99 protein-coding genes, 1 tRNA gene and 1 pseudogene (1 of these 101 cut by a window edge) are annotated in these 113,741 nt (G+C 64.3%); 39 read left to right on the top strand and 62 right to left on the bottom strand.

Annotated features, from left to right (window positions below; translation table 11 throughout):
• The 10 genes from ABIB66_RS07710 to murJ form a co-directional block, all read right to left on the bottom strand.
• On the bottom strand, positions 1-23 hold the beginning of the coding sequence (locus ABIB66_RS07710) for a PhoH family protein (protein ID WP_219678884.1). The gene continues 1,036 nt to the left of window position 1, outside the view; the window shows 23 of its 1,059 coding nt (coding positions 1-23); it begins with the start codon at positions 21-23; its stop codon lies beyond the left edge, outside the window.
• Positions 24-27: 4 nt separating this feature from the next.
• The gene (miaB, locus tag ABIB66_RS07705; protein WP_354205746.1) at positions 28-1,416 is read right to left on the bottom strand and encodes a tRNA (N6-isopentenyl adenosine(37)-C2)-methylthiotransferase MiaB; all 1,389 of its coding nucleotides are present in this window, start codon (positions 1,414-1,416) and stop codon (positions 28-30) included.
• A gap of 191 nt (positions 1,417-1,607) precedes the next feature.
• Positions 1,608-2,288: an HAD family hydrolase gene (locus ABIB66_RS07700; protein WP_354205748.1), complete on the bottom strand. Its 681-nt coding sequence runs from the start codon at positions 2,286-2,288 to the stop codon at positions 1,608-1,610.
• Positions 2,289-2,744 carry a Fur family transcriptional regulator gene (locus ABIB66_RS07695; RefSeq protein WP_275168750.1) on the bottom strand — a complete coding sequence of 152 codons (456 nt, stop codon included), beginning with the start codon at positions 2,742-2,744 and terminating at the stop codon, positions 2,289-2,291.
• Between the two features lie 38 nt (positions 2,745-2,782).
• Positions 2,783-3,268 carry a ribosomal protein S18-alanine N-acetyltransferase gene (gene rimI / locus ABIB66_RS07690; RefSeq protein WP_354205750.1) on the bottom strand — a complete coding sequence of 162 codons (486 nt, stop codon included), beginning with the start codon at positions 3,266-3,268 and terminating at the stop codon, positions 2,783-2,785.
• Positions 3,265-3,960 carry a tRNA (adenosine(37)-N6)-threonylcarbamoyltransferase complex dimerization subunit type 1 TsaB gene (tsaB, locus tag ABIB66_RS07685; RefSeq protein ID WP_354205752.1) on the bottom strand — a complete coding sequence of 232 codons (696 nt, stop codon included), beginning with the start codon at positions 3,958-3,960 and terminating at the stop codon, positions 3,265-3,267. Before tsaB ends, rimI begins: the two co-directional genes overlap by 4 nt.
• Positions 3,961-4,095: 135 nt before the next feature.
• Positions 4,096-4,665, bottom strand: coding sequence for a NifU family protein (locus ABIB66_RS07680; RefSeq protein ID WP_247404955.1), 570 nt, complete (start codon positions 4,663-4,665; stop codon positions 4,096-4,098).
• 173 nt (positions 4,666-4,838) lie between these two features.
• A complete protein-coding gene (locus ABIB66_RS07675) occupies positions 4,839-5,333 on the bottom strand; it encodes a universal stress protein (RefSeq protein WP_275168742.1) in 495 nt (164 codons plus the stop codon).
• A gap of 107 nt (positions 5,334-5,440) precedes the next feature.
• Positions 5,441-6,493, bottom strand: a complete 1,053-nt coding sequence (trpS, locus tag ABIB66_RS07670) for a tryptophan--tRNA ligase (protein WP_354205755.1) — start codon at positions 6,491-6,493, stop codon at positions 5,441-5,443.
• Between the two features lie 87 nt (positions 6,494-6,580).
• A complete protein-coding gene (gene murJ, locus ABIB66_RS07665; RefSeq protein ID WP_354205757.1) occupies positions 6,581-8,131 on the bottom strand; it encodes a murein biosynthesis integral membrane protein MurJ in 1,551 nt (516 codons plus the stop codon).
• Positions 8,132-8,256: 125 nt separating this feature from the next.
• On the opposite strand from murJ, the gene ABIB66_RS07660 reads away from it, so the two are divergent.
• Positions 8,257-9,258, top strand: coding sequence for an adenosine kinase (locus tag ABIB66_RS07660; protein ID WP_354254654.1), 1,002 nt, complete (start codon positions 8,257-8,259; stop codon positions 9,256-9,258).
• A gap of 116 nt (positions 9,259-9,374) precedes the next feature.
• Here ABIB66_RS07660 and ABIB66_RS07655 read toward each other — a convergent pair whose 3' ends face one another.
• On the bottom strand, positions 9,375-11,069 hold the full coding sequence (locus ABIB66_RS07655) for an AMP-binding protein (protein WP_354205761.1): 1,695 nt from the start codon (positions 11,067-11,069) through the stop codon (positions 9,375-9,377).
• 78 nt (positions 11,070-11,147) lie between these two features.
• Entirely contained in the window at positions 11,148-12,341 is a 1,194-nt protein-coding gene (locus ABIB66_RS07650; protein WP_354205763.1) for a serine hydrolase domain-containing protein, read from the bottom strand.
• Positions 12,342-12,689: 348 nt separating this feature from the next.
• Here ABIB66_RS07650 and ABIB66_RS07645 point away from each other — a divergent pair, with 348 nt between their 5' ends.
• Entirely contained in the window at positions 12,690-13,010 is a 321-nt protein-coding gene (locus ABIB66_RS07645; protein WP_007603877.1) for a hypothetical protein, read from the top strand.
• Positions 13,011-13,133: 123 nt separating this feature from the next.
• Positions 13,134-14,627 (top strand): NAD-dependent succinate-semialdehyde dehydrogenase, encoded by a 1,494-nt coding sequence (locus ABIB66_RS07640; protein WP_354205766.1) that lies wholly within the window; start codon positions 13,134-13,136, stop codon positions 14,625-14,627.
• 212 nt (positions 14,628-14,839) lie between these two features.
• Here the strand turns inward: ABIB66_RS07640 and ABIB66_RS07635 are convergent, their stop codons facing one another.
• From ABIB66_RS07635 to ABIB66_RS07625, 3 genes are all read right to left on the bottom strand, one after another.
• Positions 14,840-17,056 carry an SLC26A/SulP transporter family protein gene (locus tag ABIB66_RS07635; RefSeq protein WP_354254652.1) on the bottom strand — a complete coding sequence of 739 codons (2,217 nt, stop codon included), beginning with the start codon at positions 17,054-17,056 and terminating at the stop codon, positions 14,840-14,842.
• A 334-nt stretch (positions 17,057-17,390) separates the two neighbouring features.
• A complete protein-coding gene (locus ABIB66_RS07630) occupies positions 17,391-18,305 on the bottom strand; it encodes a phosphoribosylaminoimidazolesuccinocarboxamide synthase (RefSeq protein ID WP_354205770.1) in 915 nt (304 codons plus the stop codon).
• Between the two features lie 78 nt (positions 18,306-18,383).
• On the bottom strand, positions 18,384-19,301 hold the full coding sequence (locus tag ABIB66_RS07625; RefSeq protein WP_354205772.1) for a pirin family protein: 918 nt from the start codon (positions 19,299-19,301) through the stop codon (positions 18,384-18,386).
• Positions 19,302-19,593: 292 nt separating this feature from the next.
• On the opposite strand from ABIB66_RS07625, the gene ABIB66_RS07620 reads away from it, so the two are divergent.
• Both ABIB66_RS07620 and ABIB66_RS07615 read left to right on the top strand, forming a co-directional pair.
• Positions 19,594-20,655, top strand: a complete 1,062-nt coding sequence (locus tag ABIB66_RS07620) for a helix-turn-helix domain-containing protein (protein ID WP_354205774.1) — start codon at positions 19,594-19,596, stop codon at positions 20,653-20,655.
• 145 nt (positions 20,656-20,800) lie between these two features.
• A pseudogene (locus tag ABIB66_RS07615) lies at positions 20,801-22,227 on the top strand (serine hydrolase domain-containing protein).
• A gap of 188 nt (positions 22,228-22,415) precedes the next feature.
• Here the strand turns inward: ABIB66_RS07615 and ABIB66_RS07610 are convergent.
• Positions 22,416-23,783, bottom strand: coding sequence for an MmgE/PrpD family protein (locus tag ABIB66_RS07610; RefSeq protein WP_354254650.1), 1,368 nt, complete (start codon positions 23,781-23,783; stop codon positions 22,416-22,418).
• Between the two features lie 124 nt (positions 23,784-23,907).
• Here ABIB66_RS07610 and ABIB66_RS07605 point away from each other — a divergent pair, with 124 nt between their 5' ends.
• Positions 23,908-25,023: an FUSC family protein gene (locus tag ABIB66_RS07605; protein ID WP_354205780.1), complete on the top strand. Its 1,116-nt coding sequence runs from the start codon at positions 23,908-23,910 to the stop codon at positions 25,021-25,023.
• Between the two features lies 1 nt (position 25,024).
• Here ABIB66_RS07605 and ABIB66_RS07600 read toward each other — a convergent pair whose 3' ends face one another.
• The 14 genes from ABIB66_RS07600 to rpsT all read right to left on the bottom strand — a co-directional run bounded on the left by ABIB66_RS07600 (position 25,025) and on the right by rpsT (position 42,657).
• Positions 25,025-25,675, bottom strand: coding sequence for a 2-hydroxychromene-2-carboxylate isomerase (locus ABIB66_RS07600; protein ID WP_354205782.1), 651 nt, complete (start codon positions 25,673-25,675; stop codon positions 25,025-25,027).
• Positions 25,672-26,160, bottom strand: coding sequence for a DUF2867 domain-containing protein (locus ABIB66_RS07595; protein ID WP_354205784.1), 489 nt, complete (start codon positions 26,158-26,160; stop codon positions 25,672-25,674). The genes ABIB66_RS07600 and ABIB66_RS07595 overlap by 4 nt, the downstream gene beginning before the upstream one ends.
• Complete coding sequence (locus tag ABIB66_RS07590) at positions 26,160-27,551, bottom strand: MATE family efflux transporter (RefSeq protein WP_354205786.1); 1,392 nt, start codon at positions 27,549-27,551, stop codon at positions 26,160-26,162. The genes ABIB66_RS07595 and ABIB66_RS07590 overlap by 1 nt, the downstream gene beginning before the upstream one ends.
• A gap of 211 nt (positions 27,552-27,762) precedes the next feature.
• The gene (gene murA, locus ABIB66_RS07585; protein ID WP_275168717.1) at positions 27,763-29,058 is read right to left on the bottom strand and encodes a UDP-N-acetylglucosamine 1-carboxyvinyltransferase; all 1,296 of its coding nucleotides are present in this window, start codon (positions 29,056-29,058) and stop codon (positions 27,763-27,765) included.
• Positions 29,059-29,165: 107 nt separating this feature from the next.
• On the bottom strand, positions 29,166-29,633 hold the full coding sequence (yidI, locus tag ABIB66_RS07580) for an inner membrane protein YidI (protein ID WP_275168716.1): 468 nt from the start codon (positions 29,631-29,633) through the stop codon (positions 29,166-29,168).
• A gap of 252 nt (positions 29,634-29,885) precedes the next feature.
• The gene (gene gyrB / locus ABIB66_RS07575) at positions 29,886-32,321 is read right to left on the bottom strand and encodes a DNA topoisomerase (ATP-hydrolyzing) subunit B (RefSeq protein WP_275168715.1); all 2,436 of its coding nucleotides are present in this window, start codon (positions 32,319-32,321) and stop codon (positions 29,886-29,888) included.
• 281 nt (positions 32,322-32,602) lie between these two features.
• Positions 32,603-33,178 (bottom strand): hypothetical protein, encoded by a 576-nt coding sequence (locus ABIB66_RS07570; RefSeq protein ID WP_342761028.1) that lies wholly within the window; start codon positions 33,176-33,178, stop codon positions 32,603-32,605.
• 196 nt (positions 33,179-33,374) lie between these two features.
• On the bottom strand, positions 33,375-35,543 hold the full coding sequence (locus ABIB66_RS07565) for a hypothetical protein (RefSeq protein ID WP_354254648.1): 2,169 nt from the start codon (positions 35,541-35,543) through the stop codon (positions 33,375-33,377).
• A 125-nt stretch (positions 35,544-35,668) separates the two neighbouring features.
• Positions 35,669-36,406, bottom strand: coding sequence for a hypothetical protein (locus ABIB66_RS07560; protein ID WP_354205792.1), 738 nt, complete (start codon positions 36,404-36,406; stop codon positions 35,669-35,671).
• 136 nt (positions 36,407-36,542) lie between these two features.
• Positions 36,543-37,679 carry a DNA replication/repair protein RecF gene (gene recF / locus ABIB66_RS07555; RefSeq protein ID WP_354205794.1) on the bottom strand — a complete coding sequence of 379 codons (1,137 nt, stop codon included), beginning with the start codon at positions 37,677-37,679 and terminating at the stop codon, positions 36,543-36,545.
• 89 nt (positions 37,680-37,768) lie between these two features.
• Positions 37,769-38,134 carry an endonuclease domain-containing protein gene (locus ABIB66_RS07550; protein WP_275168705.1) on the bottom strand — a complete coding sequence of 122 codons (366 nt, stop codon included), beginning with the start codon at positions 38,132-38,134 and terminating at the stop codon, positions 37,769-37,771.
• 171 nt (positions 38,135-38,305) lie between these two features.
• Positions 38,306-39,424, bottom strand: a complete 1,119-nt coding sequence (gene dnaN / locus ABIB66_RS07545; RefSeq protein WP_007598262.1) for a DNA polymerase III subunit beta — start codon at positions 39,422-39,424, stop codon at positions 38,306-38,308.
• Positions 39,425-39,699: 275 nt separating this feature from the next.
• Positions 39,700-41,112, bottom strand: coding sequence for a chromosomal replication initiator protein DnaA (gene dnaA, locus ABIB66_RS07540; RefSeq protein WP_275169143.1), 1,413 nt, complete (start codon positions 41,110-41,112; stop codon positions 39,700-39,702).
• A gap of 1,278 nt (positions 41,113-42,390) precedes the next feature.
• Positions 42,391-42,657 (bottom strand): 30S ribosomal protein S20, encoded by a 267-nt coding sequence (gene rpsT / locus ABIB66_RS07535; RefSeq protein WP_007598259.1) that lies wholly within the window; start codon positions 42,655-42,657, stop codon positions 42,391-42,393.
• Positions 42,658-43,043: 386 nt separating this feature from the next.
• Here rpsT and ABIB66_RS07530 point away from each other — a divergent pair, with 386 nt between their 5' ends.
• The 3 genes from ABIB66_RS07530 (at position 43,044) to ABIB66_RS07520 (ending at position 45,218) form a co-directional block, all read left to right on the top strand.
• Positions 43,044-43,361: a hypothetical protein gene (locus ABIB66_RS07530; protein WP_007616084.1), complete on the top strand. Its 318-nt coding sequence runs from the start codon at positions 43,044-43,046 to the stop codon at positions 43,359-43,361.
• A gap of 176 nt (positions 43,362-43,537) precedes the next feature.
• Positions 43,538-44,194 carry a peptide-methionine (S)-S-oxide reductase MsrA gene (gene msrA / locus ABIB66_RS07525; RefSeq protein ID WP_354205797.1) on the top strand — a complete coding sequence of 219 codons (657 nt, stop codon included), beginning with the start codon at positions 43,538-43,540 and terminating at the stop codon, positions 44,192-44,194.
• A 277-nt stretch (positions 44,195-44,471) separates the two neighbouring features.
• The gene (locus ABIB66_RS07520; RefSeq protein WP_354064467.1) at positions 44,472-45,218 is read left to right on the top strand and encodes a polysaccharide biosynthesis/export family protein; all 747 of its coding nucleotides are present in this window, start codon (positions 44,472-44,474) and stop codon (positions 45,216-45,218) included.
• A gap of 100 nt (positions 45,219-45,318) precedes the next feature.
• On the opposite strand, the gene ABIB66_RS07515 is transcribed toward ABIB66_RS07520, so the two are convergent.
• The 4 genes from ABIB66_RS07515 to ABIB66_RS07500 all read right to left on the bottom strand — a co-directional run bounded on the left by ABIB66_RS07515 (position 45,319) and on the right by ABIB66_RS07500 (position 47,933).
• A complete protein-coding gene (locus tag ABIB66_RS07515) occupies positions 45,319-45,798 on the bottom strand; it encodes a hypothetical protein (protein WP_354205800.1) in 480 nt (159 codons plus the stop codon).
• A 134-nt stretch (positions 45,799-45,932) separates the two neighbouring features.
• The gene (locus ABIB66_RS07510) at positions 45,933-46,607 is read right to left on the bottom strand and encodes a dienelactone hydrolase family protein (RefSeq protein ID WP_354205802.1); all 675 of its coding nucleotides are present in this window, start codon (positions 46,605-46,607) and stop codon (positions 45,933-45,935) included.
• A gap of 205 nt (positions 46,608-46,812) precedes the next feature.
• Entirely contained in the window at positions 46,813-47,148 is a 336-nt protein-coding gene (locus ABIB66_RS07505) for a hypothetical protein (RefSeq protein WP_007598242.1), read from the bottom strand.
• 20 nt (positions 47,149-47,168) lie between these two features.
• Positions 47,169-47,933: an alpha/beta fold hydrolase gene (locus ABIB66_RS07500; protein WP_354205804.1), complete on the bottom strand. Its 765-nt coding sequence runs from the start codon at positions 47,931-47,933 to the stop codon at positions 47,169-47,171.
• Between the two features lie 306 nt (positions 47,934-48,239).
• On the opposite strand from ABIB66_RS07500, the gene ABIB66_RS07495 reads away from it, so the two are divergent.
• The 3 genes from ABIB66_RS07495 (at position 48,240) to ABIB66_RS07485 (ending at position 52,587) form a co-directional block, all read left to right on the top strand.
• Positions 48,240-48,731, top strand: a complete 492-nt coding sequence (locus ABIB66_RS07495) for a (2Fe-2S)-binding protein (protein ID WP_275168695.1) — start codon at positions 48,240-48,242, stop codon at positions 48,729-48,731.
• Positions 48,728-51,010 (top strand): xanthine dehydrogenase family protein molybdopterin-binding subunit, encoded by a 2,283-nt coding sequence (locus tag ABIB66_RS07490; RefSeq protein ID WP_354205807.1) that lies wholly within the window; start codon positions 48,728-48,730, stop codon positions 51,008-51,010. Before ABIB66_RS07495 ends, ABIB66_RS07490 begins: the two co-directional genes overlap by 4 nt.
• A gap of 482 nt (positions 51,011-51,492) precedes the next feature.
• Positions 51,493-52,587 (top strand): HD-GYP domain-containing protein, encoded by a 1,095-nt coding sequence (locus ABIB66_RS07485; protein ID WP_007616064.1) that lies wholly within the window; start codon positions 51,493-51,495, stop codon positions 52,585-52,587.
• A 108-nt stretch (positions 52,588-52,695) separates the two neighbouring features.
• Here the strand turns inward: ABIB66_RS07485 and ABIB66_RS07480 are convergent, their stop codons facing one another.
• Together ABIB66_RS07480 and ABIB66_RS07475 are read right to left on the bottom strand one after the other, a co-directional pair.
• Complete coding sequence (locus tag ABIB66_RS07480; RefSeq protein ID WP_354254646.1) at positions 52,696-54,276, bottom strand: ATP-dependent acyl-CoA ligase; 1,581 nt, start codon at positions 54,274-54,276, stop codon at positions 52,696-52,698.
• Positions 54,277-54,468: 192 nt separating this feature from the next.
• Positions 54,469-54,879, bottom strand: a complete 411-nt coding sequence (locus ABIB66_RS07475; protein WP_275168687.1) for a VOC family protein — start codon at positions 54,877-54,879, stop codon at positions 54,469-54,471.
• Positions 54,880-55,003: 124 nt separating this feature from the next.
• On the opposite strand from ABIB66_RS07475, the gene ABIB66_RS07470 reads away from it, so the two are divergent.
• Positions 55,004-55,978, top strand: a complete 975-nt coding sequence (locus tag ABIB66_RS07470; protein WP_027514642.1) for a Bug family tripartite tricarboxylate transporter substrate binding protein — start codon at positions 55,004-55,006, stop codon at positions 55,976-55,978.
• Positions 55,979-56,144: 166 nt separating this feature from the next.
• Complete coding sequence (locus tag ABIB66_RS07465; RefSeq protein WP_275168685.1) at positions 56,145-56,423, top strand: DUF3551 domain-containing protein; 279 nt, start codon at positions 56,145-56,147, stop codon at positions 56,421-56,423.
• Between the two features lie 72 nt (positions 56,424-56,495).
• On the opposite strand, the gene ABIB66_RS07460 is transcribed toward ABIB66_RS07465, so the two are convergent.
• Positions 56,496-57,740 (bottom strand): S1C family serine protease, encoded by a 1,245-nt coding sequence (locus ABIB66_RS07460; RefSeq protein ID WP_354254644.1) that lies wholly within the window; start codon positions 57,738-57,740, stop codon positions 56,496-56,498.
• A gap of 201 nt (positions 57,741-57,941) precedes the next feature.
• On the opposite strand from ABIB66_RS07460, the gene ABIB66_RS07455 reads away from it, so the two are divergent.
• The 5 genes from ABIB66_RS07455 to ABIB66_RS07435 all read left to right on the top strand — a co-directional run bounded on the left by ABIB66_RS07455 (position 57,942) and on the right by ABIB66_RS07435 (position 60,904).
• Positions 57,942-58,559, top strand: coding sequence for a hypothetical protein (locus ABIB66_RS07455; protein WP_354064488.1), 618 nt, complete (start codon positions 57,942-57,944; stop codon positions 58,557-58,559).
• Positions 58,546-58,920 (top strand): transcriptional regulator, encoded by a 375-nt coding sequence (locus ABIB66_RS07450; RefSeq protein WP_354064490.1) that lies wholly within the window; start codon positions 58,546-58,548, stop codon positions 58,918-58,920. Before ABIB66_RS07455 ends, ABIB66_RS07450 begins: the two co-directional genes overlap by 14 nt.
• Positions 58,921-58,952: 32 nt before the next feature.
• Positions 58,953-59,693 carry a di-trans,poly-cis-decaprenylcistransferase gene (locus ABIB66_RS07445; RefSeq protein ID WP_354064492.1) on the top strand — a complete coding sequence of 247 codons (741 nt, stop codon included), beginning with the start codon at positions 58,953-58,955 and terminating at the stop codon, positions 59,691-59,693.
• A 121-nt stretch (positions 59,694-59,814) separates the two neighbouring features.
• Positions 59,815-60,360, top strand: a complete 546-nt coding sequence (locus tag ABIB66_RS07440; protein ID WP_354205816.1) for a GNAT family N-acetyltransferase — start codon at positions 59,815-59,817, stop codon at positions 60,358-60,360.
• Positions 60,361-60,418: 58 nt separating this feature from the next.
• On the top strand, positions 60,419-60,904 hold the full coding sequence (locus ABIB66_RS07435; RefSeq protein ID WP_354205818.1) for a Crp/Fnr family transcriptional regulator: 486 nt from the start codon (positions 60,419-60,421) through the stop codon (positions 60,902-60,904).
• On the opposite strand, the gene ABIB66_RS07430 is transcribed toward ABIB66_RS07435, so the two are convergent.
• On the bottom strand, positions 60,843-61,670 hold the full coding sequence (locus ABIB66_RS07430; RefSeq protein ID WP_354205820.1) for a metallophosphoesterase family protein: 828 nt from the start codon (positions 61,668-61,670) through the stop codon (positions 60,843-60,845). The two genes, ABIB66_RS07435 and ABIB66_RS07430, sit on opposite strands and share 62 nt — an antisense overlap.
• Positions 61,671-61,889: 219 nt before the next feature.
• Between ABIB66_RS07430 and ABIB66_RS07425 the strand changes: the two genes are divergently transcribed.
• Both ABIB66_RS07425 and ABIB66_RS07420 read left to right on the top strand, forming a co-directional pair.
• The gene (locus tag ABIB66_RS07425; RefSeq protein WP_354254642.1) at positions 61,890-62,576 is read left to right on the top strand and encodes a DNA-3-methyladenine glycosylase I; all 687 of its coding nucleotides are present in this window, start codon (positions 61,890-61,892) and stop codon (positions 62,574-62,576) included.
• Between the two features lie 213 nt (positions 62,577-62,789).
• Complete coding sequence (locus ABIB66_RS07420; protein ID WP_007598221.1) at positions 62,790-63,083, top strand: hypothetical protein; 294 nt, start codon at positions 62,790-62,792, stop codon at positions 63,081-63,083.
• A 112-nt stretch (positions 63,084-63,195) separates the two neighbouring features.
• Here the strand turns inward: ABIB66_RS07420 and dinB are convergent, their stop codons facing one another.
• Positions 63,196-64,296, bottom strand: coding sequence for a DNA polymerase IV (gene dinB, locus ABIB66_RS07415; RefSeq protein WP_354254640.1), 1,101 nt, complete (start codon positions 64,294-64,296; stop codon positions 63,196-63,198).
• 122 nt (positions 64,297-64,418) lie between these two features.
• Here dinB and ABIB66_RS07410 point away from each other — a divergent pair, with 122 nt between their 5' ends.
• Positions 64,419-64,628, top strand: a complete 210-nt coding sequence (locus tag ABIB66_RS07410; RefSeq protein ID WP_275168672.1) for a hypothetical protein — start codon at positions 64,419-64,421, stop codon at positions 64,626-64,628.
• A gap of 50 nt (positions 64,629-64,678) precedes the next feature.
• Here the strand turns inward: ABIB66_RS07410 and ABIB66_RS07405 are convergent.
• The 9 genes from ABIB66_RS07405 to ABIB66_RS07365 form a co-directional block, all read right to left on the bottom strand.
• Positions 64,679-64,755, bottom strand: a tRNA-Arg gene (locus ABIB66_RS07405).
• 262 nt (positions 64,756-65,017) lie between these two features.
• The gene (locus ABIB66_RS07400) at positions 65,018-68,128 is read right to left on the bottom strand and encodes a bifunctional diguanylate cyclase/phosphodiesterase (protein ID WP_354254638.1); all 3,111 of its coding nucleotides are present in this window, start codon (positions 68,126-68,128) and stop codon (positions 65,018-65,020) included.
• Positions 68,129-68,264: 136 nt separating this feature from the next.
• Complete coding sequence (locus tag ABIB66_RS07395) at positions 68,265-69,350, bottom strand: branched-chain amino acid ABC transporter permease (RefSeq protein WP_354205847.1); 1,086 nt, start codon at positions 69,348-69,350, stop codon at positions 68,265-68,267.
• Positions 69,347-70,357 (bottom strand): branched-chain amino acid ABC transporter permease, encoded by a 1,011-nt coding sequence (locus ABIB66_RS07390; protein ID WP_027566072.1) that lies wholly within the window; start codon positions 70,355-70,357, stop codon positions 69,347-69,349. The genes ABIB66_RS07395 and ABIB66_RS07390 overlap by 4 nt, the downstream gene beginning before the upstream one ends.
• Entirely contained in the window at positions 70,354-71,076 is a 723-nt protein-coding gene (locus ABIB66_RS07385; RefSeq protein WP_275168666.1) for an ABC transporter ATP-binding protein, read from the bottom strand. Before ABIB66_RS07385 ends, ABIB66_RS07390 begins: the two co-directional genes overlap by 4 nt.
• Positions 71,073-71,849 carry an ABC transporter ATP-binding protein gene (locus ABIB66_RS07380; protein ID WP_354254636.1) on the bottom strand — a complete coding sequence of 259 codons (777 nt, stop codon included), beginning with the start codon at positions 71,847-71,849 and terminating at the stop codon, positions 71,073-71,075. Before ABIB66_RS07380 ends, ABIB66_RS07385 begins: the two co-directional genes overlap by 4 nt.
• Positions 71,850-72,013: 164 nt before the next feature.
• A complete protein-coding gene (locus ABIB66_RS07375; RefSeq protein ID WP_354205851.1) occupies positions 72,014-73,198 on the bottom strand; it encodes a substrate-binding domain-containing protein in 1,185 nt (394 codons plus the stop codon).
• 220 nt (positions 73,199-73,418) lie between these two features.
• Complete coding sequence (locus tag ABIB66_RS07370) at positions 73,419-75,155, bottom strand: putative bifunctional diguanylate cyclase/phosphodiesterase (protein WP_354254634.1); 1,737 nt, start codon at positions 75,153-75,155, stop codon at positions 73,419-73,421.
• Between the two features lie 208 nt (positions 75,156-75,363).
• Positions 75,364-76,329 carry a sensor histidine kinase gene (locus ABIB66_RS07365; protein ID WP_275168660.1) on the bottom strand — a complete coding sequence of 322 codons (966 nt, stop codon included), beginning with the start codon at positions 76,327-76,329 and terminating at the stop codon, positions 75,364-75,366.
• Between the two features lie 195 nt (positions 76,330-76,524).
• Between ABIB66_RS07365 and ABIB66_RS07360 the strand changes: the two genes are divergently transcribed.
• Positions 76,525-77,364: an SDR family NAD(P)-dependent oxidoreductase gene (locus ABIB66_RS07360; protein ID WP_354205854.1), complete on the top strand. Its 840-nt coding sequence runs from the start codon at positions 76,525-76,527 to the stop codon at positions 77,362-77,364.
• A 117-nt stretch (positions 77,365-77,481) separates the two neighbouring features.
• Here ABIB66_RS07360 and ABIB66_RS07355 read toward each other — a convergent pair whose 3' ends face one another.
• Complete coding sequence (locus ABIB66_RS07355; RefSeq protein ID WP_354205856.1) at positions 77,482-78,858, bottom strand: cytochrome P450; 1,377 nt, start codon at positions 78,856-78,858, stop codon at positions 77,482-77,484.
• Between the two features lie 63 nt (positions 78,859-78,921).
• The gene (locus ABIB66_RS07350) at positions 78,922-80,157 is read right to left on the bottom strand and encodes an LLM class flavin-dependent oxidoreductase (RefSeq protein WP_354205858.1); all 1,236 of its coding nucleotides are present in this window, start codon (positions 80,155-80,157) and stop codon (positions 78,922-78,924) included.
• A gap of 553 nt (positions 80,158-80,710) precedes the next feature.
• Here ABIB66_RS07350 and ABIB66_RS07345 point away from each other — a divergent pair.
• Positions 80,711-81,877 carry an extracellular catalytic domain type 1 short-chain-length polyhydroxyalkanoate depolymerase gene (locus tag ABIB66_RS07345; RefSeq protein ID WP_354205860.1) on the top strand — a complete coding sequence of 389 codons (1,167 nt, stop codon included), beginning with the start codon at positions 80,711-80,713 and terminating at the stop codon, positions 81,875-81,877.
• Between the two features lies 1 nt (position 81,878).
• Here the strand turns inward: ABIB66_RS07345 and ABIB66_RS07340 are convergent, their stop codons facing one another.
• Entirely contained in the window at positions 81,879-82,181 is a 303-nt protein-coding gene (locus ABIB66_RS07340) for a hypothetical protein (RefSeq protein ID WP_354205862.1), read from the bottom strand.
• Between the two features lie 132 nt (positions 82,182-82,313).
• Here ABIB66_RS07340 and ABIB66_RS07335 point away from each other — a divergent pair, with 132 nt between their 5' ends.
• Complete coding sequence (locus tag ABIB66_RS07335; protein WP_354205864.1) at positions 82,314-82,694, top strand: winged helix-turn-helix transcriptional regulator; 381 nt, start codon at positions 82,314-82,316, stop codon at positions 82,692-82,694.
• Positions 82,695-82,697: 3 nt separating this feature from the next.
• Here ABIB66_RS07335 and ABIB66_RS07330 read toward each other — a convergent pair whose 3' ends face one another.
• On the bottom strand, positions 82,698-83,378 hold the full coding sequence (locus ABIB66_RS07330; RefSeq protein WP_354064534.1) for an MBL fold metallo-hydrolase: 681 nt from the start codon (positions 83,376-83,378) through the stop codon (positions 82,698-82,700).
• A gap of 172 nt (positions 83,379-83,550) precedes the next feature.
• Between ABIB66_RS07330 and ABIB66_RS07325 the strand changes: the two genes are divergently transcribed.
• Positions 83,551-85,149: an alpha-amylase family glycosyl hydrolase gene (locus ABIB66_RS07325; protein ID WP_354205867.1), complete on the top strand. Its 1,599-nt coding sequence runs from the start codon at positions 83,551-83,553 to the stop codon at positions 85,147-85,149.
• Positions 85,150-85,311: 162 nt separating this feature from the next.
• On the opposite strand, the gene ABIB66_RS07320 is transcribed toward ABIB66_RS07325, so the two are convergent.
• Positions 85,312-87,009 (bottom strand): alpha-amylase family protein, encoded by a 1,698-nt coding sequence (locus ABIB66_RS07320; RefSeq protein ID WP_354205869.1) that lies wholly within the window; start codon positions 87,007-87,009, stop codon positions 85,312-85,314.
• A 277-nt stretch (positions 87,010-87,286) separates the two neighbouring features.
• On the opposite strand from ABIB66_RS07320, the gene ABIB66_RS07315 reads away from it, so the two are divergent.
• Positions 87,287-87,775: an MmcB family DNA repair protein gene (locus tag ABIB66_RS07315; RefSeq protein WP_354206428.1), complete on the top strand. Its 489-nt coding sequence runs from the start codon at positions 87,287-87,289 to the stop codon at positions 87,773-87,775.
• Between the two features lie 156 nt (positions 87,776-87,931).
• On the opposite strand, the gene ABIB66_RS07310 is transcribed toward ABIB66_RS07315, so the two are convergent.
• The gene (locus tag ABIB66_RS07310; RefSeq protein ID WP_007598178.1) at positions 87,932-88,486 is read right to left on the bottom strand and encodes an ActR/PrrA/RegA family redox response regulator transcription factor; all 555 of its coding nucleotides are present in this window, start codon (positions 88,484-88,486) and stop codon (positions 87,932-87,934) included.
• A gap of 103 nt (positions 88,487-88,589) precedes the next feature.
• Positions 88,590-89,900 carry an ActS/PrrB/RegB family redox-sensitive histidine kinase gene (locus tag ABIB66_RS07305; protein WP_354064539.1) on the bottom strand — a complete coding sequence of 437 codons (1,311 nt, stop codon included), beginning with the start codon at positions 89,898-89,900 and terminating at the stop codon, positions 88,590-88,592.
• Positions 89,901-90,005: 105 nt separating this feature from the next.
• Between ABIB66_RS07305 and ABIB66_RS07300 the strand changes: the two genes are divergently transcribed.
• The 4 genes from ABIB66_RS07300 to ABIB66_RS07285 all read left to right on the top strand — a co-directional run bounded on the left by ABIB66_RS07300 (position 90,006) and on the right by ABIB66_RS07285 (position 94,244).
• Positions 90,006-90,809 (top strand): ABC transporter ATP-binding protein, encoded by an 804-nt coding sequence (locus ABIB66_RS07300; protein WP_354205872.1) that lies wholly within the window; start codon positions 90,006-90,008, stop codon positions 90,807-90,809.
• Between the two features lie 109 nt (positions 90,810-90,918).
• On the top strand, positions 90,919-91,737 hold the full coding sequence (locus ABIB66_RS07295) for an ABC transporter permease (RefSeq protein ID WP_354205874.1): 819 nt from the start codon (positions 90,919-90,921) through the stop codon (positions 91,735-91,737).
• Positions 91,738-91,858: 121 nt separating this feature from the next.
• Positions 91,859-93,187, top strand: a complete 1,329-nt coding sequence (locus ABIB66_RS07290; protein WP_275168641.1) for a polyhydroxyalkanoate depolymerase — start codon at positions 91,859-91,861, stop codon at positions 93,185-93,187.
• A gap of 217 nt (positions 93,188-93,404) precedes the next feature.
• Positions 93,405-94,244, top strand: coding sequence for a M48 family metallopeptidase (locus ABIB66_RS07285; RefSeq protein ID WP_354205876.1), 840 nt, complete (start codon positions 93,405-93,407; stop codon positions 94,242-94,244).
• A gap of 255 nt (positions 94,245-94,499) precedes the next feature.
• On the opposite strand, the gene ABIB66_RS07280 is transcribed toward ABIB66_RS07285, so the two are convergent.
• On the bottom strand, positions 94,500-96,713 hold the full coding sequence (locus ABIB66_RS07280; protein ID WP_354254632.1) for a transglycosylase domain-containing protein: 2,214 nt from the start codon (positions 96,711-96,713) through the stop codon (positions 94,500-94,502).
• A 167-nt stretch (positions 96,714-96,880) separates the two neighbouring features.
• Between ABIB66_RS07280 and ABIB66_RS07275 the strand changes: the two genes are divergently transcribed.
• The gene (locus tag ABIB66_RS07275) at positions 96,881-97,306 is read left to right on the top strand and encodes a DUF1330 domain-containing protein (protein ID WP_354205880.1); all 426 of its coding nucleotides are present in this window, start codon (positions 96,881-96,883) and stop codon (positions 97,304-97,306) included.
• Positions 97,307-97,424: 118 nt separating this feature from the next.
• Here the strand turns inward: ABIB66_RS07275 and ABIB66_RS07270 are convergent, their stop codons facing one another.
• The 3 genes from ABIB66_RS07270 to ABIB66_RS07260 all read right to left on the bottom strand — a co-directional run bounded on the left by ABIB66_RS07270 (position 97,425) and on the right by ABIB66_RS07260 (position 100,685).
• The gene (locus tag ABIB66_RS07270) at positions 97,425-98,651 is read right to left on the bottom strand and encodes an ABC transporter substrate-binding protein (protein ID WP_354205882.1); all 1,227 of its coding nucleotides are present in this window, start codon (positions 98,649-98,651) and stop codon (positions 97,425-97,427) included.
• A 229-nt stretch (positions 98,652-98,880) separates the two neighbouring features.
• The gene (locus tag ABIB66_RS07265; RefSeq protein WP_275168634.1) at positions 98,881-100,107 is read right to left on the bottom strand and encodes an ABC transporter substrate-binding protein; all 1,227 of its coding nucleotides are present in this window, start codon (positions 100,105-100,107) and stop codon (positions 98,881-98,883) included.
• A gap of 134 nt (positions 100,108-100,241) precedes the next feature.
• A complete protein-coding gene (locus ABIB66_RS07260) occupies positions 100,242-100,685 on the bottom strand; it encodes a DUF1304 domain-containing protein (RefSeq protein WP_354205885.1) in 444 nt (147 codons plus the stop codon).
• Between the two features lie 9 nt (positions 100,686-100,694).
• Here ABIB66_RS07260 and ABIB66_RS07255 point away from each other — a divergent pair, with 9 nt between their 5' ends.
• Positions 100,695-101,225 (top strand): methylated-DNA--[protein]-cysteine S-methyltransferase, encoded by a 531-nt coding sequence (locus tag ABIB66_RS07255; protein ID WP_354205887.1) that lies wholly within the window; start codon positions 100,695-100,697, stop codon positions 101,223-101,225.
• 9 nt (positions 101,226-101,234) lie between these two features.
• Here ABIB66_RS07255 and ABIB66_RS07250 read toward each other — a convergent pair whose 3' ends face one another.
• Together ABIB66_RS07250 and ABIB66_RS07245 are read right to left on the bottom strand one after the other, a co-directional pair.
• The gene (locus ABIB66_RS07250; protein ID WP_354205889.1) at positions 101,235-101,420 is read right to left on the bottom strand and encodes a hypothetical protein; all 186 of its coding nucleotides are present in this window, start codon (positions 101,418-101,420) and stop codon (positions 101,235-101,237) included.
• Positions 101,421-101,455: 35 nt separating this feature from the next.
• On the bottom strand, positions 101,456-104,245 hold the full coding sequence (locus ABIB66_RS07245) for a [protein-PII] uridylyltransferase (RefSeq protein WP_354254630.1): 2,790 nt from the start codon (positions 104,243-104,245) through the stop codon (positions 101,456-101,458).
• Positions 104,246-104,432: 187 nt separating this feature from the next.
• On the opposite strand from ABIB66_RS07245, the gene ABIB66_RS07240 reads away from it, so the two are divergent.
• The 6 genes from ABIB66_RS07240 to ABIB66_RS07215 all read left to right on the top strand — a co-directional run bounded on the left by ABIB66_RS07240 (position 104,433) and on the right by ABIB66_RS07215 (position 110,875).
• Positions 104,433-105,404, top strand: a complete 972-nt coding sequence (locus tag ABIB66_RS07240) for an aliphatic sulfonate ABC transporter substrate-binding protein (protein ID WP_354205893.1) — start codon at positions 104,433-104,435, stop codon at positions 105,402-105,404.
• 229 nt (positions 105,405-105,633) lie between these two features.
• Positions 105,634-106,479: an ABC transporter permease gene (locus tag ABIB66_RS07235; protein WP_354205895.1), complete on the top strand. Its 846-nt coding sequence runs from the start codon at positions 105,634-105,636 to the stop codon at positions 106,477-106,479.
• A gap of 4 nt (positions 106,480-106,483) precedes the next feature.
• Entirely contained in the window at positions 106,484-107,269 is a 786-nt protein-coding gene (locus ABIB66_RS07230) for an ABC transporter ATP-binding protein (protein WP_354205897.1), read from the top strand.
• 69 nt (positions 107,270-107,338) lie between these two features.
• Positions 107,339-107,848, top strand: a complete 510-nt coding sequence (locus ABIB66_RS07225) for an OsmC family protein (protein WP_027566043.1) — start codon at positions 107,339-107,341, stop codon at positions 107,846-107,848.
• A gap of 180 nt (positions 107,849-108,028) precedes the next feature.
• Entirely contained in the window at positions 108,029-108,829 is an 801-nt protein-coding gene (locus tag ABIB66_RS07220) for a hypothetical protein (RefSeq protein WP_354205900.1), read from the top strand.
• 369 nt (positions 108,830-109,198) lie between these two features.
• Positions 109,199-110,875 carry a methyl-accepting chemotaxis protein gene (locus ABIB66_RS07215; protein WP_354205902.1) on the top strand — a complete coding sequence of 559 codons (1,677 nt, stop codon included), beginning with the start codon at positions 109,199-109,201 and terminating at the stop codon, positions 110,873-110,875.
• A gap of 33 nt (positions 110,876-110,908) precedes the next feature.
• Here the strand turns inward: ABIB66_RS07215 and mutS are convergent, their stop codons facing one another.
• The gene (mutS, locus tag ABIB66_RS07210; protein WP_354205904.1) at positions 110,909-113,647 is read right to left on the bottom strand and encodes a DNA mismatch repair protein MutS; all 2,739 of its coding nucleotides are present in this window, start codon (positions 113,645-113,647) and stop codon (positions 110,909-110,911) included.
• Positions 113,648-113,741: the final 94 nt, after the last annotated feature.

Here is a 113,741-nt window from a genome sequence, read left to right as displayed (position 1 = left end):
GAATCCGATGCGCTTTTGGGCAAGGGTTCAGGCTCCAGTGGCGATGGGCGATAAAGCGGGCTCGTGCGCCATGGCGAGCTCACCGAGGAAGCTGTAGCGTTCGAGGCTGTCGATCCGGACCGGCAGGATTTGTCCGATGATGTCGGGCGAGGCCATCACATGCGCGGGCTGGAGGAAGGCGGTGCGGCCGACGATCTGGCCGTCCTTGCGGGCCGGACGCTCGAACAGCACATCGACCGTTGAGCCAATCGCAGCCTTGTTGAAGGCCGATTGCTGGCTGTCGATCAGTTCCTGGAGCCGCTCCAATCGCTGGTCCATCTCGGAGGGGGACACCGTCTCCTGCATGTCCGCGGCCGGCGTTCCCGGCCGGGCGGAGTATTTGAACGAATACGCCGCAGCGTAGCCGATTTGCGTGACAAGCGCGAGGGTGGCGAGAAAATCTTGCTCGCTCTCGTCCGGGAAGCCGACGATAAAATCTGATGAGAAAGCAATGTCTTGGCGTGCGGACCGGAAACGGTCGACGACACGCCGATAATCATCGGCGGTATGTTTCCGGTTCATGGCGGCCAGAATCCGGTCCGAGCCCGACTGCACCGGCAGGTGCACGAACGGCATCAAGGCATCGAGATCGCGATGGGCTGCAATCAAACTGTCGTCGACATCGCGCGGATGGCTGGTCGAATAGCGCAGCCGCGCGACGCCCGGAAGCGCCGCGAGGTGCTCCAGCAGCCTGCCGAGCGGCCAGCTTTTTCCGTCCGGCCCCTCGCCGTGATAGGCGTTGACGTTCTGTCCGATCAACGTGAGCTCGCGCACGCCGTTCTCAGTGAGCCGCTTCACATCGTCGACGATCTTTGCCACCGGCCGCGAGACTTCCGAGCCACGCGTGTAAGGCACGACGCAGAAGGTGCAGAACTTGTCGCAGCCTTCCTGCACTGTGACGAAAGCGGAAATGCCGCGGGCGCGGATCGCGCCGGGCTTGGGCTGGGCGAGGAAGCCGAACTTGTCCTGGGCAGGGAATTCGGTCTCGATGGCGCGGCCCTCATGGCCGGCGCGCTTCAACAGCTGCGGCAAATGATGATAGCTCTGCGGTCCCACCACGACGTCGACCGCGGGTGCACGGCGCACGATCTCCTCGCCCTCGGCCTGTGCCACGCAGCCTGCGACCGCGATCTGCATGGTGCGCCCGTCGCGCGCGGCGGCGTCCTTGGCGACGCGCAGGCGGCCGAGCTCCGAATAGACCTTTTCCGAGGCCTTCTCGCGGATATGGCAGGTGTTGAGGATGACGAGGTCGGCGTCATCAGCGCTGGCCGTCTCCACGAATCCTTCCGGGGCCAGCGTGTCCACCATGCGCTGGGCATCGTAGACGTTCATCTGGCAGCCATATGATTTGATGTGCAGCTTGCGCGGCGGCGTCATGGAATCCGGAATTGAGGTGGGAGGACTGCCCTCAGATATAGGCTGGAGCCGCGAAAATCCAGCGATTGGGGGTCTTTTCGGTCGTCATTCCGGGGCGCGACGCAGTCGCGAACCCGGAATCCAGAGGTTTTGGCACGAGATTCCGGGTTCGATGCTGGCGCATCGCCCGGAATGACGCCGAGAGGCGGGATTCAGCCCGCCAGGGTATCCGCCGCGACCCGCCGGACCAGTTCCGGCAATTGCCGCATATCGTCGAACGTCAATCCGGCCCCGGCGGCCCGTAGTCTTTCAGCGTGGCCCGGCGGGCAATGGCTGCCACCGTGAAAGCCCAGCACGGTCATCCCGGCGGCATGCGCGCCGGTCACCCCGGGGACGCTGTCCTCGATCACGAGGCACCGCTCCGGCGCGACATTCATCTGCGCGGCGGCGAAGAGAAAGAGATCGGGCGCGGGCTTGCCGCGCGCGACCTGGCTCGCGGAAAAGATGTTGGGAGCAAGCAAATCGTAGAGACCGGCGCAGGTCAGGCCGTGGTGGATCTTCTCCGGCGTGCCGCTCGACGCAACGCATTTGGGCAAATCGATTGCGCCAATCGCTGCGGCCACATGGGTGATCGGCTGCAAATCGCTGGCATAGAATTGCAGCGTCGCCGCATTCACTTGGCTCTCGAGATCATCGGGAAGATTGCGGCCAATCTCCTGCTCGACCATTCGCCGTGCATCTTTCTCGGATACGCCGAGAAAGCGGACCAGCACCTGTTCCGATGTGATCGGATAGCCGTGCCTGGACAGCACATCCGCATGCGCGCGACAGGAGATCACCTCGCTGTCCACGAGCACGCCGTCGCAATCGAAGATGACGAGATCGACGGGCACTTAATTCGTGGGTTTGTCGTCGTCGAGCGGGACGCAATAGAGTTCGAGCCGATGATCGACCAGCTTGTAACCGAGCTTGCGGGCGATCTCTGCCTGGAGCTTCTCGATCTCCTCGGAGGTGAACTCGATCACCTTGCCGTCGCGCAGGTTGATGAGGTGGTCGTGATGGCTGTCGCGCATCTGCTCATAGCGCGCGCGCCCTTCGCGGAAATCATGGCGCTCGATGATGCCTGCATCCTCGAACAGTTTGACGGTACGATACACGGTCGAGATCGAGATCTTGTCGTCGACGGCGACACAGCGGCGGTACAGTTCCTCGACATCGGGATGATCGACCGCCTCCGCGAGCACGCGGGCGATGACACGGCGCTGCTCGGTCATGCGCATGCCGGTGGCGGCACAGCGCGCCTCGATGCCGGACGCCTTGGAAGCGGGGGAAGGTTTAAGACCAGTCATGTGATGTCCGCCTGACGGGGCGCTTTCTGCCATCAATGTTACGACAAGTCACGTCGCATCAGAAGTGCGTTCAATTGTTCCCCGTTCGGCTGCTTATAGTAGCGTTCGCGGCGTCCGACCACCATGAATCCGGCTCGATCGTAGAGCCGCCGCGCCGGCTGGTTATTTTCCTCGACCTCGAGAAATATTGTGCGCACGCCGCGCCCTGCCAGGTGGCCGAGATGGGTCATCAGCAGCGTGCGAGAGAGGCCGCGGCCGCGATGGGCCTGGTCGACCGCAATCGAGAGGATCTCCGCTTCGTCCGCGCCGATCCGCGACACCGCGAAGCCCACGGTGTTGCGGCCGACGCGCAACCGGTGCACCAGCGTGTTGCGCTCGCTGAGCATGCTCTCGAACTCGCCTTCGCCCCAACCGCGTGCGAAGGAGGCGCCGTGGAGCTGCGCGAGCCGTGCGACGTCACGTGCGAGAGCCGGCTCGACGACGGCCGTGCCGCCGCGCCACCATTCCGAGAACCATCTCATCATGAGCTTGCGGCTTGTGCTGCAAGCGGCAGTTGTGCGGACGGCTTTGCGTCGGGCGCCCGCAGATAGAACGGCCGCGCCGGATTTGTCGCGGGATCGGCCGCGGCGCCAAGCCATGCGACCCAGCCGATGTCGGGCGCGGGCTGCGCGTCGACCGCGATCGGCTGCGGCATATCTTTCGGCCAGCGCTCGGCGAGGATCTTCGCGGCATTGCCGACCAGATGCGGCGCGCCGAATTGCGAAGCCGCGATCGCCTCGTCGATGGGAGCGACGCCCGGCCGTACCAGCTGGCTGCCGTCACCGGCCACGATCTGGAAATAGACGTGGTCGTGCCGCGCGTCGATCGCCGAGATCACCGGCGCCGCCCCGCTTTGGCCGACGACGGCGGCGGCATAGGCCGACAAGGTGGTCAGGCCGACGGCGGGCCGCTTCGCGGCAAGCGCAAGGCCGCGGGCCGCCGAAATGCCGACGCGCAGGCCGGTGAAACTTCCGGGGCCCATGGTGACCGCGATGCGATCAAGCGCGGTGAAGGCGAGATTGGCTGATAGCATCACGCGCGCGATCATCGGCATCAGCGCTTCGGCGTGGCCGCGCTTCATCAGAAGCTGCTCCTGCGCGAGGAGCTGGCCGGAATCGGTGTCGAGAACGGCAACCGCGCACGCTTCCAGCGCGGTATCGATGGCGAGGATCAGCATGGAACGATCATAGCATCATCCCGGTGGTCATGGCCGGGCTTGACCCGGCCATCCACGACTTTGCGCCCCAAGAACGTGGATGCCCGGGACAAGCCCGGGCATGACGGAGTCCAATTGATGGGTCGCGCGTGCAATTTACATCGGCCGCACTTCGACCACGTCGGGGACGAAGTGCTTGAGCAGGTTCTGGATGCCGTGCTGGAGCGTTGCGGTCGATGACGGGCAGCCGGCACAGGAGCCCTTCATGTTGAGATAGACGATGCCGTCCTTGAAGCCGCGGAAAGTGATGTCGCCGCCGTCATTGGCGACCGCCGGCCGCACGCGGGTCTCGATCAGATCCTTGATCATGTCGACCGTCTCGGCATCGGCCTCGTCGAAGAATTCGTCCTCGTCATCGAGATCGACATCGCTCGCGGCCGCACCGTCGGCGAGCAGCGGCGCGCCGGACATGTAGTGCTCCATGATGGCGCCGAGGATCGCGGGCTTGAGCTGTTGCCATTCACCGTCCGCCTTGGTCACGGTGATGAAGTCCGATCCGTAGAACACGCCGGTGACGCCGGGGACTTCGAACAGCTTTTCGGCGAGCGGCGAGCGCGCGGCCGATTCGCGGTTGGCAAATTCCATCGGTCCGCCGTCGACCACGACGCGGCCGGGAATGAACTTCAGCGTGGCGGGATTGGGAGTGGCTTCGGTTTGAATGAACATGGTTTTCTCCAGACGTCGCCGGTTCAAGGCCGGCGCGTGCTCTATCCACTAGCAGATGGCGACGGCGAACGCACGGTCAAGGGGTAAGCTGGCCGTTCACCTGTTATATCAGCGGGTTAGGGTGCCCGCTTCTCCCTCTGCCGGCCAACGAGGCGAGACGAACGAGCAACCGTCTAGGACAGCGAATCCACGCTTTGGTCGCTTAGTGCGCCGGAAATGACCGTCACCGGCACCGGGAACGTGCCCAGCGCGTGCGCGAGCAGGTTGACCAACGGCCCCGGGCCCTCCGCGCCGGGGTTCGCGGCGAGCACCAGCATGGCGATGTCGGGGTCCTCGTCGATCACCGCCAGCAGCTGTTCCATGGCGCCGCCTTCGCGGATCACCCGTTCCGGCGTGATCGCGGCGATGCCGTTGGCGCGGCCGGCGGCACGGTCGAGCGCGGCTTCTGCCGCCTCTTGCGCTTCAGCGCGCATGATGTCGGCGACCCCCAGCCATTCCTGGCTCTGCTGTTCGGGCTCGATGATGCGGAGCATCACCACGCCGCCGCCGGCGCGGATCGCCCAGCGGCTGGCATAGTAGACCGCGCGATCCCATTCGGCGGTGTCGTCGACGATGACGAGGCATTTGGGCTTGTGACCCGGCTCGAAGCAAAGTCGCTTGCTGGTCATGCATGTCCCGGAATGTGCACGGCTGACATGCTGCCACACTCCGTCGTGCTTGGGGAGAGCAGAAGCGGCCGGCGCGGTGGCGTCGGCCGCGTTTGCGCGAACGCGCCTTAGCGCGGGCGAATGAAGCCGACGATGTCCTTCGAGAGCTTCATGGTCTCGTCGGCGATCGCGCGGGCCCGGTCGGCGCCGTCGTTCAGGATCGCGTCGATATGGCCGGGGTCGGCGACGAGGCGCTTCATCTCGCCGGCGATCGGCGCGAGTTTGGTGACGCACAGCTCCACCAGCGCATTCTTGAAGCTGGAGAACTGGCCGCCGCCGAAATCCCTGAGCACGTCGGCCTTGGAGCGGCCCGAGAGGGCTGCGTAGATGCCGACGAGATTGTCGGCCTCGGGGCGCGCTTCCAGACCCTTCTCCTCGGTCGGCAGCGGCTCGGGGTCCGTCTTGGCCTTGCGCACCTTCTGCGCGATGGTGTCGGCGTCGTCGGTCAAATTGATGCGCGAATTATCGGACGCGTCCGACTTCGACATCTTCTTGGTGCCGTCGCGCAAGCTCATCACGCGCGTCGCCGGGCCCGTGATCAGGGGCTCCGGCAGCGGGAAGAACAGACCGTCATTGGCGCCGAGGTTGCGGATCGAGTCGCCGAAGTCGTTGTTGAACTTCTGCGCGATGTCGCGCGAGAGCTCGAGATGCTGCTTCTGGTCCTCGCCGACCGGCACGTGGGTGGCGCGGTAGAGCAGAATGTCGGCCGCCATCAGCACGGGATAGTCGAACAGCCCGACGGATGCGTTCTCGCGGTCCTTGCCGGCCTTCTCCTTGAACTGGGTCATGCGACCCAGCCAGCCCATGCGCGCGACGCAGTTGAAGATCCAGGCGAGCTCGGCATGGCCCGAGACCTGGCTCTGGTTGAACACGATGTGCTTCTTGGGATCGATGCCGCTGGCGATGAACGCCGCGGTCACCTCGCGGGTGTTGCGCGCGAGCTCGACCGGTCCGCCCCAGACGTCCACGCCCTGCGTGATCGCGTGCATGTCGACGACGCAATAGATGCAGTTGTGGGTTTCCTGCATCTTCACGAAGTTGACGATCGCGCCTAGATAATTGCCGAGGTGCAGATTGCCCGTCGGCTGGACGCCCGAAAAAACCCGTTCAACGAATGGCATGGTTAGCTGTCCTAGCAAGCTTTCCTGGAGACAATCGGGCGTCGTTTCCAACAGCGGCGCTGCCTCGTCAAGGGTATTTCGCTAACCTCAGGCGCCGGGATCGGGCCGGGCGGGGCGCTTCAAGGCACCGGCCGCCTCGCGCCAGGACGCGACGCCGAGGATTTGCAGGAGCAAGCCATAGACGACGATTCCGGCGCCGATCTGTGAGCCCAGCGCAATGAAGCGGATGAGCCCATGGGCCTCCGAAGGCAAGAGGCCCGCGGTCAGCCAGAGCAGGGCGCCCATGGCGAGCGCGGCGAGCACGATTCGCGGCAGCCGTTTGCGGGCGGCGGCATCGACCGAGAAGCCGAATTCACTGCTGCCTTTCCGGAGCAGCGAGATCGCACTGCTCCAGGCGCCGGCGGCAATGCTGGCGGCGATCCCGCTTGCGCCGAGGAAGTGACTGAGCAGGATCGCGAGCGCGACCGCGACTACGAACCCCTTCGCTGTCGCCAGCAGCGGCGTCATGGTGTCGCTACGGGCAAAATAGGCCGGGGACAGCGCCTTGATCAGCACGTGAGCCGGCAGTCCCAGCGCCAGCCACATCAGGGCGTGCGCCGTGGCCGCGCTGTCCTCCGCGCCAAAGGCACCGTGTTCGAACAGCAGCCGCACGATCGGCTCGGCGAGTACGATCAGGCCGAACGTCGCCGGCAGCGCCAGCCCGGTCGCGAGTTCCAGTGCGCGCGATTCCGCATGCGCAACCGCATTACGATCGCCGCTCCTCACCGCGCGCGTCAGCTCCGGCACCAGCACCGTACCCATGGCGACCCCGACAATGCCAAGCGGCAGCTCGATCAGACGGTTGGCGAAATAGAGCCAGGAGACCGCGGCGGGCGTGGCGGAGGCGATGATCGCGCCGGCCACCATCAGCCATTGCGGGCCGGAGCTTGCGATCATGCCCGGGATCGCCTTGGCGAAGAAGCCGCGCATGTCCTTGTCGAAGCTCACGCGCAGCGGTGTCGCCAGACGCGCGCTTCGCTGCGACAGCAGCATCAGGAGCTGCAACAGGCCGGCGATGCCGACTGTAGCCGCCAGCATCCACGCAGCGACGGTTGCATCGGCGTGCCACAGCAGGAGTGCTGCGATGGCGGCGATCAGGGCGATGTTGAACAGCAGCGGCGAGAACGCGGTGAGTGCAAAGCGACCCTGCGCGTTGAGCAGGCCCATCAGCACCGTGACGGGTCCCGCGAAGGCGAGATAAGGCAGCATCAGCCGCGCATTCTGGACGGCGAGCTCGAGCGATGCGCTGCCGACGAAGCCCGGCGCGATGATCATGATGATCAGCGGCATCAAAAGTGCAATCACGATCGAGATTGCGATCAGGCCCGCGCTGACCGTACCGAGCACGCGTCCCGCGAACGCCGCCGCAGCCGCCTCGCCATTGCTGTCACGAACGCGCAGCCAGGCCGGGATCAACGCCGCATTCAGCGCCCCCTCGCTGAGCAGGCGCCGCACCACATTGACGAGCTGAAATGCCGCCAGAAACGCGTCCGCCACGGCGCCGGTGCCGAGCAGCGCCGCGATCAGGGAATCGCGTGCAAAGCCCAGCAGCCGTGAAGCCAGTGTCCCCGTCGAGACGGTCAGGAAGGAGCGGATCATCGGAACTGCATAATACCGTTGCTTGCCCGCGAAGGGCCGGTCGTGATAGGCCGCGAGCCAGATTTCAGACCGACAGGAAGCGGATTTCCGCGGGTATCGCAATCCGCCAAACAGGATCAAGGTGAATGGCTGACGTGAAATATGACGTTCTCGGCATCGGCAACGCGCTGTTCGACGTGCTGGTCAAGACCGATGAAGCCTTCTTGGGCAAGCACGGCATGACCAAGGGCAGCATGTCCCTGATCGACGAGGCGCGGGCCGCCGCCATCTACAAGGACATGGGCCCGGCGACGGAAGTTTCCGGCGGTTCGGCTGCAAACACCATCGTCGGCATCGGCAGCCTCGGGGCGCGCGCCGCCTATGTCGGCAAGGTCAAGGACGACCAGATCGGGAAGCTCTACGTCCACGACATCCGCGCGGCCGGCGTGGCCTTCAACACGCCCGCGGCGAAGGACGGCCCTGCGACCGGCTGCTCCTACATCCTGGTGACGGATGACGGCGAGCGCACCATGAACACCTATCTCGGTGCCGCGCAGGATTTGTCGCCCACCGACATCGACCCGGCCGAGATCGCCGCGGCCGGCATCGTCTACCTCGAGGGCTATCTCTGGGACCCCAAGAACGCCAAGGACGCCTTCGTCAAGGCGGCCAAGATCGCCCATGATGCCAAGCGCAAGGTGGCGCTGACATTGTCGGATTCCTTCTGCGTCGATCGTTACCGCGACGAGTTCCTGGGACTGATGCGCAACGGCACCGTCGATATCGTGTTCGCCAACGAGTCCGAGCTGCATTCGCTCTACCAGACCTCGGATTTCGACACCGCGCTCAAGCAGCTGCGCAATGACGTCAATCTCGGCGTGGTCACCCGCAGCGAGAAGGGTTGCGTGGTGGTGACGCCAACTGACGCAGTCGCAGCGCCGGCGTCTCCGATCGCGAAACTCGTGGACACCACCGGCGCCGGCGACCTCTTTGCTGCCGGCTTCCTGTACGGTCTGGCGCGCAACCTGCCTTACAAGCAATGTGGCGAACTCGGCGCGCTCGCAGCCGCCGAAGTGATCCAGCACGTCGGCGCGCGTCCGCAGGTGTCGCTGAAGGAGCTCGCCGGGCAGCGCGGCCTGACCGTGTAACGCGGACTCTCTCCCCCATCATTGCGAGGAGCGCAGCGACGAAGCAATCCAGACTGCCTCTGCGGAAAGATTCTGGATTGCTTCGCTGCGCTCGCAATGACGATTGGGTTGGCAACCTACGCAGTCTTTGCGGCTTTCAGCCCAAGCCGTTGCTCCACGTCATCGCGCATCAGGAATTTCTGGATCTTTCCGGTCACGGTCATCGGAAACTCGTCGACGAATTCCACGTAACGCGGGATCTTGTTGTGGGCGATCTGGCCATCGCAGAAGGCGCGCACCTCTTCCAGCGTCAGCGTTTCGCCGGACCTGACCCGGATCCAGGCGCAGAGCTCCTCGCCGTAGCGGGTATCCGCAACGCCAAAGATCTGCACGTCCTGAATCTTGGGATGGCGGTAGAGAAATTCCTCGATCTCGCGTGGATAGAGGTTCTCGCCGCCGCGGATCACCATGTCCTTGATGCGGCCGACGATGTTGCAATAACCCTGGTCGTCGATGATGGCGATGTCGCCGGTATGCATCCAGCCGTTGGCGTCGAGCACGTCCGCGGTCTTCTCGGTCTCCTCCCAGTAGCCCAGCATCACGCTGTAGCCGCGGGTGCAGAGCTCGCCCCGTTCGCCGCGCTTGACGATCTTGCCGTCGAGATCGACGACCTTGACCTCGACATGCGGATGGATTCGCCCGACCGTCGAGACGCGGCGATCGAGCGGATCGTCGACGGCGCTCTGGAAGCTGACCGGGCTCGTCTCGGTCATGCCATAGGCGATCGTGACCTCGCCCATGTTCATCTCGCTATTGACGCGCTTCATCACCTCGATCGGGCAGGGTGCACCGGCCATGATGCCGGTGCGCAGCGATGTCAGATCGAAGCTTGAGAATTCGCCGTGATCGAGTTCGGCAATGAACATCGTCGGCACACCGTACAGCGCGGTGCATTTTTCCTGCTCGATCGTCCGCAGTGTCGCGAGCGGATCAAACCCCTCGCCGGGATAGACCATGGTTGCGCCGAGCGTGACGGAGGCGAGATTGCCCATCACCATGCCGAAGCAATGATAGAGTGGCACCGGAATGCAGATGCGGTCCGCTTCGGTCAGGCGCATGGCGCGGCCGACGAAATAGCCGTTGTTGAGAATGTTGTGGTGGGTCAGCGTCACGCCCTTGGGCGATCCCGTCGTTCCGCTGGTGAACTGGATGTTGACGGCATCGTCGAATTGCAGGGCGGCACTGAGCGCGGCGAGCTGCTCGCGGTGCAGGGTTCCACCCATGCCGGCGACCTCGTCGAACGGGATCGTGCCCGGGCAGGCGGGGCCGCCGATCTGGATCACGATGCGCAGGGCCGGCAACCGCGCCGCCTGCAATTGCCCAGGCTTTGCGCTCGCAAGCTCCGGCAACAGCGTGTTGAGCATGTCCATGTAGTTGCTGGTCTTGAACGCCGTCGCGGTGACGATGGCACTACATCCGACCTTGTGCAGCGCGAATTCCAGCTCGCTTAGCCGGTAGGCCGGATTGATCGTCACCAGGATGAGACCCGCCTTGGCGGCGGCGAACTGGGTCAACGCCCATTCCGGCCGGTTCAGCGACCAGATGCCGATCCGTTCGCCGCGTTCGAGGCCGAGTGCGACAAATCCGGCGGCGAGCGCGTCGACCCGCTCGGCGAACTCCTTCCATGTCCATCTCACGCCGTGGCTGGGCGAGACCAGCGCCTCGCGATCGCCCCAGCGTCGCGCGGCCCGATCGAGGCTGCGCCCGATCGTGTCGCCGAGCAGCGGCGTGTCGGAGATGCCGCAAACGTAACTGTCGGCTTTGTCTGCCAAGATCATGTCCTCCAGCCAGAGGCGTGGACGGCCGGGACAACAAGCCCGGCCGTGACGCGTCGTGAGAGTTTGGCCGCCTTACGCCGCCTTCTGCCCGCTGCCGGCATCAAGCCCGGCATAGACGCCGCGCTCGAAGCCGGCAAAAGCCTCGAGACACTTTGCGTCGGCGAATGGCAGCAGCTGCATCAGGATCACGCCGGTGACGTCGCGCGCCGGGTCGATCCAGTAATAGGTGTTGGCGAGGCCCGCCCAGGCGAGGCTGCCCGCGCTGCGGCCCTCGGCGGTCTTGGCGGTGTTGATCATGAAGCTGAGGCCCCACTTCTTCACCTGTTCCGGGTAGAGATCGACGTCATTGGTGTACATCGGCGCTGCCGTGGTCATCTTGCCCATGGCGAGGTCGCCGATGTGGTTCTGCCCCATCGTCGCGACGGTCTCGGCCTTCAGCACCTGATTGCCGTTGCCGCGGCCCTTGTTCAGGATCATCTGGGTGAACCTGATGTAGTCGGCTGCGGTCGAATAGAGGCCGCCGCCACCCATGTGGAATTCGGGCTCCTGCTCGAGCTCGAACGGGATCGCGGCGAGTTGGCCATCCTCGCCGCGCGCATGCATGCCGACCAGGCGCTTGCGCATGTCGTCGGTGATCTTGAAAGCGGTATCGCTCATGCCGAGCGGTGCGAACAGATTGTCGCGCAGATAGGCATCGAGGCGCTTGCCGCTGACGGCTTCCACCGCCTTGCCGACGAAATCGATATTAGTGCCGTATTCCCAGCGCGTGCCGGGGTCGGTCATGATCGGCGTCTTCAACGCCGCGTTCTGGCAGGTGGTGATGGCGGGGATGCCGTTCTTGTCCAGATAGACCGCGAGATCGCCGTTCCACATGTTGTAGCAGAAGCCTGCCGTGTGGGTCATGAGTTGGCGCAGCGTGATCGGCCCCTTGGCCGGCCGCAGCTTGGCCTCGCCCTTGGCATCGAAACCTTCGAGCACCTGCGGCTTGGCGAGATCGGGCAACACGTCGCCGATCGGCGCATCCAGCGACAGCTTGCCTCGCTCGACGAGCTGCATCGCGCCCGCCGATGTCACCGCCTTCGTCATCGATGCGATCCAGAACACGCTGTCGGCGGTCATCGCATCCGGCTTGGACAGGTCGCGCTTGCCGAACGCGCCCTGATACAGCACGTCGGTACCGCTGGCAGCAATGGCAACGACGCCCGGAATCTCCCTGGCTTCGCTCTTCTGGCGCAGAATCTGGTCGATCTCAGCTTTGCCTTGCATACGCGTTTCCTCCGGTTTGATTATTGTTGGAAGCGATCGATTGTCCTCCCGCGTGCGCCGCGCGGCAAGCACATCCACATACCTGCCGCGGTCGCGATGTCGTGACTTGACGGTCCGTCACCCACGCAGGACGACAATAGACCGAACCGCAACACGCAGTCACAATCTTCGGTGGATGGCCGCAACGAGCCGTGACCTTGGATGGGCCTGGGCGAAATGTTTCGAAAGTTTTCGAGCACTTGAAACATTTTGTGAGTTGTGGCGTTCAGCACCGGGCCCAATCGCGGGCCAACGTTAAGACTTGATGCAAATTTGGCGGCCGCCCACCGGCCGCGAGGGGGACCTCAGATGATTTCGACCTGGAGTGAATGGAAGCGCTATCCCCGTCCCGGACGGGGCGAGAACCTGGAAGCGCCGATCGCGCCCGGTATCTACGAGGTCCGCATCGCCGGCACCGGCGCGCTCTATTCGTTCGGCGCGGTCGACAATCTGGCGCAGGCGCTTGCATTGCTGCCGGTCGGTTCAAAGTCCTGGTTCGGCCGCCGCAACGCCTCCGACGTCCCCGATCTCGAATACCGGACCTGCGCGACCTCTTCGAAGGCGGACGCCAAGGCCGCCGCCGAGCGCATGATCGGGCGGCGCGAGACCTATCTGAGCGGCGCGGCGTAAGGACGCGCCGCTCCCAGCCTGGCTCCCAGCAGATGTGCGTTGCGGGACGGTGCATTGCGCGCCGCTTTTCCCTATATTCCGGCCGAACCGGAACAGCCCGCAAAAGCCTTTGGGAGTAACGCCATGACCCCGACCGCCACCGCTCGTGCCCAGCACGCCACGTCCAATCTGCGCGACCGATTGAAGGACCCGTCGCTTCTGAAGGAGGCCTGCTACATCGACGGCGCCTGGGTCGGCTCGCCGGTCTTCGCCGTCAACAATCCCGCGACCGGCGTCGAGCTTGCAAAGGTTCCGCAGCTCTCCGTAGATGATGCCACTAGGGCGGTCGAAGCGGCCGAACGCGCGTTCCCGGCCTGGGCCAAGCACACCGCCAAGCAGCGCTCCAATATTTTGCGCAAATGGTTCGAGCTGATCATCGCCAATCGCGAGGACCTCGCGCTGATCCTCACCTCCGAGCAGGGCAAGCCGCTCGCCGAAGCGCTCGGCGAGGTCGACATCGGCGCCGCCTATATCGAGTTTTTCGCCGAGCAAGCCCGCCGCGTCTATGGCGAGACCATCCCGACCCAGCGGCCCGATGCGCGCCTGCTTGCGATCAAGCAGCCGATCGGTGTCTGCGGCGCCATCACACCGTGGAATTTCCCGAACTCGATGATCACCCGAAAGGTCTCGCCGGCGCTGGCCGCGGGCTGCACCGTGGTGCTGAAGCCCGCCAACGAGACGCCACTCTCGGCTTTGGCGCTGGCCGTGCTCGCCGAGAAGGCCGGCATCCCCAAGGGCGTGCTCAACATCATCACCGGCGATGCAGCGCCGATCGGCAAGGTGCTGTGCGAGCATCCGGCCGTGCGTTTCGTCGGCTTTACCGGCTCGACCGCGGTCGGCAAAATTCTCTACCGGCAGGCCTCTGTTGGTGTGAAGCGGCTCGGCCTCGAGCTCGGCGGCAACGCGCCGTTCGTGGTGTTCGACGACGCCGATATCGATGCGGCGGTCGAAGGCGCAATTGTCTCGAAATACCGCAACATGGGCCAGACCTGTGTCTGCGCCAACCGCCTCTACGCCCAGGACAAGATCTACGACGAGTTCGTGCAGAAGCTGTCGAAGAAGGTCGCGGCGATGAAGATCGGCGATGGCACGGAAACCGGCGTCACGCAGGGTCCGCTGATCAATTTGAAAGCGGTCGACAAGGTCGAGCGCCACATCGCCGATGCCGTCAAGCGCGGCGCCAAGGTCGTCACCGGCGGCAAGCGCAGCGAACTCGGGCGCTCGTTCTTCGAGCCGACGGTGCTCTCCGACGTCAAGCCGGACTCGCTGGTGGCGCAGGAGGAAACCTTCGGCCCGCTCGCACCGGTGATCCGCTTCAAGGACGAGGCCGACGTCATCGCGATGTGCAACGCCTCGCCGTTCGGTCTCGCCTCCTACTTCTACTCCCGCGATCTCGGCCGCGTCTGGCGAGTCGCCGAAGCGCTGGAATCCGGCATGGTCGGCGTCAACACCGGCCTGATCACCACCGAAGTCGCCCCCTTCGGCGGCGTCAAGGAGAGCGGCCTCGGCCGCGAAGGCTCGCATCACGGCATGGAAGAATATGTCGAGATCAAATACGTGATGATGGCGGGGGTGTAGGGCTCGCCATCATTCGCGGATGTGATGAACGCAATGCCCCCTCCAGGGTCGTCCTGGCGAAAGCCAGGACCCGTTACCCCAGCGAGGCGTTTGGCGAAGATTGGTGGTCCGGTACTTCCACCGCCTGCGAGAGATAGATTCCGCGGTATGGGTCCTGGCTTTCGCCAGGACGACATCCAATGTGTGGTGCGCTAATTACTCAACGGCGTTCGCTACCGCCTCAACACCGCAATCGTGCGATTCGCAAAGGTCAGCCGCTCCGCCATCACGGACACGAAATAGGTCAGCAGCTTGTGGCTGAGCGCGGGATCCTCGGTCTTGATGGCGTCGAACTGGTGCGTATTCAGCACGTAGAGCACGCTGTCGACTTCGGCCTGGATGGTGGCGCTACGCGGTGTCCGTGACACCAGCCCCATCTCGCCGATCGTGGTGTAACGGCCGAGGCTGCGCACGCGCGTGGTGCGGTCGTCGTCGGCCGGAATCATGATGCCGACGCGCCCGTCGAGAATGAAATGCATGGAATCGGCGGGATCGCCGGCCTGCACGATGACCTCGCCGGCTTCGACCTCGATGCGCTGGCAGCGGCGGATCAGCTCGTCGGCGCCATCCTCGCTGCCGAGCATTCGCGTGAACCAGTCGCGCAGGCTGGCTTCTTCCTGCGCCAGCTCCTGATGCTGCGAGATGAGCTCGTTTTCGCACCATTCCAGCGCGTGATCGAGCTCGGGAATGATGGTGACGCCCTCGCCGACGAAGTCGCTGGAGCGCAGCACCTTCTCGGCCGCAGCCGACAGATGCACCAGGATCAGCTCGACGCCCAGTTCGCCAGCGCTGCGCTTGATCTGGGCAAAGCTATACGCGGCCGATGAATCGACGCCGGTGACGAGCTTGAAGTCGAACAGCAGATAGCGGCATTCGGGGCGTTCCTGCAGCAGCCGCTTGACGTGCTGATAGAGCCGGTTGGCCGAGCCGAAGAACAGATAGCTCTGGAGATTGAGGCCTTGGATCTTGCCGCCATGGGCCAGCAGCACGTCCTGGTCGTCGCGCGAGCGGTCGAGCGAGGAGCGGTACTCCGAGCCGTCGAAACTGTATTTGATCGACTCGACCCGCGCGGCGCTGAACGCAAACGTCGCGCAGCCGATGATGACGCCGATCAGGATGCCCGGAACGAAACCCCAGGCGACGATGATCGCGATGATGGCGATCAGCGACAGATATTCCAGCTTCGACAGCCGCTTGCGCGACTCGATGATCCATTTGTGCAACTGGTCGGCGCCGAGATAGAGCAACAAGCCGCCGAGCACGAATTTGGGGATGAAGCCGAGCAGCTCGGGCGCGACAGCGAGCATCAGAAGTGACAGCGCCGCGACGGTGAGGCCGGACAGACGCCCGCGGCCGCCGCTGGAAAAATTCAGCATCGAGCGGCTGGTGGAGCTGCAGCCTGGGTAGCCGCCCAGCATGCCGGTCAGGATGTTGGCGGCGCCGGTGACGTTCAGCTCACACTCCAGATTGGCTTCGCGATGCGTGGCCACCTCGATGCCGGTGGTGTTGAACAGCGTGCTCGAGGCCGTGACGAAGATGACGGCGACGACATTGCCAAGCAGGTCCGGGATGGCAAACCAGGGATACCGTGCGAGATCGTCGGTATGCCAGGGCAGCATGAAGGCCGCTTGCGGCGGGGGCTGAAAGGTCCAGCCCAATGTGCGCGCGTCATCGAAGGAAACGCCGGTGACCCAGAACGCCAGATGCGCGGTGAGCATGCCCGCGACCAGGATGATCGGCAGTCCGAACGGGCTGCGCGAGCGGTGCCAGGTGAGATACAGCACCAGCGCCATCACGCAGGCGGCACCGAGCTCCAGCAAGATGGTGCGGTTGGCGAAGTGCGACAGTGTCGCGAATTGCAGCGGATGGTCGGTGATCACCCGGACCGCACCCATGACGATGAGAAGTCCGGTTGCGCCGAGGAAGCCGCCGACCACGGGATAAGGCACGTAGCGGATGGCGCGGCCAAGCCGCGTCAGGCCTAGTCCACACAGCACCAATCCTGTCAGCATGGTCGACAGGCCGAGCGTGATCAGGATCGGCGACAGCAACGGTGCCGACAGGTTCGCCGTCTCGATGCGTTCGACCACCGAGGCGGCCAGGATACCCGTCACCGCGGCGGTCGAGCTGTCGGGGGCTGCAATCGCGAAGGGCAGGGAGCTGCCGAGCCCGATGACGGCCGCAAGCACCGCGGAGCTGACGAAAGTTGCCGTGATGCCGTAGGACAGATAGGGCGACAGCGGCCCCGCGAAGATCAGCAGCGAGTAGGACAGTCCGAACGTGACGGTCAAGACGCTGGCGGCGCTCCCGCCCAATATATCGTTCAGCGCGCGCTTGAGGGCCGGATTAAGTCCGGTCGACGGAGTGAAGCCAATTGCTGGATCTGTCACGCCGTGACACTCGCTCGTGAATATTCCCCTCCGAGAGGTAGACGACTCGGACGGTAGCGCAACAAGTTTCTTTCAAATGTGGAGTACCCGACAGTTTCGGGAGCATTCGGTGAGGATGCGGTCCACGGCGTGCGAACGGCTAATCATGCGCAGCAGGCGGATGGAGAGTCACCGAGCAGGCACACATACTCGGTGTCGTCCCGGCGAAGGCCGGGACCCATACCCCCAGGGAGATGTGTGGCGAAGATCGATTGTTCGGGATTAGAACCGTCAGCGATCGATAGACCTCGCGGTATGGGTCCCGGCCTTCGCCGGGACGACGATAGCGCCTGCGCTAGATCTTCAGCTCGCTTCCCGTCACGCGGCGATACGCTTCCAGATACCGCTTGCTGGTTGCGTCCACCACGCTTGCCGGCAAAGGCGGCGGCGGGGCGTCGCCGTTCCAGCGGCCCGCGCGGCGTTCGACGTCGAGATAGTCCCGCAAGGGCTGCTTGTCGAAGCTCGCCTGCGGCTGGCCCGGCTTGTAGGCGTCGACGGCCCAGAAGCGCGAGGAGTCCGGCGTCATGACTTCGTCGATCAGGATGATGCGGCCGTCCTTGTCACGGCCGAATTCGAACTTGGTGTCGGCGATGATGATGCCCTGCTCGCGGGCGAGTTCCTCGCCGAGCGTGTAGATCGCGCGGGTCATGCTCTCGAGCGTGTAGGCCGTCTCGTCGCCGACGACCTCGCGCATCTTCGCGATGGTGATGTTCTCGTCATGGCCGGTCTCGGCCTTGGTCGCCGGGCTGAAGATCGAAGGCTCCAGCTTCTCGCTCTCGACGAGGCCCGCCTTCAGCTTTTCGCCGGCCAGCGTGCCGCTTGCTGCATATTCCTTCCAGGCCGAGCCCGAGAGATAGCCGCGGATCACGCATTCGATCGGAAACACCGTGGTCCGGCGGCAGAGCATGGCGCGGCCGAGAATTTCGGCGCGATGCGGTTTCAAGGCCGGCACGGCGGCGATGATCTCGTCGGTGTCGGCGCTGATCATGTGATGCGGCACCACGCCTTCGAGCTCGTTGAACCAGAACGCGCTGATTTGCGTCAGCACCGCGCCCTTCATCGGGATGGTCTCGCCCATCACGACGTCGAAGGCGCTGATGCGGTCGGTGGTGACGAGCAGCAGGCGGTCGTCATCGACGGCGTAGATATCGCGCACCTTGCCGCGCCCGATCTTGGGCAGCGGCAGGTCGCTGGAGAGCATGGCGGTCATCGGCAGAACTTTCGGAGCAAGGCCTTGCGACAGGAAAATCCGGCCGCACCTGATCGCGCGACCGGAAACCGGGATAGCCTATTCCGGCAGCGGAATGAACTCATGTTCCTGCGGAACTGCCGCGAAGCGGCCGGTTTTCCAGTCCTGCTTGGCCTGCTCGATCCGCTCCTTGCTGGAGGACACGAAATTCCACCAGATGTGGCGCGGGCCCTCCAGGGCGTCGCCGCCCAGAAACATCATCCGCGTGGCTTTGAGCGCGTTCACCGTGATGCGGTCGCCCGGACGGAAGATCAGCAGCCGCGGCCCCTCGTAGCGCTCGTTCGCGATCTCGACCTCGCCGTCGACGACGTAGATGGCGCGCTCCTCATGATCAGGATCGAGCGGCACGGTCGCGCCCGCGACCGCCGTGACCTCGGTATAGAACCATGGCGAAACCATCGACACAGGCGAGGTGATGCCGAAAGCCGAGCCCGCGATCACCTTCGCGGTGAAGTCGCGTTCGGAGACCATCGGCAGGTCCCCCGCGCCGTAGTGCTGGAACGACGGGGCGATCTCTTCCGATCCGGCCGGCAGCGCGATCCAGCTTTGCAGGCCCAGCATTTTCTGCCCCGAGGCGCGTTGTACATCCGGCGTGCGCTCGGAATGTGCGATGCCGCGGCCGGCTGTCATCAAGTTCATCGCGCCGGGCTGGATTTCCTGGATGTTGCCCTCACTGTCGCGATGCATGATCGCGCCGTCAAAGAGATAGGTGACCGTGGCAAGCCCGATATGTGGATGCGGCCGGACGTCCATGCCCTTGCCGGAGACGAATTGCACAGGCCCGAAATGGTCGAAGAAGATGAAGGGACCGACCATCTGCCGCTTGCCGTGCGGCAATGCGCGCCGCACCGCGAAGCCATCGCCGAGATCGCGCGTGCGCGGCACGATGACGAGATCGAGCGCATCGCAGGACATGGGATCGCCGAGCACGGGATCGTTCGAGGGTTGCCAACTCATGATGGACTCCTTTTGGCTTTCTTGGTCCCGACGCTAGCAGAAATTTACACCGCCGTCGCGACAAAGCCGGGTTCAGACGTTGTGACGGCAGCAGTGCCGCATGCACGACTGTCATCGTCCGCGAAAGCGGGCGATCCAGTACGCCGCGGCCCATCAGCTCGATTACAACCCTCTCGGAGTACTGGATCGTCCGGTCAAGCCGGACGATGACAGCTGTGGTGCGGATGGTGCTTGAAAAAATCAACCCGACGGACGATGTTCGGCTCGCCCATACCGATGGCCACAGCATCTGATGACATCAGCCGCCCTTGAACTCGCATTCCGCGCCGCTTCTGTGGCGTTGCTATTAGTGCTGGCGGCATCGCTTGTCAGCGATTTCCGCAATGTGCTGGCAGCCCGGCTCGGTGCGGCCTTGGCACTCGGCTCGGCCGCGCATGCCGCGAGCTATTCCGTCGGCATATCGCCGCTGGTCCCGACATGGCATGCGCCGCTGATCGCGGTGTCGACCGGCAATATCGTGGTGTTCTGGCTGTTCACGCGCGCTCTGTTCGACGACGAGTTTTGCCTGCGCAGGTGGCACGGATTGACCTGGGGGTTGGTGACAGCGTTCAGCTTCGTCAGCTGTCTCTGGATCGCGCCCGGCGGACATGTCCGGCTCGCCGTCACCGCGGTGAACCTGATCGTGCTCGGCTTCATTGCGCTCGCGATCATGCAGACGATCGGCTCATGGTCGGCCGATCTGGTCGAGCGCCGCCGCCGTGTTCGCATCTTCATCGTCTGTGCTGCCGCGCTCTATGGCGGACTGAACGCGCTGCTCCAGATCCTCGTGGTCGGCAGCGACGTCGGCGATGTCGCCAACACCGTCAATACCGGCGTGCTCGCCAGCATCGTCGCGGCCATCGCCTATGCGATCATGCGCGTGGACGGCGCCGACCTGTTTCCAGCCGCCACGGACGCTGCGCCGGCGATCGCGGCGAGCCAGCCTGTTGGCGAGGACGCCGCCGACCAAAAGCTCATCGACGCCCTGATGCGGCTGATGGCGGACGAGCGGATCTATCGCCAGGAGAACATCAGCATCGGCGTGCTGGCGGGCCGGCTGAAAATTCCCGAATACCGGCTGCGGCGGCTGATCAACCAGAGGCTCGGCTACCGCAATTTCAATGTGTTCCTGAACAACCACCGGATCGAGGAGGCCAAGGCCGCGCTGGCCGATCCCGCCCAAGCCGAGGTCCCCGTCATCACCATCGCGATGGATTCCGGCTTCCAGTCGCTCGGCCCCTTCAACCGCGCCTTCAAGGCCGTGACCGGCGTGACGCCGACGGAATATCGGCGGCTCAAGGTGAATGCTGTCTAATCTTTAGTGTACTGAAATATCTAGGTTATTTTGGAATCGGCGAGCGTCTCGCGGTTTTCAGCTATGCCGTTTTCCAGCTCCGGCGAGCGGGCATCGCGTGAATGCCGTCTCGTCTCCGGCACACGCCTCAAGCCGGAGCAAGCCCGTGACCCGCCGCCGCAAGATTGTCCTTCTCACCACCACCGTCGCCTTTGCCGGCCTCGCGCTCGGCGCGGTTCGCGCCCATGACGTGCCCAAGGTCGCCACCGGCTTCATCGCCGACGTGCTCTGCTCGGAGACGTTTGTCTCCGGCCTCGATGTCAGGCGTAATTTGACCGAGACCATTGATGCGATGCCGGGTGCCGGTTTGCTCACCTGGGCGATGGGCTATCAGGTCGATCGCGCGCGCAAGGACGTTACGGTGACGCTGTTCGGCATTGGCCGCAGCCATGCCGTCTATCGCGAGGGCCTCGGCTGCACGCTCGAGCACGGCACTGGTATCGCCGACGTCAGGCTGCCGCCTGATGACCGGCAGCCGGTGTTGCTGCCCGAGATTGCCGGCCCCGCGGTCGTGCCGCCGCAAAGCCCGGAGTTGTCAGCCGCGCTCGATCGTGCCTTCGCCGAGCCGACGTCGCCGCCATTCCGCCGCACCCGCGCGATCGTCGTCATGAAATCGGGCCGCATCATCGCGGAGCGCTATGCGGACGGCATCGGACCGGAGACGCCGCTGCTCGGCTTCTCCATGACGAAGTCCGTGATCTCGGCTCTCACCGGCATCCTCGTGCGCCAGGGCAGACTGAAGCTCGACGGGCCCGCACCGGTCGCCGCCTGGACAAATCGGGACGATCCGCGTCACGCCATCACCGTCGATCAATTGCTACGCCACACCGCGGGCCTGGCGCTCGGCAGCTCGCTTCAGGCCTCGCTCGGCTCCGCCTTCGAGCCGGTCAATCGCATGAAATTCATCGAAGGCGACATGGTCACCTATGCCGCGAGCATGCCGCTTGCGACCGCGCCGGGCACCGTGTGGAATTATCACGACGGCAACACCATCATGCTCGCGCATCTGATTTGCAACGCTGCCGGCGGCAATCCCGAAGGAGCGCTTGCCTTCGCGCGCCGCGAATTGTTCGCGCCGCTCGGCATGCGCCACGTCACGCTCCAGCTCGACGGCGCCGGCACGATCAAGGGGTCGAGCGAGATGCTCGCATCCGCGCGCGACTGGGCGCGCTTCGGGCAGCTTTATCTCAACGACGGCGTCGCCGGCGGCAGGCGCATCCTGCCCGAGGGCTGGGTGAATTACTCGGCGTCGGCGACGCCCAATGCCTGGGTCGGTATCGGCGCCGGCTTCTGGACCAACCAGGGCGACAGTTTTGGCGCGACCTTCCGCGTCAAGCACGGCTGGCCGCGCGATGCCTTCTTCGCCAAGGGCACGATCGGGCAATACACGATCGTGATTCCGTCGGAGCGTCTGGTGATCGTGCGTTTAGGCCGTTCCCCGAACGCACCGCCGGAAGCGGACGGTGTGTTCGATCTGGTGCGCGACGTGGTTGCGGCTACGCGCGAAAGGGAAAGTTGGCGCGGGTGAATTGAGGTGCTCTCTTCCCTTCTCCCCTTGTGGGAGAAGGTGGCGCGAAGCGCCGGATGAGGGGTATGCTTCTGCGAATGCAATTGTGAGAGGTGTGCTCGCGGAGAGAACCCCTCACCCGTCTCGCCGCTGCGCGGCGAGCCACCCTCTCCCACAAGGGGCGAGGGTGCACCGCTCGTGTAGCGCAATTCTACTAACGCCCCAGCTCCGTCGCCTTCGCCACGCGATCGAACCGCTCCAGCGTCATGATCGCGTCCGCGAATTTCTCCGCGCGCGCATTCAACACCGGGCGGGCGAGCGTCAAGAACTTCTGCTGCATCGCCTGCGCATCCGGGAACGAGGTTGGCTCTCCCGATGGATCGGCGTAGAGGCGCTCATGCACGCCGTCGTCGGTGGTGATACTCACGCGCGCGCCAAAGGGATGGCTGCGGCCGATTTCGAGCCGATCGTCCTGCACCACGTCGAACTTGTCAGCGAGCGCGTCGATGGCGGCGTCACCCAGGCGGTTGTAGTCGTCCCAGCCAAATGAGCCCTGGTCGAGCGCGAGCGCGCCGGTGAAGAACATCGAGAACTGACCGCCGACGATCGAGGTCGGGTGGCGCTTGGTCGCGGCGTCGCCGGTCAAGGTGATGCCGTTGCGATGCAGTCCGATCTCGACGCGCTTGACCTGATCGGGCGTCAGATTGTGCTCGCGCCGCATCGCGATCAGCGCGTCGATCGCGGCGTGGGTATAGCGGCAGCTCGGATACGGTTTCACGCCGATCTTCATGGTTTCGTAAGTCTTGCCGAGCTCGGCGACCGCCTTGTCGGGATGCGCATCGTCGGTGTAGCCGGTGAGCAGGCCGTGCTTGCCCTCGACCGATTCCGTCGCGCCGACGAAATCGTTGCGCGCCAGCGTCGCGGCGATCACGCCATTCATCGCGGCGGCGCCGACCTGGTAGCGCTTGTTCCAGGCGCCGTTGACCAGGAATTGCAGCGAGCCCGCGGCTTGGCTGCCGGCGACGCCGAAGGCGGCGATGAGCTGTTGCTCGGACAGGCCAAACAGTTTGCCGGCGGCCGCTGCTGCGCCATAGGTGCCGGCGGTGGCGGTGGGGTGAAAGCCGCGGGCATAATGCGAGGTCGGGTCGAGCGCGTTGCCGAGCCGGCAGCAGACCTCATAGCCCGCAACGATCGCGGTCAGCACGTCGCGGCCCGACGCGCCGACCATCTCGCCGATGGCGAAGGCGGCCGGAACCACCGGCGCGCTCGGATGCAACGAGGAGTCCGCATGGGTGTCGTCGAAGTCGAGGGAATGGCCGAGCGCGCCGTTGAGCAGCGCCGCGACTGCCGGCGTCCAGGTCTTGCTGTCGCCGAACACGGTGGATTCGCCTTTGGTGTCGAGCGCGAGCGCCTCCAGCATCTTCAGGATCGAGGGGGTCGATTCCGCTTCGCTGCGGGCCCGGATCGCGCTGCCAAGGAAGTCCAGCGTCAGCACTTTTGCGCGATCCAGCACTTCCGCCGGAATATCCTGGAATTTCAGGTTGGCGACATAGGCGGCGAGCGTTGCGGTTTCGTGAGCCATCGTGTTTCCTCGTTTTGGCGCGCAAGTTAGGCGGGCTGATTTGGCCTTTCAAGCGGCCTCGGGGCCGCGGGCATCAGCTATGCTTTTGGCTGGCTTTACCAGAGTTGGACCGGGATACGCGACCATGGCATTCGCAGGAGAGCTGTTCGACCGGGTCTGGTCGCGAAAGACCCAATTGGGGTTGGCGATCCGGGTCACGGTGGCGGCCACCGGCGCCTACGCGCTCGCCACCGCGCTGCATCTCTTGTTGCCGCTCTGGGCCGTCCTCACCTCCATCATCGTGACCCAGATGAGCGTCGGGCGCTCGCTGAAGGCGACGCGCGACTACATGCTCGGCACCATCGGCGGCGCCATCTATGGCGGCGCTATCGCGATCCTGATCCCCTATTCCGGCGAACTGGGACTGCTGGGTCTACTGGTGCTGGCCGTGGCGCCGCTTGCCTTTGTCGCATCCATTTATCCAAATCTGAGCTCTGCAACGGTGACGGCCGTGATCGTGCTCGTGCTTCCGTCGATGCATCATGCCGATCCCATGGCCTCGGCGATCGATCGCGTCAGCGAAGTCGCGGTCGGCGCCATCACTGGGTTGCTGGTCTCCTTCCTGGTGCTGCCATCGCGCGCGGTGCGGCAAATCCGCGCCAGCGCGGCGAAGCTGCTCGAACTGATCGCGGAGGCCTTCACCGAATTGCTCGCGGGCCTGACGCGCGGCCGGGACAACGACGCGCTGCATCGGATTCAGGACGGTATCGGCACCGCGATGGTCGGCATGAATACCATCGGCGCCGAAGCCGAGCGCGAGCGCTCTGCGCGATTGTCGAGCGGGCCGGACACCGGCCCGTTGTTGCGCACGATCTTGCGGCTGCGCCATGACGTCGTGATGATCGGCCGCTCGACCGTGGTGCCGTTGCCGGCCGAGGTGCAGACGCGGCTTGCCGCGCCGCTGACGGAAGTCTCTACCGTGATAGCGCGCTTCCTGGGTTCGGCCGCCGCGGCCTTGCGCGAAGGCGCCGGCGCTCCGCCGATCCACCCTGTGCATGTCGCGCTCCAGCATTATGCCGAGGCGGTCGCCGCCGTGCGCCAGGACGGCCTGATCCGGGGCCAGCCCAGCGATACCGCCGAGCGCTTCTTCGCGCTCGGGTTTTCCCTGGAGCAGATGCACCAGAATCTCTGCGATCTCGATCGCGTCGTCGGCGAATGGTCGGAGGCCGCGGCCGACAAGCCCGCGCGCGTGGCGGAGTGAGCTAACGCCGAATCAAGCCCTTGCCTTCCATGCGCCAGACCAGCAAATCGATGCGGTCCTGGCCGAAGAACGGCTCGTTGTCGAACACGAAGGTCGGTACGCCCCAATGGCCGGAGCCGGCATGGTCCTTCTCGTTCTCCGTGATCACCTGCTCGTAGCGATCCGGGTCTGCGGTGATCGCGGCATCCATTTCGGCGAGATCAAAGCCTGCCTTGTCGGCGGCGCGCGCGAGATGATCGCCCTCATTCCAGCCCGCCACCGAGCCGTCCCACAGCACGCGGGCGATCGCATCAGTGAATGCGAGCGAGCGTCCCTCGAGCTGCGCCATGGCACCAAGCCGGGTCAGGCGGTGGATGTAGGGCTGCTCCGCCGCGACGTCGAACGTCACCTTGTCCTGCACGATCGGATCCGGCCTCGGAAAGCGGAACGGAATGCCCTCGTGCTGCGCCACGCGCGTGCTGTCGAGCACCACATAGCGAATGAAGTTCGGACTGGCCTTCTTGAAAAACCCGGGCACACGGACTGCCAGCGGATAGACCGGCCGCAAATTCACCGCCAGATCGTAGTCTTCGACGAGCTTTAGCGTCTTGGGGAGCGCCAGATAGCTGAACGGGCTGCGAAAGGAGTAGAAGAGGTCGACCGAGAGCGTCATCGCGCCGGCTCTGCGATCCGGCTCATCATGCCGCGGACCACGAGCTTGTGGAAGGGCATAATAACCGCAAGGTAGGTGCGGCCGAGCAGATTATGCGTCCGCACCAGGGTAGTCGAGGTGACCTGCCGTCCCGTCGCTTCGCCTGTCACATCGACCACGAGCCGAAAATCGAGGTGGGAATCGTCGAAGCCGGCGACCAGCCGTTCCGGCGTTTCGCTGAGCACCGGAAACGGGCCGATCAAACCGCCCGGCGCCGGCGCGCCCTCGCCCGATGTCTTCAGACCGAATGGCGCCACCAGAATATTGCGCAGGCGCATCAGTGCATCGATCCAGCGCAGTCTGTGCAACACCATCCTGGTGCAGGCCTCGCGGGCATTCACCGGTGCTGTGCCGATCTCCACGCGAAAGGCGTCGATGAAATGCGCACCGGCAAGCAGCGTGCCGGCATCGACATTGGGAGTGACTTCGCGGACGGTTCCGTTCATCACGCCAGTTTGCGCGTCAGCATCCGGAAGCGCAAGATCAGAAGCCCGGCATAGACGAACGATCCGATCGACAATCCGATCCAGACACCGACCGCGCCGAGATCGGCGTGAAAGGCAAGCCACCAGGCGATCGGAAAGCCCACGCACCAATAGCCGATCGCGGCGAATACCAATGTCATCCTGGTGTCATTGATGCCGCGCAGCGCGCCGCCCATGATGGTCTGGATAGCATCGGCGATGAAGAAGGTCGCGCCGACCAGCAGCAGCTTCGCTGTCAGCTCGACGCTCGCCATGCTCGCCTCGCCGCTGCCGAAGAACAGCCGTCCGAGCTGATAGCGGCCGAAGATGATCGCGACGGTCAGGGCCGAGACGAACGCGATCCCGATCATGGCCGCGACGAGACCTGCGCGCTTCACCGCTGTCGGGTCACCGCGGCCGAAGGCATGGCCGACCCGCACGGTGGCCGCCATGCCGATGCCGAGCGGGACCATGAACAGCACGGCGGTGACCTGGAGCGCGATCTGATGCGCCGCGAGCGCCGTGGTCGAGATCAACCCCATCAGCAGCGCCGCCGAAGAGAACAGGCCGTATTCCAGCAGCAGCGAGAACGAGATCGGGGCGCCGATCGCGATCAGTTTTCGCATCAGAGGCCAGTCGATCCGCCAGAAATGGGCAAGCGGACGATAGTCCGCGAACGGCGTGCGCAGGCCCGCAATGGCGAGCGTGGCGACGAACGTGCCGAGATTGACCAGCGTTGTCGCAAGCCCCGCGCCGAACAGGCCGAGCTCCGGCAGGCCGAACAGGCCATGGATCAGGACGTAGACCAGCGCGGCATTGACGGGGATCGCCGCGAGCGTGATCCACAGCGGGGCCTGCGGCCGGTTCACCGCGCTCATCATGCTGCGTAGCGCGATGAAGCCGAGCGCCGGCGCGATGCCCCAAGCCAGCCCGTTTAGATAGCGCTGGGCGAGCGCGGCCGAGTGCGGCGCCTGACCGAGTGCGACCAGGATGTGCTCGCCATAGAGCGGCGAGGCCATCATCGGCAGCGAGATCAGCAACGCGACCCACAAGCCGACGCGCAACGAGCGGCGGATACGTCTGACATCGCCGGCGCCAAAGGCCTGCGCGACGAGCGGCGACACCGCAGCCATCAATCCGAGCCCGAACGTGAAGCTGACGAAATAGACCGTATGCGCCAGCGCTGCCGCGGCGACGGCGCTCTCGCCGAGCCGCCCGATCAGCGCGAGATCGGTCGTGATCATCGCGATCTGCCCGAGCTGCGTCAGCATCATCGGCACGGCCAGCCGCAGCGTCTCGACGAATTCGTCGGCGAGAGGATTTAGCGGCACGCCGGCTTGCGGCTGCGTACGGGGTTGGATGGTGTCGAGCATGGCCGGGTCAATAGCACAGCCGGGCGACGAAAACATGGCTTCCGCTTCTTCCCCTCTCCCCTTGCGGGAGAGGGTGGCTTGCCGCGTAGCGGCGAGACGGGTGAGGGGTTGTCTCCGCGAGTCCATCTCTTGCGATGTGAATTTGCGGAGAGAACCCCTCATCCGGCGCTTCGCGCCACCTTCTCCCGCAAGGGGAGAAGGAAAAAGCGCCTCAGCCCTTCCGTTCGGGCACGCGCCTGATCTTCGCGCCGAGCGCATTCAGCCGTTCGTCGATGCGTTCGTAGCCGCGCTCGATCTGGTCGGCGTTGTTGATCGTGGAGGTGCCCTCGGCGCAGACGGCCGCGAGTAGCATGGCCATGCCGGCGCGAATGTCGGGTGAGGTCATCGTCGCGCCGTGCAGCCGGCTGGGGCCTGCGATGATGGCGCGATGCGGGTCGCACAGCACGATGCGCGCGCCCATCGCGATCAGCTTGTCGACGAAGAACATCCGCGATTCGAACATCTTCTCGAACATCAGGATCACGCCCTCGCATTGCGTGGCGGTGACGATCGCGATCGACATCAGATCGGCCGGGAAGGCCGGCCAGGGCTGGTCTTCCAGCTTCGGCACGTGGCCGCCAAAATCGTCCTGGATCTTCAGCGTCTGGTTCGAGGGCACGATGAGATCGTCGCCCTCGATGCGGCAGACGATGCCGAGCCGCTCGAACCCCATCCGGATCGAGCGCAGATGCTCGACGCCCGCGCGCGTGATGCGAAGCGGCGAACGCGTCACGGCCGCAAGCCCGATCAGCGAGCCGACCTCGATATGGTCGGGCTGGATCCGGTAGGTCGCACCGCCCAGCGTCGCCGGACCGTGCACGATCATGGTGTTGGTGCCGATGCCCTCGATCCCAGCGCCGAGCGCGACCAGGAAATTGGCGAGGTCCTGCACATGCGGCTCGGACGCGGCGTTGCGCAAATACGTGGTGCCTTCGGCGGCGACGGCCGCGACCAGCGCGTTCTCGGTCGCGGTCACGCTGGGCTCGTCCAGGAACACGTCGGCGCCGGTCAGTTTCGAAGCGCGGAATTCGAGTCGGTCGGTCGCGGTGACCTTAGCCCCCAATTGCTCGAGCGCCAGCACATGCGTGTCGAGCCTTCGGCGGCCGATGACGTCGCCGCCGGGCGGCGGCAGCATCACTTCACCGCAGCGGGCGAGCAGGGGACCGGCGAGCAGGATCGAGGCGCGGATGCGGACGCACAGCTCAGGATCGAGATCGGCGGCGCGGATGCTCTTGGCGTGAATATGAAGCGTGTTGCGAGCCGTCCATTCCGCCGCCGCGCCGACCGAGCGGATCAGTTCGACCAGCGTCTCGGTGTCGCGGATCCGCGGCACGTTTTCCAGCGTCACCGGATGCTCGGTGAGCAGGGCTGCGGCGATGATCGGCAGCGCCGAATTCTTGTTGCCGGACGGCTCGATCGAGCCCGAGAGCCGGTGACCGCCCTCGACGATGTACTGGATGGGCGCCACGGGGTTCTCGCTGTCCTGTTGGTGGGGCGGGTTTCGAGGCGGAAACTACAGAGAATTGAGCGCGGTAGCAATTGCGCCGGCCGCGGCTCGAGCCTGCCCGAAGGGCCTTAAAACAGCCCGATGATATTCGCCACCACATAGAGGATCGCGATCAGAATCAGCGCGCCGATCACGACAAAGGAGATTTCGATCGCGACGGCGCCGGTGCCGAGCGTGGCCGCCACGGCCGCGAGGAGCCGTTCCTCCCGAAAAATGAGCGCAAGGACCGAGAGCAGGATCGCGAGCAGGCCGAGCGAGATCGCGGTGACCGAGGAGGCTTCGCTCCAGCTTCGTCCAGCCGATTTCTCGACCTTCGGAGCCTGATACTCCATGCCCTTCATCCGCGCGATCACGCGGTCCTTGATGCGGTGTCCGGTGTCGACGATGACCTGATCCGCCGGTGGTGGCGGAAACACGAGCGGCACCACCCAATGCGGCAACACCGCCGCCATCAGCGCCAGCATGCCGACAATGCTGCCGATGATGCCCAGACGGCGAGATGGCACAGCGGAACTGGTTGCTACGGAGCTGGTCATGGCGTGGCGCTTCCCGGCCGGAACAGGTCTCGCGGGTTCATGCCACTTCGTCGCGATCGCGGGTGGTGAGGTTCAGGGGGAGCCGAGCACAAGCTCCTGACGGCTCGGCCTCGTGGTTCGAGACGCGCCGCAGGCGGCGCTCCTCACCATGAGGGTTTAGAGTTTCGCGCGAAGCGAGACCTCATCCTGAGGAGCCCGCCAAAGCGGGCGCGCGAAGGATGGGCCGCAACAAGATCGCCGGTACGACCGATCTCAGATATCGATCGTCGCGCTCAGCGAATGTTCCTGGATGAAGTCGCGGCGCGGTTCGACCACGTCGCCCATCAGCTTGGTGAAGATGTCGTCGGCCTCGTCGACCTCCTTGACCTTCACCTGGAGCAGCGATCGCGCATTGATATCCAGCGTCGTTTCCCAGAGCTGTTCCGGGTTCATCTCGCCCAGACCTTTGTAGCGCTGCAGCGTGACGCCCTTGCGGCCGGCGTCGGTGACGGCCTCGAACAGATCGACCGGCCCGTAGACCATATGCTCGACGTCCTTGCGCCGCAGCTTGCCGGGGCGGGCATAAACGTCCTGGAGCTTCACCGTGTACTCGTCGAGCTTGCGGGCTTCGACCGAGCCCAGGAAGGCATCGTCGATGAGGGCGACTTCCTTGACGCCGCGCACCGTGCGCTCGAACTGGAAACCCTGGCCTTCCGCATATTGACCGATCCAGCCGCGCTCGACCTCGTCGGCGAGTGTGTCGAGCCGGGCGGCGATGTATTGCGCGGCGGCGGCTGCTTTCTCCGGATCGCCGTAGATCGCCTTGTTGAGCACGCCGGTGATGGCGGCCTGCTCGATCACCTTGCGATTATAGCGGGTGTGCAGGCTGCGCAGGATACCGCGGACGGCGCGGGCGTCGTCGACTAGCGAGCGCAGGTCGCGGCCGGTGCGATCGCCGCCGCTGCCGGGAATATAGAGGCAATCGTCTAGCCCGGTGTCGATCAGATAATCTTCCAGCGCCCGCTCGTCCTTCAAATATTGCTCGGACTTGCCGCGGTTGACCTTATAGAGCGGCGGCTGGGCGATGTAGAGGTAGCCGCCGTCGATGATCTCGCGCATTTGCCGGTAGAAGAAAGTGAGCAGCAGCGTGCGGATGTGGGCGCCGTCGACGTCGGCGTCCGTCATCACGATGATCTTGTGATAGCGCAGCTTCTCGATCGAGAACTCGTCGCTGATGCCGGTGCCGAGCGCGGTGATCAGCGTGCCGATCTGCTCGCTGCCCAGCATCTTGTCGGGACGCACGCGTTCGACATTGAGGATCTTGCCGCGCAACGGCAGCACAGCCTGGAATTCGCGGTTGCGGCCCTGCTTGGCGCTGCCACCTGCCGAGTCACCCTCGACGATGAAGAGCTCGGATTTCGCCGGGTCCTTCTCCTGGCAATCGGCAAGCTTGCCGGGCAGCGAGGAGACCGAGAGCGGGCTCTTGCGCGTCAGCTCGCGCGCCTTTCGCGCGGCTTCGCGGGCGGCTGCCGCCTGGATCACCTTGCCGACGATCATCTTGGCTTCGGAAGGATGCTCCTCGAACCAGGCCTGCAGCGCCTCGTTGAGCACGTTCTCGACCACGGGGCGCACTTCCGAGGACACCAGCTTGTCCTTGGTCTGCGACGAGAATTTAGGGTCCGGCACCTTCACCGAAAGAACGGCGGTGAGGCCTTCGCGGCAATCGTCGCCGGTGAGCGCGATCTTTTCCTTTTTCGCGTTGGCCTCCGCATAGCCGTTGACCTGGCGCGTCAGCGCACCGCGGAAGCCGGCGAGATGGGTCCCGCCGTCGCGCTGCGGGATGTTGTTGGTGAAGCACAGCACGTTCTCGTGGTAGCTGTCGTTCCACCACAACGCGGCCTCGACGCCGATGCCGTTGGCTTCCGCGCGCACCATGATCGGCGCCGGCACGATCGCCTTCTTGTTGCGGTCGAGATATTTGACGAATTCCTCGACGCCGCCGGAATAGTGCATCTCCTCGCGCTTCTCGACGGCGTGACGCATGTCGGAGAGGGCGATGTTGACGCCGGAGTTGAGGAAGGCGAGCTCGCGCAGCCGGTGCTCCAGCGTGGCGAAATCATACTCGATGTTCTTGAAGGTTTCGGTCGAGGCCTGGAACGTCACCTCGGTGCCGCGCCTGCCGGGCGCGTCGCCGACCACCTTGAGCGGCGCGACCGCATCGCCATGGGCGAATTCGATGTAGTGTTCCTTGTTGTCGCGCCAGATGCGCAAGCCGAGCTTGCTCGACAGCGCGTTGACGACGGAGACGCCGACGCCGTGCAGGCCGCCGGAAACCTTGTAGGAATTCTGGTCGAACTTACCGCCGGCATGGAGCTGGGTCATGATGACCTCGGCTGCCGAGATGCCTTCGCCCTTGTGGATGTCGACGGGAATGCCGCGGCCGTCGTCGCGCACGGTGACGGAATTGTCGGCATTGAGTACGACGTCCACGCGCGTAGCATGACCCGCGAGCGCCTCGTCGATCGCGTTGTCCACGACCTCGTAGACCATGTGATGCAGGCCCGAGCCGTCATCGGTGTCGCCGATATACATGCCGGGGCGCTTGCGAACGGCGTCGAGACCCTTCAGCACGCGGATCGATTCCGCCCCGTAATCGCTCGGATTTGAGGGTTCGTTTTCGGCAGGCGTCTGCCGAGCAGGTTCTGTCATGAGAGGCCTTCGAGATGTCGCCCGAATCAGCGGCGCAAAAGGCGCTGATATGCAGGCTATTTGTGCCACGAAAGACGGATTGCGCCTAGCGCAAAGTATCTCCCGGCAAGTCTTTGATGAGATAGGGTTTTTGAGCCTATTTTCAAGCCTCACGATGGCCGATTCCGGCCGCTGCAAAAAGCCTGATTCTAGGCCCTGTTTTTAGCCCTCAGAGACGTGGATTTTGCGGGGCGGAGAAGCGATCTGAGAGGGCCGTGGCGCCCCGGAACCGGCCAGCGGGTTCAGTAGATCTGATCCGGCTTCTGATCGTCGTCATCCCACCTGAGGGACCAAGCTTCGCCCGCAGCCAGGGTGATGGTGTCGGTACGCGACAGATGGCCGGACACGCGCAGCTCGTAGGAATAGGTGCCAGGCGGCAGATCCAGCGTTTGTGGGTGATTTGCGCCGCCCGCGATCTTGACGGTCCTATCGTTGATCGTGAGCGAAGCCACGTCAGGTACAAGATAGCCGAATATCAGCCGCGCTTGTCCGGCTATCGGTAGGAAGTTGGCCTTGGCCGCGGCCTCGGTATTCCGCTGCACAAGCTCGACCGTGGTCTCGTCCTTGGCACGGGCCAGCTTCAGGGTGGCCGGCCCCTTTGGGGAGACGAAGGCGAGTTGAGCGTGATCGGCGGCGACCATCGTGCCGTGCGGCTTTTCCTCCCAGCCGCGCTTTGCGAGCTCCGTGCGGTAGAAGGCCAGCACATCGCTGAGCTCGGCTTGCACATGGGTTTCGTATCCGACACGCAGCGGGACTTCAATGCCGGTCGCACGGGTGGTTTTGGAGGCGAAGAAGTTGTGTTGCTTCGGCACCGGCATGTCGGCGCCGGGATCCGCCGGTGTGAGTGCGGCCGAAGTTTGCGGCCATGGATGTGGTATCCATCCGCCCGCGCTTGCGGCGGCCAGACCGCCTGCGAGAAGCACGACGCCGCACAGCGGCAGCAAGCGGCGTGCCGGCCCTCTCATCATGCGCCTTACGGTCGCCATCTCCGTTCTCCGCATCAGCGCCCCTGGCTCAATACATCTGCAGCGGCAGCACGTCTCCGCTTGGTCCCACCAGGAGGCCCCAGGCATCGCCGGCGGCTACGGTGAGCGTCTCGGTGCGAGCAGGACGTCCGGGCAGGCGCAGCGCGTACTGGTACTTGCCGGGCGGCAGATCGAGCATCGGGCCTTTTGGCGACTGCGGACCGCCGGCGCCGGCCGCGATCTTCACGGTCTGATTGTTGATCGTCAGCGATGCTTCCTTCGGCCCCATATTGCCGAGCATCAATCTCGCCTGTCCCGCCTTCGGCATGATGTCGGCCTTGGCCGCGGCCTGCGGATTTCGCTGCATCAGGCTGACCGTCGTCTCGTCCCTGGCGCGGCCGAGCTTCAGCACGGCCGGTCCCTCCGGCGAGGTGAACGCGAGCTCAGCCCGCTCGGCCGTCACGATCGCGCCGTCGGTCTTTTCCTGCCAACCCCGCTTGGTCAGCTCCGCGCGATAGAACGCGAGGACCTCGCCAAGCTCGGCGGGGACGCTGGCTTCGAGCTCGGTCCGGAACGACTGGTCGCTGCCGGGGAATTTCGTGGAGCTTAATCCGGTCGAACTGCGCTGTGTCGGCACCGGCAGGGCGGAATCGGAATCGGGCGTGAGCGGCTCCCTCGATTTGGTCTGGACCGCCTTAGCCTGCGTCGATTTGGCCTCGACGGGCTTCGCCGCGGCGACGACCAGACCGGAGCCGTTGGCGCTGACGTTCACCTTCGGCCCCATCTGCATCACGGTCATCGAAATCGACTTGCCGCTCTTGGAGAATTCCATCATCGCCATGTTGGGCTGGTTGATGACGGAGGGCTGCTCTTTCCAGCCCGCTGGCTTGAGCGATGCGCGATAGAACGCGGTGAGCGCCTTCACGCTCGAGGTCGAGGAGAATTCGAGCCTGCCGTCCTCGCCCTCGAAGTTCACGCCTTCGGCGTTTTCGGGCAGCGGCACCGGAGTCTTGCTGTCGGCGAGCGCATTCAGCGGCGCGTCAGACAATGCGGCCGCCTGCACCTTGCGCCTTGCTTCGTCGGCGGTGATCAGCTGCTTGGCCGCACCTAACGCGTCCCCAAGGAACTTTTCGTCCGCCTCTTTCTTCGCCTTTGCACGGGCGGCAAGCGCGGATCCCTTCACCTGCACGGTGAGGCTGACCATGGTGAAATCGTATTTGCGGCCGAGCCGCAGCACGCCGGTTTCCTCCGCCGAAGAGATCTTGATCGCGACCTCGTCGCCGGGCGCGAGTGGCGCGCTGCCGTCCTCCTGCCAGCCGCGCGCGGCAAGCTCGCGGTGATAGAAGGCGAGCACGGCGGGCAGCTCGGCCATCGCGGCGGCCGACATCTCGCGCTTGTCGGAGCTTGCGCTGCCGAGGCCCCTGGCCGTCTTGGTCGGGCTCGGCCGCGGCAGGCCGGCCAGATCGCTATCGGCCTTGAGCTCGCTGGGTAGGGCGAAGGGCGCGACCCGGATATGGACATTGGTGCGGCCATCGTCGCGGCGCGTCAGCGTCAGCATTACAGGCTTCTGCTGATAGAAGCCGGTCTCCTTGCTATCGGCGTGCGCGTAGAACGCGCGCAGGCCGTTGGGAGCGGTTTCATCCAGGCTGGTCGTCCAGCGCGCAGCGGTTTCCGGCGTGAGCTTCTGCCAGCCGATCGCAGCCATCTGGCTGGCATAGAAACCCGACGTTGCATCGAGCGGCGTCGGCGCGACGCAGCCGAGATAGGGTCGGGTCCCGTCGAACACGATGTCGCTTGCGCCTTCCGGAAACGGCACGTTCCCGTAGATCCGGTCGGTCGTGTAGTAAACCACGGACTGGTCGGGCCGGCCGGGCGCCTGCGTGAAATGAACGGAAAGGCCCTGTCGTCCCTTCCTGAACTTCAGCAGGGTGCTTTTCTCCTCAAGCGGCATCACATAGGACACCCAGCCGTTGGCGCTCAGGAGCTTTTGGATCGCGGGCAGTGTCACGGCCTGCGGCGTCGGTACGCGATATTCGACGCGATAGGGATCGGGGCGCGAGGTGTCTTCCACCGCACCTTCGAGCTGCGGCAGCGCGTGGACGTCGACGACGCCCTCGTCGGCGCCGGCTGCGATCGAGCAGCTCGCCATCAGGAAGAGACCGCATGCAAGCAGCCGCCATCGTGCCGGGACTTGCATCCCGCGCGGGATCATCGCCATCGTTACGTCTCCAGGATGCGGCGCGTCGCCTGGGCGCGCGCGATTGCAACGGCTGCGACACCGTCGGCGAGCCTCAGACGAGAAGTCGCGGCAGGAACCGGGCAGGTTCAAACATCCCGGACCAGTCAATACAGCTGGAGCGGCGACCATGCCTCGCCGTCGCGCCCGACGGTGAGCTCCCAGGCGTCGCCGGCCGCGACGGTGAGGATGTGGGTCCGAGCCGGACGGCCGGGCACGCCCAGGTCGTAGGAATATTTGCCGGGCGCCAGATCCAGCGAGACGGCGTCAGCGCCGGCGGCGCGCTTGATGGTCCGCGCGTTGATCCCGAGCACGGCTTCCGTCTCGCCGATGTTGCTGAACACCAGCTTCGCCTGGCCCGGTTCGGGTATGACATTCGCCCGGGTTGCAGTATCCGAGTTCTTCTGGACGAGATGGACCAAGGTGCTGCTGTCCTTGCGGCCGAGCTCCAGCATGGCCGGCCCGAGCGGAGAGACGAACGCGAGTTGCACGTGATCGGCGGAGACGACGGCGCCATCGAGCTGCTCCTGCCAGCCGAGCTTTGCGAGCTCCCTGCGGTAGAAGGCGAGAACGTCGCTGAGCCCGGCGGGCACGGTGGCTTCGAGCTTGACGCGAAGCGGCGCTTCGACGCCCCGCATCAGGGTGGTGTGGATCCCTCTAAAGCTGTAGCGGGTCGGTGCGGGCAGCCTGGCATCGGGATCCGGCGTGAGTTCGGCCGAAAACAGCGGCTGCGGCATCCAGGCGCCGGCGCTCGCCGCGAGCATGCACGTCGCGAGCAAGACGATGCCGCACGCAAACGCCCACCATCGTGCCGAAGCCTGCGCCCCGGACCTTGCCGTCCGCATCTCACTCTCCAGGGGTCTCGCGCGTCCAGGGTATCGCGCGTGATGTCATTGCGCGATTGCAAAACGGCTGCGACACCGTCGCCGCCGCCTCCGGCAACTAGTCGCGGCGGAAATGGGGCTGGTTCAACGGCGGCGACTAGCGCCGGGCCGATACCTGTCCGCTTTCGACGTCAAAGATCTCGCCCCCAGCGCCGATCTCGGCGAAGGCGGCGGGGTCTGCGCCGGTCAACCACACCTGCGCGCCGAGTTTGCGCAACTCGTCGAACAGCGCCGCGCGCCTATTAGGATCGAGATGCGCGACGACCTCGTCGAGCAGCAGCAGCGGCACGATGCCGGTCATCTCGGCGACCAGGCTCGCATGCGCCAGCACCAGCCCGATCAGCAGCGCCTTCTGCTCGCCGGTCGAGGCATCGCGCGCCGGCATGCTTTTCGGCGCGTAGATCACCTGCAGATCGGTGAGATGCGGACCATCCGTGGTGCGGCCGGCGATGGCGTCACGCGGACGGTTGTCGCGCAGGATCTGGCGGTAGCGGTCCTCGACCGAGGTCGCGGTCTCCGTCAGCAGCGCGTTCTCCATCCAGCCGTCGAGCGCGATCTGCGCCGAGGGGAAGGCGGAGGCCTGCGCGCGCGCGTTCAGCATGCCGGTGAGACGCGCCGCGGTCTGGCCGCGGGTTGCGGCGACCGCGACCGCGAGCTCCGCGGTCTCGCGCTCGATCGCGTCACACCAATGGTCGTCGTAATTGCGCGTCTCGAGCAGGCGGTTGCGCGAGCGCAGGGAGCGTTCGAGCGCGGAGATGCGGCTGGAATGGTCGCTGTCGATGGCAAGCACCAGGCGGTCGAAGAAGCGCCGCCGCTCGGATGCCGCTCCCATGAATAGCCCGTCCATCGCCGGCGTCAGCCACACCATGCGGATGTGGTCGCCGAACGACGCCGCCGAATTGACCGGTTCGCGGTCGATCCGGCAGCGCCGGCTGACCGGGCTATCTGCGCGCGGCGGATCGATGCCGGTGCCGAGCGTGGCGAGGCCCAGCGCGCCCTCGACCTGTGCCGACACCGCCCAGGAGCCGTCGCCCTGGTTGTCGGCGACGTCGTCCAGCGTCGCGCGCCGCAGGCCGCGTCCCGGCGACAGGAACGAGATCGCCTCGATGCAATTGGTCTTGCCCGCTCCGTTCGGCCCGACCAGCGCCACCAAGTCAGCCGCCGCCTCGAGCCCCGCCGCCCGGTAATTACGAAAATGCGTCAGCGTCAGGCGATGAATGCGGGAGGGGGTCATCAGGTCTTCGTCATGGCCGCGATTCTTCCCCTCTCCCCTTGTGGGAGAGGGTGGCGCCTCACGAAGTGAGGCGACGGGTGAGGGGTATGTTACCGCAGGGCGAGCTTTGCAAGAACGTCGTCCAATACAGAGGTGGGCCGCTGCAACACGTCATTGTTCCAGTAGCGCGCGATGACAAAGCCTTCAGCGGAGAGAGCCGCATCACGCGCTGCATCGCTTCGTGACTCTGCGTGCTGACTGCCGTCGATCTCGATCACGAGGCGCTTCTCGAAGCAGACGAAGTCGAGAATGTAGCTTTTGAACGGAACTTGTCGGCGAAGCTTGTAGGCGGACAATCGACGATCCCTGAGCAGGCGCCACATTGCGGCTTCCGCATCCGTCGGCTCATGCCGCATGTTCTTCGCGAATTGGCGGAGACGCTTGGGGACCGGCCGATGGGATGGCTCCTGCGGCACTAACCCCTCACCCGACTGAGTTGGCATCTGCCAGCCGAGCAGCCCTCTCCCACAAGGGGAGAGGGCGCAGCAACGGGCATCGCGCTTGTTTCGAGAAGAGTAGCTGCCGCTTCACGAAGCGAAGCCGGGTGAGGGGTTGCCTCCACATAGATGGTATCGCGAGAGGACTCCTCACACCCGCATCGGCATCAGCACGTACAGCGCGCTCTTGTCGTCGCGGTCTTGCACCAGGGTGGGCGAGCCGGGGTCGGCGAGCCGGAGCGTTGCGACGTCGCCTTCGATCTGGGCGGCGATGTCGAGTAGGTAGCGGGAGTTGAAGCCGATATCGAGGGCGTCGGAAGCGTATTCGACTTCGAGCTCTTCGGTCGCGCTGCCGGAATCCGGATTGGTCACCGACAGCACCAGCTTGCCCGGCGACAGCGAGAGTTTCACGGCGCGCCCACGCTCGCTGGAAATCGTCGAGACGCGGTCGACCGCGTTCTCGAAATCCTTCTTGTCGACGACGAGTTCCTTGTCGTTGCCTTGGGGGATGACGCGGCCGTAATCGGGGAAGGTGCCGTCGATCAGCTTCGAGGTCAGCACCACATTGCCGATGGTGAAGCGGATCTTGGCCTGCGACAGCTCGATCGTGACCTCGGCCTCGTTGTCCTCGATCAGGCGCTGCACCTCGCCGACGGTCTTGCGCGGCACGATCACGCCGGGCATGCCCTCGGCGCCCTTGGGCTGGACCAGGTCGAGCTGGGCGAGGCGGTGGCCGTCGGTGGCGACGCCGCGCAAAGTGGCGGCTTTGGCCGAGCCTGCGGCATGCAGATAGATGCCGTTAAGATAATAGCGGGTCTCCTCCGTGGAGATCGCGAACTGGGTGCGGTCGATCAGCCGCTTGACGTCCTTGGCGGCGAGGCTGAACGAATGCGACATGTCGCCAGCGGCGAGATCCGGAAAATCGTTCTCCGGCAGGGTCTGCAGCGTGAAGCGGGAGCGGCCGGCGCGGATCGCCAGCACGGCGCGGTCGCCGTCGGCCTCGAGCACGATCTGCGAACCGTCCGGCAGCTTGCGCACGATATCGTAGAACATGTGCGCCGGCACGGTGGTGGAGCCCGCGGTCGCGGTTTCCGCCGCGAGCGTTTCGGTGACCTCGAGGTCGAGGTCGGTCGCCTTCAGCGACAATTTCGCGTTCTCGGCCCTAACAAGCACGTTGCCGAGGATCGGAATCGTGTTGCGGCGCTCGACCACGCGGTGGACGTGGCCCAGCGACTTCAGGAGTTGCGCGCGTTCGACCGTAACCTTCATTGCACTACTCGCCCGATCCCCAAGGAAACACAAATCTGGAAAAGCCGGGCGGCGGGACGCGCGCCACGGCACCGAAGACCCCGGAAGGCCGGATCATCCAGCCGATATGACCAAAGCCGTCAGGGTCGCGCAAGGTGGCGCGGATGGCCCCCGGATTCAAGGGATCGGGAGGCAGTTCCCCACGATTTACCGATGTTTCCGCAACGCGCTGAACGCCTCGCCGGGCATGACGACCTCCGATGCAGCTTGGGATGGGGCCGGAAGCAAATAGGCGTTTATTCCTGAAGCTGGCGCTTGAGCGATTCGACCTCGTCCGACAGCGCCGTGTCCTTGGAAACCAGGGCCTCGATCTTGCGCACGGCGTGCAGCACCGTGGTGTGGTCGCGCCCGCCGAAGCGGCGGCCGATTTCCGGCAGCGATCGCAGGGTCAGCGTCTTGGCGAGATACATCGCCACCTGGCGCGGACGGACCACGTTGGCGGTCCGGCGCGAGGACAAGAGGTCGGAGCGGCTGACATTATACTGCCGTGCCACCACGCGCTGGATGTCCTCGATCTTGATCCGCTTCGGCTCCTGCGGCCGGATCAGGTCGCGCACCTCGTGCTCCGCCATCTCCAGCGTCACCGGCCGGCTGTTGAGCTTCGAATGTGCGAGCAGGCGGTTGATCGCGCCTTCGAGATCGCGGCCGTTGTGGGTGATGGCGCGGGCCAGATAGGTCAGCACCTCCTCCGGCACCTCGAAGGTCGCATGATGGGCGCGGGCCGCGGCGACGCGCGACTTGAGAATGCCGTGTCGCAGCTCCTCGCCGAGCGAGGCCATCTCGACCACGAGGCCGCCGGCCAGCCGCGAGCGCACGCGGTCGTCGAGGCTTTCGAGATCGGACGGCGGACGGTCGGCCGCGATCACGACCTGGCGGCCGGCATCGATCAGCGCGTTCAGCGTGTGGCAGAACTCGGCCTGGGTCGACTTGCCCTGCAGGAACTGGAGATCGTCGATCACGAGCACGTCGATGCCGCGCAACGCTTCCTTGAAGGCGAGCGCCGTCTGCGTCTTCAGCGCGGCGACGAAGCCGTACATGAATTTCTCGGCGGTGAGATAAAGCACCTTGCGCTCGTTGCCGGAATTGCCGGCCCAGGTCACCGCCTGCAGGAGATGCGTCTTGCCGAGGCCGACACCCGCATGGATATAGAGCGGATTGAACATGACGGGATCGCCGCGACGACCCTCGGCGACCTGACGCGCAGCCGCATGCGCCAGCGTGTTGGAGCGACCGACGACGAAGCTCGCAAATGTCAGGCGCGGATCGAGCGGCGAGCCGCCGAGCGCATCATGATTGGCCGAGACCGGCGCGGTCGCGGTCGAACGCAGCTCCGGCGCAGGCGAGCGGCGCGTTTCGATCGGCGCGGGCGCTTCCTTCTGCTGAACCACGGGGCGCACGGCCGAGCGCACGGTGAGATCGATGCGATGCACTTCGGGCATCTCGGCCTGCCAGCACGACAGCACGCGCTCGGCATAATGGGCCTGGATCCAGCTCTTCAGGAAGCGGGTCGGCACCGACAGACGCACGCTCTCGTCCTGGACGCCTTCCAGATCCATGCGCGCAAACCAGCTCGTATAGACGTCCTCGCCAACGTTCGAGCGCAGCCGACTCTTCACGCGTGACCAGCGATCCTGTTCCGGGGTTGTCATCATTTGAGAACTTTTCTTGAGAGATAAGGTTGCGTGGTGAGCGCCATGCAGAGTTCCTGCCAGGGATGCCTGCCCAGGGATATTTGCAATGGCGGGACCTCAAGCGATTTCACCTGCAGGCATGGCTCGACCGTTCGGCGGAAACGCCGCGTCCGATCAGCAATGTCTAGAGATGGAGGGGTCGCGAGGTCAGCGCGTACTCGGCGCTCCGTGACACTCGGGAGGCTTGGTGTCCGACGGATCTAAAACGGCATCGCTGGAAGTCGAAATGCTGGAAGTCGAAATGTGTTTCAATACCGCGTTGAGTTCGTAAGACATGATACCTCCCCGTCCTGCCGTAATTGCTCACGACAAGGTCCTGCGTGTCTAAACGACACCCGCGTCTTAGTCGGATGCCTGCCCGTGTACTCGTCGTCCGCTCGGCTTCGCCATCATGCCTGTCGGGGCAGCTTTCAAGATGTCTCTTAAGCGCAAGAGATAGATCCCGCTTGGAGACATTCAGACAAAGAGCTACCGTCCCACATTGCTGTGGGTTTTGATCCGACAATCGCTTGTTGAAGCGCCGCCTACGTGCACATCGCCGCCGATTTGCACGCTCGCCCCGTTTCCGATACCGCGCTGGTCTCAAGATCGTGGGCGCCGCTGACCTCTTAAGGAATACACTATGCGGAAAGACTCGCAACGGAATTGATTCACACTTGAGGCATCAAAAATCTTGATCTGCGTTAACGCCACGCAGACTTGTGCACAGGCTTCAGAGCAAGTTTTTGGAATCGTGCTCAGAATCGAAGACGCCACGTTTGATGTGACAATTCTCCGCCACCGCCAAAAATTTTTTACAAAAGCGTCACGCGCGCGACGCGCGGGTGAATTTTCCAAATGCTTGGCGTCACTATGTCGATAAGTTGTTAGCGAGCCATCGTTTTTTGAGTCTCGTTTCACAGGGTAACTCCATCGCGTGACGCGATCCGGGGAAACTACGGTGTGCAGAACTCGCAGGCACACGAATTCAACTTGCGCCCGCCTCGCAGGGGCTTTTTGCACCGCGGTGGAAGTTTCCGCTGTTGCAAAACCATTCGCAGGTAAAACTACGGACGCATCATGGTGCAAACGCCGCAATCCTCCGATCGAAGGTCGTTCGAGGCGTGACTGCTTGCGTGACTATGACGGGCAACAAAAAAGCCCGGCGCGATGCCGGGCTGTTTGACGGGTGTGATGTGCGATGTGATCGCCCGATCGAATGACTCGACCGGACGGCGTGCCAGAACGCTCGCGAGTTTACTTGGCGAGCTTGGCGATCTGCGCGGTGAGCCGCGAGACTTTGCGGCTGGCATTGTTCTTGTGAATGATGTTTCGCTGCGCGGCGCGCATCAAAGCGGGCTCGGCATTCGCCAGCGCCGTCACGGCAGCGGCGCGGTCGCCGGTCTTGATGGCTTCTTCGACGTTACGCACGGCACCGCGCATCTGGGTGCGGCGCGACTTGTTGACGGCGGTGCGGCGGGCGATCTTGCGCGTCGCTTTCTTGGCGGAAGTGGTATTGGCCATGGTCTCAATGTCCTTTGCGGGTACCGGTCGCGTCTTGGTCGGGTAGCGCCGGCTTGCTTGACCGCGTAATCGACGCTCGGATTTAAGGTGTTCGGTTGCTAGGCCGTTCCCGGAACATGAGCGACAGCCTTTCGGCCGTCTCTGAGGCCCAAAGAGCCTGCATCTGCTCAAAGAACAGCGGCGGCAGGATTGCGCCCGCCGCCAGTTGGCGCCCTTATAGAGAGGGTCTTGGGCACCGTCAACGCTTTCCCGGGCTGGACAAGCAGCCCCTTAGGGCGCGGATGAGTGCCGTAACGCCCTGAAGAGGTTGAATTTCTGCCGTCTCCCTTGTATTGGCTGGCGGCGTTCCGAGGGTCGTCCGATCGGACGACCATAGAGGGTGAGGCATGATCCGCGGCTTTTTCCGACTGATTGGGCTGTTGCTGCTCGCCGGCGGGTTCATCTTCATGGTCTACGACGGCGCCCGCTGGGTGGCCGACCAGACCCTGCGGTTCACTCGCTTCGGCCAGTTCTGGAACGACATCAATCAGGCCAGCCAGACGGCATTCCGGACCTGGGTCGAGGCCAAGGCGCCCTGGCTCTGGACCTCGGTGATCCGCCTGGTGCTGGATCAGCCGGTTTTCGCCGTCCTCGGCATTCTCGGCATCCTCCTGATGATCCTGTTCCGCCCGCGCAAGCCGCTGATCGGCTATTCCCGGGATTGAGCTTTCAATCCGCGCGACTCGAACCGGCGCGCGGGCGGCGTAACAGGGCTGCCCCTTTGCGCGTAAAGACCTATATTCCCAACTGATCACGAGCACGCCGCCTGAGCGCTTGGCTCATCGCCTTGGCTCAATAGCTTGTCCCAGGCGACCGACAGCTCGTTCTTGGAGATCCGTCCATGCTGTTCATGCGCAAGACCACCGCATTGCCGAGCGCCACGGAAGCGCTGCCGGGCCGTGCGCAAGCCATTCCGACCGCGACCATCCATTTTGTCAACGGCGCGAAGTTGCAGCCGCCTTATCCCGCCGGTCTCGAGCAGGCGGTGTTTGGGCTCGGCTGCTTCTGGGGCGCCGAGCGCAAGTTCTGGGAGCTCGGCGACGGCGTCTACGCCACCGCCGTCGGCTATGCCGGCGGCCACACGCCGAACCCGACTTATGAAGAGACCTGCTCGGGCCGCACCGGTCACACCGAAGTGGTGCTGGTCGTGTTCGATCCGACCAAGGTGTCGTACGAGAAGCTGTTGAAGACGTTCTGGGAGAGCCACAACCCGACGCAGGGCATGCGTCAGGGCAACGACGTCGGCACGCAGTATCGAAGCGCGATCTACACCTATTCAGACGCGCAGAAGAAAGCGGCCGATCAATCGAAGGCGCTCTATCAGAAGGCGCTTGCTGCAAAAGGTCTCGGCACCATCACCACCGAGATCGCACCCGCCGGCGAATTCTACTTTGCCGAGGACTATCATCAGCAATATCTGGCCAAGAATCCCGCCGGCTATTGCGGCCTGGGCGGCACCGGCGTCTCCTGCCCGATCGGAGTGGGCGTGAGCGCGTAAGTCTAACCACGAACTCGCTGCACCTCTCCCGCTTGCGGGAGAGGTCGATGCGCCTCGGGTGATGCGAAGCATCGTCCCGAGCGCGGCGGGTGAGGGCTCTTTCCTCTAGGGAACTGTCTCGTCGTGGAGGCACCCTCTCCCCAACCCTCTCCCGCAAGCGGGAGAGGGAGCGCACTGCACCCCTAGCCGCATCGCTGTGCTCATCCCGCCCCCTCAACGCTTTATTAACCATAACCGGTGCATCACTGGATCTGTCTCGTTTCGAGGGATAGGTCCGGTGCCGGTTGCACGCGCGTTTCGATGGTCGATTTCGGCAGTGTCTCTGGCAGCGTCCGCCGCGCTTGCCCTTGGCGGCTGCATGCAGACCGCCGGCCCCGTCGCGGTGATGCAGCCGCGCGCCGATCTCGACTCCATGGCCTATGGCCAGCCCTATTACGCGCCACAGCCGGTCGCGGTCGCCGACGGTGGCGGCGCCATCGGGGCGTTGCGCAATTCCTTTGCCTCTTCGCCTGCACCCATGCCGGTCGGTTATGCCGCACCGATGGCGGCGCCGGTCCGCTACGATTCCTCCTACCATCTCGACGCCGGCGACAGGCTGCGCGTCGTGGTCTATGGCCAGGAAGGTCTCACCAACAGCTACGCGATCGACGCCGGCGGCTCCATCACGATGCCGCTGATCGGCGGCGTGCCGGCACGCGGCCGCACTCCGGCGGGACTTGCGGGCGAGATCGCCGCGCGCCTGCGCAATGGCTACATCCGCGAACCTTCGGTCGCCGTCGAGATCGAGGCCTATCGCCCGTTCTTCATTCTCGGCGAAGTCTCCGCGCCCGGCCAGTATCCCTACGTGCCGAACATGACGGTCGAAAGCGCCGTCGCGATCGCCGGCGGCTTCTCGCCCCGCGCCAAGCGCGACGTGGTCACCGTCACGCATACCGAAGCCGGCGGAGCCATGCGCGCCGTGGTGCCGCTCGGCACCCCCTTGAGCCCCGGCGACACCGTGTTCGTCGGCGAGCGCTGGTTCTAGAGCGTTTTCGAGCGAAGTGGATACCGGTTCGCGTTAAGAAAACGCGTCAAAAATGAATCTAGAGCTTCGGCTCTGATGCAATCAGAACCGAAGCTCTAGCTCACCTTCTGAAATCCAGCCGCCCGTTCGGAAAACATCCGTCGATGCGCGCGGCATCGACCACGCGCCCGATCCATGGCCGCGTGATCGCGGGATTGGTTAGGTTGATGTATTTCCCCACCAGGCGCGCGCCCTCGCGCGCAGCATCGATCAGCCCGTGCCGTCGGCCGTGATCCCAATCGAAGCGCAGATAGATGCGTCCGCCTGCGACCCGCACCTCCGCGCGCCCGTCTTTCCACGTCTCCGGCGTATCGCCGGCGATGGTCGGATCGGCGCCGCCATTCCAGCGGCTGGCCCACGGGCCTTCCAGAGGATCGGACAGCGCCTGAATGTCTGCCCAATGCGCCGCGTTGTCGTCGGCCGCATCGCCCGAAAGTAAGGCGGTTGCGGCATAGTCCATGACGTCGCGATCATCAGGCGCGGGCACGTCCATGGTGCCGAACGGATTGCGGATGACGATGTTCGTATTGGCCTGCTGCATGACGATCTCCCGGCGTACGATGGCTTGATCAGCCAGCTCTATCGCCGGGCAGCAGGATGCAGCCACCCGATTCCTGCTCGCCATTGCGCGCCTGCGCCTGTCGGCGCATCCCGGAATGACAGCGAAGCCGCGCGCTACGATTTCAAATGCCTGGCGAAAAATTCCATGCTGCGCGGCCAGGCGATGTCGGCGCTCGCCTTGTCGTAGCTCGCCCGCTCATCGCAATGGAAGCCGTGCTGGGCGCCCGGATAGACGAAGACCTCGACGTCCGGCCGCTTCGTCTTGATGGTCTCGACGTCGGTCAGGGGAATGCCGGCATCCTTCTCGCCAAAATGCAGCTGCGTCGGCGCTTTTGGTGTCTCGTCAGCAAAGCGCACGACGGCGCCGCCGTAATAGCCGATAGCGGCATTCAGGCCCGACAGCCGCGTCGCCGCGACAAAGGCGACGCTACCGCCCAGGCAAAAGCCGATGATGCCAACCGGACCGACGCTCTTCACCGCATCGATCGCCGCCTGCGTATCGCGCAGCATCGCGTCCCAATCCGGACTGGCGACGAACTTGCGCGCTTCCGCGATCTCGTCAGGCGTGTAGCCGGACTGGAAGCCCGGCGAGGTCCGGTCGAAGATCGACGGCGCGATCGCGACATAGCCTTCCCCGGCGAGGCGATCGCAGACCGAGCGGATGTGATGGTTGACCCCGAAAATTTCCTGGATCACCACCACCGCGCCCTTCGCCGTGCCCGCGGGGTCAGCGCGATAGGCACTGAGCTGGAAATTATCGGAGGCCGTCAGCTTGATGTCTTGTCCCACGCGGGTTGTCCTTTTTGGGTTAGTCTTCGATTGCGGGTTCCGCTCGTTCCACAAACTCGTCATGCCCGGGCTCGTCCCGGGCATCCACGTTCTTGGTGAGGCAGGAAAGACCGTGGATGGCCGGGACAAGCCCGGCCATGACGATGTGGCAGCTTCAACGCATGATGGCGCAGAGAGGATTGCTCTGCGTCATGAAAAGCCACTCTCACTCCCACATCCAGTTCTCGCCGTAATCCTCCTTCCATCCCGCCAACCGGCCATGACGAAACTGCAGGAACAGGCGGTGACGGTTGGAGATCAGTCCGCTGCCGCCGATATTGCGAAGCGCGAGATAGATCTCGTTGCCGGGGCGGCCCCTCACATATTGCAGGGGTTGGCCGAGGGCGCGCGCGGTTTGCCCGGCATCCATGCCGAAGGCGAGCGGGGTGTTGTTCGACAAGGTCGCGACGAAGGGCAGGCGGGGCGGTGTCCCGCCGAATTGCTCGGCCTGCGCGGATACTGACAGCAACACCGCGCCCGCAGCCAACATCGCTCGCTTCATTGCCAGTGTTCCTGTCCGATCTATTCCGGCAAGTTCTTCAGGAAAGGCAGCACCGCGTCAACAAAAGCCTGCGGCTGATCGATGTTGACGGCGTGCCCGGCGGCGGGGATCACGGCCTTTTGTGCGCCGGGAATTTTCGCGGCCATATAGTCGGACGCGGCGAGAAACGGCGTGTCGTCGGCGCCGACCACGATCAGGCTGGGCACCTTGATCTCCGGTAGCAGCTCGATCACCTTCGCATCGCGCTGGGTCAGCATGCCGCGTGCGGCGAGCGCCAATCCCCTGGCACTGCGATGGTTCGCGGTGGCGCGCTCGCGCGTCGCCGCCTTCAGCACGTCGAGCCCTTCGCGATCGAGCTTGTCGGCAGTGGCGAGCGCCCGCGCATTCCAGGCCTCGCGTGCGTCATCTTTCTTGAAGCCCGGGCCGGTGTCGATAATCAGCAGCGCGCGGACGCGCTTTGGATGCGCGCGAGCGAAGGCGAGCGACATGTAGCCGCCGAGCGACAGTCCGCCGATGATGGCGCGCTCAGTGCCGACCGCATCGAGGATCGCCGCCATGTCGCCGACCGTGAGCGCTTCGCTGTAAGCGGCGGCATCGGCGGGATAGTCAGACTGGCCGTGACCGCGCATGTCCCACAAGATCAGCTTGTGATCCCTGGCAAGCGCCTCGACCTGCCCATGCCACATCGCCGAGGTCGAGGAGTAGCCGTGGGTGAGCAGCAGCGGCGGACCTTCGCCATGAACCTCGTAGTAGATTCCGACGCCGTCCCGATCGATCCCAGGCATTGCTTCCACCTTGTCATCTTGTTTCTTCGCTCATCCTAACGCGGTCGGTTACTCGGAGGAAACCGCCGTGACGCGATGGCCTGCATGCTTGGTGTGCACTCTGTTGCGTTCAGCCGCTGCATCACCGCCGGTCTCGCAACGCACAAGAAGCGCGCGCCGCGTTTGTTTCGATCGATTCCAAATTGCATTTGCCTCCGCGCCTGAACGCGATCATTCTTGCGGGCAAGGCTGGCGCCGGCCCGGTGGGCGTCCGCTACTCAAGTTGCCGCCGTAAGCGGCTTCATGCACCGGCAGGGGAAGACGCCTATGCCAACTCTCACCATCAACGGGCGGAGTCTGTCCGTGGATGCGGCGAATGACACGCCGCTCCTCTGGGCGATCCGCGAGCAATTGCAGATGACCGGCACCAAGTTCGGCTGCGGTGCCGGCCTGTGCGGGGCCTGCACCGTGCACGTCAACGGCGAAGCCGTGCGTTCGTGCCAGACCATGATCAGCGATGTCGCCGGCAAGAAGATCACCACCATCGAAGGCCTCGCTGCCAAGGGCGACCATCCCTTGCAGAAGGCATGGATCGCCGAGCAGGTTCCGCAATGCGGCTACTGCCAATCCGGGCAGATCATGCAGGCGGCATCGCTGCTGGCGAAGAATCCGAACCCGACCAAGGAAGAGGTCGTGGCGCATATGGACGGCAATCTCTGCCGTTGCATGACCTATTCGCGGATCCAGAAGGCAATCATGCGCGCCGCAACCGAGATGCGCACCGCATCCGCCTCCGGCAACGAGCGGAGGCCCACATGAATAAGCACATCAAGACCGTCACAGCCGAAACGACTGATCTTAGCCGCCGCTCCTTCCTGGTCGGCACCGCCGCCACCGGCCTCGTGCTCGGCTATGCCGGCGTGCCTGGCATCGGTGAGGCGCTTGCCGCGCCTTCGGCCTTCGAGCCGAGCGTGTGGTATGCGATCGCGCCCGATGGTCTCGTCACCGTCACCTGCGGCAAGGCCGACATGGGACAGCACATCGCCTCCACCATGGCGCAGATCGTCGCCGAAGAGTTAGGAGCCAAATGGAGCGACATGCGCGTTCAGCTTGCCTCCAACGATCCGAAGTTCAATGACCCCGTGTTGGGCGCACAGATCACCGGCGGCAGCTGGTCGACCATGATGAACTTCGACGCCATGAGCCGGGCTGGCGCAGCCGGGCGGATGGCGTTGAGCGAAGGTGCGGCTGCCGCGATGGGCGTGCCGGCGTCGGAACTCGTGGTGCGCGATTCCATGATCTCGCATCCGAAGTCGAAGAAGCAGATGTCGTTCGCCGATGTCGTCAAGAGCGGCAAGGCGACCAAAACCTTTACGCCGGACGAGCTCAAGGCGATCAAGCTGAAGACGCCGGATCAATACACCATGATCGGCGTGTCGGTGCCGCAGCTCGACATTCCCTCCAAGACCAACGGCACGGCCAAATACGGCATCGACGTAATGCTGCCGGGCATGGCCTATGGCGCGGTGGTGACGCCGCCGGTGCGCTTCGGCGCCACGGTGAAATCGGTCGACGACAGCGCCGCCAAGAAGGTGCCGGGCTTCATCAAGGCCGTCACCCTCGACGACAAGACCGGAACAACCTCGGGCTGGGTCGTCGCGGTCGCCAGCACCTATGCCAACGCCAAGAAGGCGGCGCAGACGCTCAAGATCGCCTATGACGGCGGCCCGAACGCGAAAGTGTCGAGCCAGTCGCTGCTCGACGAGGCCAAGCGGCTTCAGAAGCTGGAGGATTCCGGGCAATTCTTCGTCAAGGACGGCGATCCCGCGGCGGCGTTCGGCACGGCGACCAAGGTGCTGGAGGCGGAGTACACCACCAGCATCAACATCCACGCGCCGATGGAGCCGATGAACGCGACTGCGGAGTTCAAGGGCGACATCCTGCACATCTATTCCGGCAACCAGTTCGCGACGCGCTCCGGCGCGATCGCGGCAGGTGCGGCCGGGATCGATCCGAAGTTCGTCGTCATGCACCAGATGTGGCTCGGCGGCGGCTTTGGCCGCAGGCTCGATGCCGACATGATGATTCCGGCGGTGCAGGCGGCGAAGGCCATCGGCAAGCCGGTGAAGGTGATCTACACGCGCGAGAACGACATGACGATGGATTTCTCGCGTCCGCTCACCTATCAAAAAGTAAAGGCGGGCGTGGACGGCGACGGCAAGCTCGTCGCGCTCAGCCACGACGTGGTTTCGGCCTGGCCGACGGCTCGCTGGGGAATCCCCGATTTCCTGACGCCCTCGGTGGACAAGAAGGGTCCGCTCGATTCCTTCACGGTGAACGGGGCCGACTTCTTCTACACCGTGCCCAACCATCATGTGCGCGCGATCAAGAACGAGATGGCGCACAACGCCACGCCGTCTGGCCAGCTCCGCTCGGTGGCACCGGGCTGGACCTTCTGGGCGGTCGAAAGCATGATCGACGAGATCGCGGCTGCGGCGGGCAAGGACCCCGCGCAGTTCCGCATCTCGCTGCTCGACGGCGCCGGCAAGAACGACGGCGGCGCGCAGCGGCTCCGCAATACGCTGCTCGCCGCAATGGGCCTTGCCGGCTACGGCAGCAAGAAGCTGCCGAAGGGTGAAGGCATGGGCGTGGCCTGCGTCTCGTCGCAGGAACGCGCGACCGCAAGCTGGACGGCCTGCGTTGCCCATGTCGCTGTGGCGTCGTCGGGCGAGGTGACCGTGAAGAAGCTCACGGTCGCAACCGACGTCGGCACGCAGGTGCATCCCGACAACATCCGCGCTCAGGTCGAGGGTGCGGCGCTGTGGGGCCTGTCGCTGGCGATGTACGAGAAGGCGACCCTGAAGGACGGTGGCATCGAGCAGACCAATTTCGACAGCTACACGCCCTTGCGCATGAGCCAGGTGCCCGAGGTTGCGATCGCCGTGATCGCCAATGGCGAGAAGGCCACCGGCGTCGGCGAACCCGCGGTGACGGTGATCGCACCCGCGATCGGCAACGCCATCTTCAACGCCTCAGGCGCCCGCGTCCGGGCCCTGCCGATAACGGCCGAAGCCGTGAAGGGCGCAATGAAGGCGTAAGGCCGGTTGCGATTGTGACCTGACATGATCCGCCGGGGGGCAGCCTCCGGCGGATTCGTTTGAGCGTGATACACCGCATCCGCATATTCGCTGTCATGCTCCGCGACCCGGCTACGCCAAGGCTTCGCCGGGGTTCAGGTCCAGGGACGCCGAAGCTTTAGCGAAGGCGGCAAGCGGGGCATCCAGTACGCCGCGGCTTCTCGGTTCTAGTCGCGCCGTCTCGGCGTACTGGATCGCCCGGTCGGGCCGGGCGATGACGGCGGTGGGCGGGACGACCGTGCCCAAAATTTCCCTTTGTTATCAATGACCATTCTACTGTGCATGGGGTTGTTTTCGAGGTTTTGATTAGAGGCCACGGGAACCGAACTCCGTAAAATTGTCCACGATTCCGCAGGGTTCCATTGAGCACGCCTCTTAAGGGCCGGAGAACCTGATCCGGCTTAGGCTTTGGCCCGAAACACGCCCGTGCTCTTGGGGAAGCCATGAACGCCTCAGCCAAACCAGCCGCCAAACGCCGGCTTCTGCTCGCCTCCGACCGGAGCGACGAGAGCACCGAGCTCGCCAGCATCCTCAAGGCGGTCGGCGACGTTGCCACGGTGACGACGCAGGAGCTCCCCGAGCAGCCCTCGCGCGATCTCTCCGGCCTCGTGGTCGACATCAATTTGCGCTCGCCCGAGAGCGTGCAGCGGGTGCGCAACAAGCTGCGCGGCGACGCCTATCGCGCGATGCCTCGTCTGTTCGTGCTTGCGGACGCCCTGCATCACGGCACCATGCAAGCCTGGGCGCTGGGCGCCACCGACACCATCTCGCGGCCGCTTCAGCCCGAGGACATCCTGCAGCGCATCCGTGCGGCCTTCCCCGACACCGCCGTCTATGACGCGACCGATCGCGGCAAGACGCTCAACCGCGGCGTCGAGGCCGCGCACGCGGTGCTGAAGAAGATGTTCGAGAAGCTGCCGCTCGGCGTGCCCCTGACCTTCGACGATGTCATCGCCGCCGAGAGCAAGATCCTGAAGGCGATCAAGCACTCCTCGCTGCGCGAGTGGCTCACCACGGTGGGCTGCCACCATGTCGGCAGCTACCGCCACTGCCTGTTCGTGACCGGATTTGCGGTCTCCTTCGCCCAGCATCTCGGCATGCGCGAGGACGACCAGCGCCGGCTGACCCGTGCCGCGCTGCTGCACGACGTCGGCAAGGCCTTCGTCCCCTCCGCGTTGCTCGACAAGCCGGGCAAGCTCACCGACGAGGAGATGGCCGAAATCCGCCAGCATCCGCGCCGCGGCTATGACGCGCTCGCAGCGCAAGGCGGCTTCCCGCCGGAGATGCTGGACGTCGTGCTGCATCACCACGAATTCCTCGACGGCTCCGGCTATCCCAACAATCTCTCGTCGAACCAGATCAGCGATATCGTGCGGGTCACGACGATCGTAGACATCTACGCGGCACTCGTGGAGAAGCGCGCCTATCGCATGCCCTTCACCCACGCGCGAGCGTTTGCGATGATGGAAGGCATGGGCGGCAAGCTGGACCAGCAGCTGTTGCAGGCGTTCCGCCCGGTGGCGCTGGGATCGTTCTGAACTCGGTGTCGTAGCCGTAGGGTGGGTTAGCGTAACCCACCATGCTTCCGCATTTGCCGGACGAACTTGGTGGGTTACGCCTTCGGCTAACCCACCCTACTTTACGCCTCACCCCACCATCTTCCTCAACTCCGCCTTCGCCACCTTCTCCAGCGTCGAGCGCGGCATGTCGTCGACGAAACGGATCTCGCGCGGCACCTTGAAGTCGGCGAGGCCGGCGCGGCAGGCGGCCATCACCGCCTCGTGCAGATCGGGCCGCGCACCCGCGACGCCGCCCTGCGGAATGATGAAGACGACCGGCACCTCGTCCAGCATCGGGTGCGTCTTCGCCACCACGGCGGCCTCGCGCACGCCGGGGACGACTGCGACCACCTGCTCGATCTCGGACGCGGCGACGTTCTCGCCGCCGACCTTGAGCATGTCCTTGCTGCGGTCCCCGAAGCGGATGTAGCCGTTCTCCAGCCGCACCACGCGATCACCGGTGAGAAAGAAGCCGTGCTCGTCGAAGCTTTCGCGGGTCGCCTTCTCATTGTGCAGATATTCGGCGAACAGCGACAGGCCGACGATGCCCTTGATCGAGAGGTTGCCGGTGTCGCCGACCTCGGTCGGCCTGCCGTCGTCGTCGGTGATGCGGATCTGATATTCGCTCGCGGCGCGGCCGATCGACATCGGAATGTTGGGCTGGTCGATCTCGCCGACGATGCCGTGGGTGATGGTCTCGGTCATGCCCCACCAGCCGATCATCTTGACGCCGAAGGCGGCGAAGGCCGGCGGTTCGTTGATCGCGGTGCCCCACAGACGGAATTTGTGATCGCGCGGGATTTCCTGCTCGAGCAGCGCCTTCATGCAGAACGGGATCGTCGAGGTCCAGGTCGAGCCGTGCTCGCGCGCGGCGCGCCAGAACCGGCTGGCGGAAAAGCGCGGCTGGATCACGCAGGTGGCACCGACCCAAAGCGTCGCCAGCATCGAATAGGCCAGCGCGTTCGTATGGAACAGCGGCAGATAGGTCTGATGCACGTCGCTTGCGTGCAGGTCCTCGTGCGCGGCGTTGATCTTGGCGCCCCACAGCGCGTTGGCGTGGGTCCACAGCACCGCCTTGGGGCGCGATGTCGTGCCCGAGGTATATTGCACGCTGCACGGCGCGAGCGGATCGGTCGCGCGCCTGGGACGGTCGGCACTGTCGGCGAACAACTCCTCAAAGCTGTCGCTGCGCGAAACCGGTTTTGCGGGCGCCGCGCCCGAATCATGCGAGGTCACCGCCATCCAGCGGATGTTGCGGCAGTTCTGTGCGACGATCTCGGCATAGGCCGGCTGCGTGATCGCGGCGACCGCGCCGCAATGATCGGCAAAATAGTCGAGCTCGGCCGGTGCCGAGCGTGTGTTGGTGGTCACCGCGATCGCGCCCAACTCGACACACGCGAACCAGGCCAGCAGCGCCTCGATGCAATTGTCGAGGTGAATGAGCACATACTCGCCCGGCTTGACGCCGCGCTTCGCCAGTCCCGCCGCGAGCGCCCCGACCCGCTCGTGAAACTCGCCATAGCTCCAGCGCCGCGCGGGCGCGTCGAACGGCGCCCAGATCAGGAATGGATGCGAGCTGCGCACCTCAGCCCGCATCTTCAGCAGCCAGGGCACGTCGAGCCCGTCGAACGGGCCCACGATTCCGGCGGCGGTTTGTTGAACTGGCATGGCTCCTCCCGTGCAGCCTGCATCTTGCCGGCGGCTGCGTTTTCTTTATTGCGTCTTCCTGCTCTCTCCGCCGTCATTGCGAGCGTAGCGAAGCAATCCAGAATCCCTCCCCGGAGACAGTCTGGATTGCTTCGTCGCAAGGGCTCCTCACAATGACGGTGCGTGGGGCGGGCGACTTGGCCTTACCGGCCGTCAGTCCTCATAAGACGAAATCTCGATCAGGCTGCCATCCGGATCCCTGCAATAGACCGAGCGCAGGGTGCCGCGGGCGCCCTGCTTGGGAACCGGGCCCTCTTCGATCGCGACGCCATGTGCCTTCAAATGCGCCACCACCTCGTCGGGGCTGGCGGAGGTGAGGAAGCACAGATCCTCGCTGCCGGCGGTCTGGTGGTCCGCGGTGAACCACTCCACCTTGTCGGCATCGCGAGGCCGGACGTTGATCTTCTGGTTACCGAATTGTAGCGAAGTCCGCGGCGCTTTGCCGCCGCCGGGGTCGAACACCTTGACTTCCATGCCGAGAATCTTGCCGTACCACGCGGCGGTCACTGCGACGTCCGCGACGTTGATCACGAGATGATCGAGGGCTTCGACCTTGACCGCCATGCCTTATCCTTTCGTCGCGATGCGCCCCGTGCACTTTCCGCCTGCGGCAAGCTTTGTTACAAGCGCGCCGACGCCATTTTCAAGCTATCTGGCTTCAAGAACAACACTTGGGAGAACCCTTGAGATGATCACTCGCCGTACCGCGCTGAGCCTGCTCGCCGCCAGTCCGCTTGCAGCCAGCCCGCTGTCGAAGGCGCTTGCCGCCGACTACCCGACCCACCCGGTGAAATGGGTGGTCGGTTATCCGCCGGGCGGGGCCACCGACATCCTGGCGCGGCTGATCGGTCAGCGGCTGTCGGAGAAGTTCGGCCAGCAATTCGTGATCGAGAACAAGCCGGGTGCCGGCAACAATATCGCCACCGAATCGGTCGTCAACGCCGAGCCCGACGGCTACACGCTGCAACTGGTCAATCCGGCCAACTACATCAACGCCTCGCTCTACACCAATCTGAAGTTCAACTTCGTGCGCGACATCGCGCCGGTCGCCTCGTTCCAGCGCGTGCCGAACGTGATGACCGTCAACAAGGACGTGCCGGCCAAGACCGTCGCCGAATTCATCGAATACGTGAAGGCGAATCCCGGCAAGGTCAACATGGCCTCCTCCGGCAACGGCACCTCGGTGCATCTGTCCGGCGAGATGTTCATGGCGCTGACGGGCTGCAAGATGCAGCACGTGCCCTATCGCGGCGCCGCGCCCGCGATCACCGACATGCTCGGCGGCCAGGTGCAGGTGATCTTCGACAACATGCCCTCGATCATCCAGCACATCCGGTCCGGGGCGCTCCGCGCCATCGGCGTCACCACGGCGGAGCGCTCGCCGCAGCTGCCCGACGTGCCGGCGATCGGCGAGACGGTGAAGGGCTACGAGGCGAGCGCGCTGTTCGGCATGGGGGCGCCGAAGAACACGCCCAAGGAGATCATCGCCAAGCTCAACAGCGAGATCAACACGCTCATAAAGGAGCCGGACATGGCCAAGCGCCTGGTCGAACTCGGCGGCGAGCCGCGGGCGCAGACGCCCGAGGCGTTCGGCGAGGAGATCAAGGCCGAGACCGAGAAATGGAAGAAGGTCGTCGAGTTCGCCGGCCTCAAGGTCGAGTAGCGATCTTGTGATGTCCGTGATCGAAGCCCTGCCCGTTCGGCAGGGCTTTTTTCTTGCGTATCAAGGTTTCTTGCACGCCAACGCCGTCGATCTGGAATAAAACGGCGTGACGAAACCTGATGCTATATGGCGCGTATCTCGCGCTGTGAGGATAGGAGTTGGGATCATGCGCAAGACGCAATTGGCACTGCTGGGCCTCGGCGCCACACTCCTTGCCGGCTTCTCCGCCGTCACGCCCGCAGCGGCGCGCGACTATCCCTGGTGTGCCCAGGGCGGTGAGTATGACTATCCGGGCGAATGCTCCTACAGCACCTATGAACAATGTCAGGCTAGCGTGTCCGGCCGACTGCTGTACTGCGATCGCAATCCCCGCTTTGCCTACAGCCAGGTTTCGCCGGCGCAACCGCGGCCGCACCGGCGACCGCGGCCCGTCGCGCCGTACTAGCGAGCTGGCTGATTTCAGCCCGGACAGAGCGCTTCGTATAGGCCCAACCGCTCCATCCGGCCTGCGTTGCGGCTACCGCTTCGCGTCGGCCTGCTCGATCCCGTTGCACGAGATCAGCATCGTATAGGGCCGCGCGTTGCCCGCGATGTCGGTGGTCTTGATCTCGCCCTTCGGCTCGGCAGTCTGGTAGGGCACCACGGAGTTGTCGAGGAAATCGCGCAGCGCGCCGGTCTTGATCGCGAAATTGATGTTCTCGGGGATGTTGCCGGTCGCGGCCGCGACCCGTAATCCGTCCAGCTTTCCCGTAACGACGCCGACGATCTGCCCGGTCGTGTCGAACAGCGGGCCGCCGCTATTGCCGGGCTGCACCGGCGCACCGATTTGCAGGAAACGCGAATCGTTCCGCATGCCGCTGAGCGAGCTGACGATGCCGGTCGTCACGGTGAAGTCCGAAGTCAGCAGCCCATGGAAGGGAAAGCCGATCGCGACGACGGAATCGCCGGAGCGGATCGAGCGGTCGCGGATCCGGGCGAACTCCTTGAACGTGGTCGTCGACGGCGCCTGCAGCAACGCGAGGTCGTTGTTGGCGTCGCTCGACACCACGCGCAACACCATTCCGGCTTCACCCGTGAGATTGCCCTTGATGTCGCCGACGCAGCCATTGATCACATGGTTATTGGTGACGACGTGCCCGCTGGCACTCACGACAAAGCCGGTACCGCTTTTGGCTCTGGCGGGCTTGCTCGCCGACGGGGATGCCTGTTTGTCGGGCGCGGCCTGCGGCTTTGCCGCAACCTTCGTAAAGTCTCCAGCCCTGCTCAGCCCGTCGGCTTTGACCTTGGTGACGCAATTGGCCAACGCCGCGATCACGGGCCCGGCTGAGGTCAGGTCGAAGTTCAGGACGGTGCGGCCGCTCGTCGCCACCATCAGGCTCGCCTTCTGAAACGTTCGTACCACGTTGGCAGGCATGACGGAGCTGAGCATGTTCGTCTGGTTGGCCGTGGCGAACAGTCTGGCCTGCTCCTGTCCGTCAAAGATGACGTCGATCGCGGCGTTCTCGCCCTTGGTGAAGCGGTAGCTGGGACTCGCAAAGCTCAATATCCACGAGCCCCCAGAATTCTGGCCGACGACGAGGATGACGCCGTTGGCATAAGGCGCCGTCGCGGCACAATGCGAGAAGGCTCCCGTTTCGTCATTGCTGAACGCGCCGCCGACCCAGTTGCCGATTTTTACGCTGCCGAATGGCCCGGCCGCGTGCGCTGCGGTAACGACGCCAAGCTGCAATAAAGACGCAACGATGAATGACTTAAGCCACATACTTTCCCCCAGAGCGCATTCGCGCGCATCTTATCTGTGGCAGGAGGTGACGCGCAACCGGCAGTTGTCCGGCGAGGGACCAGTGTTGAGAGGCGACGTTCGGGCTTGCCTTTACTTTGCGATCCGATATACTTTGCAATACAAAGTAACGGGGCCGATATTCCCGGCAAGCATGGGCGGAGCGAGGTTTTGGCGTTGCCAATGCGCGATCTCGACAAGGCACTGGCCGACATCGTGGCGATCCGCAGCCAGATTGCGGCCGGCACGGCATTCCGCGGCTACGGCCCGGCGACGATGGCCGCGACCGGCGCGGTCGCGCTTCTCACCGCGATCCTGCAATTCTGGTTGCTCGATGATCCCACCGGCGAGCCGCTCGGTTTCTTCTTCGGGTGGTTCATAGCCGCCGCGCTCTCCGGCCTGATCATCGGCGTCGAGATGCGCGCACGTTCGCGCCGCCATCATTCAGGCCTCGCCGATGCAATGATCCACCAGGCAGTCGAGCAGTTCCTGCCCGCAGGCGTTGCCGGTGTGCTGCTTGCAGTGGTGATGTGGAAGTTCGCGGGCGAAACGCTGTGGCTGCTGCCCGGCCTGTGGCAGATCCTGGTGTCGCTCGGCATTTTCGCCTCCGTCCGCTCGCTGCCACGCACCGTTGCGCTCGCCGGCGCCTGGTACTTCATGTCCGGCTTCGCGGTGGTCGTGCTCGCGAGCCAAACCCACACGCTGTCGCCATGGACCATGGGCCTGCCTTTCTTGATCGGGCAGTCGGTGATGGCAGGCATTCTTTATTTCGCATCCGGAGACCATGATGTCGAAGACTGACAGCGCACCCTTCTCTTATGAAGGACTGGACCGCGTGATCCACGAAAAGGCGAGGCTCGGACTTCTGACCTCGCTGATGGCGCATCCGAAGGGTCTGGCGTTCGCCGATCTCAAGCAGCTCTGCGGCCTCACCGACGGCAATCTCAGCCGGCATCTCGCCGTGCTCCAGGAAGCCGGCCTCGTCGAGGTGACCAAGGGCTATGAGGGCAATCGCCCGCACACGACCTGCCGCCTGACCAAGGCCGGCCGCCGCCGCTTCCTCGATTATCTCGCCGTGCTCGAACGCCTGGTGCGCGACGCCGCCAAGGCCGCCGGCCGCGAGACGGCGCCGTTCGGCCGTCTCGGTATCGTCTCGACCTGATCCTCTTCCCTTTTTTGACCGGAGACTTTGCAATGCAAAGTGACCTTGCGTCCCGCAACGAGAAGCTTCACGTCGGCATCATCATGGACGGTAACGGCAGATGGGCGACGCGGCGCGGCCTGTCGCGCGTGCGCGGCCACGAGGCCGGCGTCGAGGCGATCCGCCGCATCGTCGAAGCCGCGCCCAAGCAGGGCATCGGCACGCTGACGCTCTACGCCTTCTCGACTGACAATTGGCGAAGGCCGAAGGCCGAGGTCGGCGCGCTGATGACGCTTCTGCGCTTCTATCTCGCCAACGAGGTGCAGAGCCTGGTCAAGAACGGCGTGCGCCTCACCGTGATCGGCCGCCGCGACCGCCTGCCCGACGGCATTGCCAATGCGATCGCGCGAGCGGAAGGCGCCACCGCGGAGGGCAGCACGCTTCATCTGCGCATCGCCGTCGATTATTCCGCGCGCGATGCCATCCTCAACGCGGCCGCGAAGGCGGCGGCGCTGACGAGTCTCACCCGCGAGGCGTTCTCGCAGCTCGTCACCGGAGAAGCTGGTTTGCGCGACGTCGACCTCATCATCCGCACCTCGGGTGAGAAACGGCTGTCGGACTTCCTGCTCTGGGAAGGTGCCTATGCCGAGCTGCACTTCACCGAGCGGATGTGGCCCGAATTCGACGCGGGCGATCTCGCCGCGGCCCTGGCCTCCTTCCACGGCCGCGAGCGCCGCTTCGGCGGCCTGCAGGCGATCGTGCCGGAGGAGGTGCCGTCACTCTCTCGCGTGTGACGCCCGGCACTGAGGAGCGAACTGTTCGTTTTCGGCCGCAAGATTGGCGGCAATGTCCAAGCGGTCAGCGCGCGGTCTCGGTTAGGTGTGCATTCGATGCAACCTGCCGAGAGCCTCGCGCATGTCACAGTTATTGCTGGATGCCGTTGTCGAGTCGGTCGAAGGAGGCGCGGTCCGTATCAGGCCGGCCAGCGCGTCCGATGTCGAGAGCCTCTCGATCTATTTCACGGGCCTCTCCACGACATCGCGCAACAAGCGTTTCATGGGTGCGCGGGCGGACTTTGCCGTGGTCGCGGCCGAATGCGTCGCCAGGACCAGCCATCCCGATCAGTTCACCCTGCTCGCCGAGATCAGGCAGGAAGGGCGAGGCACGATCATCGGCGAAACCAGATACGCCTACGATGCGGCTGCACGGCATGGTGATTTCGCCATCTCGGTTGCCGATGGCTTTCAGCGCAAGGGCGTCGGCCTCCGGATGATGACGGCCTTGGAGAGGCACGCGAGCGATCTCGGTCACGAGATGATTGCAGCAGAGACCGCGCGCGTGAACGCCGAGATGCGCGGCCTTGCGAAGAAGGCGGGGTTCGAGGATACCGGTCTGGGAGACTGGCAGTCGGTCCACCTGGCGAAGCGTTTGTCGCGGCTGCGGGGCTTGCCACAAATTTGAGCAAGCGCGCGACGCCGATCGTGCCCTACTATCTCCCTGCGGCGGGAGCTTTGGTCGGATGCGCGCAGTTCTGGATTATTGCACCGGTGGGACAGAGCGGCAGGTTGTGGCCGGCACGATTATCGTCGCCGAGGGCGGCACCACCGGCCATCTTTATGTGCTGATGCAGGGCAAGCTCGAAGTGCTCAAGGGCGAGATGGTGGTCGCCACCGTGGTCGAGCCCGGTGCGGTGCTGGGCGAAATGTCGGTGCTGCTGGGACAGCCGCACACTGCGACCGTACGGGCCTGCTCCGACTCCATCGTTTACGAATTCGAGGATGCCGCCTCGTTCCTCAAGCAGGAGGCGGGCGTGGCGCTTCTGATCGCCAAGATGCTGGCGCAGCGGCTCAATGTCGCCAACACCTATCTCGCCGATCTCAAGCAGCAATATGCCGGCCACGGCACGCATCTGGCCATGGTCGGCGAGGTGCTCCAGAGCATGATCAACCTGCCGCCGCTCGAGGTCTCGCCAGGCTCGGATCGGCAATCCGATCCAAGAATGTGAGCCAGTCGGGCGGCGCCTCGATCGGAGCGGCGGGCCGCTTCAGCGGCGCGCCAAGATCGATCGATTGCGCCTCACCGGCCGCAAGCCAGAACGCCCTGTCCGCATCGAGGTCCAGCACGATATATGTCGGCGGACGGCCGGGTTGCAGGCCGGTGTTGAAGACCCAGGTCTGGCCGAGCCGGTCGAACCACGAGCCATCGGTAATGAACGGCGACTGATGCACATGGCCCGAGATCACCATCGAGGGCTGGTACTGCATGATCCATTGCACCAGCTCGACGTCGCCGAAAAAACGCTTGCCGCCCCAGCTCGTCGGTGAATCCGCCGGCGGCGCATGATGGATCCAGATCCAGCGCTGCGGCCGGCCGGCCGCGGCGGCGGCGAGCTGCGCGACGAGGCGCTGCTTGACCAGCGGCCCATCCCACCATGGGCACACCGTGAACAGCGTGTCGCCGACGGTGAGGCTGTCACCGTCGCAGGCAACGCCCAACTCGCGCACCTCCGAGATCCAGCGCGAGATCTTTTCGCCTTCCGCATTGCGCTCGTCGAGATCGTGATTGCCCGAGCAGAGGATCACGCTTGTCTTCGCGGCGAGCAGGGCGAGGTATTTCTTCACCACCACGATCTGCGCGCGAAAATCCACCATCGAGCCAATGTCGAGCGCATCGCCGGCGAAGATCACGAGGTCGAATTGCGGAGCGGCGCTGACGAGCCAGTCGAGCTGAGGCAGCGAATAGTGCAGGTCGGCCACGACCAGGCAGCGCATTGGAAATCCACGGGTGAGACGTCAAAAATGTTCGGGATTGCAAAATATCTGAACGCAAGAAGCGGACCAGTGGCATTTCTTGCCAATTCAACGCGGGCAGTATGCTGCGGCCCATCCGCGGGTGCAAGCATCGAAGCGTTGCCGGGCTGGACCGGATCATCGAATTCTGATGTCGTAGCGTATCCTCAACAGCTCGTGCCCCCAACAGCTCGTCTCCCAATGACCTCCTTCAAGACCATTCGTGCTCGCGCCGAAAAACGCAAGGGCGGGCCCAAGGCGCTCGAAAAGCTGATGCCCGAAAAGCCCGACTTGAAGGGCCTCGCCAAACGTGGAGACGACCGCATCCTCGCAGAGATGACGAAGCGTGTGTTTTGCGCCGGCTTTGCCTGGAGCGTGATCGAGAAGAAATGGGACGGGTTTGAAGACGCCTTCCTGCGTTTCCAGCCGGCCAAGCTCACCTTTCAGCCGGAGGATTATTGGGAGGGCCTGCTGCGCGACGCGCGCATCGTGCGCAACGGTGCCAAGATCATGTCAGTGCGCGACAACGCCGCCTTCGTCCAGGAGATCGCAAAAGAGCACGGCAGCTTCGGCAGGTTTTTGGCGAAATGGCCGCCGTCCGACCAGATCGGCCTGCTCGATCTCCTGAGCAAACGTGGCAGCCGGTTAGGAGGGAATACCGGCCAGATGCTGCTGCGGTTCGTCGGCTGGGACGGCTTTGTGACGTCCAGGGACGTCGTGGCGTGCCTGCGCGATGCCGGTCTCGACATTGGCGAAGAGGTCAAGTCGAAGGGCGATCTCGCCAAGGTGCAGGCGCAGTTCAACGCCTGGGCCGAGGAGACCGGGCTGTCCTACACATATCTGTCACGCATCTGCGCGCTGTCTGTCGGCGAGAACAGAAGCGAGTAGCGAATTCGGCTCTTGGAATGTCGAATCATGTGCGTCCTGTGGCGATCTCGTGCCGCAAGCGCGGCAGACGCGACGCGCGATCACGAAATGCATTCCTCAGGAACATTTGTGCGCAGCACCCGTTCGGGACATTGAGCCAGGCGAACATCGGCGCAGGGAACGCCCGCTCTGGCTCAGCTCAATGAAACCGACGTGACAGAAACGGAGCAGCTCATGAAGCTCACATCCGAACAGGTGAAGCAGACCGTCAACCAGCTCGGCGCTCAGGTGCTGCCCGACGAGCATCCCGCCATGCCGCAGCTCAACAGCATGTTCGGCGAGCACACTTTCTTCGTCGATGAGACGGGGCTGAAGGTCGTCGAGCCCACGGCACCGCCCGGCACGGAGCGCCAGAGCGGCGAAGTCGTCAGCCTCGCCGATTGGGGCGATTCCGAGCTGACCCGCCTGATGGCGCACGAGCCCGAGCCGACCGGCGTGATCGTGGTGTTCGAGCACGTGAGGCATTGATCGGCCCGTCGGATCGACCTTCGGTGGCGAGTCTGAAAACCCGCCACCGTACACTCACGGCGAGCGCGCTCTGCGCGCCTGTCGGCGTTCGCCAAAAGCCCGTCAGTTCGGTTCAGATGCCGAGAGTCAGCTGCGGCTCCGCATCGTCCCCGACCTGGAGGGAAGACAGCGAGACCCCCAGCAGCCTGACGCTCTTGGGCAGCGGCATCTCGACTTCGAGCAGGCCGCAAGCCAGGCGCTCCAGATCGTCCCGGCCTGCGACCGGTGAAGGGGCGGACCTGCTGCGCGTGATGATCTCGAAGTCGGCGAATTTGATCTTCAAAGTGACGGTGCGGCCACGGCTGCCCGTCGCCTCGCAGTGGCGCCACACCTTGTCGACGAGCGGCTTGAGCTCGGCGACCAGCGCGTCGAATTCGGTGAGATCGTTTGAAAACGTGGTCTCCGCGCCGATGGACTTGCGGACCCGGTTGGCCCGGACCGGCCGTTCGTCGACACCGCGCGCGATCCAGTAGTAATAGGCGCCCGACTTGCCGAAATTCGCATTCATGAACTCCAGCGTCTGACGACGAATATCGAGACCGGTGAACATGCCGAGCGCGTTCATCTTCGCGCCCGTGGCCGGGCCTATCCCGTGGAATTTTCCGACCGGAAGCGTCTCGACGAAGGCGGGTCCCATCTCCGGTGAGATCACGAATTGACCGTTGGGCTTGCGATGGTCGGAGGCGAGCTTGGCCAGGAACTTGTTGTAGGAGATGCCGGCCGAAGCGTTGAGGCCCGTCTCGGCCTTGATCCTCTCGCGGATCCTAAGTGCGATATCGCGCGCCAGCGGGATGCCTTGCAGATTCTCCGTCACGTCGAGATAGGCCTCGTCGAGCGACAACGGCTCGATGATCGGGGTGTGCTCCGCGAAGATGTCGCGGATCTGCCTAGAGATCGCCTTGTAGACCTCGAAGCGCGGCTTGACGAAGACCAGATCGGGACATTGTCGCTTCGCCGTCACGGATGGCATGGCGGAGCGAACGCCGAACTCGCGGGCCTCATAGCTGGCGGCCGCGACGACGCCACGTTCTGCGGAGCCTCCGACCGCGACCGGCTTTCCGCGCAGCTCCGGATGATCGCGTTGTTCCACGGACGCGTAGAAGGCATCCATGTCGATATGGATGATCTTGCGGACGGGCGAGGCTTCGCCGGTCGCCGTGTCGGATTCGCTCATGGCAGGATGATACAATCGAGCGGCGTGAAGTGCGAGGTGAGGGGTGATTCACAGAGCAATCTCAAGCTTGTGAGTGGCAAGCATGGGCATGCGCTCTAATATGAGCCTGCGGAGGACAGCCCATGCAATACAGCTCCGAACTCATTCGAACGATGCGTCAGGCGCTGGAGGCCGTGATGGCGAGCGTGCCGCCCGATCAATCGGTCTTCGGCCTGAAAGCGGCCGTAGCCGAATGCATCCTGAAGACGGCCGCACACGGTCAGACGTCTTACGACGGACTGGTCACGTCGGCTTCCGACCAGGTCCAGGCGATCATCTCGATGCTGACGTGAGGGTCGGCTCGGTGGAGCAGGCGATGACTCCAGCTTGCATTGGAAGAGACTGGCGCACCCGACACGATTCGAACGTGTGACCTTTGCCTTCGGAGGGCAACGCTCTATCCAGCTGAGCTACGGGTGCTAGTCGAGGTTCATTTAGCCGATTGGCGAGGGGCGGGCAACCGCTTCCGCCGTTTCCGGCTCGGCTGATTTGCGGGCGACGCGGCCAGGAACCGGCACGCCGTCCCGCCCGAGGTCGGCGAGGCAAGGGCGCCTGGCCTCGTAGAAGGCCTGCCAGTGCTTATTGTGCCGATCACCTCGGAGGCGGCGACGCCGGTCAGCCGCACGGCATAGGAATCCGCAACGTCGACCGTCTGGCTGACGTTTTCCCCGGCTTCCCCATCTCAGGCCACCGCCGCCACCGGCAAGGCATGGTTTGGGCCGAACAGCTTTCGCACTTCGCTGGCCGGCTTCGGTCTGCTGAAAAGATAACCCTGCATCTCCGTGCAGCCGAGCGCGCGCAGCATCTCGCGCTGCGCCTCGGTCTCGACGCCTTCCGCGACCGTGGTCATGTTGCTGGCGGCGGCGATGTTCACCACCGCCTGCACGATCACGGGCGCGCCGCTCGCCTCGGCGATATCGGCGACGAAGCAGCGGTCGATCTTGATCTTGTCGAACGGAAAGCGCTTGAGATAGCTGAGCGAGGAGTAACCGGTGCCGAAATCGTCGAGCGCGATGCGCACGCCGATCGCGCGGAGCTGGTGCAGGATCGAGAGCGCCGCCTCGTCGTCGCGGATCAGCACGGCCTCGGTGATCTCGAGTTCGAGCCGGCACGGAGCAAGTCCGGAATCCGCGAGCGCGCCGGCGATCCGCAGCGCCAGCGTCTCGCATTTGAGCTGCACCGGCGAGACGTTGACCGCGACGCGCACATGCGCCGGCCAGGTCGCGGCCTCGTTGCAGGCCATGCGCAGCACCCAGTCGCCGAGCTCGTTGATCAAGCCGGTGTCCTCGGCAATCGGGATGAACTCTGCCGGCGACACCATACCGCGCTCGGGATGCCGCCAGCGCAGCAGCGCCTCGCAGCCCGTGACATCGTTGGTGCGCAGGTCGACCAGCGGCTGATAGTGGATCTCGAAACCGCCGTTCACCAGCGCCTGGCGCAGATCCTGCTCCAGGCTCAGGCGCGCCTTGGCGCTCGCATCCATCTCCGGTTCGAAGAAGCGGTGAGTGCGGCGTCCTTCCGCCTTGGCGCCGTACATCGCGAGATCGGCATTCTTGATGAGCTGGTCGAGATCGGTGCCGTCCTGCGGCGCCATCGCGATGCCGATGCTGGCATCGGTGGAGAGCTGATGGCCGAAGCAGTGATAGGGCCGGCGGATCGCCTCGAAGATCCGCGTCACGAATGATACCACGTCGGCGGATGAACTGATCCCGGTCTGGATCACCGCGAATTCGTCGCCGCCGAGCCGCGCGATCAAGTCGCCCTGTCCAAGGCAGCCGCGGATGCGCGCCGCAATGCCCTTCAACAGCTCGTCGCCGACGTGATGACCGAGCGAATCGTTGATGCCCTTGAACTCGTCGACGTCGACATAGAGCAGCGCGAACTGACTGCCGCCGCCGACCTTCTCCAGTTCACGCTCGATCTGCTCGCGGAACAGCGCCCGGTTCGGCAGGTCGGTGAGCGCATCGTAATGCGCCATATGCGCAATCTTCTCGTCAGCGCGCCGCCGTTCGGTGACATCCTCGACCACATTGATGAGGTAGCGCGGCTCGCCGGATTCGTCGCGGATTCCGATCCGGGTCGAGGTGATGTAGCGCAGCCCCTTGGCCTGGCTCTGCCAGGCATGCTCGTCCTTGAACAAGCCCCCTCCCGCCTTCAGCGCCTTGCTATCGTCGTCGGTGACGATTTTGGCGGAGGCATCCGGGTATATGTCGAAGGGGGTCTTGCCAACGATGTTTTCGCCTGATTGGCCGAATTGCTCTTCGGCGGTCCGGTTGACCAACAGATATCGCCGCGTGTGAGCATCCTTCACCGTGATCTGCGACGGGATGTGGTCGATAATCTCGCGCAGGAACATGTAATTGCGGTCGCGTTCCTGCTCCAGCTTGCGGCGCTCGGTGATGTCTTCGATCGTGGCCACCCATCCGCCCTGCGCGAGCGGGGTGTTGATGACCTGGAAAGCGCGGCCACTCGGCAATTGATGGGTTCTCGTGGAGACCGTGCCCTCGGCGACGATCCTCATGACGTCGGCGCAAAATGCCTCGACATCGCCGTCGAACGCGCCGCGCTCCCTGCGATGATACATCGCCTCGCGGATGTGACAGCCGGGCTTGATGACATCGTGAGAGAGGCCGAACATGTCGGCGTAGCGGCGGTTGCAGGTGACGATGAATCCGGCGGCATCGTACAGGATCAACCCTTGCGACATGTTGTTCAAGGCGGTGTCGAGCCGCCCGCGCTCCGCCTCCAGCCGTTGCTGCGCCTCGCGATTCTGCCGGTTGATCTGGCGAACGATCAGAAACAGGATCAGCGCAATCACCGTGGCCGAAAGCGCGGCGGTGGTGACCATGAAGCCGGTCTGCTGCCGCCAGTCGGCCAGCGCGGCTCTCGTGGTGTTGGTCGCGACGATGACCAGCGGGAAATGCGACAGCGAGGCCCCGGAGCCGAGGCGCTCGTCGCCGTCGATCGGGCCCTTGACGCGCAGGGTGTGCCGGCCACCTTCGGCAAGCATCTTGCGCATCAGCGGCGCGTCCTTGAAGTCCCTGCCGATCAGCTCTTCGACATGCGGGTAGCGCGACAGCATCTTGCCATTGCGGTCGAACAGCGAGATCGCCGTGCCCTCTGCAAGCGCAACGGACGCGAAATAGTTCTGGTAGCTGTCCGGATCGATCCGGCGGACCATCGTGCCGAAGAAGCTGCCGTCCGCGCCGCTCAGCCGACGCGCGACAATCGTGGTCCATTTTCCGATGATGAAGCTGCGGACCGATTCCAGCGCCACCGGTTCGGCCATCGGATTCGATTTGAAGGTCTGAAAGTAGGCGCGCGAGGAGATGTTGATCTTGGGCAGCGGCTGGGCCCGCGACCAGTTGATCAGTTCGCCGTCGGCATCGTAGATCGCGATGTCGCCGAGGTAAGACACCGGGCCGATCTTGCTGCGCAGCATCTGGTTCGTCGCGGGTCCGGACATGCGCTCGCGGAACATCGCGGCCGAACTGATCTCCGGCAGATTCATCTGCCCGATCACATCGGCAGCGACGACGTCGGAGTCTTCGAATTGCTGATCGAAGTGCCGCGCGATCAGCTGCACCGTATTTTCCAGCTCGCGCTCGCGGTTGACCATGGTACGTTCGCGAAATTCGCCGACGGCCATGGCGGTCACGGCGAAGATCCCGGCGACCAGCAACACGCCGCACAGGGTGAGCCACAGCACCGGTCCGCGCCGAATGGCCGCCTCCCAGCCGTGCTTCGCGGCTAGGAACATTCCGGCTGCAATCCCTGCAAAGACCTGGCGCATTCCCCCTCCCTGGAGGGACAGGGATACACCACACAAATGGCGTAAAGCTTAGGAAAGCCAGTTACCTGAGCGTTAATCTCGTTGCGTGATCGCAATCGTGTTCAGCGAGCCGCTGCGCTGCATCATGAATCGCGCGTTAATGCGAGCTGCCCGCACTCTTGTCGCCGCCGAGACTGCGCAGCCGTCCGACCACGCCGGTCGGAAAGAAGTAGACGCTGGCGATGAAGAGCAGCCCGAGCCACAGCAGCCAGCGGTCGGGATGCAACAGTCCCGGCAGCAGCGGCAGGCCGGCTTCCGACGCCGCCTTGGAGGCGACGCCCATCAGCGACTGCAGATAGTTCTGGGCGAGGATGAAGATGCTTGCCCCGATGATTGCGCCGTAGATCGTGCCCATGCCGCCGATCACGACCATCAGCAGAATGTCCAGCATGATCGAGAAGCTGAGCGAGGTATCGGGGCCGGCATAGCGCAGCCACAATGCATTGAGAATGCCGGCGCCGGCGGCGACCAGTGCGGCGATGCAGTTGGCGTAGGTCAGGTGGAAGACGGTGCGGAAGCCGAGCGCCTCGGCGCGGAAGCGGTTTTCGCGGATCGCCTGCAGCACGCGCCCGAACGGCGAGTTCACCACCCGCAGCAAAGCGAGGATCATCAGGGTCGAGACGGCGAACACCAGATAATAGGTCAGGATGCGGCCGTTGACCTCGAATCCGAGCACGTTCTTCGAGATCAGCACCGTGCCGGGCCTGAGCAGCTCGGGCAGCTGAAAGCTGCGTCCGTCTTCGCCGCCGGTCAGCCAGGACAGCTGCGAGGCCAGCACCTGGAAGGCGGATGCGACCGCGAGCGTGATCATGGCAAAGAAGATCGCGGCCACCCGCAGCGAGAACAGTCCGATCGCAAGCGCAAGCAGCGCGGCAAGCGGCAGGCCGACCACGATGCCGGTTGCAACCGCGCCCCAATTCGGGCCCATCCCGTACAGCGCGATCGCGATCGCGTAGCTGCCGATCCCGTAGAACATGGTGTGTGCGAACGACACCGAGCCGGTATAGCCGAGCAGCAAATCGTAGGAGGCGACGAGCGCGGCGAAGACGCAAATCTTGGCCGCAACGTTCAGTGCCTTCGCCCCGGGAAACAGGAACGGCGTCGCCACCAGCGCCAGGATGATGACGACGAGAACGAGCGCGAGCACGCGGCTGCGCGGCGGATCGCCTGACAGGATCATCATCGGCTGGTCACCGCATAGAGGCCGCGCGGCCGCCACATCAGAATGGCGACCATCAGCAGGATATTGGAGACGAGGGCGAGCTTCGGCACCAGGAAGCCGCCGTAATTGGCAATCATCGCCACCAGGATCGCGCCGATGAAGCAGCCGCCGATCGAGCCGAGGCCGCCGATGATGACGACGATGAAGATCAGGACGGTGAGGTCGTCGCTCATGGAGGCGTGGACCTGCTCGCGATACAGCGCCCACATCACGCCGCCGAGGCCGGCCAGCGCCGATCCCGTCATGAACACGCCGAGGAACAGACGGCGGATGCGATAGCCGAGCGCCTCGACCATCTCGCGGTTCTCGACGCCGGCACGGATCAGAAGGCCAAGCTTGGTCCGGTTGAGCACGAGCTGGATCGCGATGAAGACGGCGAGGCCGATCAGCGTCGCCAGCACGCGGTATTTCGCGATCGCGACGTCGCCGAGGATGAAGGAGCCGCGCAGCGACGTCGGCAGCGGTGTCGGGATGATCTGTGGCCCCCACACCGCATAGAGCGTCTGCTCGGCGACGATCAGGCCGCCCGTCGTCATCAGGATCTGTTTCAGATGCTGGCCGTAGACGGGCAGGATCAGCACCCGCTCGACGATCAGGCCGAGCGCGCCGGACACTGCCATCGACAGCAAGGCCGCCGGCGCCAGCACCGCGAGGTTGATCCACAGCGAATCAGCCTGGAGGGAGGCCGCGAACGGCGCCAGCACCAGGGTCGCGACATAGGCCCCGACCGCGATGAAGGCGCCATGGCCGAAATTGAGCACGTCCATCAGGCCGAACACGAGCGTGAGCCCCGAGGCCATGATGAAGATCATCATGCCCATCGCGAGGCTCGCGGCCGTCAGCGTCAGCCAAGTGCTGGGTGAGCCGATCAGCGGGATCATCACGAGGGCGACGGCGATCGGCAGCAGGATCGGCGCGATGTCGCGCTTCGGCTTCGGCAGCGGATCGGTTGCGGCGAGCTCGGTCATTGATGCGTCTCCAGGCTCAGACCGAGCAGTCGCTCCTGCAGCGGCACGTCGGAGGCCAAGGCCGCCATCTCGCCGCGATGAACGATGGTGCCGTTGTCCATCACCAGCACGTCGTCGCCGAGCTCGCGGGCGGCAAAGAAATTCTGCTCGACCATCAGGATGGTGGCGCCCTTGCGCTTGATCTCCTTCAGGCACTCGATCAACGCCATCACGATTGCCGGAGCCAGGCCCTTGGTCGGCTCGTCGATCAGCAGGAGCTTGCGCGGTTCGACGATGGCACGGGCAATCGACAACATCTGCTTCTGTCCGCCCGAGAGACTTCCCGCGCGGGACAGCCAGAACCGGCGCAGCGCGGGGAAGAAGCCGAAAATCCAGTCGAGCTGGGCGTCGTCGAGCGGTCCGTCGCGCGCCGCCAGCACGAGATTTTCCTTCACCGTGAGGTCGGAGAACACCGCCATGCTCTCCGGCACGTAGCCGACGCCGAGCCGCGCGATGTCGGGCGTCGCACGGCTCTCGATGCGCTCGCCGGCGAGACTGATCTCGCCGGAAGAGGCCTTCCAGAGGCCCATGATGGTGCGCAGTGTCGTGGTCTTGCCGGCGCCATTGCGGCCGAGCAGCATCGTGGTCTGCCCCTGCGCGACAGCGAGATCGATACCCTGGAGGATGTGATAGCGGCCGATATGGGTGTGCACCCCGGAGAGCCTCAATAGATCGGTCACGCGGCGCTCCCTGCAACATTCTTGGGCGCGACACCGAGATAGGCCTCCTGCACGATCGGTGACGCGATCACTTCGGCAGGCCTGCCGTCCGCAACAAGCTGCCCGTTATGCAGCACGATGATGCGGTCGGCGAGCGATCGCACCACATCCATCTTGTGCTCGACCAGGAGAATGATCCTGCTCTTGTCCTGCTTAAGCTGCGCGATCAGGTTCAGCACGACCGGCACCTCGTCGATGCTCATGCCTGCGGTCGGCTCGTCGAACATGAACACCTTCGGTTCGAGCGCCATCATCAGCGCGACCTCGAGCTTGCGCTGATCGCCATGCGACAGTGCGGTCGCGGCGACGCCACGGCGGCCGCCAAGCGCGACCTGATCCAGAATAGCATCGGCGCGGGCGATCAGATCGCGGCGGACCATCCATGGCCGCAGCATGTCGTAGTGAGTGCCGTCGGCGGCCTGCACGGCGAGGCGGACGTTTTCCTCCACCGAGAGATTGGGAAAGAGATTGGTGAGCTGGAAGGCGCGCCCCACGCCGGCACGCGTCCGCATCGGCGCGGAATGCTGGGTGATGTCGGTGCTGTCGAACAGGATGCTGCCGCTCGATGCGCGGAGCTGACCGGAGATCAAGTTGAAATAAGTGGTCTTGCCGGCGCCGTTCGGCCCAACGATGGCGGTGAGCTCGCCCGGCCGGAAACTGCAGGTGACGCTGTTGACCGCGACATGGCCGCCGAAGCGGATAGTGAGGTCGCGGGTTTCAAGGGTCAGCGTCATCGGTCTAGCAAATGGTGAGAGAGGAATATTTCCGCGATCGCGCCGCGCTCCCTCTCCCGCTTGCGGGAGAGGGGTGGGGAGAGGGTGTCTCCGCAATCGAGAGCCCCCAAGAGGACAGAGCCCTCTCCCGGCCTCTCCCGCAAGCGGGAGAGGTGAAGAAGCACCTACCGCTTGTTCTTGATCGGAACGTTCATGTCCTCGATCTTCAGCTCGCGCACCGGCTCGAGCACGGCCCAGGCGACATTCGGATCGACCTTGACCTTGAAGTGATACATGCTCTGGAGCGCCTGATGGTCTTCCTTGCGGAACATCATCTTGCCCTTCGGCGTGTCGAACTCCAGGCCTTCCATGGCGCTGATCAGCTTCTCGGTGTCGGTCGATTTCGCCTTGGTGACCGCGGCGACGACGGACATCGCGGCGGCGAAACCGCCCGCGGTGAAGAAGTCCGGCGGTGCATTGAAGCGCTTCTGGTGCTCGGCGACGAACCAGTCATTCACCGGGTTCTTCGGGATCTCGTAGAAATAATAGGTCGCGCCTTCCATGCCGGGCAGGCCCTTGTAGGCGGCGAGCGCCGGCAGGATGTTGCCGCCGGTGGACAGTTCGATGCCGTAGCGCTTCGGATCCATGTCCTGGAGTTTTGCCAGCGGATTGCCGGCGCCGGCCCAGATCACCCAGATCACCTTGCGGCCCGGCTTGTCCTTCAGCGCGTCGAACAGGCGCTGGCCGACCGCCGTGAAGTCCGTGGTCGAAGTCGGGGCATATTCTTCGGCGGCGAGCGTCGCGCCGGTCTTGCCGAGCGCCTCTTTGAAGGCGGCTACGCCGTCGCGGCCGAAGGCGTAGTCCTGCGCCAGCGTCGCGACGGTGACGCCCTGCTTGCCGATCGCGACCGCGTTCGAGATCGCATCCTGCGACGAGTTGCGCGCGGTGCGGAAGATGTAGCGATTCCACTTCTCGCCGGTAATCTGATCCGCGACCGCGGGCTCGACGATCAGGATCTTCTTGTTTTCCTCGGCGACGGGCAGGATCGCGAGCGCCGCGGCCGACGAGGTCGTGCCGATCGCGATGTCGGCCTTGTCGTCCTGATAGGCTTCCGCGAGCGCGGCCTTGGATAGATCCGGCTTGCCCTGGTCGTCCTTGGTGATGACGACGATCTTGCGCCCGTCGAGCGTCATGGTGCCCTTGGTGGCGTATTCAAAACCCATCTGCAGGCCGGTCTCGGTCTGCTTGGCATAGGCCTCGAGCGGGCCGGTCTTGCCATAGATCAGCGCGACCTTGAGATCGTCGGCCTGTGCGGACGTGCCCGCGGCGAGGGCGAGGATGGTTGTTGTTAAGATGAGCGAGCGGCGCACGATGGTCCCTCCTGGTAAATTCTTTGGCCATAGCGATTTGCACAACCGTGCAGACATTGCAATTCCACCTTCCGGCGGGACCACGCGAAGGGCATGTGTGACATTGTCCCGCCCGGCCGCGCCGGATCGCTTCTGCCGAGGAAATCGGCAGATGCAATTGTTGACCTCACCCGTGGAACGGGCTGCTCAAGCTTTGGAAATCAACGATCAAGGCCGGGGCTTACCGCCTGTATCCGTTCGCCCGGGAATAGCCCTGCCGGTTCTGTTGGGTCGAGCGGTTTGTGACGCCGGCGCGTGCTTCGCTGGAGATGGGCGTTGCGAGCTTCAGCTCCTCCAGGAAGATCGGCCGTGAGAAATAATAGCCCTGCGCGTACCGGATTTTGGTCGCAGCCTGGAGGTAGGCGAGCTCCTCGTAGGATTCGATGCCTTCGGCAATCACGGTCATGCCGAGCGCTTCGCTCAGGGATTCGATCGCGCGCAGGATGCCCTGGTTGCGTGGGCGCTTATGGATATCGGTGATGAAGGACCGGTCGATCTTGATCTCGTCCGCGGTGATGTCGGCCAGCGCCGAGAGCGAGGAATAGCCGGTGCCGAAATCGTCGATCGAGATGGCGACGCCGAGCTTGCGGAACATCGGCAGGATCTCGGCCTGGAAATGATTCTTGGCGACGAAGGCGTCTTCCGTCACCTCGATCATGAAGCGCTGCGGAAAGCCGGTGTCGTCGAGCGCCTGGGCGAAGCTGCGCATGAATTCGGGGTTGCCGGCCTGCTTGGCCGCGACGTTGATGCTGATGGTCGCTTCCGCACCGAACGTCTCGTTGATCAGGTCGATCGACTTGACGATCTCGGCGAGCACGAGATGAGTCAGCTCGTCGATCAATCCGAGTTCGGTGGCAAGATTGATGAACGAGCCCGGCGCCTGGATCACGCCCTCGTCGTCGCGCAGCCGTACCAGAGCCTCGATCCCCTTCACGTCCTGCGTGCGGATGTCGACCTTGGACTGGAAGGCGCAGCAGAAGCGTTTCTCGAGGATGGCGAGCCGCAGCGACTGCTCGATCTTCATTCGCGCCAGCGCCTCGCGCTCCATGCTGGAGTCGAAGAAGGCCGCCGATCCCTTGCCGTCATTCTTGATGCGGTACATCGCGATGTCGGCGTTCTGACGCAGTGTCTCGAAGCTACTTCCGTGATCGGGGTAGAGGCTGATGCCGACGGGGGTTGAGGCGAACACTTCCGAATTGTCGATGAAGAACGGCGCCGTCAGCCGCTCCAGCGTCGATTGCATAAATTCGGCGACTTCCTCCTGGCTCTGGATCGGCGACAGCAGCAGCAGGAATTCGTCGCCGGAGATGCGCGACAGCATGTCCGAATCGCGCAAGCCGCGTCCAAGCCGCTTCGACAGCTCGACCAGCAGCGCATCTCCCACCGCGTGGCCGTAATAGTCGTTGATGTGCTTGAAATTGTCGACGTCGAGAAAGGCGAGCGCAAAGCGCTCGCCGACGCGACCCTGCGCGAGCAGGCTGGTGGCGCGATGTTCGATAACGCGCCGCGAGGGCAGGCCGGTCAGCTCGTCGAAATAGGCCGAGCGGAACAGCTGGTCCTCGAAATTCTTCTGCTCAGTGATGTCGGAGGAGGCCGAGATCAGCAGCTCGCGTCCGTCGAGGCGGATCGGACGATGAGTGGTCAGCAGCACCTGGCGTGCGGCTCCGTCGTGGAGCGCTTCCTCGGCGACGACCGCCTGGCCGGAGCTCAGGGCCTGCCGGCAGGCTTCCAGGCGCGATGCGAGATCGCGCGAGGGGCGGCTGCCGTCCATGCCGAGCTGGGCGGCCGCGACATCGTTGACCAGGAGAAGTTCGCCCTGCGCGTCCTGCACGGTCAAGCCGGCAGGCAGCATTCTAACGATTTCCTTGAGGAATCCGAGTTCGGCTTCACTCGCGCCGGAATATTTGTTGTCGTTCATAGAAGTCATGAATCTTGTTGTTTCAGCGCGACTTTGCAATGGCCGCGATCTTGCGCGGTTCCCTCTTAAGTTTGGTTAAGGGGTCCGGAGAATTACGGTGGTGTTTTGCGGCGATGCGACGCGCGCAGCCCATCGTCATTAACAGGGCGTCAACGCGCTCGGCGAAACCGCGAACGACGCGCGCGAACGGGTTTCGTTTGCGCCGTGTCTAACCGTCCTTGGGGATACGGCATTGCATGGTGCAATGGAGTCCGGTCCTGAGATAGGAGACCTCCGTCTTGCCGTCGAAGGCCGACAGCGCCGACTTCAACAGCTTGGTGCCGAAACCTGGCTCGGAGACCTTGTCGACGCTCGGGCCCTCGGTTTCATCCCAGGTCACGGTCAGACGGTCGTCGCTGACGGTCCATGACACCTGCAACAACCCGCGCGGCGCGGAGAACGCGCCATATTTGCCTGCGTTGGTGGCGAGCTCGTGAAACATTAGCGACAGCGTGACCGCAAGCTTCGGCGGCAGGAACAGCCGTTCGCCGTTGAGCGTGAAGCGGACATGGCCATAAGGGCCGAGCTCGGAGATCAGGAGGTCGCGAATGTCGCAGCCGGCCTTGTCGATCCGCGAGATCAAATCGTCGGTCGCGGCAAGCGACCGCAGCCGCGGATCGATCCGGGCCCAGATTTGCGGCTGATCGTGCAGCACCTGATGCAGCACAGCATGCACCGTCGACAGCTTGTTCTTCAGCCGGTGCTGGAGCTCGTCGACCAGCAGCTTGCGGTAGTCTTCTTCCTCGATCAGGCGCCTGGAAATCCGGCGCTGCTCGACGAGGAGCGAGCGATAGTGCTCGACGCCCCAGATGGTGAGCGCGCAGACCGTCCAATACAGCGCCAGCAGGGCGAATCGCGCGTTATCGGCAAAGGCATCGCCGAAATTCACGACGACGCCGAGCACGCCGCCGACCAGCGCCGTGATGATGCCGATGCGGAAGCCGCCGAACGCGGCCGCAAAGAACACGGCCGGGAAATACGGCGTGAAATAGACGTCGGGCCGCACATGGGCGAGAGCCCAGCGCGCCAGCGTCGCAACCAGCAGGCAGGCGACCGCAAACGCAAGGCTCAGGCCGAGCGACGGCGGTGCTGCGCCGTGCCAGCCCTTGCGGAATTCGTCGATCAGCTTCCCCATGCGCAGTCCGGTCGCGATATGCGTTCGACAATCGAGCGGTCGCCAGGAATGTTACGCATGTCGCCGGCCCCAAGCAAAGCTTGCCTTGTCGGAAGTCGGCAGGAATAATGCCTGCTGCGGCGCCGACCGTCGCGGCGCAGTCGTCGATTGGTGTCCGCCATTTGGCGTCAAGGGGTTCGAAAACAGGGACATTCCATGGGCAGGCTGGATGGCAAGGTCGCGGTGATCACGGGCGCGACGAGCGGGATCGGGTTGCGGACTGCTGAAGTCTTCGTTGCCGAAGGTGCCAAAATTGTGATCGCGGGCCGGCGCATACCGGAAGGCGAGGCGCTGGCGAAGCAGCTCGGGCCGAATTGCGTCTTCCGCCAGACGGATGTGACGGTCGAAGCGCAGATGCAGGCGCTGATCGCGCTCGCGGTGGACAAATTCGGCCGCATCGACTGCCTGTTCAACAATGCCGGCGGTCCGGCGCAGACCGGCGGCATCGAAGGCCTCGAGGTCGAGCGCTTCGACGCGGCGATGGCGACCCTGCTGCGCAGCGTCATGCTCGGCATGAAGCACGCCGCGCCCCACATGAAGAAGCAGGGCTTTGGCAGCATCATCAACAATGGCAGCATCGCCGGCCGTCTCGCCGGCTTCTCGTCCTCGATGGTCTATGGTGCGGCCAAGGCGGCGGTGATTCATCTCACCAAATGCGTGGCGATGGAGCTCGGCGAATCCAACGTCCGCGTCAACTCGATCTCGCCTGGCGCCATCGCGACCGGCATTTTCGGCAAGGCGCTCGGGCTTTCGACCGACGCGGCGGAGAAGACGCCGGCGGTGATGCGCGAGGTTTACAAGACTGCGCAGCCGATCCCGCGCGCGGGCCTTCCCGACGACATCGCCCATGCCGCCGTGTTCCTGGCCAGCGACGAGTCCAGCTTCATCAACGGCCATGACCTCGTCATCGACGGCGCGATGACCGGCGGCCGCAACTGGAGCCAGCAGCAGCAGGGCTACGTGGCTCTGCGCAAGGCGTTCGATCAGAGGGCGTAGGCGCCACGGGCGACGAAGCCGTAGGTGGGTTAGCGAAGCGTAACCCACCACTTCTGTCACTGCGGACACCGAGAGGTGGGTTACGCCTTCGGCTAACCCACCCTACGAGAGCGATGCTCACACCGCCTTCACCCGCACCCGCAATCCATCGCGCGGTTTCGGGATCGGCCACATCTGCCAGTCCGGCTTGTAGCCGGGCTCCAGCGATACCTCGATGTTCTGCAAGAAGTGCCGCGCGAAGCATTTGGCTTGCATGTAGGCGAAGTGCAGGCCGAGGCACATATGCGCGCCCCCGCCGAACGGCACCCAGGCGAAGCGGTGACGGTTGCGCTGGGCCTCCTCGGTGAAGCGCAGCGGATCGAATCGATTCGGCTCCGGCCAGATCTCCTTCATGTGGTGCGTATAGAGCGGATTGACGCCGATCGCGGTGCCGGCCGGAATCGAAAAGCCCTTGAAGGTGAAATCGCGCATGGCGCGGCGCGGCATCGAGGGCACCGGCGGCTTGATCCGCAGCGCTTCCTTGAACGCCATCTCCGACAGCGGCATCTTTTCGAGATCGTCGAAGCTGCTCGGCGCATTAGGGGCGAGCCCCAGCGCCATGACCTCCGCGCGAAGCTTGTCCTGCCAGTCGGGATTTGCCGCGAGCTCGCCGATGAACGACGTCAGCGACGAGGTCAACGTGTCGTGCGCCGCCATCATCAGGAAGCTCATGTGGTCGATGATGTCCTGTTCCGAGAGCAGCGCGCCGTCCTCGTGGGTTGCACGGCAGAGCTGCGAGAACAGGTCATCGCCGCCGTGATTGCCGCGTCGCAGCGGAATCTGCTCGCGGAAATAAGTGACGATGCGCTTGCGTCCCCTGACGCCGGCCGCCATCTGCGTGCCGGGCAGCGGTCGGCGGATCGGGGCGACGGCGGCGGCGACCATGTCGACGAAGGCGCGGTTGATCTCGTCGACCTCCGGGCCGATGTCGGCGCCGAGAAAGGACGCGGCGGCGAGATCGAGCGTGAGCTGCTTCATCGCCGGATAAAGCTGCATCTCGCCGGGCTTGGCCTTCCACTGCGCGACGCGGGCGCCGATGCCGCGGTCGAGATCGCTCAGATACGATTTCATCGGGCCGGACTTGAACGCGACCGATAGCGCTTTGCGGTGCAGCCGGTGCTCCTCGAAATCCAGCAGCATCAATCCGCGCGGAAACAGCAGGCCGAGCACCTTGTTCCAGCCATGGGTCGAGGAGAACAGCTTTTGCTGGTCGAACAGCACGAGCTCGTTGGCCTCGGGGCCGAGCAGCACGACATTGGTCTCGCCGAAGAAGTGCGTGCGATAGATCAGGCCGTATTTGGCGCCGTTCGCCTCGATGTGCCCCTTGGGGTCGGCGAGCACCTGGAAGGTCTTGCGGATGATCGGCCAGCCTTCGTCGCCGGGGATATGTGTCAGCTCGTTGCGCTTGGGCGGAGTGAAGCCGAGCACAGGGGCGGCCACATTCTGCATCGACATGTCGATTGCTCCGGTTGGCTGGACCCGGCCAACATAGCACAATCCGGTGACGATGACTCCGCGCTACCGCTTCGCCGCTTCCTTCTGCAAATCCGGGGCGTTGACGGCCGGAATCGCGACGCGGCCGGCGCCGGTCACCTTCAGCGCCTCGGCGGCCTTCTCGTTTTCCATGATCTTGGCCATCACGGCTTGGCCCGCGCGTTCGAAGATCGCTCGGTTCTCGATCACGAATTTTTGCGACTTGCGCAAGCCGTCGATGTAGCCGTTGATCTCGGGCACGACGTAGCGCGCGACAAGGTCCCAGCTCCGCCGCGTGTTTTCCGGATTGGCCCAGTCGTGCACGAAGCCGATGACGGCGCCGACGCCGCCGGACACCTGCATCACGTTCTTGATCATCTTGACGAGGTCGTCGGGCGTGCCGATGACGGAGGCCGCACCGTCGACGAAAGCGGTCTTGTCCACGGCCTCGTCCGGCGAGGCGAACGCCGTCAGGCCCGGCCGTTGCAGCGTGCCGACATTATATTCGTTGTGCCAGCGCATCAGACCGGCGCCGGCCTCGCGGCGGGCCTGCTCGCGGGTCTCGGCGATGTGCCAGGTCAGCAGCACGCGCCAGTTTGCGCGATCGACTTTGGTGCCGTGCTTTTTCGCCGCGTCCTCGGCGAACTGCCATTGCTGCTGCAGCGACATCAGCCCCTGCGTCGTCATCGAACCCAGCGAGATGATGCCGATGCCGTATTTGCCGGCGAGCGTCATGCCGGAGGGCGAGATCTGCGAGGCCACCACGAACGGCATCTCTTCCTGCAACGGCAGGAGCTGCAACGCGGCGTCGTTCATGGTGAACCAGTCGCTCTTCGCGGTGACGCGCTCGCCGTCGAAGAGACGGCGGATCACGCCGATCGCCTCGTCCTGGCGATCGCGCTGCGTCATCGGATCGATGCCGAGCGTATGCGCGTCGGAGGCGAGCGCGCCGGGGCCGGAGCCGAAGATGGCGCGGCCGCCGGTCATGTGGTCGAGCTGCACCATGCGCTGCGCGACGTTGTAGGGATGATGATAGGGCAGCGACACCACGCCGGTGCCGAGCTTGATCCGCTTGGTGCGCTCGCCGGCCGCAGCCAGGAACATCTCCGGCGAGGCGATCATCTCCCAGCCGGAGGAATGATGCTCGCCGCACCAGAACTCGTCATAGCCGAGCGCATCGAGCTGCTCGACCAGATCGAGGTCGCGCCGGAACTGGAGCATCGGATGCTCCCCGATCGGATGATGCGGGGCAAGGAAGGCTCCGAACTTCAGGCGCGCCATGGCATTCTCTCCAGCTTACATTTTTTGTTTGTTTGTGGCGCGAAGCTACGTGCTGAACGCAGCGAGCGCAATCACGCGATGTCCCGCGCGGTGGAATGCAGCCATGCGATGGAGCGCTCTCTCGTGGAAGACGTAAGGCCTCGCGATTCGTGCTCGCAGGTCATCGCGCGTTCGCGTGCCGATGCATCAAACCGTCACAAAGCAGATCGATTCATCGCGCGAGCTGTGAGCGACATCCGGGCACCAAAACGTCCTTCTGGCCGGCCTGCTCCGGCTTCGCCCTGACTTTGCCGTCGAAGCGGTGCAATCGGCGCGCGCAGGAATGCTCGTCTCGCTCGCGCGGTTCCTAACGTTAATCATGATCTGCGCCGCATTCCCGGCGTGGATGCGCCGTTCATCTGCACGAAGTTGAGGCATTGCGGTGAATACGTGCGGATTTCTGCAGCTTTTCTCGCGATTTAGCGCGTCATCGACAGCACACGGTCTTTTTATTTTGCGCTGCAGCAACTATTTGGTTTGGGTGGACGTTGAACGTCGCCTGCCAGGAGCTGCCGTGTCGTTAACCAGAAATGTCGATCTCTTGAGACGTCTGCCAAAGCTGGACGGATTGCGCTTCGCCGAGTTTGGCCGGAGCGCCGATGCGTCCAGTCCGTTGCAAGAGGTCACGGGCTTCGGCGACAATCCCGGCAATCTGCGCCTGTTCGCGTTCGTGCCGCCGCAACTGCAGAAGCCGCGCGCGCTCGTCGTCGTGCTGCACGGCTGCGGCCAGACCGCGGCAAGCTACGACCTCGGCGCCGGATGGTCGACGCTCGCCGAGCACTACGGCTTCGCGCTGCTGATGCCCGAGCAGCAGCGCATCAACAACAGCAACACCTGCTTCAACTGGTTCAATCCGGAAGACACGGCACGGGACAGCGGCGAGGCGTGTTCGATTCGCGAGATGATCGCGCACATGATCGAAACGCATCGCGTCGATCCCCGGCGTATCTTCATCACTGGCTTGTCGGCGGGCGGCGGCATGACGTCGGTGATGCTCGCGACCTACCCTGAAATCTTCGCGGCCGGCGCGGTCATCGCTGGACTGCCCTACGGCATCGCGACCAATCTGCGCGAGGCGCTCGACGGCATGTTTCATTCCCCGGAGCGGCCGGCGCGCGAACTTGGCGATCTGGTGCGTCGGGCCTCGACTCATCGCGGGCCCTGGCCGCGGATCTCGGTGTGGCACGGCAGCGCCGATCGCACAGTCAATCCCGGCAATGCCAACGAGATCGTCAAGCAATGGCTCGACCTGCACGATCTGCCCGAGGCGCCGATGGCGGAAACCGACATCGACGGCTATCCGCGCCAGGCCTGGTGGAACAAGGACGGCGAGACGCTCGTCGAGTCCTACGCCATCACCGACATGGCCCACGGCACGCCGCTCGGCCTGGCCGACAACGACCAGCGCTATGGCGTGGAAGGCGCGTTCCTGATCGAGGCCGGCATCTCCTCGTCCTATCACATCGCAAAATTCTTCGGCCTCACCGGCTGGATTCCGGACGCGGCGAAGAAGGTCGAGCCAAAGCCGACGCCGGCCCGCTCGTCCGCGCCGCATCTCGCACGCTCGATCCGCGCCGCGGTCGCCGAACAGCCGGCCGAGCCGAAGCGCGAGGAGACCCGCGGCTTCGATCTCGGCCAGATCATCACGCGCGCGCTCACGGCCGCGGGATTGATGAAGTAACTCAGGCGGTCGCGCCGATCCATTCGATCGGCATCGCCGTCACCTCGCCGCCGGCGACCTTGCGCGTCATCTCCTGATAGGCCTTGAAGAAGTCGCGCGATTGCAGCGCCTTTTGCGCGGCATCGTCGCTGACGCTGGCGAGATGGAAATAGCTGCCATTGTCGCGGTTCTTCAGGACGCGATAGCCGATCCGTCCTTTCAGTTCCGGATCGCCGTCGATCGCCTTGATGAAGCGGCCGACCTCCTGGTGCCAGGCCTCCGTCGTGCCGTTCTTGAATTCGTACCGGATCATGAAGTGCTTCATGTGACGCTCCCTGTTGGCATTGTGCGTCATCATCTGCGTGCTGGATGCGATCCCGCAAGTATGGACAAAATTGATAGTATGGACTTTTTCGGCGCCGCTCTTATTCTTCATCTCGCACATGGAGGAAGCGACATGGCCAAGGAAAGGACAAAGACAGTTCCAGCGCGCAGCTGCCCGGTCGCGGCCTTTCAGAAGATGATCAGCGGCAAGTACAAGCTGCGCATCGTCTGGGACCTCAAGGACGGTCCGCGCCGCTATGGCGAGATCAGGACCGGCCTGTTGCGCGGCATGGAAGGCAGCGCGGAGATCACCCCGCGCGTGCTGAGTCGCGAGTTGAAGGCGCTGACGGCGAGCGGCCTGATCGATCGCAAGGATTTTGGCGAGGTGCCGCCGAAGGTCGAATATCGCCTCACCCGCAAAGGCAAGAGCTTCGTGCCGGTCGTGGCGGCGATCCGCGACTGGGGCGACCGTAACCTGAGTGCGCCCCAAGTGCTGGCGGACGCCGCCGAGTAGGGCCTACATCTCGCCGGTGATGAACGGATTGGTCATCCGCTCCTGGCCGATGCTCGAGCCGGCGCCATGGCCGCAGATGAAGCCGACATCGTCGCCGAGCGGCAGCAGCTTGGTCTTGATCGAGTCGATCAGCGTCGCGTGACTGCCGCCGGGCAGATCGGTGCGTCCGACCGAGCCGGCGAACAGGACGTCGCCGACATGGGCGAAGCGCAGATCCTTGTTGAAGAACACCACGCTGCCGGGCGAGTGGCCGGGGCAATGATAGATCTCGAACTGGAGATCGCCGATCGCCACGCTGTCGCCTTCATCGAGCCAGCGGTCCGGCTCGAAATTGCGCACCCCCGTCATGCCGAAGCGCGCGCCGCTCTCGACCACGTTGTCGAGCAGGAATTTGTCCGCGAGATGCGGGCCCTCGATCGGCACCTTCAGCGCGTCGCGGAGTTCGTCCGCGCCGCCGACATGGTCGATATGGCCGTGAGTCAGCCAGATCTTCTCCACGGTGACGCCGGTCTGCTTGATGGCATCCAGGATCTTCGGCACGTCGCCGCCGGGATCGATCACCACGGCCTTCTTGGAAGGCTCGTCCCAGATGATGGTGCAATTCTGCTCAAACAGCGTCACGGGAACGATGATCGCGCCCGCTTTCGCGCCGGCTTGGGCCTGTGTCTCGTTTTGCTCGGTCATGGCGCCACAATGCCGATTTTTGCCATGTCGCCAAGCAAAAGATTTGTCCCCATGGCTCGGGAACAGTCGCGGACATCGTCACACAGCTGTCCCAATTCGCCTGCTGTTTTGAACCGGGGCGCTCCTTCCGCGTTCTCCCGCGCGAGAAGCAGTTTTTGGATGGATTTCCCGCATGGCTCAGAGCGGCAGCAATTGGTGGCGCGACGGCATCTTCTATCAGATCTACCCGCGCTCCTTTCAGGATTCAAACGGCGACGGTGTCGGCGATCTCGCCGGCATTTTGCAGCGGCTGCCGTATGTGAAGTCGCTCGGCGTCGACGCGATCTGGTTGTCGCCGATCTTCCCCTCGCCAATGGCCGATTTCGGCTACGACATCTCCGACTATACCGGCATCGAGCCGCTGTTCGGCACGATGGCGGATTTCGATGCGCTTCTTGCCGCCGCGCACGACAATGGCCTCAAGCTGATCCTCGACCTGGTGCCGAACCACACCTCGGACCAGCATCCCTGGTTCGTCGAAAGCCGCTCCTCGCGCGACAATCCCAAACGCGACTGGTACATCTGGCGCGACCCGGGCGGGGGTGGCGGCGTGCCGAACAACTGGCTGTCCGAGTTCGGCGGCAGCGCGTGGCAGTTCGACGAGACGACCGGTCAGTACTACTATCACGCCTTCCTCGCCCAGCAGCCGGACCTCAACTGGCGCAATCCCGATGTCCGCGCGGCGATCTATGACGTGATGCGGTTCTGGCTGGAGAAGGGCGTCGACGGCTTTCGCGTCGACGTGATCTGGCATCTGATCAAGGACGCCGATTTCCGCGACAACCCGCCCAATCCGCATTATGTCGAAAGCCGGCCGCCGAACGAAAAGATACTGACGCAATATTCCACCGACCAGCCGGAGGTGCACGACGTCATCGCCGAGATGCGCCGCGTCACGGATGCCTATGCTGCCCGCGTCCTGATCGGCGAGATCTATCTGCCGCTGCACCGCCTCATGGCCTATTACGGCAACGATCTCACCGGCGCGCAGATGCCGTTCAATTTCGCGCTGCTCTCGACCTTCTGGAGCGCGCGATCGATCGAGAAGATTGTCGAGGATTACGAGAAGGCGCTGCCGAAGGGCGCATGGCCGAACTGGGTGCTCGGCAATCACGATCGCCCGCGCGTCGCAAGCCGCGTCGGGCCGGAGCAGGCCCGAATCGCCGCCATGCTGCTGCTGACGCTGCGCGGCACGCCGACGCTCTATTACGGCGACGAGATCGGCATGCATCAGCTCGCGATCGCCCCCGAGTTCGTGCGCGACCCCTTCGAGAAGAACGTACCCGGCATCGGTGTCGGTCGCGACGGCTGCCGCACGCCGATGCAGTGGGATTCCTCCAACTTCGCCGGCTTCTCGGACGTCAGGCCATGGCTGCCGCTGCCGGAGGATCACATCCACAACAACGTCGTCGATCTCGAAGCCGATTCACGTTCGATCCTCACGCTCTACAAGCGCCTGATCGCGTTGCGGCAGGGGTGTCCGCCGCTGGTTGCGGGCGACTATCATCCGATCGCGGCGCAAGGCGATCTCCTGGTCTATCGCCGCGAGGCCGAGGGCAGGGCGGTGATCGTGGTGCTCAATCTCGGCCCTGAGCCGATCCCGGTCACCACCAGCGCGATCAAGTTTGGCAGCGAGATTCTGCTGTCGACATTCCTGGATCGCGAGGGCGAGCGGCTCGAAGGCGTGCTGGATTTGCGCGGCAACGAGGGCGTGATCATCACGCCGCCATGACCGTCGTCCTGGACAAGCGAAGCGCAGAGATGGGCGACGCACTTTCCTCGTCATTGCGAGCGCAGCGAAGCAATCCAGAATGTTCCCGCGGTGACAGTCTGGATTGCTTCGCTGCGCTCGCAATGACGATCGTGGAAGCGGCGCAACTCCAGCATCTCCACATCACCCCGGATGCTTGTTGCCCCGTATCGTTTTGTCGATATCGCTCCGCTTCAGCAGATAATCCAATCCGCCGACGCGGTACCAGCGATAGCCGTAGGGCTCCAGCACGACACGATGCTGGCCGCGCTTGTCGGCATGGCTGTGGTCTTCCGCGAGCAGATTGATCAGGTGCTTGCCGGCCTCGCCCGGCAGCCCCGCCGAGAACGCGATCTCGCGCGGCTTCTCGTCGAAATTGTGCACGAACAGCACGGAATTGTTGCGCCAGTCGTAACGCATGATGAACACGGCGGGATCGCGCGTCGGAATGACTGTAAAATCGCCCCAGCCGATCTCCGGCACCTCCTTGCGCATGCGGACGATGCGCTCGGTCCAGTTCAGCATGGAGTTGGGATCGCGCCGTTGTTTTGCGACATTGAGGTGCTCGAAACCATAAGGTCCCTCGTCGATGACGGGCAGGGCCGGCTTGTCGCTGGTGGTGAATCCGCCATGCGGCTCGGTCGACCATTGCATCGGCGTCCGCGCGCAATTGCGTTCCGGCAGCGAAAGATCATCGCCCATTGCGATCTCGTCGCCATAGCGGATCACCGGCGTCCCCGGCAGCGTGCACATTAGGCTGTAGGCGAGCTCGAGCCGCCGGCGGTCGCCACCCAGCATCGGTGCCAGGCGACGGCGAATGCCGCGGTCGTAGAGCTGCATGTCCTTGTCGGGACCGAAGCGTTTGAACACGATTTCGCGCTGCGCCTTGGTCAGCCGCCCCAAATCGAGTTCGTCATGATTGCGCAGGAACAGGCCCCATTGCGCCGAGGCGGGCCGCGGCTTGGTCGCCTTCAGCGCTTTCCCCAACGGGCGTGAATCGGACGAGGCCAGCGCATAGAACAGATGCTGGTTGACCTGGAAATTGAACATCATATGCATGCGGTCGGCATCCCGGCCGAAATATTCCATGTCCGTCTTTGGCAGCACGTTGGCCTCGGCGAGAATGATGGCATCGCCCTGCCGCCATTGCAGGAATTCACGAAACGTCCGCAGCATGTCGTATTGCTCGGCCGGCTTTTTCACCTTGGCGCCTTTGGTCGAGATGACGAAAGGCACGGCATCCATGCGAAAGCCTGAGACGCCGAGTTGGATCCAGAAGCCCATGATCTTCAGAATCTCGGCCTGCACGCGCGGGTTCGAGGTGTTGAGATCGGGCTGGAAATCGTAGAAGCGGTGGAAGTACCAGGCGCCGGCTTCCTTGTCGCGCGTCCAGGTCGATTTCTGAACGCCGGGAAACACCATGCCCTGATTGGCGTTGGCTGGCTTCTTGTCGGACCAGACATACCAGTCGCGGTAGGGCGAGTTCTTGTCGCTCCGCGCCGCCTTGAACCAGGGATGCTGGTCGGAGGTGTGGTTGACGACGAGATCGATGATGACGCGAATGCCGCGCTGCTTGCAGCCATGGGTGAACTCGACGAAATCTCCGAGCGTGCCGTAGCGGGCATCGACGCTGTAATAATCCGCGACATCGTAGCCGTCGTCGCGGCCGGGCGAGGTCTGGAACGGCATCAGCCAGATCGTGGTGATGCCGAGGCCGTGCAGATAATCGAGCCGGCGCAGCAAGCCCTTGAAATCGCCGATGCCATCGCCGTTGGCGTCCATATAGGTGCCGACGGACAGGCAATAGATGATGGCGTTCTTGTACCAGAGATCGTCGATCATGCGCGCGCAGCCTCGGTGGTTCCGCCGAGGTGTGGCGGCTGCGTGATAAGTGCGAGGGAGACTTGAGGTTCCCCGCTTTTACTCAGGTGTCGTCCCGGCGAAGGCCGGGACCCATACCGGGTGATTTCTCCGTGAGGCGCGGTGCACGTACCGCGGGCCGCAACCATTAGCCTTCGCTAAACTCCTTTCCGTGATTATGGGTCCCGGCCTTCGCCGGGACGACATTTGAGAATGGAGCAAGGTGTCCGCGTTCGGAGGAATCGGCTATCCTCCCGCCATGGACAATCCCGCCCGCATTGCCCTCGTGCCACCACCCGACCGCCGTCAATCCGAGACGGCGCTGGCGATCGCGCGCGGCACTGCGCGATTGTTGCGCTCGCTCGGCTTCACCTGCATCAGCGAATTGCCGCTGCCCTCGGGGCGGCGCGCCGATCTCGTCGCGCTGAACGAGCGCGGCGAGATCTGGATCGTCGAGATTAAGTCGTCGGTGGAGGATTTGCGTGCCGATCAGAAATGGCACGAATACCGGGCGCATTGCGACCGGCTGTTCTTCGCCTTCACGCAGGACCTGCCTTGCGAGATCTTTCCGCAAGATACCGGCCTGATCATCGCGGACGCCTATGGCGCGCACCTGCAATGCGAGGCGCCCGAGCACAAGCTCGCTGCGGCCACGCGCAAGCAGATGACGGTGCGTTTCGCCATGGCGGCGGCGTTGCGGATCAACCGGCTGGTCGATCCGCAGGGGCATGCGGAGTTTTGGGAATAGGCCGGTCTCGTGTCCCGGACGCGCTGCAACGCTTCAGCGTTGCTGCGCAGAGCCGGGACCCAGCAGGCGACGATTCGAGCTGAGGCATGGGCCCCGCCGGCTCAGCAGCGCATCACTTCGTGCTGCGCAGCGTCCGGGGCACGGAAGGCATGACTATCAGCGCGGCGCGCGCTTGGCCAGGATCCGCTGCAACGTACGCCGATGCATGTTGAGCCGGCGCGCGGTTTCCGAGACGTTTCGGTTGCACATCTCGTAGATGCGCTGGATGTGTTCCCAGCGCACGCGGTCGGCCGACATCGGATTCGCCGGCAATTCGGACTTGTCCGAGCCGGTCGACAGCAGCGCCGCGACGACGTCGTCGGCATCCGCGGGCTTTGAGAGATAATCGACCGCGCCCATCTTCACCGCGGTGACGGCAGTGGCGATGTTGCCATAACCGGTCAGCACGATGGCGCGGGCGTCGGGACGCTTCTTCTTCAGCGCCGAGACCACGTCGAGACCGTTGCCGTCGCCGAGCCGCAGATCGACCACGGCGAATGCCGGCGCCGCCTTGCCGATCTGCGCCAGACCGTCCGAGACGGTGTCGCATGACGTCACCGCAAAGCCGCGCGTTTCCATGGCGCGCGACAGCCGCTCCAGAAACGGCTTGTCGTCCTCCACGATCAGAAGCGAGCGGTCGGTCTGTTCGTTCAGTTCGGCGATGGCGTTCAAGGTGTCGTCCTCTCTCCAGCGCGTCTACATATGGCGGCGCAATCGGGCGGTGCCAAGTGCGCCAATAGTCGATCGGCCCCGTTGTGCGACGCAAGGTCGCGGCCTATCCTATTGTTTCTTCGAAGGTCTCGATAGTCTCAAAACGCTCTCTCGGCCACGTGATCTGGACCACTGCGCCATGATCCGGAAAGGTCCGGTTGGTAAACGAGACCTTGGCGCCGGTGCGCTCCAGCAAGGTGCGCGCGATGAACACGCCGAGTCCGAGGCCGCCGCCTTCGTCCCGGTTGCGCCGCCGCGACAAATAGGGCTCGCCGATCCGGTTCAGGATGTCAGGCGGAATGCCTGGACCATCGTCGGAAATCACGAGCTCGATCGTGTCCTTGTTCCACCACGCATTCACCTCGACGGTGGTGCGGGCGAAATCGACCGCGTTCTCGACGATGTTGCCGACGCCGTAGAGGATCGCCGGATTGCGCGAGCCGACCGGCTCGGCCACGATGGCAACGGCGATGCGCACCTTGATATCGACCCCGAAATCGCGGTGCGGCGCCACCACCTCCTCGATCAGCTCCGACAGCTTCATGCGGTCGAACGGTGCGCCGGTGGAGGAGAGCTGGGTGATCTTGCTCAATATGTCGCGGCAACGCTGCGTCTGCTCGCGCAGGGTCTTCAGGTCGGCGGCAAAATTGGGCTCCTTCACTGTCTTCTCCAGCTCGCGCGAGATCAGGAAGATCGTCGCGAGCGGCGTGCCGAGCTCGTGCGCTGCGGCGGCGGCCAGGCCGTCGAGCTGGGTCAGATGCTGCTCGCGCGTCAGCACCAACTCGGTCGCGGCCAGCGCGTCGGCGAGCTTGCGCGCCTCCTCGGTGACCTGGAACGAGTAGAGGCTGGTGACGCCGATCGCGAGCGCGATCGAGAGCCAGACGCCGACGAGATAGATCGGCGGCAGCACCAGCGGATCGTCGGAATCCCAGGGCAGCGGCAGATGGAAGAAGAACAGGACCGAGGCGCAGGCGACAGCGAGCACGCCGAGGCCGAAGGTGAAGCGGGCCGGCAGCGCGGTCGCCGAGATCAGCACGGGTGCGAGGAACAGGAACGAGAACGGGTTCTGGAGTCCGCCGGTGAAAAACAGGAGACCGGCCAGCTCCACGATGTTGAGCGCGAGCAGTCCGGCCGCCTGCATCGGCTCCAGCCGCTGCAGCGGATTGGACACGGTCTGGAGCCCCAGATTGAGCGCCGCCGACAGCGCGATGATGCTGACGCAGGGGACGATCTCGACGTTGAATTCCAGCCCCTGCGCCACGATGAAGATCGCGGCGAGCTGGCCCAGCACCGCGAGCCAGCGCAGCCGCAGGATGGTATCCAGGCGGATATGCCGCTGCGCGGGGCGAAAGTCGGAAGCGGCAAGTTCGGTCATTTCGGCCAATGGGGCGGTGCCTTCTCGATCACAAGCGCGCGGCTCACGGAACCACCGGATTACAAGCCTTGCGCTCTCCGCTGCAATAGCAGAAGAACGCCCAGCATGACCGAGAATGACAAAGCTTCAAGCTGGCCGACTGTCGCGGATCGCAGCCTCTCCGCGGCAATCGCGGTCGATCACCTCGTCAAGGTGTACAAGCAGACCCGCGCCGTCGACGACATCTCCTTTTCGCTTCCGCGCGGCAGCATCACGGGGCTGCTGGGCGGCAACGGCGCCGGCAAGACCACGACCATCGCGACGATCATGGGCCTCGTGCTGCCGACCTCCGGCCGCGTGCAGGTGCTCGGGCATCGAATGCCGGAGGAAAGTGCTTCCGTGCTGGGGCGGATGAATTTCGAGAGTCCCTATGTCGACATGCCGATGCGGCTCACGGTGCGTCAGAACCTCACCGTGTTCGGCAAGCTCTATGCGGTGAAGAACCTCTCCGAGCGCATCGCTGAGCTCGCCGACGATCTCGATCTCACCGAGTTCATCGACCGCGCTAACGGCAAGCTCTCCGCAGGACAAAAGACGCGCGTTGCGCTTGCCAAGGCGCTGATCAACCAGCCCGAGCTGCTGTTGCTGGACGAGCCGACCGCCTCGCTCGATCCCGACACCGCCGACTGGGTTCGGGGTCATCTGGAGCGTTATCGCAAGGCGAACAACGCCACCATCCTCCTGGCCTCGCACAACATGCTCGAAGTCGAGCGGCTCTGCGACCGCGTCATCATCATGAAGCGCGGCCGCATCGAGGACGACGATACGCCCGAAGCCATCATGGCGCGCTACAACCGCACCACGCTGGAAGAGGTGTTTCTGGACGTCGCGCGCGGCCGGGTGAACGGCGCGCAGGAGGACGCACGATGAGTGACTGCATTCGTAGCCCGGATGGAGCGCAGCGTAATCCGGGATTCGCGCATCTGGCCCGACCGGCCCCGGATTGCGCTACGCTCCATCCGGGCTACGGGAGGCCGCCATGAGCGAGCTCACCGTTCACCGCGGCATCTCCCTGCATCGCATCGGCGCGATGATCCTGCGCTATTGGTACCTCTTGCTGTCGTCCTGGCCGCGGCTGCTCGAGCTGCTCTACTGGCCGGCGCTGCAAGTCATCACCTGGGGCTTTCTTCAGCTTTATATCGCGCAGAATGCAAACTTCTTCGCGCGTGCCGGCGGCACGCTGATCGGCGCCGTCATCCTCTGGGACATCCTGTTTCGCGGGCAGCTCGGCTTTTCGATCTCGTTCCTGGAAGAGATGTGGGCGCGCAACCTCGGCAATCTCATGATGAGCCCGTTGAAGCCGATCGAATTTCTGCTGTCGCTGATGATCATGAGCCTGATCCGGCTCGCGATCGGCGTCATCCCGATGACGCTGCTCGCGTTGTTCCTGTTTCACTTCAACGTTTATGCGCTCGGCGTGCCGCTGATTGCGTTCTTCTGCAATCTGATCTTCACGAGCTGGTCGGTCGGCATCTTCGTTTCCGGCCTGGTGCTGCGAAACGGCCTCGGCGCCGAGAGCATCGTCTGGACCTTGATGTTCGGCATCATGCCGCTCGCCTGCGTCTACTATCCCGTCAGCGTGCTGCCGGTCTGGTTGCAATATGTCGCCTGGACGCTGCCGCCGACCTATGTGTTCGAAGGGATGCGCGCGCTGCTGATCGAAAACACCTTCAGGACCGATCTGATGCTGGGCGCGTTGGCCATCAACGTGGTGCTGTTGGTTGCATCTTTTGGGGCATTCCTTGCCCTTTTGCGCAGCGCCCGGATGCAGGGCTCGTTGCTGTCAGGCGGCGAATAACGTCACTTTCTCGTGGATTCAGCCCGGTTTGGGCACCTGGGCCACGTAGATGTACGGAACCATGCATTGACGCAATATTACGCATTCGGCAGTATGCTGCGATGCGAAGAGGAATATAGCGATGCCGATTGGTGAGTTTGGCGGCGCGCCGCCCCTGGTGGCCGAAGGCAGTCCGGTCCTGACGACGCCGATGTACTGGATGTACGAGATGGGGCAAGCCTCTCTCAATCCGGCGCGTGCGATCACGGACGCAACCAAGCTGCTGTTTCAAAATCCCCTCAATCCGTGGGCACGCACCGAGGTCGGCAAGTCGGTTGCCGCGGCTTGCGAATTGTTCGAACGCACCACGCGCCGCTACGGCAAGCCGGAATGGGGCCTCAACGATACCGAGGTCAACGGCATCCGCGTCCCCGTCGAGGTTCGCTCGGTCTGGGAAAAGCCGTTCTGCCGCCTGCTCTACTTCGATCGCAAGTTCACCCGTCCGCTGCGCAGCCCGCAGCCGCGCGTGCTGATCGTGGCGCCGATGTCCGGCCATTACGCGACGCTGCTCCGCGGGACGGTCGAGGCTTTCCTGCCGGCGCATGAGGTCTACATCACCGATTGGGCCGATGCCCGCATGGTGCCGCTCAGCGACGGCCGCTTCGATCTCGACGACTACATCGACTACGTCATCGAGATGCTGCATGTCCTCGGCGGTAACACGCATGTGCTGGCGGTGTGCCAGCCCTCGGTTCCCGTCGTTGCTGCCGTTTCGATCATGGAAGCGCGGCGTGATCCCTTCGTGCCGACCTCGATGACGCTGATGGGTGGTCCGATCGACACCCGTCGCAATCCGACCGCGGTGAACAACCTCGCCCAGGAGCGCGGCATCGACTGGTTCCGCAACCACGTCATCACCAAGGTGCCGTTCCCGCATCCGGGCATGATGCGCGATGTCTATCCGGGCTTCCTGCAGCTGAACGGCTTCATCAGCATGAATCTCGACCGGCATATGGACGCCCACAAGCAGCTGTTCGCCAACCTGGTGAAGGGCGACGGTGACCTCGTCGACAAGCATCGCGACTTCTACGACGAATATCTCGCGGTGATGGATCTCTCCGCCGAGTATTACCTGCAGACCGTCGACACCGTGTTCGTTAAGCATTCGCTGCCGAAGGGCGAGATGACCCATCGTGGAACACGCGTCGATCCCTCAAAGGTCACGCGCGTCGCGTTGATGACGGTCGAAGGCGAGAACGACGACATCTCCGGCATCGGTCAGACCGAAGCAACGCACGCATTGTGCAGCTCGATTCCCGATCATCGCCGCGTTCATTACGTCCAGAAGGGCGTTGGACATTACGGCGTGTTCAATGGTTCGCGCTTCAAATCGGAAATCGTGCCGCGCATCCATGACTTCATGGTGTCGGCGGCGAATCCGAGCTCATTGCAGGCGCTCGCGGCCGAATAATCGCGTTTTTCGGCTTTCCCGCTGAAAATCGACGCCCTGTCGGAGGCTCCGACAGGGGTGAGTTCCCGCCAGATTCGCGGTATTTAGGTAGCTTTGTAGGAGTGAGTCCAACCTCACCCCTTGGGGGTGCCGCATGCGCCTGACGGGGGCGAAAAAAGCCGGTTCCAACCCCAGTCTGTAGGGTCTCCCGGACGCCAGACCCCTGTATATTGGGCAAATGATTTGTTTTTGCGCCGAGCGCTTTCCCTGGCGGCGGTTATGGCAGAATCCGGGCGCTCTCCTGCCCCCCGGACTGACAGACATGGCCACTCGCGCACTCCTCTATCGTCGGCCCCACGAGCCGAAGACCCTCCTGATCACCCATGGATCGCAATATTTTGCGATTCGACTGCGCCGGCATCGCCGCGCGCGTCGTTACACGCTCAGAATTCATCCGAGCGATCGCGAAGCCATCCTCACCATGCCGCCGCGCGGCACGCTCGCCGAAGCAAAAGACTTCGCACAGCGTCACGGCGCATGGATCGCGGCACGTCTCGGCCGTTTGCCGAAGGCTGCGCCGTTCCAGCCTGGCACAGTGATACCGCTTCGCGGCATTTCTCATCGCATCGTTCATCGCGCCGGCACGCGCGGTACGGTGTGGACGGAAGTGCGCGATAGCGGTGAACGCATTCTCTGCGTGGCCGGTGGCGTCGAGCATGCCGACCGTCGCATCGGCGACTTTCTCAAGCGCGAGGCGCGCCGCGACCTTCAGCGCGCCGCGGAATCCTATGCCGCGGAGCTCGGCGTCAAGGTCAAGCGGCTCTCGATCCGCGATCAATCGAGCCGCTGGGGCTCCTGCACCTCGGCGGGCTCGCTGTCGTTCTCCTGGCGCCTGATCCTCGCGCCGCCCTACGTGCTCGACTACCTCGCCGCCCACGAGGTCGCTCATCTCGTCGAGATGAACCACTCGGCGCGGTTCTGGCGCGTCTGCGGCAAGGTCTGCCCGTCGATGGAGCGCGCCAAGAAGTGGCTCGATACGTACGGCAACGACCTGCACCGGTACGGGGTCGAGGATTAGGCTCTCGCTGCCAATTCCATCCGACGCTGTCATCGCCCGCGAAAGCGGGCGATCCAGTATTCCAGAGACAGTTGTTATTGAATCAAGAAGCCGCGGCGTACTGGCTTCCCCGCCTCCGCGGGGAATGACAGCCCAGCGCGCGATTCCAGCGTCTGTGCTGCCCGCGCAAGCCGTTGATTTCGTTATCCTCGGCTACTGTGCATGGGGTTGTTTTCGCAGTTTTTGTTTTGAGGTCACCCGGACCTCAAGCAGAACCTAGCGATTTCCGCCGAACAGCCGGTCCATCAGCCAGCCATCAAGTCCTGCGGCTGCTTCCGGTCGCGCATTGGCGCGCGTGGGGGGCGGGCGATAGCCGCCGTTGCTGGCTGGTGCCGGTGCGGGCGCTGCCGCCGTTGGCGGCGACACTTGCGACGTCGCCTGCGCGAGGTTCGACAGGCCCCAGCCACCTGGAGAGCTTGGCAAGGCTGCCACCGGCACGCCCTCGTGCGCCGTCTTCATGAAGCGCGACCAGACTTCGACCGGCAAGCCGCCGCCGGTCGCCTTCTTGGTCGGCGAGTTGTCGTCATTGCCGAGCCACACGCCGGTGACGAGGTTGGCGGTGTAGCCGATGAACCAGGCGTCGCGGTAGTCCTGGCTGGTGCCGGTCTTGCCGGCCGCCGGCCAGCCCGGGATCTCCGCCTTCTTGGCGGTGCCGCTGATCAGTGTTTCCCGCATCATCGCGTTCATCATGCCGACATAGCGCGGGTCGACCACCTGATTGTGCTCGTCCGCCTGGCGCATGTAGAGCAGCTTGCCGCTGAGCGTCCTGATCCGCGTGACGACATGCGGCGTCGCCGTGAAGCCGCCATTGGCGAAGGGTGCATAGGCGCCGACCAGCTCGACCATCGAGACTTCGGAGGTGCCGAGCGCGATCGAGGCGTTGGGCTCGAGTTTCGAGGAGATGCCGAGCCGGTGCGCGGTGCGCACCACGTTCTTCGGCCCGACCTCGAGGCCGAGGCGGATGGCGACCGTGTTGAGCGACATCGCGAGCGCCTGGGTCAGCGTCACCGCGCCGAAATATTCGTGGGTGTAGTTCTCGGGTTTCCAGCCCTTGACCTCGATCGGCGCGTCCTGGCGGAGCGTGTCGGGCGTCAGCCCCTGCTCGAGCGCGGTCAGGTACACGAACGGCTTGAACGAGGAGCCCGGCTGGCGCCTGGCAGTGACCGCGCGGTTGTACTGGCTCTCGGAATAGTTCCGGCCCCCGACCATGGCGCGCACCGCGCCGTCAGGCGTCATCGCCACCAGCGCGCCCTGGCTGACATTGAACTTCACGCTCTTGGCCGCGAGCTCGTCGATGATGGCGGCTTCGGCCACGCTCTGGAGCTTCGGATCGATCGTGGTCTCGACCTTGATGCTCTCGTCGATCTGCCCGACCAGATCGTCCAGCACCTCGCCGATCCAGTCGGCGACGTAATTGACCGTGCCGGCGCCGACCGGCTTCACATTGTAGGAGGGTTGGCCGATCGAGGCCTGCGCTTGCGCTTCGGTGATGAATTTGGCATCCGCCATCGCCGTGAGCACGATTTTCGCGCGCGCTTCTGCGCCCTCGGGGTTGCGGTTCGGCGCGAGCCGCGAGGGCGATTTGACGAGGCCGGCCAGCATCGCGGCCTCCGCGACGGTGACGTTCTTGGCCGACTTGCCGAAATAGCGCTGCGCGGCGGCCTCGACGCCATAGGCGCCGGAGCCGAAATAGACGCGGTTGAGATAGAGCTCCAAAATCTCGTTCTTGGAATGCTTGCGCTCCAGCCACATCGCGAGCTCCGCTTCCTGCAGCTTGCGCGCCATGGTGCGCTCTTGGGTCAGGAACAGGTTTTTCGCCAATTGCTGTGTCAGCGTCGAGCCGCCCTGCGACACGCCGCGATGGAGCACGTTGGCGACGAGCGCGCGCAGGATGCCGACGGGATCAATGCCGAAATGCGAATAGAAGCGGCGATCCTCGATGGCGATGAACGCCTTGGGCAGATATTGCGGCAGATCCTTCAGCGCGACATTGGCGCCGGCCATCTCGCCCCGTTGCGCCAGCATGCTGCCGTCGATGCCGACGATCTGGATCGTCGGTGGCCGCTTGGGGATTTCCAGCGACTGGATCGGCGGCAGATGAGCGCCGACATAGATCACGACGCCGATCACGGCGATTGCGCCCCACAGGCCCAGCACCGCGCCCCAATAGACCAGGCGGCCGAGACTGGCGCCAATGCGCGACTTGGATCGCCGCTTGGCGCTGCCGCGGCCGGCCGGCGCCTTCCGCTCGCGCGGCTGCTCGTCGCCGGCATCCTCGCTCTTGCGCTTGGCAGATGATTTCGTTGGTTTCTTCGGCTTGTCATCGCCGCCAGGAATGCGGTCGGCTGCGGTCAGGCGCAGATCGGCGAGTGCCGCAGGCAAGCCGAACAACGGCTCCTTCCGCCCACCCTTTTTCTTTCCCAACCCCATACGCAAACGCCCGGTCAGCCCGCCCCGCCGCACGCTAGCGGTCGCTGTTTAAGGCCCGGTTACCCAGAGCTTAACGCGTGATTAGGAGGTGCGGCATTCGCTGGCCGCAGTTCCGCTGGGTGGACGGCAGAGCTAGGATCGCGCGCATAAAACAAGAGGGAACTCAGATGGGCCACATCGATCCGACCAAGGAGATTTTCGCGCAGTTCCGGGACAACGACCGCCCCGGCCCGATCCACATGCTCAACCTGGTGCGCTTGCGCAAAGAGGCGGCCTATCCGGATGGCCGCAAGGCGAGCGGCGCGGAAGCCTATGCGGCCTATGGCCGCGAGAGTGGCCCGGTGTTCGAACGCCTCGGTGGCCGCATCGTCTGGCAGGGCAAATTCGAGCTGATGCTGATCGGCCCCGAGACCGAGCGCTGGGACCATTGCTTCATCGCCGAATACCCAAGCGTCGCCGCCTTCGTCGAGATGATCCGCCATCCCGTCTATCGCGAAGCGGTGAAGCACAGGCAGGCTGCGGTGGAGGATTCACGGCTCATTCGGCATGCGGTGCTGCCCGTGGGAAAGAACTTTGGCGAGGTGCCGGAGTAGAGCCACGTCGTTCCGGGGCGATGCGAAAGCATCGAACTCAGGTGCGCAATTGCGCACCTGAGAATCTCGAGATTCCGGGTCTGGCGCTTGCGCGCCAGCCCGGAATGACCGTGCGGAACTAGCCCGCCGGACCCGCATCCTCCAGGATCGGGCCGAACAGCTCCCAGCGTTCGCCGTTGAACTTCATCATCTGAAGCTGCTTGTTGACGCGGTAGTCGGTCGCCGAGGTGTTGGCCTTGATGCCGGGCAGGGCGATATCGCTGGTCACGTCCTTTAGCGACGCCGCCTGCTTCATGACATTTTCGCGCGTCAGGTTGTCGCCGCACTGCTGCAGCACGTGGGCCAGAAGCTGGGCGGTGCCGTAGCCGTAGGTGTTGAAGTTCGAATCCTTGTCGCCGTCCGGATAGTACTTCGCCATGAAATCGAAATACTTCTTCAGGCCGGCATCGTCCTTCCAGGTCGGATCGAGCGGATCCTTGCCGTAATTGACGCTGATCACGCCCTTGGCGGCGTCGAGACCGGCAGGCTTCATCACCGCGCCGACCGAGGTGGCGTTGATGTCGACGATCTGTACCGGCTTCCAGCCGATCTCGCCGATCTTCTTGATCGCCTGCGCCGCCTGCTTCGGCGTGCTGGCGCTGAAGAACAGATCGGCGCCCGCATCCTTGATCTTGAGGATCTGCGAATCGACCGTCGGGTCCGAGACTTCGTAGGAGGACTCGTTGACGATCATCTTGGCGGCCTTGTCGCCGAGTCCGGCCTTGATGCCGTTCAGATAGTCCTTGCCGAGGTCGTCGTTCTGATAGAGCACGCCGACTTTGGCTTTTGGATATTCCTTCAGGATGTACTGGCCGTAGATGCGGCCTTCGACGAAATAGTTTGGGTTGTACCCCATCGTCCACGGAAAGTTCTTCGGGTCCGTGAACTTCGAGGCGCCCGTGGCCGCGAACAGCTGCGGCACCTTCTTGGAGTTGAGATATTTTTGCACGGCCGCATTCGATGGCGTGCCGATGATCTGGAAGGTCAAGAGCACCTCATCGCTCTCGACCAGCTTGCGCACCTGCTCCACCGCTTTTGGCGGCGAGTAGGCGTCGTCATACTGGATCAGGTTGATCTTGCGGCCGTTGATGCCGCCCTGGTCGTTGATCATCTTGAAATAGGCGGCCTGGGTCTTGCCGATCGACGCATAGGCCGACGCCGGTCCCGAGAACGGCACGGTCTGGCCGACTTTGATCTCGGTATCGCTGGCGCCCGGATCATATTTTTTCTGGGCATTGGCCGCCGAGACCGACAGCGCCAGGGTCAGCGCCGTTGCCGTGGCCAGATGCGGAATTCCATTCCTCATTCGCATTTCCTCAGTGTTTATCGCCGGTGATCAATCGGGTGCGCATGTGCGCACCTGATGTCACCGCTGAGGGCGATAGTGGAGGAGGCATTGTTGCAACGCAAGCTGGCGTGCGCCCGTAGTTCGTAGCATGCGCGGCTTCGTAGCAGGTTCGTAAGGTGGGCCGGCCCCGGCGGATGCGCGAAGCGCGTCCGCCGGGCGTGACCCACCCTATGAAATCTCCGAGAGACTAACCCGCTGGACCCGCATCCTCCATGATCGGGCCGAACAGCTCCCAGCGCTCGCCGTTGAACTTCATCATCTGCATCTGCTTGTTGACGCGGTAGTCGTTCGGCCCGGTGTTGATCTTGATGCCGGGCAGCGCGAAGCTCGGGGTGAAGTCCTTGATGTTGGCGACCTGCTTCATGACGTTCTCGCGCGACAGGTCGTCGCCGCACTGCTTCAGCACTTGCGTCAGCAATTCGGCGACTGAATAAGCATAGGTGTTGACGGTATTGAGCTTGTCACCTTCCGGAAAATACTTGTCCATGAAGGCAAAGAAGGCCTTCACGCCCGGATCGTCCTTCCACTGGGGATCACTGGGCTCCTTGCCGTATTGGGTGGAGATGATGCCCTTGGAGATCTCGAGGCCAGCCGGCTTCAGCGTCGCCGAGATCGGGCTCGCGTTGATGTCGAGAATGTGCACCGGCGTCCAACCGAGCTCGGCCACCTTCTTGATCGCCTGTGCCGCGAATTTCGGCGTAGAGGCGTCGTAGAAAAGGTCGGCGCCCAGCGACTTCAGTTTGACCACCTGCGAGTCCACCGTTGGATCGGTGACCTCGTAGGACACTTCGCCGACGATCATGCTGGCGGCCTTGTCGCCGAGCCCGCTCTTGAGGCCGGCGAGATAGTCGCGGCCCATGTCGTCGTTCTGGTAGAGCACGCCGATCTTGGCGTTCGGATGCTCCTTGAGAATGTACTTGGCGTAGATGCGCCCCTCGGACACGTAGTTGGGATTATAGGCGATGGTCCAGGGATAGTTCTGCGGATCGTTGAAGCGCGCAGCGCCGGTCGAGGCCAGGAGCTGCGGGATCTTCTTGCCGTTGAGATATTTTTGCACGGCGGCATTCGCGGCTGTGCCGATGATCTGGAAGGTGAACAGCACCTCGTCGCCTTCGACGAGCTTGCGCACCTGCTCGACCGTCTTCGGCGGCGAATAGGCATCGTCATACTGGATCAGATTGATCTTGCGGCCGTTGATGCCGCCCTGATCGTTGATCATCTTGAAGTAGGCGGCCTGGGTCTTGCCAATATTGGCGTAGACGGAATAGGCCCCGGAGAACGGCACGGTCTGGCCGATCTTGATCTCGGTGTCGCTCGCGCCGGTGTCGTATTTCTTCTGGGCGAGAGCTTGGTTGGCGGAGAACGCGAAGGCGAGCGCCGCCGTGGCAGTGATGAAGGCTCTGCGATTGCTCATGTGGGTTGTTCCTCCTGACGGAATTTCCGACCGACGGTCTTTTCCCGTTGATTGCCAACGGTCGCCATCGCTGTCGGAGATTGTGGAGGAACGGCAGGCGACGCGCAAGGATCGCGGCGCCGCGCTATGGCGTCTCAGGTCAGGAACAACGCTAACAGCGCGAGCGCCGCCGGCAGCGCCTGCACCATCAGGATGCGCGTGCTGACGGTCGCCGCGCCATAAGCGCCGGCCACGATCACGCAAAGCAGGAAGAACGCCTTGATCTGGAACGCGAAGGCCGGATTGCCGTGCACAAGCCCCCAGACCAGGCCTGCGGCCAGGAAGCCATTATAGAGCCCCTGGTTGGCGGCCAGCACCTTTGTGATTGCTGCCTTCTCCGGCGTGTTGCGGAAGACCTTCAAGCCCTGCGGCTTGTCCCAGAGAAACATCTCCAGGATCAGGAAGTAAGCGTGCAGTGCGGCGACCAGCGCCACCAGGATATTCGCGATCCAGATCAAGTTGAGCTCCCCCAGCGTCAGCTTTCGGGTGGACGTTAGCACGGCGGGCGTGGCAAGTGCGATGGCGTGTTTCGATGCCATGGTGCTGCAATGCCCGCGCGACCGACCAACCCACCTGTAAGCTTCGGCCTCGATCGGCTGGCGACGCCGATCGGGATTGCGCTGCTGGTCACCGACGCCGCGGGCGCCTTGCGCGCGCTCGACTGGGAGGATTACGAGCACCGCATGCGCGGGCTTTTGCGCCTGCATTACGGTGTGGTGGAGCTGAGTGACCAACTCGCGCCCGCGGCCATGCGGACCGCGCTGTCGGGCTATTTCGACGGCGACCTCGGCCAGCTCTCAGGCATCGCCTGGCGCATTGCCGGCACGCCGTTTCAGCAGAAGGTCTGGAATGCGTTAGCGCAAATCCCTGCCGGCACCACGATGAGTTACGGCGCGCTCGCCGCCAGGATCGACATGCCCAAGGCCATTCGCGCCGTCGGCCATGCCAACGGCTCCAACCCGATCAGCGTGGTGCTGCCGTGCCACCGCCTGATCGGCGCCGATGGTTCTCTGGTGAAATATGGCGGCGGCCTCGCGCGCAAGCGCTGGCTGCTGCGGCATGAGGGGGTGGAAATCTGAGGCAACGCATCAAGTGCTATTGGGGTTGATCCTCGGAGTTCCCTGCCTCCAGGCAACCCATTCGTCCGCGTCTCGAAGCGAGACGAAATCAGCGATTGGAATGTCGGTAAGGTCGGCGCGACGCTCGATCACGCGCCACCCGCCCTGTTCGAGCCGTTGGGTGATGATAGACTCCACCGGAAGAAAATCAGCCATAGGTCAACAATCCTTTTGGGACCCAGAGATTGGCCTCACGCCGCAGGCGCAACCGCCTTGTCGCCGGCCATCACGTGGGTCAGCGCGCTCTTGATCGCGGCCTGGCGCGTCGGCGCGCTGATCTGTGCGCCCAGGAGATCGGTGACGTAGAACACGTCGCGGGCGCGCTCGCCGAAGGTCGCGACATGGGCCGAGGCGATGTTGAGGTTGAGCTTCGAGATCGCGGTGGTCAGCTCGTAGAGCAGGCCGGGCCGGTCGAGGCCGGACATTTCGATCACTGTGTAGCGGTCGGACCATTGGTTGTTGATGGTCACTTCCGGCTCGATCACGAACGGCCGCGCCTTGCCGCGCACGGTGCGCCGCGCCACCACTTCGGGCAGACGCAGCTTGCCTTCCAGAACGTCCTCGATCATCTCGCCGATGCGCGTGGCGCGCCTGCCCTCGTCCTCATCGCGATCGTATTCCCTGGAGATCGAGATCGTGTCGAGCGCGCGCCCGTCGGTCGTGGTGTAGATCTGGGCATCGACGATGTTGGCGCCGGCCGAGGCACAGGCGCCCGCGATGATCGACAGCAGCCAGGGATGGTCGGCGGCGAAGATGGTCAGCTCGGTGACGCCACGCACCTCGTCGAAGCCGACATTGATCGCGAGCTTGTGGCCGGCCTGCTCGCTGGCACGGACGAAGCGCGCATGGCGGATCTTGCGCGGCAGCTCGACTTTGAGCCAATAGGCCGGATAGTGCCGGCCGATATAGGCGTCGAGCTCTTCCGCCGGCCATTCCGCGAAGGCGTTACGGAATTCGGCGTATGCGGCCGTGAGGCGCTTGCCGCGGTCAACCTCCGAGAAGCCGCCCGTCAGCACCGGTTCGGTCTCGTAGTACAGCGAGCGCAAGAGCTGCGCCTTCCAGCCGTTCCACACGCCCGGACCGACGCCGCGGATGTCCGCGGTGGTCAGGATCGTGAGCAGCTTCATCTGCTCGACCGACTGCACCACGGCGGCGAAATTCTCGATGGTCTTGCGGTCGGAGAGATCGCGCGACTGCGCGACCGTGGACATCGTCAGATGTTCCTCGATCAGCCAGGCCACGAGCTCGGTGTCGGCCGGACTGAAGCCGAGCCGCGGGCAAAGCCGTCGCGCCACCTTGGCGCCGGCAATCGAGTGATCCTCGGGCCGGCCCTTGGCGACATCGTGCAGCAGCGTCGCAATGTAGATCACGGAGCGATGCTCAGGCCGGATCTTGCGCATCAGGTCGCTCGCCACCGCGAATTCCTCGATGCCGCCGCGCTCGATGTCCTGGAGGAAGCCGACGCAGCGGATCAAATGCTCGTCGACGGTGTAGTGATGATACATGTTGAACTGCATCATCGAGACGATCTTGCCGAAGGCGCGGATGAAGTGGCCGAGCACGCCGGTTTCGTTCATCCGCCGCAGCACGATTTCCGCATTGTCGGATGTCAGGATCTCCATGAACAGCCGGTTGGCCTCGGGATTTTCGCGCATCTGCGCGTTGATCAGGCCGAGCGAACGCGTCACGTCACGCATCGCGTCCGGGTGGAAGGCGAGATTGTTCTTCTGCGCCAGGCGGAAGATGCGGATCAAATTGACCGGATCGTGCTTGAAGACGTCGGGCGCGGCGACATTGATGCGGTTGTTGTCGACGATGAAGTCGTCGCTGTCGGGCACCCGCCGCTTCACCGCGGTGGGGCGCAGCCGCGCCATCATCCGGCTCAGCACCGGCGCGGGCTTGGCCTGCTGGTCCTCGAGCTTGGCGCAGAGGATGGCGGTGAGATTGCCGACTTCCTTGGCGACCAGGAAGTAGTGCTTCATGAAGCGCTCGACGTCCTGCATGCCGGGATGCGAGGTGTAGCCGAGCCGGACCGCGATCTCACGCTGGAGGTCGAAGGAGAGGCGCTCTTCGGCGCGGCCGGAGTGGAAGTGAAGATTGCAGCGCACCGACCAGAGGAAGTCGGCGCAGCGGCGGAAGGTGCGGTATTCCTGCGCGTCGAATACGCCGCGGCCGACCAGCTCGTCGGTGTCGCTCACGCGGTAGACGTACTTCGCGATCCAGAACAGCGTGTGCAGGTCGCGCAGGGCACCCTTGCCGTCCTTGACGTTGGGTTCGACCAGATAACGCGATTGGCCGCCGCGGCGATGCCGCTCCTCACGCTCGGCGAGTTTCGCGGTGACGAATTCCGACGCGGTGCCTTGCACGACCTCCTTGTCGAAGCGGGCGACCAGCTCGTCATAGAGCGGCCGGTCTCCGGTGAGGAAGCGTGTCTCCAGGATCGCGGTACGGATCGTCATGTCGCCCCGCGCCTGCCGGATCGACTCGTCGACCGAGCGCGTGGCATGACCGACCTTCAGCCCCATGTCCCAGAGACAATAGAGGATGGCCTCGGCGACCTGCTCGCCCCAGGCGGTCTGCTTGTAGGGCAGAATGAAGAGCAGATCGATGTCGGACTCGGGAGCCATCAGGCCGCGGCCATAGCCGCCGGTCGCCACCACCGCCATGCGCTCGGCACCGCTCGGGATCGGCGAGCGGTAGAGATGGCGCGTTGCCGCCGAATACAGGATGCGGATGATCTCGTCCTGCACGTGGCACAGCCGCTCGGCGCAGCGCCGGCCGTGGCGATCCTTCAGCAGGATCGTCTGTGCCGCGGCGCGCGACGCAATCAGCTCGGCCTTGAGCAGTTGCGCCATGGCCGTGCGGAACGCGTCCTCGCGTCCCTGATGCTTCTCGGCAAGCGCATCGACCGCGGCGGTGATCCGCGCGGTGTCGAAGCGATCGTCCACCTCGGCCTTTTGCTCAGTCGCGACGCTGTCCATGTCTCACCGGATATAAGAGGCGGCAGGCGCTGTCACCCGCCATTCTCTCGCAATGGTCGTTCCATGCTGGAAAGGTGCGGCTTTGGGCAAAGCTGTTCTCAGCCGGCGCGCTTTCGAGGGATGGATTTTCTCGTTGACCTCTAGATATAACTCATTGAAAAACAATGAAGTTTTGAGGAGGCCGGGCATGACCAGGTTTACACGACGCATACTGCTGGCGGGAGCGGTCGCTCTTGCCGTGTCCGCCGCGGCGCGGGCGGCGGATCCGCTCAAGGAAATCCGTATCGACTGGGCGACCTATAATCCGGTGTCGATGGTCCTGAAGCAGAAGGGGCTCCTGGAAACGGAGTTCGCCAAGGACGGCATCACCGTCACCTGGGTGCAGTCGGCCGGCTCCAACAAAGCGCTCGAATTCCTCAATGCGGGCTCGATCGATTTCGGCTCGACCGCGGGCTCGGCGGCGCTGGTCGCGCGTATCAACGGCAACCCGATCAAGTCGATCTACGTCTATTCGCGGCCCGAATGGACGGCGTTGGTGACATCAAAGGATTCCAAGATCGCTGATGTGGCCGACCTCAAGGGCAAGCGCGTCGCGGTGACGCGCGGCACCGATCCGCACATCTTCCTGGTGCGCGCATTGCTTGGCGCAGGTCTCACCGAAAAGAACATCACCCCGGTGCTGCTCCAGCACGCCGACGGCAAGACCGCGCTGATCCGCGGCGACGTCGATGCGTGGGCCGGGCTCGATCCGATGATGGCGCAGGCCGAGGTCGAGGACGGCGCGAAACTGTTCTACCGCAAGGCCGACGCCAACACTTGGGGCATCCTCAATGTGCGCGAGCAGTTTTTGAAAGACTATCCTGACGCCGCGCGCCGCGTGCTCGCGGTGTACGAAGAGGCGCGCAAATATTCGCTGGCGAATTACGACGAGCTCAAGAAGACCTTCATCGCCGTGACCAAGCTGCCGGAGCCTGTCGTCGACAAGCAGCTCAAGGAGCGCACTGAGCTTACCCACAGCCGCATCGGCGCGCCCCAGCGCGAATCGATCCTCGCCGCGGGCCTCGCTTTGCAGCAGGCCGGCGTCGTCGATGCCAAGGTCGATGTGAAGGCAACGCTCGACGCTCTGATCGACGACCAGGTTCCGCTGCCGACGAATTGAAGGCAGGTGCGCGGCAAACTCGGTCGTCGTCCCGGGGCGCGAAGCGAACCCGGGACCCATAACCGCAGGAAGCGGTTTGGGGCCAAAGGGTAACTCCGAGTCCCCGTAACCACTTCTCCCTGTGGTTATGGGTCCCGGATCTGCGCTCCGCTTCGCTGCGCTTGTACGGGACGACGCCGAGAGTGTCGCGCGCCCTTGCAATCCCCGATCAGACGCGCTTCCTACGGCCATGATCTCCGACGCGCCAGTGCTGCAACAAACCTCGGAACCTGCTGAAAGCGCCGCCGCGCCCTCGCGGCTGTCGCGCTATGCGGGGCCGACACTGGGATTGCTGTTGCCACTGACCCTCGCGCTTGGCTGGGAACTCCTAGTCTGGCTCGGCTGGTCCAACGGCCGGCTGGTGCCGCCGCCCTCGCGCGTGTTCGCCACCATCGCTGATCTTGCCCGCTCCGGCGAACTGGGCCGTCACATCGCCGCGACACTGTGGCGCGTCGGCCTTGGCTTTGCGTTCGGCGTGGTCGCGGGCACCTTGCTCGGCGCCATATCCGGCTATTGGTCGCTGGCGCGGCGGCTGCTCGATCCGACCGTACAGGCGCTGCGTGCAATTCCATCGCTGGCCTGGGTGCCACTGTTCATCCTCTGGCTCGGCATCTTCGAGACCTCGAAGATCGCGCTGATCGCGGTCGGCGTGTTCTTCCCGGTCTATCTCGGCGTGATGGGCGCGATCCTCATCGTCGATCGCAAGATCGTCGAGGTCGGTCGCACCTTCCGTCTCTCCGGACCTGCCATGATCCGCCGTATCCTGCTGCCCGCGGTGCTGCCGGCCTATGTCGTGTCGTTGCGCGTCGGTCTTGGTCTGGGCTGGATGTTCGTGGTGGCGGCCGAGCTGATCGGCGCGTCTGAAGGCCTCGGCTACCTCCTGCTCGACGGTCAGCAGCTCGGCAAGCCCGCGCAGATCCTCGCCGCCATCGTGATCTTCGCGATCCTCGGCAAGCTCACGGATTGGCTGATCGAGATCGCGGCCGCGCCCTTCCTGCGCTGGCAGGACGCCTTCGGGCGTACGACGGGAGCATAAGGCGATGCTGGCGCTCGACCGGGTCAGCAAGACCTATCCCAACGGCGTGCAGGCGCTGGCGCGCTTTTCCGCCGAGATCAGGCAAGGCGAGATCGTCGCCATCATCGGCGGCTCGGGCTGCGGCAAGTCCACGCTGCTGCGCGCCATCGCGGGGCTCGACCGCGCAAGCTCGGGCACGGTGACGCTCGACAACGAGCCGATCGCCTCGCCGCATGCCAAGATCGGCATCATCTTCCAGGAGCCGAGGCTGCTGCCCTGGCTCAGCGTCGCCGACAATATCGGCTTTGGTCTTGCCGACGGGCCCGCGACCGAGCGGCGTGAAAAGGTGGCGCGTGCGCTCGAGCGTGTCGGGCTCGCCGAGAAAGCGCAGGCCTGGCCGCGCGAGCTCTCGGGCGGGCAGGCACAGCGCGTCGCGATCGCCCGCGCCCTGGTGCCGCAGCCCGAGGTGCTCTTGCTCGACGAGCCGTTCTCGGCGCTCGATGCCTTCACCCGCAGGGACCTCCAGGATCATCTGCTCGATCTCTGGGCCGACACGCGGCCGACGCTCATCCTCGTCACGCATGACGTCGACGAGGCCGTGGTGCTGGCCGACCGGGTGCTGGTGATGCGGCCGCGGCCGGGCCGGCTGTTCGACCAGATCGAGATCAATCTCGGCCGGCCACGCGACCGCAATTCGCCGCTGTTCGAGAATTTCAAGCGAAGTGTGCTGACGTCACTCGACCGTTCGCTCGACCGCAGCGTGCCCGACCGTGACGCAACCCAGGGTCCCGGTCAGGCCATGTGGTGGTGACAATTTCTCTCTGAGCCGGTACATCGCAATCCGGTACTTCGCAGAGACGATTTTCCCGGGAGAGACAAAATGGACGCCGCAGCACTGCGCCAGATGCAGGCCCCGATCAAGGAGCGCTACAAGACCGATCCCAAGACCGCGATGATCACGTTGAAGGCCAAGGGCTCGACCGACAGCGAGGGCATCGCCTGCAAGGTCGAGACCGGCCGCGCCATAGCAATGGCCGGCCTGCATCCCGCGACCGGCGGCTCCGGCCTCGAGCTCTGCTCCGGCGACATGCTGCTCGAGGCGCTGGTCGCCTGCGCCGGCGTCACGCTGAAATCGGTCGCGACCGCGATCGAGGTACCTTTGAAGACCGGCAACGTCTACGCCGAGGGCGATCTCGATTTCCGCGGCACGCTCGGCGTCGACAAGGAGACCCCGGTCGGCTTCGCCGAGATACGTCTGCGCTTCGACGTCGACACTGATGCGCCGCAAGACAAGCTCGACCTGCTGCTCAAGCTCACCGAGCGCTATTGCGTGGTCTATCAGACCATCAAGAACGGCCCGAAGGTGTCGGTGTCGATGCAGCGGATGTGACTGCGAGGTCGCAAGGCCAACAATCGATGTCGTCCCGGCCTAGTGCGCAATTGCGCACGGCGGGCCGGGACCAATGACCCCGATGCTGATTGTCTTGCGATACTGACAACCACGATTCGTCCAACACAGCGCAGCCTGTGGTTATGGGTCCCGGCCTTCGCCGGGACGACAAAGAAAAAAATGTCCCCCGAGCTCCACTTCATCCTCATCCTCCTGCTGCGCATGGCGATCGCAGCAGCGTTCGTCGTGACGGCGTCGATCATCACCGAGCGCTCAGGGCCGGTGATCGGCGCGCTGGTCGCGACCTTGCCGGTTTCGGCCGGACCATCCTACGTCTTCCTCGCGCTCGACCACGATGCCGCCTTCATCGCGCAGGGCGCACTGTCGAGCTTGCCGGTCAATGCAGCGACGATCTTCATGTGCGTTGCCTATGTGGTGCTGGCACAGCGGCGCAGCCTGCTGGTGAGTTGCGGAAGCGCGGTCGCGGTCTGGATCGTGTTCGCCTCGATCATCAAGCAGTTCGACTGGTCGCTCACCGCCGGGCTCGCAGCCAATCTGATCGCGTTCGGCATCTGCATTCCGCTGCTCGCGGGCTATCGCTACGTGAAGATGCCACTGGTGACGCGGCGCTGGTATGACGTGCCGATGCGGGCCGCGCTGGTCGCGACCCTGGTCGCCATTGTCGTCTCGACCTCGGGCTGGGTCGGTCCCCGCATCAGCGGCATCATCGCGCTGTATCCGGTGGTGTTCTCCAGCATCATGTTGATCCTGCATCCACGCATCGGCGGTCCGCCGACCGCCGCGGTGCTGGCCAATTCGGCCTGGGGCCTGCTCGGATTCGGAATGGCAATCGCGGTATTGCACGTTGCGGTCGTGTGGTTCGGCTCCGCCATCGGTCTTGGGCTTGCACTCGCCACGTGCATCGTTTGGAATCTTACGCTGTGGGGGATCGGGCGGCGTACGCTGCACAAGGCGCGATAAGCACCGTGACACTACGGATAGCGCAATATCGAGTCGCGAACGGCCTCCTTCGGTGAAACCCGTTTGCGCCAACAGCGCGTCCATGTTCCGCAACGCGTTGAACAACAAGTCTCATTTCAAGTGACGCGATCGCGGCTGCCGCGTGCGAGAGAACGTTCGTGCAGCGCCAAGTTGCTCCTTTTGCCCGTCGATCTCCAAAAATCCGTTAGAACTTTATTCGACTCTTTCCCGTACGACTGACCTTGCGTACCCGCCTCGGTCTTCGCCATGCGACTTTTACCGGCGGAATTGTCGATTGGAATTCGGCACGTGTTGCCGCCGTCACGTCCCGTGATCCCCGTTACGCCATTTCATAATTTGGAGATTCCCATGTTTGGCCGCAAGTCCCGCAACGACGCGGATGCTAAGCTCGCTGCCATCGGCCGCTCGCAGGCCATGATCGAGTTTGCCATAGATGGCACGATCCTGAGCGCCAACCAGAATTTCTTGAACGCCCTCGGCTACTCCCTCGACGAGATCAAGGGAAAGAAGCATGCCATGTTCATGCCGGCCGATCAGCGCGAGAGCGCCGAGTACAAGGCGTTCTGGGCTGCATTGAACCGTGGCGAGTATCAGGCACGCGAGTTCAAGCGGATCGCGAAGGGCGGCCGTGAGGTCTGGATCGAAGCATCCTACAATCCGGTGCTCGACGGCAACGGCAAGACGGTGATGGTCGCAAAGATTGCGACCGACATCACCGAGAAGAGGATCCGGAGCATGACGGACGCGTCGAAGATCGCCGCCATCAGCCGGGCCCAGGCCGTGATCGAGTTCAAGCTCGACGGCACCATTGTCACCGCCAACGAGAATTTCTGCAACGCGCTCGGCTATTCGCTGACCGAGATCCAGGGCAAGCATCACAGCCTCTTCGTGCCACAGGCCGAGCGCGACGGCACGGCCTATCGCGAGTTCTGGGCCGCGCTCAACCGTGGCGAATACCAGGCCGGCGAGTTCAAGCGCATCGGCAAGGGCGGTCGTGAGGTCTGGATTCTCGCCTCCTACAATCCGCTCCTCGATGAGAACGGCAAACCCTTCGGCGTCGCCAAATTCGCGACCGACGTCACGGCGGAGAAGCTGAAGAATGCCGACCTTGCCGGCCAGATCTCGGCGATCGAGAAGGCGCAGGCGGTGATCGAGTTCAACATGGACGGCACGATCATCACCGCTAACCCCAATTTCCTCGGCGCCCTCGGCTATTCGCTGGCTGAGATCAAGGGCAAGCACCACAGCATGTTCGTGGAGCCGTCGGAGCGCGATGGCAATGGCTATCGCGAGTTCTGGGCGGCGCTCAACCGCGGTCAGTATCAGGCGGCCGAATACAAGCGCATCGGCAAGGGCGGCAAGGAGGTCTACATCCAGGCCTCCTACAACCCGATCATGGATCTCAATGGCAAGCCGTTCAAGGTCGTGAAATATGCGACCGACGTCACGAAGCAGGTGCTGGTCCGCATGGGCAACGAGCGCGTTCGCGGCATGATGGAATCGGTCGCCGCCGGATCGGAAGAGCTGAATGCCTCGGTGCGGGAGATCTCCGAGGCCATGACCAAATCGCGCGAGACGGCGATGAGTGCGGTGGAGCAGGTCGCGTCCGCTGATGCCCAGGCCCAGCGCCTCACTGAAGCGGCGCTGGCGATGAGCGGGATCGTCGAGCTCATCAACAACATCACCGGGCAGATCAACCTCCTGGCACTTAACGCCACCATCGAATCCGCCCGCGCCGGCGAAGCCGGCCGCGGCTTCGCCGTAGTTGCTTCCGAAGTGAAGAGCCTCGCCAACCAGGCCAAGCAGGCCACTGACAAGATCGGCGCTGAGATCGGTAGCCTCAACGGCATCTCCGGCGACGTCGTGAGCGCGCTCGGTTCGATCAAGCAGGCGATCACCAGCGTCAGCGAATATGTGACGTCGACCGCCGCCGCCGTCGAGGAGCAGAGCACGGTCACGAACGAGATGTCGAATAGCATGCAGCGCGCGGCAGCCGAGGCAGCGGCGATCGCGGCAAGGGCGTAACGCGCCTAGAACCGTAGGAGGTCCTACGGCACCTCATTCCTTCGGCAGCTTGGCCTTCAAGGCATACAGCGCATCGAGCGCTTCGCGTGGCGACATCTCGTCCGGATGCAGCGCCTTCACCGCGGCCATCAGCAGTTCGGCCTCGCTCGGCGGCGCGGCTTCTGCGGCGGCGCGTGAGGGCACTGCGAACAGCGGCAGATCGTCGGCGAGCGCGCGCGCGGTCTGGCCGCGGTCCTGGGCTTCCAGCTTCGCCAGTACCGATTTGGCGCGCGTGATCACGGCTGGCGGCAGGCCTGCGAGCTTGGCGACCTGGATGCCGTAGGAGCGATCGGCCGAGCCCGGCAACACCTCGTGCAGGAATACAACGTTGCCCTGCCATTCCTTCACCCGCACGGTCGCGTTGAACATCCGTGGCAGCTTGGCGGAGAGCGCCGTCAGCTCGTGATAATGCGTCGCGAACAGCGTGCGGCAGCGGTTGGTCTCGTGCAGGTGCTCGATCGCGGCCCAGGCGATCGAGAGGCCGTCGAAGGTCGCGGTGCCGCGGCCGATTTCATCAAGGATCACGAGCGCGCGCTCGCCGGCCTGGTTCAGGATCGCAGCCGTCTCGACCATCTCGACCATGAAGGTGGAACGGCCGCGGGCGAGATCGTCGGCGGCGCCGACACGCGAGAACAGGCGATCGATGATGCCGATCCGCGCGCGTGTCGCCGGCACGAAACTTCCGATTTGAGCAAGAAGAGCAATCAGCGCATTCTGGCGCAGGAAGGTCGATTTACCGGCCATGTTCGGACCGGTCAGCAACCAGAGCTGGCCGGATTTTTGCGCGGGGCCCGGCGAGAGGTCGCAGGCATTGGCGATGAACGGCTCGCCATTGCGCTTCAAGGCCTGCTCGACGACGGGATGGCGGCCGGCTTCGATGGCGAAGCCGAGTGAGGGGTCCACCTCGGGCCGCACATAGTTCTCGTCGATCGCCAGCTTGGCCAGCGAGGTCGCGACGTCGAGCAGCGCAAAGGCGTGGGCCGCGGCGCGCAGCTCCTCGCTGATTGCCAAAGCCTTGGCGCAGAGCCGCTCGAAAATTTCGAGCTCGAGCCCGAGTGCGCGGTCGCCGGCATTGGCGATCTTGGCTTCAATCTCCCCGAGTTCCGAGGTGGTGAAGCGGACCTGGCCGGCCAGCGTCTGGCGGTGGATGAAAGTCGCGTTCAGCGGCGCCGACATCAGCTTGTCGCCGTGCTGCGCGGTGACCTCGACGAAATAGCCGAGCACGTTGTTGTGCCGGATTTTGAGGCCCTTCACACCCGTGTTGTCGGCGTAGCGCGCCTGCATCGAGGCCACCACCAGGCGCGAGGCGTCGCGCAGGTTTCGCGTTTCGTCCAGCGCAGGCTCATAGCCCTGGCGAACGAACCCGCCGTCGCGCTTGATCAGCGGCAGCTGATCGTCGAGCGCCCTGGCGAATTCCGCCGCGAGCTCGCGCGATGGCCTTTGCAGCGCCGCCATCACCACGGCGATCTCATGCGGCGGCTGGTCGAGTTCGCCAAGCCGCATCAGCACCTGGTCGGCGGCGATGATGCCGTCGCGCAGGCCGGCGAGGTCGCGCGGCCCGCCGCGGCCGACGGATACACGGGCCAGCGCCCGCGACATGTCCGGGGCGCCGCGCAGGATGCTGCGGATGTCCTCGCGCGCGGCCGAGTCGGCAACGAAGCTGCCGACGGCATCCAGCCGCCGCGCAATCGCTGCCGCATCGGTCAGCGGCGCGGCAAGCCGCTGCGCCAGCAGGCGCGAGCCGGCCGAGGTCACCGTGCAGTCGATCGCATCGAGCAGCGAGCCGCGGCGTTCGCCGGCCAGTGTCCGCGTCAGTTCGAGATTGGCGCGGGTGGCGGGATCGATCGCCATCGTCGCACCCGAAGCTTCGCGCGCTGGCGGCGACAGCGGCGGATGCTTGCCGACCTGGGTGCGGTCGACATAGGTGACGGCGGCGGCGGCAGCAGTGGCTTCCAGCCGCGTGAGCTGGGACAGTCCGTCCATGGTCGCGACGGCAAAATAGTCGCACAGCCGCTTCTCGGCGGTGGCGCCGTCGAAGACGTCGCGGGTCAGCGGCGTCACCGCCGGCAGCTCGCGCAGGGTCTGTCCGAGCTCGCTATCGTTATAGAGCGCGTCGGTGACGATCACCTCGTTCGGATTGATGCGCGCCAGCGTGGCGGCGAGTTCGCCGCCCGAACATTCCGTCACCGTGAATTCGGCGGTCGAGATGTCGATCCAGGCGAGGCCAAAGCGGTCACCGCCCGCCGATGAGCGCGCGCGCGCGAGCGCCAGCAGGTAATTGTTGGCGCGCGCGTCGAGCAGCGTGTCCTCGGTCAGCGTGCCCGGCGTGACCAGCCGCACCACGCCGCGGCGCACGACGCTCTTGTTGCCGCGCGCCCTGGCGGCGGCGGGATCCTCGGTCTGCTCGCACACCGCGACCCGGTGGCCGGCGCTAATCAGCCGGTGCAAATAATCCTCCGAGCGCTCGACCGGCACGCCGCACATCGGGATATCGGCGCCCTGATGCTTGCCGCGCTTGGTCAGGACGATGCCGAGTGTCCTGGAGGCGATCTCGGCGTCCTCGAAGAACAGCTCGTAAAAGTCGCCCATCCGGTAGAACAGCAGGAGGCCCTGATGCGCCGCCTTGATTTCAAGGTACTGTTCCATCATCGGCGTGACGCGCGCGGCAGCTTCCGCCTGCGGCGCGGGCGCTTCGTCGGGGGGCGGCATAGGGATCGGCTGTTGCATCGTCATGGGCGGCGCAACCTACAAAATTTCACCCCGCGCTCCTATCGCTTTGGGCGGGGAGGGGAGGTTTTCCACGTTGTCCGCACCGCGGCATGCGCAA

It is taken from the genome of Bradyrhizobium sp. F1.13.3 (genome assembly GCF_040548265.1).
Classification (GTDB): domain Bacteria; phylum Pseudomonadota; class Alphaproteobacteria; order Rhizobiales; family Xanthobacteraceae; genus Bradyrhizobium.
Note: the sequence above shows the minus strand (reverse complement) of the source record. Positions and strands in the feature narration are given on the sequence as shown.

Excerpts from the sequence above, each read along its gene's own strand:
- miaB (WP_354205746.1), bottom strand. The coding sequence starts at position 1,416 with ATGACGCCGCCGCGCAAGCTGCACATCAAATCATATGGCTGCCAGATG.
- ABIB66_RS07695 (WP_275168750.1), bottom strand. The coding sequence starts at position 2,744 with ATGACTGGTCTTAAACCTTCCCCCGCTTCCAAGGCGTCCGGCATCGAG.
- rimI (WP_354205750.1), bottom strand. The coding sequence starts at position 3,268 with ATGATGAGATGGTTCTCGGAATGGTGGCGCGGCGGCACGGCCGTCGTC.
- tsaB (WP_354205752.1), bottom strand. The coding sequence starts at position 3,960 with ATGCTGATCCTCGCCATCGATACCGCGCTGGAAGCGTGCGCGGTTGCC.
- ABIB66_RS07680 (WP_247404955.1), bottom strand. The coding sequence starts at position 4,665 with ATGTTCATTCAAACCGAAGCCACTCCCAATCCCGCCACGCTGAAGTTC.
- ABIB66_RS07675 (WP_275168742.1), bottom strand. The coding sequence starts at position 5,333 with ATGACCAGCAAGCGACTTTGCTTCGAGCCGGGTCACAAGCCCAAATGC.
- trpS (WP_354205755.1), bottom strand. The coding sequence starts at position 6,493 with ATGCCATTCGTTGAACGGGTTTTTTCGGGCGTCCAGCCGACGGGCAAT.
- murJ (WP_354205757.1), bottom strand. The coding sequence starts at position 8,131 with ATGATCCGCTCCTTCCTGACCGTCTCGACGGGGACACTGGCTTCACGG.
- ABIB66_RS07660 (WP_354254654.1), top strand. The coding sequence starts at position 8,257 with ATGGCTGACGTGAAATATGACGTTCTCGGCATCGGCAACGCGCTGTTC.
- ABIB66_RS07650 (WP_354205763.1), bottom strand. The coding sequence starts at position 12,341 with ATGCAAGGCAAAGCTGAGATCGACCAGATTCTGCGCCAGAAGAGCGAA.
- ABIB66_RS07645 (WP_007603877.1), top strand. The coding sequence starts at position 12,690 with ATGATTTCGACCTGGAGTGAATGGAAGCGCTATCCCCGTCCCGGACGG.
- ABIB66_RS07640 (WP_354205766.1), top strand. The coding sequence starts at position 13,134 with ATGACCCCGACCGCCACCGCTCGTGCCCAGCACGCCACGTCCAATCTG.
- ABIB66_RS07630 (WP_354205770.1), bottom strand. The coding sequence starts at position 18,305 with ATGACCGCCATGCTCTCCAGCGACCTGCCGCTGCCCAAGATCGGGCGC.
- ABIB66_RS07625 (WP_354205772.1), bottom strand. The coding sequence starts at position 19,301 with ATGAGTTGGCAACCCTCGAACGATCCCGTGCTCGGCGATCCCATGTCC.
- ABIB66_RS07620 (WP_354205774.1), top strand. The coding sequence starts at position 19,594 with ATGACATCAGCCGCCCTTGAACTCGCATTCCGCGCCGCTTCTGTGGCG.
- ABIB66_RS07610 (WP_354254650.1), bottom strand. The coding sequence starts at position 23,783 with ATGGCTCACGAAACCGCAACGCTCGCCGCCTATGTCGCCAACCTGAAA.
- ABIB66_RS07605 (WP_354205780.1), top strand. The coding sequence starts at position 23,908 with ATGGCATTCGCAGGAGAGCTGTTCGACCGGGTCTGGTCGCGAAAGACC.
- ABIB66_RS07600 (WP_354205782.1), bottom strand. The coding sequence starts at position 25,675 with ATGACGCTCTCGGTCGACCTCTTCTACTCCTTTCGCAGCCCGTTCAGC.
- ABIB66_RS07595 (WP_354205784.1), bottom strand. The coding sequence starts at position 26,160 with ATGAACGGAACCGTCCGCGAAGTCACTCCCAATGTCGATGCCGGCACG.
- ABIB66_RS07590 (WP_354205786.1), bottom strand. The coding sequence starts at position 27,551 with ATGCTCGACACCATCCAACCCCGTACGCAGCCGCAAGCCGGCGTGCCG.
- yidI (WP_275168716.1), bottom strand. The coding sequence starts at position 29,633 with ATGACCAGCTCCGTAGCAACCAGTTCCGCTGTGCCATCTCGCCGTCTG.
- gyrB (WP_275168715.1), bottom strand. The coding sequence starts at position 32,321 with ATGACAGAACCTGCTCGGCAGACGCCTGCCGAAAACGAACCCTCAAAT.
- ABIB66_RS07570 (WP_342761028.1), bottom strand. The coding sequence starts at position 33,178 with ATGCCGGTGCCGAAGCAACACAACTTCTTCGCCTCCAAAACCACCCGT.
- ABIB66_RS07565 (WP_354254648.1), bottom strand. The coding sequence starts at position 35,543 with ATGGCGATGATCCCGCGCGGGATGCAAGTCCCGGCACGATGGCGGCTG.
- ABIB66_RS07560 (WP_354205792.1), bottom strand. The coding sequence starts at position 36,406 with ATGCGGACGGCAAGGTCCGGGGCGCAGGCTTCGGCACGATGGTGGGCG.
- recF (WP_354205794.1), bottom strand. The coding sequence starts at position 37,679 with ATGACCCCCTCCCGCATTCATCGCCTGACGCTGACGCATTTTCGTAAT.
- dnaN (WP_007598262.1), bottom strand. The coding sequence starts at position 39,424 with ATGAAGGTTACGGTCGAACGCGCGCAACTCCTGAAGTCGCTGGGCCAC.
- dnaA (WP_275169143.1), bottom strand. The coding sequence starts at position 41,112 with ATGACAACCCCGGAACAGGATCGCTGGTCACGCGTGAAGAGTCGGCTG.
- rpsT (WP_007598259.1), bottom strand. The coding sequence starts at position 42,657 with ATGGCCAATACCACTTCCGCCAAGAAAGCGACGCGCAAGATCGCCCGC.
- ABIB66_RS07530 (WP_007616084.1), top strand. The coding sequence starts at position 43,044 with ATGATCCGCGGCTTTTTCCGACTGATTGGGCTGTTGCTGCTCGCCGGC.
- msrA (WP_354205797.1), top strand. The coding sequence starts at position 43,538 with ATGCTGTTCATGCGCAAGACCACCGCATTGCCGAGCGCCACGGAAGCG.
- ABIB66_RS07515 (WP_354205800.1), bottom strand. The coding sequence starts at position 45,798 with ATGCAGCAGGCCAATACGAACATCGTCATCCGCAATCCGTTCGGCACC.
- ABIB66_RS07505 (WP_007598242.1), bottom strand. The coding sequence starts at position 47,148 with ATGAAGCGAGCGATGTTGGCTGCGGGCGCGGTGTTGCTGTCAGTATCC.
- ABIB66_RS07500 (WP_354205804.1), bottom strand. The coding sequence starts at position 47,933 with ATGCCTGGGATCGATCGGGACGGCGTCGGAATCTACTACGAGGTTCAT.
- ABIB66_RS07495 (WP_275168695.1), top strand. The coding sequence starts at position 48,240 with ATGCCAACTCTCACCATCAACGGGCGGAGTCTGTCCGTGGATGCGGCG.
- ABIB66_RS07490 (WP_354205807.1), top strand. The coding sequence starts at position 48,728 with ATGAATAAGCACATCAAGACCGTCACAGCCGAAACGACTGATCTTAGC.
- ABIB66_RS07485 (WP_007616064.1), top strand. The coding sequence starts at position 51,493 with ATGAACGCCTCAGCCAAACCAGCCGCCAAACGCCGGCTTCTGCTCGCC.
- ABIB66_RS07480 (WP_354254646.1), bottom strand. The coding sequence starts at position 54,276 with ATGCCAGTTCAACAAACCGCCGCCGGAATCGTGGGCCCGTTCGACGGG.
- ABIB66_RS07475 (WP_275168687.1), bottom strand. The coding sequence starts at position 54,879 with ATGGCGGTCAAGGTCGAAGCCCTCGATCATCTCGTGATCAACGTCGCG.
- ABIB66_RS07470 (WP_027514642.1), top strand. The coding sequence starts at position 55,004 with ATGATCACTCGCCGTACCGCGCTGAGCCTGCTCGCCGCCAGTCCGCTT.
- ABIB66_RS07465 (WP_275168685.1), top strand. The coding sequence starts at position 56,145 with ATGCGCAAGACGCAATTGGCACTGCTGGGCCTCGGCGCCACACTCCTT.
- ABIB66_RS07460 (WP_354254644.1), bottom strand. The coding sequence starts at position 57,740 with ATGTGGCTTAAGTCATTCATCGTTGCGTCTTTATTGCAGCTTGGCGTC.
- ABIB66_RS07455 (WP_354064488.1), top strand. The coding sequence starts at position 57,942 with ATGCGCGATCTCGACAAGGCACTGGCCGACATCGTGGCGATCCGCAGC.
- ABIB66_RS07450 (WP_354064490.1), top strand. The coding sequence starts at position 58,546 with ATGTCGAAGACTGACAGCGCACCCTTCTCTTATGAAGGACTGGACCGC.
- ABIB66_RS07445 (WP_354064492.1), top strand. The coding sequence starts at position 58,953 with ATGCAAAGTGACCTTGCGTCCCGCAACGAGAAGCTTCACGTCGGCATC.
- ABIB66_RS07440 (WP_354205816.1), top strand. The coding sequence starts at position 59,815 with ATGTCACAGTTATTGCTGGATGCCGTTGTCGAGTCGGTCGAAGGAGGC.
- ABIB66_RS07435 (WP_354205818.1), top strand. The coding sequence starts at position 60,419 with ATGCGCGCAGTTCTGGATTATTGCACCGGTGGGACAGAGCGGCAGGTT.
- ABIB66_RS07430 (WP_354205820.1), bottom strand. The coding sequence starts at position 61,670 with ATGCGCTGCCTGGTCGTGGCCGACCTGCACTATTCGCTGCCTCAGCTC.
- ABIB66_RS07425 (WP_354254642.1), top strand. The coding sequence starts at position 61,890 with ATGACCTCCTTCAAGACCATTCGTGCTCGCGCCGAAAAACGCAAGGGC.
- ABIB66_RS07420 (WP_007598221.1), top strand. The coding sequence starts at position 62,790 with ATGAAGCTCACATCCGAACAGGTGAAGCAGACCGTCAACCAGCTCGGC.
- dinB (WP_354254640.1), bottom strand. The coding sequence starts at position 64,296 with ATGAGCGAATCCGACACGGCGACCGGCGAAGCCTCGCCCGTCCGCAAG.
- ABIB66_RS07410 (WP_275168672.1), top strand. The coding sequence starts at position 64,419 with ATGCAATACAGCTCCGAACTCATTCGAACGATGCGTCAGGCGCTGGAG.
- ABIB66_RS07400 (WP_354254638.1), bottom strand. The coding sequence starts at position 68,128 with ATGCGCCAGGTCTTTGCAGGGATTGCAGCCGGAATGTTCCTAGCCGCG.
- ABIB66_RS07395 (WP_354205847.1), bottom strand. The coding sequence starts at position 69,350 with ATGATGATCCTGTCAGGCGATCCGCCGCGCAGCCGCGTGCTCGCGCTC.
- ABIB66_RS07390 (WP_027566072.1), bottom strand. The coding sequence starts at position 70,357 with ATGACCGAGCTCGCCGCAACCGATCCGCTGCCGAAGCCGAAGCGCGAC.
- ABIB66_RS07380 (WP_354254636.1), bottom strand. The coding sequence starts at position 71,849 with ATGACGCTGACCCTTGAAACCCGCGACCTCACTATCCGCTTCGGCGGC.
- ABIB66_RS07370 (WP_354254634.1), bottom strand. The coding sequence starts at position 75,155 with ATGAACGACAACAAATATTCCGGCGCGAGTGAAGCCGAACTCGGATTC.
- ABIB66_RS07365 (WP_275168660.1), bottom strand. The coding sequence starts at position 76,329 with ATGGGGAAGCTGATCGACGAATTCCGCAAGGGCTGGCACGGCGCAGCA.
- ABIB66_RS07360 (WP_354205854.1), top strand. The coding sequence starts at position 76,525 with ATGGGCAGGCTGGATGGCAAGGTCGCGGTGATCACGGGCGCGACGAGC.
- ABIB66_RS07355 (WP_354205856.1), bottom strand. The coding sequence starts at position 78,858 with ATGTCGATGCAGAATGTGGCCGCCCCTGTGCTCGGCTTCACTCCGCCC.
- ABIB66_RS07350 (WP_354205858.1), bottom strand. The coding sequence starts at position 80,157 with ATGGCGCGCCTGAAGTTCGGAGCCTTCCTTGCCCCGCATCATCCGATC.
- ABIB66_RS07340 (WP_354205862.1), bottom strand. The coding sequence starts at position 82,181 with ATGAAGCACTTCATGATCCGGTACGAATTCAAGAACGGCACGACGGAG.
- ABIB66_RS07335 (WP_354205864.1), top strand. The coding sequence starts at position 82,314 with ATGGCCAAGGAAAGGACAAAGACAGTTCCAGCGCGCAGCTGCCCGGTC.
- ABIB66_RS07330 (WP_354064534.1), bottom strand. The coding sequence starts at position 83,378 with ATGACCGAGCAAAACGAGACACAGGCCCAAGCCGGCGCGAAAGCGGGC.
- ABIB66_RS07325 (WP_354205867.1), top strand. The coding sequence starts at position 83,551 with ATGGCTCAGAGCGGCAGCAATTGGTGGCGCGACGGCATCTTCTATCAG.
- ABIB66_RS07320 (WP_354205869.1), bottom strand. The coding sequence starts at position 87,009 with ATGATCGACGATCTCTGGTACAAGAACGCCATCATCTATTGCCTGTCC.
- ABIB66_RS07315 (WP_354206428.1), top strand. The coding sequence starts at position 87,287 with ATGGACAATCCCGCCCGCATTGCCCTCGTGCCACCACCCGACCGCCGT.
- ABIB66_RS07305 (WP_354064539.1), bottom strand. The coding sequence starts at position 89,900 with ATGACCGAACTTGCCGCTTCCGACTTTCGCCCCGCGCAGCGGCATATC.
- ABIB66_RS07300 (WP_354205872.1), top strand. The coding sequence starts at position 90,006 with ATGACCGAGAATGACAAAGCTTCAAGCTGGCCGACTGTCGCGGATCGC.
- ABIB66_RS07295 (WP_354205874.1), top strand. The coding sequence starts at position 90,919 with ATGAGCGAGCTCACCGTTCACCGCGGCATCTCCCTGCATCGCATCGGC.
- ABIB66_RS07290 (WP_275168641.1), top strand. The coding sequence starts at position 91,859 with ATGCCGATTGGTGAGTTTGGCGGCGCGCCGCCCCTGGTGGCCGAAGGC.
- ABIB66_RS07285 (WP_354205876.1), top strand. The coding sequence starts at position 93,405 with ATGATTTGTTTTTGCGCCGAGCGCTTTCCCTGGCGGCGGTTATGGCAG.
- ABIB66_RS07280 (WP_354254632.1), bottom strand. The coding sequence starts at position 96,713 with ATGGGGTTGGGAAAGAAAAAGGGTGGGCGGAAGGAGCCGTTGTTCGGC.
- ABIB66_RS07275 (WP_354205880.1), top strand. The coding sequence starts at position 96,881 with ATGGGCCACATCGATCCGACCAAGGAGATTTTCGCGCAGTTCCGGGAC.
- ABIB66_RS07270 (WP_354205882.1), bottom strand. The coding sequence starts at position 98,651 with ATGAGGAATGGAATTCCGCATCTGGCCACGGCAACGGCGCTGACCCTG.
- ABIB66_RS07265 (WP_275168634.1), bottom strand. The coding sequence starts at position 100,107 with ATGAGCAATCGCAGAGCCTTCATCACTGCCACGGCGGCGCTCGCCTTC.
- ABIB66_RS07260 (WP_354205885.1), bottom strand. The coding sequence starts at position 100,685 with ATGGCATCGAAACACGCCATCGCACTTGCCACGCCCGCCGTGCTAACG.
- ABIB66_RS07255 (WP_354205887.1), top strand. The coding sequence starts at position 100,695 with ATGCCCGCGCGACCGACCAACCCACCTGTAAGCTTCGGCCTCGATCGG.
- ABIB66_RS07250 (WP_354205889.1), bottom strand. The coding sequence starts at position 101,420 with ATGGCTGATTTTCTTCCGGTGGAGTCTATCATCACCCAACGGCTCGAA.
- ABIB66_RS07245 (WP_354254630.1), bottom strand. The coding sequence starts at position 104,245 with ATGGACAGCGTCGCGACTGAGCAAAAGGCCGAGGTGGACGATCGCTTC.
- ABIB66_RS07240 (WP_354205893.1), top strand. The coding sequence starts at position 104,433 with ATGACCAGGTTTACACGACGCATACTGCTGGCGGGAGCGGTCGCTCTT.
- ABIB66_RS07235 (WP_354205895.1), top strand. The coding sequence starts at position 105,634 with ATGATCTCCGACGCGCCAGTGCTGCAACAAACCTCGGAACCTGCTGAA.
- ABIB66_RS07230 (WP_354205897.1), top strand. The coding sequence starts at position 106,484 with ATGCTGGCGCTCGACCGGGTCAGCAAGACCTATCCCAACGGCGTGCAG.
- ABIB66_RS07225 (WP_027566043.1), top strand. The coding sequence starts at position 107,339 with ATGGACGCCGCAGCACTGCGCCAGATGCAGGCCCCGATCAAGGAGCGC.
- ABIB66_RS07220 (WP_354205900.1), top strand. The coding sequence starts at position 108,029 with ATGTCCCCCGAGCTCCACTTCATCCTCATCCTCCTGCTGCGCATGGCG.
- ABIB66_RS07215 (WP_354205902.1), top strand. The coding sequence starts at position 109,199 with ATGTTTGGCCGCAAGTCCCGCAACGACGCGGATGCTAAGCTCGCTGCC.
- mutS (WP_354205904.1), bottom strand. The coding sequence starts at position 113,647 with ATGACGATGCAACAGCCGATCCCTATGCCGCCCCCCGACGAAGCGCCC.